The organism is uncultured Roseobacter sp., from assembly GCF_947488185.1.
GTDB lineage: Bacteria > Pseudomonadota > Alphaproteobacteria > Rhodobacterales > Rhodobacteraceae > Roseobacter.
This window is the reverse complement of sequence record NZ_CANKYM010000004.1, coordinates 332,417-443,888: the sequence shown is the minus strand read 5'-3', so window position 1 is coordinate 443,888 and position 111,472 is coordinate 332,417. Positions and strand designations below refer to the sequence as shown.

The 111,472-nt window shown below is 60.2% G+C and carries 113 protein-coding genes, 1 tRNA gene and 1 pseudogene (2 of these 115 cut by a window edge); 48 read left to right on the top strand and 67 right to left on the bottom strand.

The features are described from left to right. From Q1A52_RS17935 to Q1A52_RS17910, 6 genes are all read right to left on the bottom strand, one after another. Nucleotides 1-642 carry the 5' portion of a calcium/sodium antiporter gene (locus tag Q1A52_RS17935; protein WP_300018608.1) on the bottom strand. Its footprint begins 306 nt before the window's first position, so the window shows 642 of its 948 coding nt (coding positions 1-642); it begins with the start codon at nucleotides 640-642; the stop codon falls past the left edge of the window. Beyond that, entirely contained in the window at nucleotides 642-812 is a 171-nt protein-coding gene (locus tag Q1A52_RS17930; RefSeq protein WP_300018487.1) for a hypothetical protein, read from the bottom strand. Before Q1A52_RS17930 ends, Q1A52_RS17935 begins: the two co-directional genes overlap by 1 nt. Nucleotides 813-817: 5 nt before the next feature. After that, nucleotides 818-1,615: a S49 family peptidase gene (locus Q1A52_RS17925; protein ID WP_300018484.1), complete on the bottom strand. Its 798-nt coding sequence runs from the start codon at nucleotides 1,613-1,615 to the stop codon at nucleotides 818-820. 69 nt (nucleotides 1,616-1,684) lie between these two features. Continuing rightward, a complete protein-coding gene (locus tag Q1A52_RS17920; RefSeq protein ID WP_195819890.1) occupies nucleotides 1,685-2,446 on the bottom strand; it encodes an ABC transporter permease in 762 nt (253 codons plus the stop codon). Further along, complete coding sequence (locus Q1A52_RS17915) at nucleotides 2,443-3,381, bottom strand: ABC transporter ATP-binding protein (RefSeq protein ID WP_300018482.1); 939 nt, start codon at nucleotides 3,379-3,381, stop codon at nucleotides 2,443-2,445. Before Q1A52_RS17915 ends, Q1A52_RS17920 begins: the two co-directional genes overlap by 4 nt. 139 nt (nucleotides 3,382-3,520) lie before the next feature. Continuing rightward, complete coding sequence (locus Q1A52_RS17910; protein WP_300018479.1) at nucleotides 3,521-4,030, bottom strand: CoxG family protein; 510 nt, start codon at nucleotides 4,028-4,030, stop codon at nucleotides 3,521-3,523. 122 nt (nucleotides 4,031-4,152) lie between these two features. On the opposite strand from Q1A52_RS17910, the gene Q1A52_RS17905 reads away from it, so the two are divergent. Further along, nucleotides 4,153-5,130, top strand: coding sequence for a DMT family transporter (locus Q1A52_RS17905; protein WP_300018476.1), 978 nt, complete (start codon nucleotides 4,153-4,155; stop codon nucleotides 5,128-5,130). A gap of 69 nt (nucleotides 5,131-5,199) precedes the next feature. Here Q1A52_RS17905 and Q1A52_RS17900 read toward each other — a convergent pair whose 3' ends face one another. Together Q1A52_RS17900 and Q1A52_RS17895 are read right to left on the bottom strand one after the other, a co-directional pair. Next, nucleotides 5,200-5,703, bottom strand: a complete 504-nt coding sequence (locus Q1A52_RS17900; RefSeq protein WP_300018473.1) for an ATP-binding protein — start codon at nucleotides 5,701-5,703, stop codon at nucleotides 5,200-5,202. A gap of 213 nt (nucleotides 5,704-5,916) precedes the next feature. Further along, nucleotides 5,917-6,528: a TetR/AcrR family transcriptional regulator gene (locus Q1A52_RS17895; protein ID WP_300018470.1), complete on the bottom strand. Its 612-nt coding sequence runs from the start codon at nucleotides 6,526-6,528 to the stop codon at nucleotides 5,917-5,919. A gap of 88 nt (nucleotides 6,529-6,616) precedes the next feature. On the opposite strand from Q1A52_RS17895, the gene Q1A52_RS17890 reads away from it, so the two are divergent. Beyond that, nucleotides 6,617-7,018 carry a hypothetical protein gene (locus tag Q1A52_RS17890; protein ID WP_300018467.1) on the top strand — a complete coding sequence of 134 codons (402 nt, stop codon included), beginning with the start codon at nucleotides 6,617-6,619 and terminating at the stop codon, nucleotides 7,016-7,018. After that, entirely contained in the window at nucleotides 7,018-7,659 is a 642-nt protein-coding gene (locus Q1A52_RS17885) for a LysE family translocator (protein ID WP_300018464.1), read from the top strand. Before Q1A52_RS17890 ends, Q1A52_RS17885 begins: the two co-directional genes overlap by 1 nt. A 109-nt stretch (nucleotides 7,660-7,768) precedes the next feature. Here the strand turns inward: Q1A52_RS17885 and Q1A52_RS17880 are convergent, their stop codons facing one another. Then, nucleotides 7,769-8,533 carry an AraC family transcriptional regulator gene (locus Q1A52_RS17880; protein WP_300018605.1) on the bottom strand — a complete coding sequence of 255 codons (765 nt, stop codon included), beginning with the start codon at nucleotides 8,531-8,533 and terminating at the stop codon, nucleotides 7,769-7,771. 162 nt (nucleotides 8,534-8,695) lie between these two features. Between Q1A52_RS17880 and Q1A52_RS17875 the strand changes: the two genes are divergently transcribed. The 5 genes and pseudogenes from Q1A52_RS17875 to Q1A52_RS17855 all read left to right on the top strand — a co-directional run bounded on the left by Q1A52_RS17875 (nucleotide 8,696) and on the right by Q1A52_RS17855 (nucleotide 13,328). Then, entirely contained in the window at nucleotides 8,696-9,835 is a 1,140-nt protein-coding gene (locus Q1A52_RS17875) for an MFS transporter (RefSeq protein ID WP_300018462.1), read from the top strand. 64 nt (nucleotides 9,836-9,899) lie between these two features. Then, nucleotides 9,900-10,478: a hypothetical protein gene (locus Q1A52_RS17870; protein WP_300018458.1), complete on the top strand. Its 579-nt coding sequence runs from the start codon at nucleotides 9,900-9,902 to the stop codon at nucleotides 10,476-10,478. Beyond that, a pseudogene (locus Q1A52_RS17865) lies at nucleotides 10,475-11,659 on the top strand (YbfB/YjiJ family MFS transporter). The gene Q1A52_RS17870 and the pseudogene Q1A52_RS17865 overlap by 4 nt, the downstream one beginning before the upstream one ends. 129 nt (nucleotides 11,660-11,788) lie before the next feature. Further along, nucleotides 11,789-12,679: a quinone oxidoreductase gene (locus Q1A52_RS17860; RefSeq protein ID WP_300018455.1), complete on the top strand. Its 891-nt coding sequence runs from the start codon at nucleotides 11,789-11,791 to the stop codon at nucleotides 12,677-12,679. Between the two features lie 28 nt (nucleotides 12,680-12,707). Next, on the top strand, nucleotides 12,708-13,328 hold the full coding sequence (locus Q1A52_RS17855) for a LysE family translocator (RefSeq protein ID WP_300018452.1): 621 nt from the start codon (nucleotides 12,708-12,710) through the stop codon (nucleotides 13,326-13,328). A gap of 311 nt (nucleotides 13,329-13,639) precedes the next feature. Here the strand turns inward: Q1A52_RS17855 and Q1A52_RS17850 are convergent, their stop codons facing one another. Then, nucleotides 13,640-14,602, bottom strand: a complete 963-nt coding sequence (locus Q1A52_RS17850) for an NADPH:quinone oxidoreductase family protein (RefSeq protein ID WP_300018448.1) — start codon at nucleotides 14,600-14,602, stop codon at nucleotides 13,640-13,642. Nucleotides 14,603-14,676: 74 nt separating this feature from the next. Beyond that, complete coding sequence (locus tag Q1A52_RS17845; RefSeq protein WP_300018445.1) at nucleotides 14,677-15,822, bottom strand: alpha-D-ribose 1-methylphosphonate 5-triphosphate diphosphatase; 1,146 nt, start codon at nucleotides 15,820-15,822, stop codon at nucleotides 14,677-14,679. 53 nt (nucleotides 15,823-15,875) lie between these two features. Between Q1A52_RS17845 and Q1A52_RS17840 the strand changes: the two genes are divergently transcribed. Continuing rightward, on the top strand, nucleotides 15,876-16,541 hold the full coding sequence (locus Q1A52_RS17840) for a DUF1045 domain-containing protein (RefSeq protein ID WP_300018442.1): 666 nt from the start codon (nucleotides 15,876-15,878) through the stop codon (nucleotides 16,539-16,541). On the opposite strand, the gene phnN is transcribed toward Q1A52_RS17840, so the two are convergent. From phnN to Q1A52_RS17820, 4 genes are read right to left on the bottom strand one after another with little or no spacing between them, the layout of a single operon-like run. After that, entirely contained in the window at nucleotides 16,520-17,062 is a 543-nt protein-coding gene (phnN, locus tag Q1A52_RS17835; RefSeq protein ID WP_300018439.1) for a phosphonate metabolism protein/1,5-bisphosphokinase (PRPP-forming) PhnN, read from the bottom strand. The two genes, Q1A52_RS17840 and phnN, sit on opposite strands and share 22 nt — an antisense overlap. Nucleotide 17,063: 1 nt before the next feature. After that, nucleotides 17,064-17,744: a phosphonate C-P lyase system protein PhnL gene (phnL, locus tag Q1A52_RS17830; protein ID WP_300018436.1), complete on the bottom strand. Its 681-nt coding sequence runs from the start codon at nucleotides 17,742-17,744 to the stop codon at nucleotides 17,064-17,066. A gap of 7 nt (nucleotides 17,745-17,751) precedes the next feature. Next, on the bottom strand, nucleotides 17,752-18,534 hold the full coding sequence (phnK, locus tag Q1A52_RS17825; RefSeq protein WP_300018602.1) for a phosphonate C-P lyase system protein PhnK: 783 nt from the start codon (nucleotides 18,532-18,534) through the stop codon (nucleotides 17,752-17,754). A 5-nt stretch (nucleotides 18,535-18,539) separates the two neighbouring features. Then, a complete protein-coding gene (locus tag Q1A52_RS17820; protein WP_300018433.1) occupies nucleotides 18,540-19,394 on the bottom strand; it encodes an alpha-D-ribose 1-methylphosphonate 5-phosphate C-P-lyase PhnJ in 855 nt (284 codons plus the stop codon). Nucleotides 19,395-19,450: 56 nt separating this feature from the next. Between Q1A52_RS17820 and Q1A52_RS17815 the strand changes: the two genes are divergently transcribed. Beyond that, nucleotides 19,451-19,645, top strand: a complete 195-nt coding sequence (locus Q1A52_RS17815) for a hypothetical protein (RefSeq protein WP_300018429.1) — start codon at nucleotides 19,451-19,453, stop codon at nucleotides 19,643-19,645. A 2-nt stretch (nucleotides 19,646-19,647) separates the two neighbouring features. Here Q1A52_RS17815 and Q1A52_RS17810 read toward each other — a convergent pair whose 3' ends face one another. Genes Q1A52_RS17810 through phnG form a run of 3 tightly spaced genes read right to left on the bottom strand, consistent with a single transcriptional unit; the run spans nucleotide 19,648 to nucleotide 21,748 of the window. After that, on the bottom strand, nucleotides 19,648-20,733 hold the full coding sequence (locus tag Q1A52_RS17810; RefSeq protein WP_300018426.1) for a carbon-phosphorus lyase complex subunit PhnI: 1,086 nt from the start codon (nucleotides 20,731-20,733) through the stop codon (nucleotides 19,648-19,650). Beyond that, complete coding sequence (phnH, locus tag Q1A52_RS17805; protein ID WP_300018423.1) at nucleotides 20,733-21,296, bottom strand: phosphonate C-P lyase system protein PhnH; 564 nt, start codon at nucleotides 21,294-21,296, stop codon at nucleotides 20,733-20,735. Before phnH ends, Q1A52_RS17810 begins: the two co-directional genes overlap by 1 nt. Then, nucleotides 21,296-21,748, bottom strand: a complete 453-nt coding sequence (phnG, locus tag Q1A52_RS17800) for a phosphonate C-P lyase system protein PhnG (protein ID WP_300018420.1) — start codon at nucleotides 21,746-21,748, stop codon at nucleotides 21,296-21,298. Before phnG ends, phnH begins: the two co-directional genes overlap by 1 nt. Before the next feature lie 93 nt (nucleotides 21,749-21,841). Between phnG and phnF the strand changes: the two genes are divergently transcribed. Next, a complete protein-coding gene (gene phnF, locus Q1A52_RS17795) occupies nucleotides 21,842-22,573 on the top strand; it encodes a phosphonate metabolism transcriptional regulator PhnF (RefSeq protein ID WP_300018417.1) in 732 nt (243 codons plus the stop codon). 69 nt (nucleotides 22,574-22,642) lie between these two features. Continuing rightward, complete coding sequence (locus Q1A52_RS17790; protein ID WP_300018414.1) at nucleotides 22,643-23,818, top strand: alpha-D-ribose 1-methylphosphonate 5-triphosphate diphosphatase; 1,176 nt, start codon at nucleotides 22,643-22,645, stop codon at nucleotides 23,816-23,818. Between the two features lie 3 nt (nucleotides 23,819-23,821). On the opposite strand, the gene Q1A52_RS17785 is transcribed toward Q1A52_RS17790, so the two are convergent. From Q1A52_RS17785 to Q1A52_RS17750, 8 genes are all read right to left on the bottom strand, one after another. After that, entirely contained in the window at nucleotides 23,822-24,436 is a 615-nt protein-coding gene (locus Q1A52_RS17785) for a chloramphenicol acetyltransferase (protein WP_300018412.1), read from the bottom strand. Then, on the bottom strand, nucleotides 24,433-25,728 hold the full coding sequence (gene phnE, locus Q1A52_RS17780) for a phosphonate ABC transporter, permease protein PhnE (protein WP_300018409.1): 1,296 nt from the start codon (nucleotides 25,726-25,728) through the stop codon (nucleotides 24,433-24,435). Before phnE (Q1A52_RS17780) ends, Q1A52_RS17785 begins: the two co-directional genes overlap by 4 nt. Beyond that, nucleotides 25,725-26,594 (bottom strand): phosphonate ABC transporter, permease protein PhnE, encoded by an 870-nt coding sequence (phnE, locus tag Q1A52_RS17775; protein WP_299861398.1) that lies wholly within the window; start codon nucleotides 26,592-26,594, stop codon nucleotides 25,725-25,727. The genes phnE (Q1A52_RS17780) and phnE (Q1A52_RS17775) overlap by 4 nt, the downstream gene beginning before the upstream one ends. A gap of 71 nt (nucleotides 26,595-26,665) precedes the next feature. Continuing rightward, nucleotides 26,666-27,568, bottom strand: a complete 903-nt coding sequence (gene phnD, locus Q1A52_RS17770) for a phosphonate ABC transporter substrate-binding protein (protein WP_300018406.1) — start codon at nucleotides 27,566-27,568, stop codon at nucleotides 26,666-26,668. A 61-nt stretch (nucleotides 27,569-27,629) separates the two neighbouring features. After that, nucleotides 27,630-28,460 carry a phosphonate ABC transporter ATP-binding protein gene (gene phnC, locus Q1A52_RS17765; RefSeq protein WP_300018403.1) on the bottom strand — a complete coding sequence of 277 codons (831 nt, stop codon included), beginning with the start codon at nucleotides 28,458-28,460 and terminating at the stop codon, nucleotides 27,630-27,632. Between the two features lie 194 nt (nucleotides 28,461-28,654). Next, entirely contained in the window at nucleotides 28,655-28,867 is a 213-nt protein-coding gene (locus Q1A52_RS17760) for a hypothetical protein (protein ID WP_300018400.1), read from the bottom strand. A 131-nt stretch (nucleotides 28,868-28,998) separates the two neighbouring features. Next, nucleotides 28,999-31,161: an esterase-like activity of phytase family protein gene (locus Q1A52_RS17755; protein WP_300018397.1), complete on the bottom strand. Its 2,163-nt coding sequence runs from the start codon at nucleotides 31,159-31,161 to the stop codon at nucleotides 28,999-29,001. A gap of 86 nt (nucleotides 31,162-31,247) precedes the next feature. Continuing rightward, entirely contained in the window at nucleotides 31,248-32,843 is a 1,596-nt protein-coding gene (locus Q1A52_RS17750; protein WP_300018394.1) for a GMC family oxidoreductase, read from the bottom strand. Nucleotides 32,844-32,950: 107 nt separating this feature from the next. Between Q1A52_RS17750 and Q1A52_RS17745 the strand changes: the two genes are divergently transcribed. From Q1A52_RS17745 to Q1A52_RS17730, 4 genes are all read left to right on the top strand, one after another. Next, nucleotides 32,951-34,180, top strand: coding sequence for a TRAP transporter substrate-binding protein (locus Q1A52_RS17745; protein ID WP_300018391.1), 1,230 nt, complete (start codon nucleotides 32,951-32,953; stop codon nucleotides 34,178-34,180). A gap of 170 nt (nucleotides 34,181-34,350) precedes the next feature. Continuing rightward, nucleotides 34,351-35,001 carry a TRAP transporter small permease gene (locus tag Q1A52_RS17740; RefSeq protein ID WP_300018599.1) on the top strand — a complete coding sequence of 217 codons (651 nt, stop codon included), beginning with the start codon at nucleotides 34,351-34,353 and terminating at the stop codon, nucleotides 34,999-35,001. Next, the gene (locus Q1A52_RS17735) at nucleotides 35,001-36,359 is read left to right on the top strand and encodes a TRAP transporter large permease (RefSeq protein WP_299778539.1); all 1,359 of its coding nucleotides are present in this window, start codon (nucleotides 35,001-35,003) and stop codon (nucleotides 36,357-36,359) included. The genes Q1A52_RS17740 and Q1A52_RS17735 overlap by 1 nt, the downstream gene beginning before the upstream one ends. Before the next feature lie 17 nt (nucleotides 36,360-36,376). Further along, entirely contained in the window at nucleotides 36,377-37,156 is a 780-nt protein-coding gene (locus tag Q1A52_RS17730; protein WP_299828443.1) for an IclR family transcriptional regulator, read from the top strand. A 10-nt stretch (nucleotides 37,157-37,166) separates the two neighbouring features. Here Q1A52_RS17730 and Q1A52_RS17725 read toward each other — a convergent pair whose 3' ends face one another. Further along, entirely contained in the window at nucleotides 37,167-38,978 is a 1,812-nt protein-coding gene (locus tag Q1A52_RS17725) for a CHASE2 domain-containing protein (RefSeq protein ID WP_300018387.1), read from the bottom strand. After that, a complete protein-coding gene (locus tag Q1A52_RS17720; RefSeq protein ID WP_300018384.1) occupies nucleotides 38,975-39,493 on the bottom strand; it encodes a FecR family protein in 519 nt (172 codons plus the stop codon). Before Q1A52_RS17720 ends, Q1A52_RS17725 begins: the two co-directional genes overlap by 4 nt. Before the next feature lie 233 nt (nucleotides 39,494-39,726). Here Q1A52_RS17720 and Q1A52_RS17715 point away from each other — a divergent pair, with 233 nt between their 5' ends. After that, nucleotides 39,727-40,815, top strand: a complete 1,089-nt coding sequence (locus Q1A52_RS17715) for a DUF2793 domain-containing protein (RefSeq protein ID WP_367278069.1) — start codon at nucleotides 39,727-39,729, stop codon at nucleotides 40,813-40,815. A 165-nt stretch (nucleotides 40,816-40,980) separates the two neighbouring features. Further along, nucleotides 40,981-42,576, top strand: coding sequence for a gamma-glutamyltransferase family protein (locus Q1A52_RS17710; RefSeq protein WP_300018381.1), 1,596 nt, complete (start codon nucleotides 40,981-40,983; stop codon nucleotides 42,574-42,576). Between the two features lie 8 nt (nucleotides 42,577-42,584). Here the strand turns inward: Q1A52_RS17710 and Q1A52_RS17705 are convergent, their stop codons facing one another. Genes Q1A52_RS17705 through hutI form a run of 5 tightly spaced genes read right to left on the bottom strand, consistent with a single transcriptional unit; the run spans nucleotide 42,585 to nucleotide 48,825 of the window. Beyond that, complete coding sequence (locus Q1A52_RS17705) at nucleotides 42,585-43,625, bottom strand: aromatic ring-hydroxylating dioxygenase subunit alpha (RefSeq protein WP_300018378.1); 1,041 nt, start codon at nucleotides 43,623-43,625, stop codon at nucleotides 42,585-42,587. Between the two features lie 4 nt (nucleotides 43,626-43,629). Further along, nucleotides 43,630-45,300 carry a urocanate hydratase gene (hutU, locus tag Q1A52_RS17700; RefSeq protein ID WP_300018375.1) on the bottom strand — a complete coding sequence of 557 codons (1,671 nt, stop codon included), beginning with the start codon at nucleotides 45,298-45,300 and terminating at the stop codon, nucleotides 43,630-43,632. Then, complete coding sequence (gene hutG / locus Q1A52_RS17695) at nucleotides 45,297-46,097, bottom strand: N-formylglutamate deformylase (protein WP_300018372.1); 801 nt, start codon at nucleotides 46,095-46,097, stop codon at nucleotides 45,297-45,299. Before hutG ends, hutU begins: the two co-directional genes overlap by 4 nt. After that, nucleotides 46,094-47,635 (bottom strand): histidine ammonia-lyase, encoded by a 1,542-nt coding sequence (gene hutH / locus Q1A52_RS17690; RefSeq protein ID WP_300018369.1) that lies wholly within the window; start codon nucleotides 47,633-47,635, stop codon nucleotides 46,094-46,096. The genes hutG and hutH overlap by 4 nt, the downstream gene beginning before the upstream one ends. Next, entirely contained in the window at nucleotides 47,632-48,825 is a 1,194-nt protein-coding gene (gene hutI, locus Q1A52_RS17685) for an imidazolonepropionase (protein ID WP_300018366.1), read from the bottom strand. The genes hutH and hutI overlap by 4 nt, the downstream gene beginning before the upstream one ends. A gap of 78 nt (nucleotides 48,826-48,903) precedes the next feature. Here hutI and Q1A52_RS17680 point away from each other — a divergent pair, with 78 nt between their 5' ends. From Q1A52_RS17680 to gph, 5 genes are all read left to right on the top strand, one after another. Next, nucleotides 48,904-50,268 carry a formimidoylglutamate deiminase gene (locus tag Q1A52_RS17680; RefSeq protein ID WP_300018363.1) on the top strand — a complete coding sequence of 455 codons (1,365 nt, stop codon included), beginning with the start codon at nucleotides 48,904-48,906 and terminating at the stop codon, nucleotides 50,266-50,268. Beyond that, nucleotides 50,265-50,963, top strand: a complete 699-nt coding sequence (locus Q1A52_RS17675) for a GntR family transcriptional regulator (protein ID WP_300018360.1) — start codon at nucleotides 50,265-50,267, stop codon at nucleotides 50,961-50,963. The genes Q1A52_RS17680 and Q1A52_RS17675 overlap by 4 nt, the downstream gene beginning before the upstream one ends. A 276-nt stretch (nucleotides 50,964-51,239) precedes the next feature. Continuing rightward, a complete protein-coding gene (locus Q1A52_RS17670) occupies nucleotides 51,240-51,602 on the top strand; it encodes a hypothetical protein (protein WP_300018357.1) in 363 nt (120 codons plus the stop codon). Nucleotides 51,603-51,664: 62 nt separating this feature from the next. Next, entirely contained in the window at nucleotides 51,665-53,044 is a 1,380-nt protein-coding gene (locus Q1A52_RS17665) for a PepSY domain-containing protein (protein WP_300018354.1), read from the top strand. 87 nt (nucleotides 53,045-53,131) lie between these two features. Next, complete coding sequence (gph, locus tag Q1A52_RS17660) at nucleotides 53,132-53,788, top strand: phosphoglycolate phosphatase (RefSeq protein ID WP_300018351.1); 657 nt, start codon at nucleotides 53,132-53,134, stop codon at nucleotides 53,786-53,788. Between the two features lie 26 nt (nucleotides 53,789-53,814). Here gph and Q1A52_RS17655 read toward each other — a convergent pair whose 3' ends face one another. The 4 genes from Q1A52_RS17655 to Q1A52_RS17640 all read right to left on the bottom strand — a co-directional run bounded on the left by Q1A52_RS17655 (nucleotide 53,815) and on the right by Q1A52_RS17640 (nucleotide 57,914). Next, nucleotides 53,815-54,861, bottom strand: a complete 1,047-nt coding sequence (locus Q1A52_RS17655; protein ID WP_300018348.1) for an aldose epimerase family protein — start codon at nucleotides 54,859-54,861, stop codon at nucleotides 53,815-53,817. A 119-nt stretch (nucleotides 54,862-54,980) separates the two neighbouring features. Further along, complete coding sequence (locus Q1A52_RS17650) at nucleotides 54,981-55,991, bottom strand: cytochrome d ubiquinol oxidase subunit II (protein ID WP_300018345.1); 1,011 nt, start codon at nucleotides 55,989-55,991, stop codon at nucleotides 54,981-54,983. Nucleotides 55,992-55,993: 2 nt separating this feature from the next. Beyond that, nucleotides 55,994-57,382: a cytochrome ubiquinol oxidase subunit I gene (locus Q1A52_RS17645; RefSeq protein ID WP_300018342.1), complete on the bottom strand. Its 1,389-nt coding sequence runs from the start codon at nucleotides 57,380-57,382 to the stop codon at nucleotides 55,994-55,996. Between the two features lie 130 nt (nucleotides 57,383-57,512). Continuing rightward, nucleotides 57,513-57,914 carry a rhodanese-like domain-containing protein gene (locus Q1A52_RS17640; RefSeq protein WP_300018339.1) on the bottom strand — a complete coding sequence of 134 codons (402 nt, stop codon included), beginning with the start codon at nucleotides 57,912-57,914 and terminating at the stop codon, nucleotides 57,513-57,515. A gap of 91 nt (nucleotides 57,915-58,005) precedes the next feature. On the opposite strand from Q1A52_RS17640, the gene Q1A52_RS17635 reads away from it, so the two are divergent. Further along, on the top strand, nucleotides 58,006-58,812 hold the full coding sequence (locus Q1A52_RS17635; RefSeq protein WP_300018336.1) for a sulfite exporter TauE/SafE family protein: 807 nt from the start codon (nucleotides 58,006-58,008) through the stop codon (nucleotides 58,810-58,812). Between the two features lie 3 nt (nucleotides 58,813-58,815). Here Q1A52_RS17635 and Q1A52_RS17630 read toward each other — a convergent pair whose 3' ends face one another. Genes Q1A52_RS17630 through Q1A52_RS17600 form a run of 7 tightly spaced genes read right to left on the bottom strand, consistent with a single transcriptional unit; the run spans nucleotide 58,816 to nucleotide 66,496 of the window. Beyond that, nucleotides 58,816-59,961, bottom strand: coding sequence for an iron-containing alcohol dehydrogenase (locus Q1A52_RS17630; protein ID WP_300018334.1), 1,146 nt, complete (start codon nucleotides 59,959-59,961; stop codon nucleotides 58,816-58,818). 4 nt (nucleotides 59,962-59,965) lie between these two features. After that, nucleotides 59,966-61,339, bottom strand: coding sequence for an aldehyde dehydrogenase family protein (locus tag Q1A52_RS17625; RefSeq protein ID WP_300018331.1), 1,374 nt, complete (start codon nucleotides 61,337-61,339; stop codon nucleotides 59,966-59,968). Between the two features lie 3 nt (nucleotides 61,340-61,342). Further along, nucleotides 61,343-62,707, bottom strand: a complete 1,365-nt coding sequence (locus Q1A52_RS17620) for a glutamine synthetase family protein (RefSeq protein ID WP_300018328.1) — start codon at nucleotides 62,705-62,707, stop codon at nucleotides 61,343-61,345. 54 nt (nucleotides 62,708-62,761) lie between these two features. After that, nucleotides 62,762-63,796, bottom strand: a complete 1,035-nt coding sequence (locus Q1A52_RS17615) for a TRAP transporter substrate-binding protein (RefSeq protein ID WP_300018325.1) — start codon at nucleotides 63,794-63,796, stop codon at nucleotides 62,762-62,764. 48 nt (nucleotides 63,797-63,844) lie between these two features. After that, nucleotides 63,845-65,167: a TRAP transporter large permease subunit gene (locus Q1A52_RS17610; RefSeq protein ID WP_300018322.1), complete on the bottom strand. Its 1,323-nt coding sequence runs from the start codon at nucleotides 65,165-65,167 to the stop codon at nucleotides 63,845-63,847. Then, entirely contained in the window at nucleotides 65,157-65,735 is a 579-nt protein-coding gene (locus tag Q1A52_RS17605) for a TRAP transporter small permease subunit (RefSeq protein WP_300018318.1), read from the bottom strand. Before Q1A52_RS17605 ends, Q1A52_RS17610 begins: the two co-directional genes overlap by 11 nt. Next, complete coding sequence (locus Q1A52_RS17600) at nucleotides 65,732-66,496, bottom strand: N-formylglutamate amidohydrolase (protein WP_300018315.1); 765 nt, start codon at nucleotides 66,494-66,496, stop codon at nucleotides 65,732-65,734. Before Q1A52_RS17600 ends, Q1A52_RS17605 begins: the two co-directional genes overlap by 4 nt. A gap of 119 nt (nucleotides 66,497-66,615) precedes the next feature. On the opposite strand from Q1A52_RS17600, the gene Q1A52_RS17595 reads away from it, so the two are divergent. Together Q1A52_RS17595 and Q1A52_RS17590 are read left to right on the top strand one after the other, a co-directional pair. Next, nucleotides 66,616-67,488 carry a MurR/RpiR family transcriptional regulator gene (locus Q1A52_RS17595; RefSeq protein ID WP_300018312.1) on the top strand — a complete coding sequence of 291 codons (873 nt, stop codon included), beginning with the start codon at nucleotides 66,616-66,618 and terminating at the stop codon, nucleotides 67,486-67,488. Between the two features lie 22 nt (nucleotides 67,489-67,510). After that, nucleotides 67,511-69,205, top strand: a complete 1,695-nt coding sequence (locus tag Q1A52_RS17590; RefSeq protein ID WP_300018309.1) for an AMP-binding protein — start codon at nucleotides 67,511-67,513, stop codon at nucleotides 69,203-69,205. Between the two features lie 129 nt (nucleotides 69,206-69,334). Here the strand turns inward: Q1A52_RS17590 and Q1A52_RS17585 are convergent, their stop codons facing one another. From Q1A52_RS17585 to Q1A52_RS17570, 4 genes are all read right to left on the bottom strand, one after another. Next, nucleotides 69,335-69,871 carry a peroxiredoxin-like family protein gene (locus Q1A52_RS17585; protein ID WP_300018306.1) on the bottom strand — a complete coding sequence of 179 codons (537 nt, stop codon included), beginning with the start codon at nucleotides 69,869-69,871 and terminating at the stop codon, nucleotides 69,335-69,337. Nucleotides 69,872-70,051: 180 nt separating this feature from the next. Beyond that, complete coding sequence (locus Q1A52_RS17580) at nucleotides 70,052-70,771, bottom strand: ABC transporter permease (protein ID WP_300018593.1); 720 nt, start codon at nucleotides 70,769-70,771, stop codon at nucleotides 70,052-70,054. Between the two features lie 67 nt (nucleotides 70,772-70,838). After that, nucleotides 70,839-71,606 (bottom strand): ABC transporter ATP-binding protein, encoded by a 768-nt coding sequence (locus Q1A52_RS17575; protein WP_300018303.1) that lies wholly within the window; start codon nucleotides 71,604-71,606, stop codon nucleotides 70,839-70,841. Between the two features lie 5 nt (nucleotides 71,607-71,611). Further along, entirely contained in the window at nucleotides 71,612-72,631 is a 1,020-nt protein-coding gene (locus tag Q1A52_RS17570) for an ABC transporter substrate-binding protein (protein WP_300018300.1), read from the bottom strand. A 153-nt stretch (nucleotides 72,632-72,784) separates the two neighbouring features. Here Q1A52_RS17570 and rpe point away from each other — a divergent pair, with 153 nt between their 5' ends. Then, nucleotides 72,785-73,474 carry a ribulose-phosphate 3-epimerase gene (gene rpe, locus Q1A52_RS17565; RefSeq protein ID WP_300018590.1) on the top strand — a complete coding sequence of 230 codons (690 nt, stop codon included), beginning with the start codon at nucleotides 72,785-72,787 and terminating at the stop codon, nucleotides 73,472-73,474. Between the two features lie 14 nt (nucleotides 73,475-73,488). Here the strand turns inward: rpe and Q1A52_RS17560 are convergent, their stop codons facing one another. Both Q1A52_RS17560 and Q1A52_RS17555 read right to left on the bottom strand, forming a co-directional pair. Further along, nucleotides 73,489-75,579, bottom strand: a complete 2,091-nt coding sequence (locus tag Q1A52_RS17560; RefSeq protein WP_300018297.1) for a 3-hydroxyacyl-CoA dehydrogenase NAD-binding domain-containing protein — start codon at nucleotides 75,577-75,579, stop codon at nucleotides 73,489-73,491. Nucleotides 75,580-75,684: 105 nt separating this feature from the next. Beyond that, nucleotides 75,685-76,170 carry a class I SAM-dependent methyltransferase gene (locus Q1A52_RS17555; RefSeq protein WP_300018294.1) on the bottom strand — a complete coding sequence of 162 codons (486 nt, stop codon included), beginning with the start codon at nucleotides 76,168-76,170 and terminating at the stop codon, nucleotides 75,685-75,687. A gap of 172 nt (nucleotides 76,171-76,342) precedes the next feature. On the opposite strand from Q1A52_RS17555, the gene Q1A52_RS17550 reads away from it, so the two are divergent. The 5 genes from Q1A52_RS17550 to Q1A52_RS17530 all read left to right on the top strand — a co-directional run bounded on the left by Q1A52_RS17550 (nucleotide 76,343) and on the right by Q1A52_RS17530 (nucleotide 83,525). Next, on the top strand, nucleotides 76,343-78,115 hold the full coding sequence (locus Q1A52_RS17550) for an ABC transporter ATP-binding protein (protein WP_300018291.1): 1,773 nt from the start codon (nucleotides 76,343-76,345) through the stop codon (nucleotides 78,113-78,115). Beyond that, nucleotides 78,108-80,027 carry an ABC transporter substrate-binding protein gene (locus Q1A52_RS17545; protein WP_300018289.1) on the top strand — a complete coding sequence of 640 codons (1,920 nt, stop codon included), beginning with the start codon at nucleotides 78,108-78,110 and terminating at the stop codon, nucleotides 80,025-80,027. Before Q1A52_RS17550 ends, Q1A52_RS17545 begins: the two co-directional genes overlap by 8 nt. After that, nucleotides 80,024-81,052, top strand: a complete 1,029-nt coding sequence (locus Q1A52_RS17540) for an ABC transporter permease (protein ID WP_299778613.1) — start codon at nucleotides 80,024-80,026, stop codon at nucleotides 81,050-81,052. The genes Q1A52_RS17545 and Q1A52_RS17540 overlap by 4 nt, the downstream gene beginning before the upstream one ends. After that, nucleotides 81,049-82,203, top strand: a complete 1,155-nt coding sequence (locus Q1A52_RS17535) for an ABC transporter permease (protein ID WP_299778615.1) — start codon at nucleotides 81,049-81,051, stop codon at nucleotides 82,201-82,203. The genes Q1A52_RS17540 and Q1A52_RS17535 overlap by 4 nt, the downstream gene beginning before the upstream one ends. A gap of 146 nt (nucleotides 82,204-82,349) precedes the next feature. Further along, on the top strand, nucleotides 82,350-83,525 hold the full coding sequence (locus Q1A52_RS17530) for an MFS transporter (protein ID WP_300018287.1): 1,176 nt from the start codon (nucleotides 82,350-82,352) through the stop codon (nucleotides 83,523-83,525). Nucleotides 83,526-83,625: 100 nt separating this feature from the next. Here the strand turns inward: Q1A52_RS17530 and Q1A52_RS17525 are convergent, their stop codons facing one another. Continuing rightward, the gene (locus Q1A52_RS17525; protein ID WP_300018285.1) at nucleotides 83,626-84,099 is read right to left on the bottom strand and encodes a GNAT family N-acetyltransferase; all 474 of its coding nucleotides are present in this window, start codon (nucleotides 84,097-84,099) and stop codon (nucleotides 83,626-83,628) included. 153 nt (nucleotides 84,100-84,252) lie between these two features. Beyond that, complete coding sequence (locus Q1A52_RS17520; protein WP_300018283.1) at nucleotides 84,253-85,143, bottom strand: SRPBCC family protein; 891 nt, start codon at nucleotides 85,141-85,143, stop codon at nucleotides 84,253-84,255. Between the two features lie 111 nt (nucleotides 85,144-85,254). Here Q1A52_RS17520 and Q1A52_RS17515 point away from each other — a divergent pair, with 111 nt between their 5' ends. Further along, nucleotides 85,255-86,061, top strand: a complete 807-nt coding sequence (locus Q1A52_RS17515; protein WP_300018281.1) for a helix-turn-helix transcriptional regulator — start codon at nucleotides 85,255-85,257, stop codon at nucleotides 86,059-86,061. A gap of 27 nt (nucleotides 86,062-86,088) precedes the next feature. Continuing rightward, the gene (locus Q1A52_RS17510) at nucleotides 86,089-86,532 is read left to right on the top strand and encodes a LysR family transcriptional regulator (protein WP_300018279.1); all 444 of its coding nucleotides are present in this window, start codon (nucleotides 86,089-86,091) and stop codon (nucleotides 86,530-86,532) included. A 66-nt stretch (nucleotides 86,533-86,598) separates the two neighbouring features. On the opposite strand, the gene Q1A52_RS17505 is transcribed toward Q1A52_RS17510, so the two are convergent. Then, on the bottom strand, nucleotides 86,599-88,953 hold the full coding sequence (locus Q1A52_RS17505) for a mechanosensitive ion channel family protein (RefSeq protein WP_300018277.1): 2,355 nt from the start codon (nucleotides 88,951-88,953) through the stop codon (nucleotides 86,599-86,601). Nucleotides 88,954-89,248: 295 nt separating this feature from the next. Here Q1A52_RS17505 and Q1A52_RS17500 point away from each other — a divergent pair, with 295 nt between their 5' ends. The 9 genes from Q1A52_RS17500 to Q1A52_RS17460 all read left to right on the top strand — a co-directional run bounded on the left by Q1A52_RS17500 (nucleotide 89,249) and on the right by Q1A52_RS17460 (nucleotide 96,147). After that, nucleotides 89,249-90,463 carry a glycosyltransferase gene (locus Q1A52_RS17500; protein ID WP_300018587.1) on the top strand — a complete coding sequence of 405 codons (1,215 nt, stop codon included), beginning with the start codon at nucleotides 89,249-89,251 and terminating at the stop codon, nucleotides 90,461-90,463. Further along, entirely contained in the window at nucleotides 90,460-91,707 is a 1,248-nt protein-coding gene (locus Q1A52_RS17495; RefSeq protein WP_300018275.1) for a glycosyltransferase family 4 protein, read from the top strand. The genes Q1A52_RS17500 and Q1A52_RS17495 overlap by 4 nt, the downstream gene beginning before the upstream one ends. After that, entirely contained in the window at nucleotides 91,704-92,777 is a 1,074-nt protein-coding gene (locus Q1A52_RS17490; RefSeq protein WP_299778631.1) for a glycosyltransferase family 4 protein, read from the top strand. Before Q1A52_RS17495 ends, Q1A52_RS17490 begins: the two co-directional genes overlap by 4 nt. Continuing rightward, on the top strand, nucleotides 92,774-93,358 hold the full coding sequence (locus Q1A52_RS17485) for a histidine phosphatase family protein (RefSeq protein ID WP_300018273.1): 585 nt from the start codon (nucleotides 92,774-92,776) through the stop codon (nucleotides 93,356-93,358). The genes Q1A52_RS17490 and Q1A52_RS17485 overlap by 4 nt, the downstream gene beginning before the upstream one ends. Further along, a complete protein-coding gene (locus Q1A52_RS17480; RefSeq protein WP_300018271.1) occupies nucleotides 93,355-94,500 on the top strand; it encodes a glycosyltransferase in 1,146 nt (381 codons plus the stop codon). Before Q1A52_RS17485 ends, Q1A52_RS17480 begins: the two co-directional genes overlap by 4 nt. Next, a complete protein-coding gene (locus Q1A52_RS17475) occupies nucleotides 94,490-95,251 on the top strand; it encodes a polysaccharide deacetylase family protein (RefSeq protein WP_300018269.1) in 762 nt (253 codons plus the stop codon). The genes Q1A52_RS17480 and Q1A52_RS17475 overlap by 11 nt, the downstream gene beginning before the upstream one ends. Further along, nucleotides 95,248-95,727 (top strand): class I SAM-dependent methyltransferase, encoded by a 480-nt coding sequence (locus Q1A52_RS17470; protein WP_300018266.1) that lies wholly within the window; start codon nucleotides 95,248-95,250, stop codon nucleotides 95,725-95,727. Before Q1A52_RS17475 ends, Q1A52_RS17470 begins: the two co-directional genes overlap by 4 nt. Nucleotides 95,728-95,791: 64 nt before the next feature. Then, the gene (locus Q1A52_RS17465) at nucleotides 95,792-95,911 is read left to right on the top strand and encodes an entericidin A/B family lipoprotein (protein ID WP_299778640.1); all 120 of its coding nucleotides are present in this window, start codon (nucleotides 95,792-95,794) and stop codon (nucleotides 95,909-95,911) included. Nucleotides 95,912-96,030: 119 nt separating this feature from the next. Then, entirely contained in the window at nucleotides 96,031-96,147 is a 117-nt protein-coding gene (locus Q1A52_RS17460) for an entericidin, EcnA/B family (RefSeq protein WP_299778642.1), read from the top strand. Nucleotides 96,148-96,153: 6 nt separating this feature from the next. Here the strand turns inward: Q1A52_RS17460 and Q1A52_RS17455 are convergent, their stop codons facing one another. The 5 genes from Q1A52_RS17455 to lepA form a co-directional block, all read right to left on the bottom strand. Continuing rightward, entirely contained in the window at nucleotides 96,154-96,333 is a 180-nt protein-coding gene (locus tag Q1A52_RS17455; RefSeq protein WP_299778644.1) for a CTP synthetase, read from the bottom strand. An 11-nt stretch (nucleotides 96,334-96,344) separates the two neighbouring features. Continuing rightward, nucleotides 96,345-96,668 (bottom strand): TraR/DksA C4-type zinc finger protein, encoded by a 324-nt coding sequence (locus Q1A52_RS17450; RefSeq protein WP_300018263.1) that lies wholly within the window; start codon nucleotides 96,666-96,668, stop codon nucleotides 96,345-96,347. Nucleotides 96,669-97,749: 1,081 nt separating this feature from the next. Beyond that, nucleotides 97,750-98,502, bottom strand: coding sequence for an adenylate/guanylate cyclase domain-containing protein (locus Q1A52_RS17445; RefSeq protein WP_300018260.1), 753 nt, complete (start codon nucleotides 98,500-98,502; stop codon nucleotides 97,750-97,752). After that, nucleotides 98,451-98,816 carry a Pycsar system effector family protein gene (locus Q1A52_RS22895; protein WP_367278072.1) on the bottom strand — a complete coding sequence of 122 codons (366 nt, stop codon included), beginning with the start codon at nucleotides 98,814-98,816 and terminating at the stop codon, nucleotides 98,451-98,453. The genes Q1A52_RS17445 and Q1A52_RS22895 overlap by 52 nt, the downstream gene beginning before the upstream one ends. 94 nt (nucleotides 98,817-98,910) lie before the next feature. Then, nucleotides 98,911-100,710, bottom strand: coding sequence for a translation elongation factor 4 (gene lepA / locus Q1A52_RS17440; RefSeq protein WP_300018257.1), 1,800 nt, complete (start codon nucleotides 100,708-100,710; stop codon nucleotides 98,911-98,913). 46 nt (nucleotides 100,711-100,756) lie between these two features. Between lepA and Q1A52_RS17435 the strand changes: the two genes are divergently transcribed. The 3 genes from Q1A52_RS17435 to Q1A52_RS17425 all read left to right on the top strand — a co-directional run bounded on the left by Q1A52_RS17435 (nucleotide 100,757) and on the right by Q1A52_RS17425 (nucleotide 103,663). Continuing rightward, entirely contained in the window at nucleotides 100,757-101,623 is an 867-nt protein-coding gene (locus tag Q1A52_RS17435) for a hypothetical protein (protein WP_300018254.1), read from the top strand. Nucleotides 101,624-101,859: 236 nt separating this feature from the next. Beyond that, complete coding sequence (locus Q1A52_RS17430) at nucleotides 101,860-102,132, top strand: hypothetical protein (RefSeq protein WP_300018251.1); 273 nt, start codon at nucleotides 101,860-101,862, stop codon at nucleotides 102,130-102,132. Between the two features lie 433 nt (nucleotides 102,133-102,565). Then, nucleotides 102,566-103,663, top strand: coding sequence for a porin (locus tag Q1A52_RS17425; protein WP_300018248.1), 1,098 nt, complete (start codon nucleotides 102,566-102,568; stop codon nucleotides 103,661-103,663). 506 nt (nucleotides 103,664-104,169) lie between these two features. Here the strand turns inward: Q1A52_RS17425 and Q1A52_RS17420 are convergent. The 8 genes from Q1A52_RS17420 to Q1A52_RS17385 all read right to left on the bottom strand — a co-directional run bounded on the left by Q1A52_RS17420 (nucleotide 104,170) and on the right by Q1A52_RS17385 (nucleotide 109,474). Next, on the bottom strand, nucleotides 104,170-104,757 hold the full coding sequence (locus Q1A52_RS17420; protein WP_300018245.1) for a GNAT family N-acetyltransferase: 588 nt from the start codon (nucleotides 104,755-104,757) through the stop codon (nucleotides 104,170-104,172). A gap of 2 nt (nucleotides 104,758-104,759) precedes the next feature. After that, nucleotides 104,760-105,152, bottom strand: coding sequence for a ketosteroid isomerase-related protein (locus Q1A52_RS17415; protein ID WP_300018242.1), 393 nt, complete (start codon nucleotides 105,150-105,152; stop codon nucleotides 104,760-104,762). Nucleotides 105,153-105,161: 9 nt separating this feature from the next. Beyond that, nucleotides 105,162-105,623 (bottom strand): low molecular weight phosphatase family protein, encoded by a 462-nt coding sequence (locus Q1A52_RS17410; protein ID WP_195819791.1) that lies wholly within the window; start codon nucleotides 105,621-105,623, stop codon nucleotides 105,162-105,164. Continuing rightward, a complete protein-coding gene (locus Q1A52_RS17405) occupies nucleotides 105,624-106,103 on the bottom strand; it encodes a UPF0262 family protein (RefSeq protein WP_300018239.1) in 480 nt (159 codons plus the stop codon). It abuts the gene before it with no gap. 82 nt (nucleotides 106,104-106,185) lie between these two features. After that, complete coding sequence (gene hisD / locus Q1A52_RS17400) at nucleotides 106,186-107,487, bottom strand: histidinol dehydrogenase (RefSeq protein WP_300018236.1); 1,302 nt, start codon at nucleotides 107,485-107,487, stop codon at nucleotides 106,186-106,188. Nucleotides 107,488-107,557: 70 nt separating this feature from the next. Next, the gene (locus tag Q1A52_RS17395) at nucleotides 107,558-108,025 is read right to left on the bottom strand and encodes a DUF2948 family protein (protein ID WP_300018233.1); all 468 of its coding nucleotides are present in this window, start codon (nucleotides 108,023-108,025) and stop codon (nucleotides 107,558-107,560) included. Further along, on the bottom strand, nucleotides 108,022-109,290 hold the full coding sequence (gene murA, locus Q1A52_RS17390) for a UDP-N-acetylglucosamine 1-carboxyvinyltransferase (RefSeq protein WP_300018230.1): 1,269 nt from the start codon (nucleotides 109,288-109,290) through the stop codon (nucleotides 108,022-108,024). Before murA ends, Q1A52_RS17395 begins: the two co-directional genes overlap by 4 nt. 4 nt (nucleotides 109,291-109,294) lie before the next feature. Beyond that, complete coding sequence (locus Q1A52_RS17385) at nucleotides 109,295-109,474, bottom strand: hypothetical protein (protein WP_229884178.1); 180 nt, start codon at nucleotides 109,472-109,474, stop codon at nucleotides 109,295-109,297. A 220-nt stretch (nucleotides 109,475-109,694) separates the two neighbouring features. On the opposite strand from Q1A52_RS17385, the gene Q1A52_RS17380 reads away from it, so the two are divergent. Continuing rightward, nucleotides 109,695-109,769, top strand: a tRNA-Thr gene (locus Q1A52_RS17380). A gap of 208 nt (nucleotides 109,770-109,977) precedes the next feature. Here the strand turns inward: Q1A52_RS17380 and Q1A52_RS17375 are convergent. After that, nucleotides 109,978-110,148, bottom strand: a complete 171-nt coding sequence (locus Q1A52_RS17375; RefSeq protein ID WP_300018225.1) for a hypothetical protein — start codon at nucleotides 110,146-110,148, stop codon at nucleotides 109,978-109,980. A 229-nt stretch (nucleotides 110,149-110,377) separates the two neighbouring features. On the opposite strand from Q1A52_RS17375, the gene Q1A52_RS17370 reads away from it, so the two are divergent. After that, nucleotides 110,378-111,472, top strand: partial view of a tetratricopeptide repeat protein gene (locus tag Q1A52_RS17370; protein ID WP_300018222.1) — the 5' portion only. It continues 378 nt past the right edge of the window; only the first 1,095 of its 1,473 coding nucleotides appear in the window; the start codon lies at nucleotides 110,378-110,380; its stop codon lies off the right edge, out of view.

Below are 111,472 nucleotides of genomic sequence, written 5' to 3'. Positions count from 1 at the left end.
CACCAGTGTCAGTCCTATCACGGTATCTGAAACGCCGTATTGCTTGGCAATGATGGTCGCATTGTCCACGAGAAGATCGGCGCCCAGAGGCAGGCCGATCAATCCCAGCACCAGAAAGACGACGATACGCCACCAAGGCATGTCCGGATCAGCACCCTCCGGCTCGTCTTCCGGCGCGCCCTTGCAGGCCTGACGGTGCAGGTGCGCGTCCCGGAATGCATCCCCGAGCATCAGGGCGAGCCCCAAGAGCAATACCGTGCCCGCGATCCAGTCGAACACCCCGCGAAACGCCAGCGCAATGAACAGCAGGCTTGCCGCGATCATGATGTTGTAGGTCTTGCGTGTGTTGCACTCGGATGTGTGCATGGTCGCCAACAGCGCGGGCACGCCCAGCACCAGCAGGATGTTTGCCGTGTTTGAGCCCACCACATTGCCCAGGGCCAGCCCCGGCGCGTTATCCCGGATGGCCTGCACGGAGATCAGCAGTTCGGGCGCGGATGTTCCAAAAGCGACGATTGTCAGGCTGACAATCAGCGCAGGCACACCTAGGCGCAGCGATACATTGACCGCACCCTTGACCAGCGCGTCCCCGGCCAGCAGCAGCAGCACAAGGCCGAAGCCGCACAGGAGCCATGGCATGATCATGCAGTCCCACCTTTGCCGCAGGAACAGGGACCACGCCCAATCTGATACCGCCCGCAGCGGCGGCATTTGGCATTTTCAAGGCGTTTACCCCCCAGCCAGTGCATCTTGCCGAACATCGCAAGGACGCCCATGACGACCAGGAAAAGGGTGACGATCTTGAAAATCATAAAATCTATAGTCCGAACTGCGCAAAGGCGCTGCGCTCTTCGATGCCGTGCAGCGCGTCACCCATGATCTGCGCGCCAAAGCGGGCGAGGAAAGGTTTGCGCACGCCGTAGCGGCGGAATTTTACTTTCTCACCGAACCGCTCTTGCATCATCGGTTTCAGATGTCCGATCCCGTCGATCAGTCCCAACTCAACCGCCTTGCGGGCCAGCCAGATCTCACCGGTGAAAAGGTCACGGTCTTCCGGCATTTTGCCTTTACGGCGCGCAGTGACGTGATCCTTGAAATTGACGTGGATGTCTTCCAGCAACTCTTTCAACCGGGCAACATCCTCGGGGTTTTCCGGACGGAACGGGTCGAGCATGGATTTCGACTTACCCGCCGTGTAAACGCGCCGCTCGATCCCCTGTTTCACCAGAAACTCATGGGCGCCGAAAGAGGCGGAAATCACCCCGATGGAGCCCACAACAGAGCTGTCATCGGCATAGATTTCATCCGCTGCGGCAGCCAGCCAATAGCCCCCGGATGCCGCGACGTCCTCGACAAAGGCGATCACCGGCACGTCCTTCTCCTCGGCCAGCCGCCTGATACGGCTGCCGATGAGCGAGGATTGCACGGGGCTGCCACCGGGCGAGTTCACCTCCAGCACCACCGCTTCCGGTTTGCCGCGTGAGAATGCTTTTTCGATTACAGGGCCAAGGCTTGCGTCATTCAGGGTGCCGCGCCCGGAGGCGCTGATCATGCCCGACAAACGAATGATCGCGACCGTGGGGTCCGATTTTACAAAGGGTATCCAGCGTTTCATGTGACCCCATGTAGAATGGCGACCCCCTGCAAACAAGGAGGGGAGGACGGAGAGTTTTATCCTGCGCCTTTATTGTCGGATACGCCACCCGGTTTTGAAAATCCAACCGATGACCAGCAGGCAGGCGGCGGTGAACCCCGCAATCGCCATTAGGGACAGGGCAATCGGCACATCCGCACTGCCGAAAAACGCCCAGCGGAACCCGGAAATCAGGTAAACGACGGGGTTGAAATAGGAAATCGTCTGCCAGACCGGGGGCAGCATCGAGATCGAATAAAAGGCACCGCCAAGGAAAACCAGCGGTGTGACGACAAGCAGGGGCACCAGTTGCAACTGCTCGAAGTTCCCTGCCCAGATGCCGATGATGAAGCCCAGAAGCGCAAAGCTCAGACAGGTCAGCAACAGGAAGGCCACCATGGCCAGCGGGTGCGCGATGGTCACATCCACAAAGAAAAACGCGGTGATCAGGATGATGATGCCGATGAACAACGCCTTGGTCGCCGCCGCCCCCACATAGCCTGCGACGATTTCCAGAAAATTCACCGGGGCGGACAGCAATTCGTAGATCGTGCCGATGAACTTCGGGAAATAGATGCCGAAAGACGCATTGGAAATCGCCTGCGTGATCACTGAGAGCATGATCAGCCCTGGCACGATGAAAGCGCCATAGCTAACCCCCTCGATCTCCTGAATCCGGCTGCCGATGGCCGCGCCAAACACCACGAAGTAGAGGGACGTGGAGAGCACCGGAGAGATGAGGCTCTGCGCCAGCGTCCTGAAAAAGCGCGCCATTTCAAAGAGGTAAATTGCCCGGATAGCTGTCCAGTTCATGATGTGGCCTCCTCTTCTTCATGCACGAGGCCGACGAATATGTCCTCCAGGCTGCTCTGCCGCGTGACCACGTCGCGCAGCACCAACCCCGCTTCGGATACATCGCGCAGCAGTTTGGTGATGCCGGTCCGATCCGCGCGCGTGTCGTAGCTGTAGGTCAGCGTGCGGCCGCCCTCGCAGAGCGTCAGATCATATTTTGCCAGTGCTTCAGGCACATCCTCCAGCGGCGCGGAGAGCTGCACATCGAGCTGTTTCTGCCCCATGCGCGCCATCAGATCCGCCTTGTCTTCGACCAACAGCAACTCGCCCTTGGCGATCACCCCCACCCGGTCGGCAATCGCCTCGGCCTCTTCGATGTAGTGGGTCGTCAGCACGATGGTCACGCCATCTGCCTTCAACCCCTCGACGATCTCCCACATGTCCTTGCGCAGCTCCACATCCACACCCGCCGTGGGTTCATCGAGGAACAGCAGGCGCGGCTCGTGGCTGAGCGCCTTGGCGATCAGCACCCGGCGTTTCATGCCGCCGGACAGTTCGCGGATCTGGTTGTTGCGTTTGTCCCAGAGCGACAGCTGCCGCAGGATCTTCTCAATCGCGGCCTCATCCGGCGATTTGCCAAAAAGCCCGCGCGAAAAGCGCACGGTGTTGATCACACGCTCGAAGGGCTCCAGATTGATCTCCTGCGGCACCAGGCCGATCATCGACCGGGCCGCCCTGAAATCCCGGATGATGTCGTGCCCCCCTACGGCGACCGTCCCGGAGGTCGCGGTGGTGATCCCACAGACCGTCGAAATCAGCGTCGTCTTGCCCGCCCCGTTCGGCCCCAAAAGCGCGATGATCTCCCCCGGCTCGATCCGCAGGCTGACGCCTTTCAGCGCCTCGAACCCGTCACCGTAGGATTTGCGCAGGTCTGCGATGTCGAGAATGGGCTGCATACCGGTCTTTTCCTTTGCCAATTCACTGAAACTAGGGCGCGCGCGCGCGAAACAACAGTGTCGAATGACGCGAATTCCGGCGGAGATCTGTGCAAAAAACCGCAATCCACTGTGCGCAGAACCGTAAACCCGCGCGTGGTCAGTTTTTGCCAGTAATGCGTTTAAGCCAGCTTTTCTTTTCCTCTTCCGGCGTATCCGCCGCCGGTGCAGGCCCTTCCAGAACGGTCTGCAGATTGGTGAAAAACTGATCCGCCATCTTCTTGGCAAACCCGTCGATGATGCGGCTGCCCAACTGTGCCAGCTTACCGCCGACCTTGGCCTCAACATCGTAGGACAGCTCCGTGCCGCCATCCTTGGCAGTCATGCGCACCTCCGCGCCCCCTTTGGCAAAACCCGCCGCACCGCCCTTCCCTTCACCGCTGATGGTCAGGGATTCGTCAGGCACCATGTCCGACAGTGTCACCGCCCCTTTGAATGTCGCTTTTACCGGCCCGACCTTTTGCACCACGGTGGCCTCGAACCCCTCTTCGGGAGAACCGGTCACATCCTGTGCGCCGGGCACGCAGGCCTCCAGCACCTCGGGACTGAGCAAGGCCGCATAGACCTCTGCGGGGCTTGCGGCAATCTGGCGGGTGTCTGACATCTGCATCGGCGGGCTCCTTCTGGCTCGGGTTTCACGAACCTAACGCAGCCCGCGCCGATGCGCCAATCTGAATTGGGTCATGTCGCTTCCGGGCTCGACAGCGCTCTCTAGGCTGATAGGTCTGCGGCATGGCCAATCTTTCCCAAAACCGCGCAGGCCTCGGCATCCTTTTCGTGCTCGCAGGTGTTTTTGCAATTTCTATCAATGACATGCTGATCAAACAGCTGTCAGGGGGCTATCCGCTGCACGAGATCGTCTTTCTGCGCTCAGCCATCGGGCTGATGTTCTCCATGATCATGGTGCAGATGGAAGGCGGCTGGCACATTCTCAAGACCCGCAGGCCGTTTCTGCACCTCATCCGCGGGCTGCTCATCGTGGTTGCGAATATGAGCTACTTCGTCGCCCTCGCCGCCATTCCGCTGGCCGATGCAACGGCGTTGTTCTTTGCGGCCCCTCTGTTCATCACCTTGTTGTCCATTCCCATTCTGGGTGAAAAGGTCGGCCTGTTCCGGATGAGCGCGGTGCTGATCGGCTTTTCAGGCGTGATCATCATGCAGCGCCCCTGGGCGGATGCCGACAGCCTGCAGGCCTCCCGGCTTGTGCTGCTGATGCCGGTCCTTGCTGCCCTGACCTATGCGCTCAACCAGCTGATGACGCGCAAACTTGGTGTGGAAAGCAAGGCCTCCGCGCTCTCGGTCTATATCCAGGCCACCTTTATCGTGGTCTCGGTCGGGTTTTACGTGGTCGCGGGGGACGGGCGTTTTGCCGAAGGGGTCGATAACCCGTCGATGCAGTTCTTGCTGCGCGCCTGGGTCTGGCCGTCCAACGCGGACTGGTGGGTGATGCTGGGCATGGGGGCCAATGCCGCCGTGGTCGGCTATTGCCTCAGCCAGGCCTACCGCATGGCCGATGCCGCCACGGTCGCGCCCTTTGAGTACGTGGGCCTGCCGCTCGCTGTCTTCTGGGGTTGGCTCATATTTGCCGAGCTGCCGGTCTGGGAGGTTTGGGCCGGCATTGCGCTCATCCTCGGTTCCGGTCTCTTCGTTTTCCTGCGCGAGCAGCAAAAGGCCCGCATCGTGGCGCGGGCGCCGGTACGGCGGCGTTGAAAGCAACGCGCGTGGTCCCTTTCAACCCAAAGCGCAAGATTCTGCACCGTGATCGAATGCCCAACTCGATCAGGAGTAGGCATCAGGCTTGTGCATTACGATGTTGAACCCCTCCTCTAAAGAAGGCGCAACAAAGTGTTTGGAAATCTGCCAAAACTGTTCCTCTGTTGCAGCAAACGGATGATCGCCTCGCGCATTGCGTGCGTTCAGTCTTGCAAGGCAAACCTCTTCGGGAACATCAAGCACATGAAGCTTGTGAGCCGCGTTCGTCTGCTCAAGGATACCCCGCATCCAGGCGCGTGTCCCGGTCGTGTTCGCTTGGAAATCCAGAACAACCGAGACCCCAGCATTTAGCAGCGAGACAACGTGAGGGCCTATGACCTTTCGAAGTTTGGAAGCGCAACGCCCATAGTCCGATATTGAAGACAACTCCTCTGAATATAGAGCCTCTAGCCAATCGTCTTCGGCAATAACAATTACTCCGTCTGAGTTGCCCAGCTGAGAAGCCAGTGTGGATTTTCCTGAAGCAATTCTTCCGCACAGCAAGTGCAGGGTCGGCGAGGTTGAGGACATTTGGATAACCCTGATTAGCGCATGGCACGCAATTGCCGTCAGGTGTAACCGGCCCGGTCCGGATTGTCAGGCCAAGACGTCAATCTGACATTTAGGTCACCACCGGCGTGATGAGGTTGATGTCCATTGCATCACCCTGCACGCACCGCCCTGCCACGGTAAGGTGGCTTTCAGGGGCATGAGGGTATTCATGTTGAGTACCCAGTCTTTGCGTCAACGGTGACTTGGCGCGCCAAGCAATCGGCTGAGGTGACCCAAGGCACGTTCCGAACGTTCTGCACAGAACGCTGGAGTGGGGCTTGGCAGGCGACCAATGACGCGCCGAATCTGCTGATCCCCAATCAACAAGTCGAGATAAAGACCAACTGCTTCGCCAGACTGCTCAAAAGCAAGCTGGCCTTCCTCCCTAGCGCGCAGCATCACCCGTTCCAGCAATGGGAAGACCGTTTCCCGACCGGCCTTTGAAAGCGTTGCACCAAGCTCACCACTGCTGTCTGCCGCCGCAGCCCTATTCAAGGCGACAGCCCTGTCGCCAGTGAGCAAGCTGAGCAGTTTCGGACCAAGAGTGCCCAGAATTGAGAGGGCATCATTGTCGGTCTTCAGTTCGGCATCGAGGTGACTTTTCACTTCTTCCGCATTGCGGGTGACAAGCGCCTGAAACAGGCCCTGTTTGTCGCCATACCAATTGTAGAGTGTTTCGTTTGAGGCTCGCGCCTGTTTTGCAATGCCAAGCATTGAGGTGCCCCCATATCCCTTGGCCTCCAAGACTTCATAGGCTGCACTTTCAATCTGTTTTTGACGCAGCGACCGCTTTTCTTCCCGCAATTCATTGCCTCCAACTTATTGACAAAATCCGTAACCTATATTACGGATACATACAACCGTAACTCAAAATACGCTTATTGGAACTGAAATGACACATGCTGATCGCCAAGCTTCTGCTGCCCTTGTCACACTGATTGCATTGCAGGTGACTATGCTGTCTGCGCTCTACGCCGGGGTCAAACCGCACCCGCCTGTGACCACACCGCTTTTCGGAATCGCGCCTTTTCTTGGGGCCTCTATGTCGAGCGCTCTATCGGCCCTGATCATCCATCCGCTGAGGACTGCGACAGGCCGGACCCTGAGTGTTCTGTCTGCTTTGATGGCACTGGTTTCATTCGGGCCGCAAAAGTACTTCGATGCGCAGATTGGTTTGATCTGGCCCGCAGTGCTCCTCGGTCAAATCTCCGTCGTAGTGATCTTCATTCGCGTATTGGGCGCGATCCGCCAGCGTCGTGAGATTGATCTGCCAGCAACCGCAGGCAAAGCCTGATGGAACTCTCACTGCTGACATTCGCCCTGATGGCAATGATTGTCGTCATGACGCCGGGGCCGACCGTTCTTCTGGCGCTATCCAACGGCTCCAAATACGGGCTGTACAGCGCCAGTTACGGGATACTTGGCGCTGCACTCTCCGATGGCATCCTGATCGCGGCTGCGGCTCTTGGACTTGGGGCACTTCTCGCGGCCTCGGTCTTTTGGTTCATGGTCGTCAAATCGATTGGTGTCGCCTACCTCATCTGGATCGGCCTCCAAATGCTGAGATCTTCCGGGACGCTCGGATCGGTGCCGGTTCAATCGACCAATGAAAGTGCGGGTACCCCAGACAGTTCACGAACCATCTTCGCCAAGAGCTTTCTTGTGGCGGCAACAAATCCTAAGGGGTATCTGTTCTTCTCCGCGTTTCTACCACAGTTTCTGACCCCGTCCGGACCCCTCATTCCGCAATACATCACCTTGGCATTCGTCTTTATTGCAGTCGATGTCGCAATGATGTTTGCCTATGCTGGCCTTGGTGCCAAAGCCATGCAGTTTCTAAGCGATCGGGGCGCGCTTTGGCTGGATCGGACATGTGGTGGTTTTCTGGTTTTACTTGGCCTGGCCCTGGCTTTTGTACGGCACCGTGATGTTTGATTTTCCATAGCGCTCGATCAGACCGACGCAACCGCACTAAGTGGAATCCTACACTGCCTTGGGTCCAAACTTCGTGCGTTTCGCTGGCACGCCGAAATGAACCCTGTCATCACTCCGCAGTGGACCTGAGAATGGCTGTATTCGGCAAGAAGCTGCGGGGCGTCACCCCAAGGGTTTTCCGAAACATGTAGCTAAACGCACTCGTCGAGTCATATCCCATGTCAAAGGCGACTGAACTGATTTTCTGCCCTGCAGAAATCTGCGACACGGCGTGCAGAATGCGTATGTGTCTTAGCCACCGGGCGGGGGTCATGCCCGTTTCCGCGATGAACAAACGCTCAATTGTCTTGCGACTTGCGGCGGCATTGATGAGCCAACTGTCGACTGAGTCAACAAGTGCCGGGTTCTCCAGTGCTGTTTGTGCAAAACTGTGAATGCGCTTGTCCGACGGCATTACCACGGACAGCGGCACATCTTTTCCTGCGACGAGTTCGCAGCGAAGCAGACGGTGGAGTGCATCGGTGTGCTCAGAGGTTCGCACAGCGGCTTGTGTTGGCAAAGTCGCGTGCATGAGGGCACTCAAGAGTGGCGTCATCGCCATGATATGACAGTCACTGTTCAGCTCTTTGGCCTCCTCCCGGTTTACATCGACATATAGCATTTCGTTGTTCAATCCGGTCCGCATCCAGTGTTCTGCATCTGGCGGGATCCAGATTGCCATCGCGGGGCTGAGCAACAGAACTCGATGCGCGGTGCCCACATACATTGATCCGCGGGTCGAGGAGATGAGCTGCCCGAAGTCATGAGAATGCCAGTCGGAGTGTTCGCCTGACACGGACTTAACGACTTCGCCCAGAAAGCGCGGTCTGCCCATGGGGATGGCAGAGTTTGAAGATGTGCCGTTGCTTGCGCTCATGATGCTTGACGTTTTCTCGATATCAATTGCCTTAGCGTCGACTGAAAGACATATCGTGCCTTGCTACACAACTCCAGTTACTTGGTTTCAACGCAGGCTTCCCCAATGCAAAGGCGCACATTGCTGACTTGGTTTGCCATTGGGCATCTGGCAAACGATTGGCCCATTGCCTCACTTTGGCTGATCGTGCCGGCGGCTGGCATTGCCATGGATCTTTCGGCAGCAGAGATCGGGCTTCTCTTCACCATCTTCAGTATTGGCGGCGCCTTGGCCTATCTGCCCGCCGGTGTTCTGACAGATCACGTCTCGAACCGAGGTCGATTGTTGATTGCAACTTTTTGGTGGGTTGCAATCGGCTATGTACTGGCGGCCAAGGCGCCGGGGTACTGGAGCTTCGCGCTGCTGCTGGCCTTTGCAGGTATGGGTAACGCGGCCTGGCATCCGATTGCCACCGGTGTTCTAACGCAAGAAAACTCTGGCCAGCGCGCTCAGGCACTCGGGGTGCATGCAATCGGCGGATCGTTGGCTGAGGTTTTGGCGCCCTTGTCCGTCGGTTTCCTGTTGGTTTACGTCGACTGGCGCGATGTGCTGATGATCTCTGTTCTGCCAACGATTCTGATGGGCGTAGGCTTCTCCTGGGTCGCCCGTAGGATTCCCCGTGTCGAGACGCTAGAATTCAACAAACAGGATTTCAAAGATCTCCTGCATGTCTGGCGGCGGGGCAGCGGGTCGCGCATCGCAGCGATGATTTGCTCTTATAATGTGGCCCTGATCGCACTTTTGAGCATGATCCCTTTCTACCTCGCGGATGAACGAGAGCTTGCGCCCGTGGCCGTTGGTTTGACGTTTTCGGCGCTGCTCGTTGTTGGTGCTTTCGCACAGCCCTGGGTGGGCAAACTATCCGATCGCATTGGCCGTCGGGTCGTGTTGGTCGTGGGCAACTGCGCGGCGGCCCTGTCCGCTGCCGTGCTTATTCTTCAGCCCTCTTTTTGGATCATGATCGCCGCGATGACGGCTGCAGTGGCCGCGTTGGATGCCATACGCGCAACCGTCCTCGCAACGGCTGTTGATCACACGGATCATCGCCAGGGGACAACTCTGGGGCTGGCTTTTGTACTGTTGGAGGGAGTCGGCGCTTTGGGCGCAGTACTTGCCGGCGTGGCAGCGGGCTACTCCTGGCCATTGATGTTTGCGTTTGCCGCAGGCTTTTCACTCATCGCAGCGGTGTTGGCGTATGTCACGGTGTTGGATCATGCCTGATCTCTTCAACCACCTTTCGTCACTACGCCTACAGGTAACGCCGTCGGTGCAAAGGTAGACTGGTATGCCCAATTCTGGAAAAGCCCCCGCCACACCTCGTGATCGCCTCGTCGACACAGCGCGCAAACTGTTTCCCGAGGAAGGTGCGCCGCATGTCGGCATCAGCAAATTGACAGATGTGGCGCAGCTCGTGTGCATGACGCCCTACAATAATTTCAGATTGCAGAATGACCTTGTGCTGGCTGTTTTTGAGCAGGAAGCAGAGCTGCGGCGCGCATCGATCTCATCAGTGCAGTCAACCCTTGAAGGGCCTTTTGAGAAGGTGCTCGCCCTTTTCGTTGTTGCCTTGGAACTGGCCGGTCTCAAAGGGTTTCGAGGATGTGCCTTTATCAACCTCGTCGTTGAAGCCGCCGCCCCGAACAGTGCTACCCATGCACTGGCGAAAAAGCATAAGGAATGGATCCTCGACAACCTGCTTGAGCATCTGACACCAGAGGTGTTTGCCGATCCTGACATGCTCGCTCGGCAAATCCTTGTCCTTTTGGACGGGGGAATCGTGGGGGCATGTGTTCAACAGCCTGATGACCCCATCCGTGCCGCACGCGATGCGGCGCGGGTGCTGATGCGCAGTGCTGCAAGATGACAGACACGCGGCGCTGGATCATCGTCTCAGGCTTGTCGCTTGGTGTTTGCGTCAGCAACGGTTTCGCACGGTTTGCCTATGGACTCATTTTGCCCGCAATGCGCGACGACCTGTCCTGGAGCTACGCGGAGGCGGGTTGGATCAACACGGCGAACGCACTTGGCTACATTTTTGGGGCAATCGCAGCCTTTGCCTCTATCCAGAAACTGTCCGCATCCCGAATGTTTTCCGTCGGGCTTTTTGCGACGTCGGCATTCCTGCTGTTCAGCGGACTGACAGAAGACTTCTGGATGCTGACGCTCTGGCGTGTGCTGGCCGGCATTGCGGGCGCGCCTGTCTTTATTGCCGGTGGTGCGTTGGTGGCTGCAATGTTCCCGGATGAACCGGGCAAGAACGCGCTCGCAATTGCGGCCTATTTTGGCGGCGGTGGCTTGGGCATGATCCTGAGTGGCGCCACACTGCCGACTTTGTTTGAATACCACGGCGCAGGTGCCTGGCCCATGTCCTGGATCGCTCTGGGCAGTGCGAGCCTGCTGGCTTGCCCTCTATCAATCTGGGCCGCAATGACCGTGCACCTGCCGACATCTGCAACGGCAGGTGCATCGGCTCTCCCCGCCCGGGAGATGATGGCGTCATTGCTGGGCTATGGTCTCTTCGCAGCCGGATACATTGTGTATCTGACGTTCATTGGTGCCTGGATGAATGCGCTGCCTGCAGGTTTTGTACTGGTCTCTTTTGTCTGGATAACGATTGGGATTGCGATCATCGCATCACCTTTCGTCTGGCGTGGAATACTTGCAAAATTTACCTCCGGTATTCCCTTGGCGCTTGCAACTGGCGTGGTTGCCATCTGAACAGTGTTACCCGTGTTCTGGACCGGACATCTGGGGCTTTTTCTATCCGCTGCGGTGTTTGGATTGGCCGTTTTCATCGGTCCCGGCGCGGTAACAAGCTTTAGCAAAAAGAACCTGCCGCAGCAGATGTGGGCCAAATCGGTCAGCCTGTTCACCCTGGTTTTCGCGGTCGGGCAAACCCTGGGTCCGGTCGGTGCAGGATGGCTGATCGATGCAACCGGAGAGGTAAAGCACAGCTTGCTCGCTGCGGGGGTAATTCTTGCCACCGGTGCTGCTGCGGCAGCGACGCAAAGACCGATTGCCACAAAGAAAAAGCCCCGGCCCTAGGGGGCTGCACTCCTGAATGAAAGTAACGATATGACAATAACAGCCCAGGCCTTTGTTTTTTCCGAATACGGAGGGCCAGAAAACCTCACCCTGCAAGACATACCAGTCCCGGCTCCAGCCGCAGGAGAGGTGCAAATCGCGCATACCGCTATCGGGGTGAATTTCATCGATATCTATCACCGAAAAGGTGTATTCGCGCCAAAACAGCCGCTTCCCAGCCCGTTGGGCATGGAAGGTGTTGGCACGATCAGAGCGATTGGGCCTGACGTGACTGGGTTTAGAACTGGGGACCGGATCGCCTATGCAGGCGGTCCCTTGGGAGGCTACGCCACGCACCGCAACGTGCCGACTGCACGCGCACTCAAAGTTCCAAGTGATCTGAACAGCGAAACTGTGGCAGCGATGCTGTTTAAGGGCCTGACCGCGGAGTATCTTGTTCATCGCTGCGTGACCGTTGGTCCCGGTGAAACTGTTTTGCTCCACGCAGCTGCCGGTGGTGTCGGATCGATCGCCTGCCAATGGTTAAAGGCGAATGGTGTTAAAGTCATCGGGACGGTCAGCACACAGGAGAAGGCCGAAATCGCCTACGCCAACGGCTGTGATGAAGTCATCCTTTATACACAGGATGGTTTTCAGATGCAGGTCGCGGAGATCACCCGGGACAAGGGCGTCTCGGTCGTCTTTGACTCGGTTGGCGCGGATACGTTTACAGAGTCTTTGCGATGCCTGCGACCACGCGGAACACTGGTAAGTTTTGGTGAAAGCTCAGGCCCGGTTCCTCCGCTCAATGTAGCATCTATTGGCGGGTTGGGTTCGCTCTTTGTGACGCGCCCGTCCATTGCCCACTACACCGCTGACCGGAGAGAGCTTGAAAGCGCCGCGCAGCGATTGTTCGCAGCGATAGGCGACGGAAAACTGCACAGGCCAAGAGTGACCAGCTACGCCTTCGAAGATGCGGCTTCAGCACATGCGGATTTAGAGGCGCGCGCGACCACTGGGTCCGTCATCCTCGTTCCATGATCAAAACCCCTGATAGGACATCACAGATATGAATGTTGAACTCTTATGGACCTTCATTGGTTTCGCTCTTGTTGCTTCGATCACGCCGGGGCCAAACAACTTCATGGTGATGGCATCCGCGGGTGCGTTTGGCTGGCGGCGTACTGTCCCGCATGTCATGGGCATCGCCACTGGATTCGCGGCCATGCTTGGAACGGTCGCGCTGGGGTTGGGTGCTGTGCTGATCCAGTTTCCGAGCCTTCTGGTGATTGTGAAAACATGTGGTGCCGTCTGGTTGTTTTGGCTGGCCTGGCAGTTCGCAGCCCCGACGTTTCGCGCACAGACCGATACATCCCCTAGGGCACAAGAGGCAGGTGCACAGCCCATGCGTTTTCATCAGGCTGCACTCTTTCAACTCGTCAATCCCAAGACCTGGACAATCTTGATTGCTGTAACCGCTGCGTATTCTGAGTTGGCGGATGATGTTTTTGCACGCACCGCTATAATGATCGCGGTTTTCATGATTGTTGCTCCACTCAGCAATTCGGCCTGGGTTTTCGCGGGGGAGGCTCTGCGAAAACTGCTTGGTACGGGCGCAAGTGCCCGGTGGTTCAGCCGGATCATGGCACTTCTGATCACAGTAAGCGCGCTGATGATCTTGCTGAGCTAAGGCGCCCCGGCGAAGGGAGCGCCGCGTGGGTATTGGAGGCCAAGGCTCCACGTCCCTGGCGCAACGCCGTGAAAAGGACCAGGGCAACAGAGGTGACAAGTAAAGGTCGAGAGGTGATGGGCGTTATGATCGTTAGTACAAGCCCTTGGGATGCGATCTGGTAGGGTATCCCCGCTATACCCGCCCCGGCGATTGTCATGACTGCGCTCAATCCAACGTGCCGATTACAGTGGTTGCAGTCGCGTAACCTTCCAAGAATGGAAGCCATTAGCAAAAGCGCAGCGAAAGCGCCACTCCTTTGCGCCGGCTCGTTAACCGATCTTGACGACAACCTTGCCGGTGGCCTTTCGAGTGCGCAATAGGTCGAGCGCGGCGTTTGCCTCCTCCAGAGACAGCACGTTGCTGACATGTGGTTTGATCCTGCCCTCTACATACCAGTCAATCAGGACTTTGAAGCTATCGGTCAGCACCTTGGGATTCACGCGGGTGTACCCGCCCCAGTAGAAGCCGATGACGGTCAGGTTCTTGACCAACAGATGGTTGGCCGGGATCTGTGGCACGTCACCGCTGGCAAAGCCCAGGGGAATGAGACGCGCCTCGGCGTTGCAAGCCCGCAGAGCGGCTTTGAACTGATCGCCGCCAATCGGGTCATAGACCACGTCCGCCCCACCCAATGCCTTGATAGCGCTGCGAATATCATCCGTCTCGGAATCAATGAGATGATCCGCGCCTATGGATTTCGCGACCTCCAGCTTGGCCTTGCCGCGCGCCACGGCGATCACCTCTGCGCCCATCAGCTTGCCCAGTTCCACGGCCGTCAAACCGACACCGCCTGAGGCCCCGAGCACGAGCAGGCGCTCGTCCGGTTGCAGATGCGCCTTGTAGTCCAGCGCCACGTGGCTGGTGCCATAAGCGATCAAAAAGGCGGCAGCGTCTTCATCACTCATCTCATCAGGGATCGGCACGCAGATATTGGCGGGGATCGCCGCATAGTCCGCCAGCGCATCGAACCCGCAATAAGCCGCCACGCGCTGACCAACCGCCAGATTCTCGACGCCCTCGCCGACTTCGGTCACGGTGCCGCAGAGCTCCATACCCAGAGTAAATGGCAGCTCAGGCTTTTCCTGATAGGTCCCCTTGATGATCAGCAAATCGCCGAAATTCAGGCCGCAGGTGTGGACCTTGACCTGCACCTGTCCGGGGCCTGCCGCTGGCGTGGGGATATCCTGAAGGCTCAGCGGTTGGCCGAGCTCGGTGACTTGCATCGCGCGCATGGGGAGCGTGTCCTTGTTAGTGCCGTGTTCCACCAGATCAGGCCAGAGCGGGCAGTGATTGACAAGAGGAGATTCTAGCTGACCCGACAACCATTTGACCACACGCCGCGCACGATGGGGGCTTCGCCCAAAACCCGGAACCGGGTGATATCCGCGCGCAGACCGGTTTCGATCCGCCCACGGTCGCGCAAATCGCTGCCCGCCGCGGGGTTCGCCGTTACCGTCGCCAACCCGCGCGCCATGTCGCCCCAGATCTCGCCCAGCTGCACCGCTCCTTTCAGCAAGGCCGCGGGCACGTAGTCCGATGACAGGATGTCCAACAAATTATTCTCCGCCAGTGCTCTAGCGGCAATATTGCCGGAATGTGAGCCACCACGGACCAGGTTCGGCGCTCCCATGACAATCCCGATACCTTCGGTCCGGCAGGCCTCTGCGGCCTCCAGCGTTGTTGGAAACTCGGCAACCCGGACCCCATGACCGGCAGAGGTCGCAACCTGATCCGGCGTCGTGTCATCGTGGCTTGCCAGCGTGGCGCCCAGCCTTTTTGTCGCCGCGACCGTGGCCGTTTCATGCGCATCGCCAAGCCGCGCCCGAAGCTCCGTCAACCGGATCACATGCGCCTCGAATTCCGCGGCGCTCAACCCCCGTTTGCCGCGTACGTAGGCCTCGAACTGCGCCATATTGCGAAACTGACGCTGACCCGGCGTGTGATCCATCAGGGACACGATGCCCACCCGGTCGTCAGGGCCGAACTCCTCCAACTCCTCCGGCAGGGTTTCGGAGCAAACCTCGGCCCGCAGATGCAGGTGGTGACTGATCCGCAGAGCGCCATGACGGCGCATGTTCTCGATCTCGCTTGCCAGATTGCGCGCGTAGCGGGGGAAGCGGCTGGGTGTGTCGTCGACAATCGACCCCACCCTTATGGCATCGAAAACCGTGGTGATCCCGACGCCTGCCAGTTCCGCGTCATGGGCAACGATGGCGGCGTCATGGGGCCAGTCGACCTTGGGGCGCGGCATCATGTGACGTTCGAGGTTGTCGGTGTGCAATTCGATCAGTCCGGGACAGAGATAGTCACCCTCGCAATCGATGGCCCCGGATGGCATCGATGTGCCGCTGTCAATGCTGGTGATCTGGCCATCGGTGATGCAGACCGATCCCGCCACAACTTCGTTGGGCAGCACGACTTTGGCATTGGCGAAGATGGTTTGGGATGTCATGAGCGTGTTAACCTGACCTGAAAAACTGCGGGACGATTGAAGGATATAGACAGATGCGCTTTACCCGATACGGCGTCTATTTCACACCGCGCCCCGGCGCGTTTGCCGATGCGGGGGCGTCGTGGCTGGGGTGGGATCTGGCTGCGGGACGGTCGGTTGGCACCCCGGATGACACGGTTACGGCGCGCCCGCGTAAATACGGGTTTCACGGCACCATCAAGCCGCCGTTCCGGCTGGCCGATGACACAACCGTCGAGGACTTGAAGGCGGCATTGGAAGAACTGTCGCAGAGTCTCACGTCGGTCGCTTTGGAGGGGCTCACGCTCTCGCGGATCGGGTCCTTTGTCGCGCTTACGCCCGTCGGAGACGTGCGTGACCTTGCGGAGCTTGCGGGACATGCCGTACGCGACCTCGACGTCTTTCGGGCGCCACCCACCGAAGGCGAACTGGCGCGGCGCAGGCAATCCAACCTTACGCCGCTGCAGGACGAGAACCTGCGCACTTGGGGCTATCCCTACGTGATGGGGGCTTTCAAGTTTCACATGACACTCTCCGGCCCGCTGCCGCAGGACCTGGTGGGAAAGGTCATGGCGGATGCGAACGCCCATTTCGGCGACCTGCCGCCGCGCCCCTTTGTCATCGACAGCCTGACCTTGGTCGGCGAAGGTGACGGAGAGATGTTCCATGAGATTCATCGCTACACGCTGACCGGGAAATAGAGCGCTTCGATCTCCGCCACTGTGTCATCCAGTGGGCGATCATTGCGGACCTGAGTGATGCTCACGCCTTCCGGCAGCGTAGCCCCTTCGCGGGTAAGACGCCTTTCAATCTCCGCCACAGTCTCGCGGCCCCTGCTGGCCAGACGATCCGCGAGAACTCTGGGATCGGCAACCAGAGAGATCACATGCAGGTGGTCAAACCTCTCATCTGCCTCGACGAGTACGCCGCGCGACAGGTTCACAATCGCATCCCGCCCGGAAGCGAGCACATCGCGCACCGTTGCCGGAATGCCGTAGTTCAAGCCATGCGCCCCCCACGACAGGATGAACGCGCCCGCATTCCGCATCTGGTCAAACTGCCCCGATGAAACCGCGTGAAAATCTTCACCCCCGGCCTCGGCCGGTCGGGTAATGGTGCGTTTGACGCGGTGCAGATCGGGGTGCGCCGCGCAGAGCCCATCCATCACGGAATCCTTGCCCACGCCCGACGGGCCGACAACGGCGATGAGACGCCCCGCCACCTCAGGCGGCCTTTGGCGTAAAGTCAGAAACATCGATGCTGCGATCGCAGACGCGCGCCCGCGCCTCGGCGTCATGAAAAATTCCCAGGATCGCGGCCCCCCGCGCCTTGGCCTCTTCGATCAGTGACAGGACAACCGCGCGGTTGACCGGATCAAGGCTGGCTGTGGGTTCATCAAGCAAAAGCGCAGGGTAATTGTAGGCAAATCCACGGGCGATATTGACCCGCTGCTGCTCGCCCCCCGAAAATGTGGTGGGGCTGAGCGACCAGAGCCGTTCGGGGATATTGAGCAACCCGAGCAGCTGTTCCGCCCGTACCATCGCCGCCTCCCGTTCCACCCGGAGCATCAACAACGGCTCGGCCACCACCTCCAATGTCGGCACCCGTGGCACCACGCGCAGGAACTGGCTGACATATCCCAGCGACTGACGGCGCAGCGCGAGGATGTCGCGCGGGGCGGCAGTGGCCAGATCGACCCCATCCACCACAATCGCGCCCCGATCCGCCAGATAGTTGCCGTAGACCATGCGCATCAGTGTGGATTTGCCCGCGCCCGAATTGCCCGTCAGCGCCACACATTCACCGGGTGAAACCTGCAACGCAGCCCCCTGGAGAACGGGAATGACGGCACTGCCCTGATTGTGCAGAACGAATTGCTTTGAGACGTCTCTGAGTTCGATCATCTTGCCCTCATACCTGCAAAACCGAGCTGACGAGCAGCTGGGTGTAGCCATGTTGCGGATCATCCAGCACCTGATCGGTCAGGCCGCTTTCCACCACATGCCCGTCCTTCATCACCATCAGCCGGTCCGCCAACAACCGTACGACGGCCAGATCATGGGTCACGATCACCGCCGACAGCCCCATTTCGCGGACCAGCCCGCGCAGCAAATCCAGCAGCCGCGCCTGCACGGAGACATCGAGCCCGCCCGTGGGCTCGTCCATAAAGACCAGACGCGGGCCGGTGATCAGGTTGCGCGCGATCTGCAGCCGCTGCTGCATACCGCCGGAAAAGGCCGTGGGGCGATCATCGATACGGTCCTCGGCAATCTCGACCCGGCCCAGCCAGTCCACCGCGCTGTCTCGGATCGCCCCGTAGTGCCGCGCGCCCACGGCCATCAACCGTTCGCCGACATTGCCGCCGGCAGAGACATTCATCCGCAGCCCGTCGCGCGCGTGCTGGTGCACAAAGGCCCAATCGGTCCGCCCCAGCATGCGGCGCTCTGGCTCTGACATTCTGAGGGTATCCCGCAAGCCGCCGTCGCGACCTGCAAAAAATACCTCGCCACGGTCCGGTGTCAGATGCCCGGCCATGCAGTTCAGCAAGGTCGATTTACCCGACCCGCTTTCCCCGACGATCCCCATTACCTCGCCCGGGAACAGATCGAAACTGACCTCTGCGCAGCCGATTCGGGCGCCGTAGAATTTCGACAGCCCCCGGACCGACAGCAACACGTCGGTATCCTGTATCATGTCCTTCATGACGGCACTCCTTCCGCCCCCACATGCCCCTGCGCGCGGCGCGTGGTGCAAAAATCAGTGTCCGAACAGACGAACATCCGGTGGCCCGCATCATCCATGATAACCTCGTCCAGATAACTGTTGTCCGCTCCGCAGAGCGCGCAGGCCCCCGCCGCCTTGCTGGCTTCAAAGGGAAAATCCTCGAAATCCAGGCTCACGACCTTGGTAAAGGGCGGCACCGCGTAGATGCGTTGTTCGCGTCCGGCGCCGAACAGCTGGATCGCCGGGCTGTGCAATTTCGGGTTGTCGAACTTGGGAATGGGCGACGGGTCCATGACATAGCGATCCTGCACCATCACCGGGTAGGCATAGGCCGTGGCAATCGCGCCGTGCTGGCTGATGTCTTCATAAAGCTTGACGTGCATCAGCCCGTATTCCTCAAGGCTGTGCATCTTGCGGGTCTCCACCTCGGACGGTTCCAGAAAGCGCAGCGGTTCCGGGATCGGCACCTGATAGACAAGGATCTGCCCCGCCTCCAGCGGCGTTTCCGGAATGCGGTGCCGCGTCTGGATCACGGTCGCCTCCTGCGTCTCTTCGGTGACCGCCACATCGGCGGTGCGTTCGAAAAACCGCCGGATCGAGACCGCGTTGGTGGTGTCATCCGATCCCTGATCGATGACCTTGAACCTGTCTTCCGGCGTCATCACCGCCGCAGAAACCTGCACGCCGCCGGTGCCCCACCCGTAGGGCATCGGCATTTCGCGGCTGGCAAAAGGCACCTGATATCCGGGCACGGCCAGCCCCTTGAGGATCGCGCGCCGGATCATCCGCTTGGTCTGCTCGTCCAGATAGGCGAAATTGTAGTCGGTCATAGTGCTGCCTCTTTTGGACGCAAAGCTGCGCGCTGATACAAACCAGAGGAGATCATATGGAAGGCGGCATGATCGGCATCATCGTGATCGGCAGTATTTTTGCACTGTTGTTGCTGCGCTCTGCGGTGATTATTTTCTGGCCCGACAGCGGGTTTGCCATCTGGTGCGAAAGCACATTCGATTTCGTCGATGACGGCCCCACAATGTCCGATGGTTCCGACGCAGGTGATGGCGGAGATGGTGGCGACTGAGGTCATTCGGCAGCCTCCTGCAAACCAGTCTGGGCTTCTACGCGCATCTTGCGCACGAGTTCCAGTTCGGCCTGAAAATCGACGTAGTGGGGCAGCTTGATGTGCTCCAGAAAACCCGTCGCCTGTATGTTATCCGCATGATAGAGGACGAATTCCTCGTTCTGCGCCGGGGCACCGACATCGTCTTCACCCAACTCCTTCCACCGCAACGCCCGGTCCACCAGCGCCATGGAAATGGCCTTGCGTTCCGACTGTCCAAAGATCAGGCCATAGCCGCGTGTGAACTGCGGGGGTTCTGTCTTTGAGCCTTTGAACTGGTTTACGGTTTCGCACTCGCTGACCTCGATCTCTCCGATCTCGATGGCGAACCCGAGTTCGGGGATCTCCAATTCGACCGGCACGGTGCCGATGCGCAACTCCCCGACAAAGGCGTGGTTGCGCGCGTATCCCCGCTGGGTCGAATAGGCCATGCCGAGGATGAACCCCTCGTCTCCTCGCGTCAGAGATTGCAACCGCAAGGGCCGGTCGGCAGGCAATTCCAGCGGCGCGCGAGTCAGGTCCGGCGGGGTGTCGTCACGCGCCTCTTCCTCTTCAATCAGCCCTTCGGTGTTGAGAAAATCCATGATGTGAGGCGTGGGCTCAGTGCGCGGGGGTGCTGTTTCGGCCTCTGGCACTTCGCCATCTGCCATCAGTTTGAAATCGAGCAGACGGTGTGTGTAGTCAAACGTTGGCCCCAGCACCTGCCCGCCCGGCGCGTCCTTGAACGTGGCCGACACGCGGCGTGTGCAGGCCATCTGACCTGTCTCGATGGGTCGGGACGATCCAAAGCGCGGCAAGGTGGTGCGATAGGCGCGGATGAGGAAAATCGCCTCAATCAGGTCTCCCTGCGCCTGTTTGATCGCAAGCGCTGAAAGGTCGGGATCAAAGAGCGAGCCCTCGGCCATCACGCGATTAACCGCGAAGCTCAGTTGTTCGCGGATTTGCGCCACGCTCAACTCAGCAACCGACGTATCACCGCGCCGCTTTTCCGCCAGCAGCGCATGCGCGTTGTCAATCGCCCGCTCGCCCCCTTTTACAGCAACATACATCAGCGCACCTGTGTCGATCTGGGCAGCGCCGCAACGCGGTTGCCATGGGTGAGAAACATGTCCACGCCAAGCGGATAGAGCCGCGCATTGGCCTGCGAAAACGCGATATCGGGCACGGTGAGATGTGCCTCGACCTCGATACCGGGGCCTGAGAGACACGCGCCCTGCGCCGCCAGCGCGGGCATTTCGACGATCAGCGTGGCGGCCCGGTCCGGGTATTCCGCCGTGCCGATAGCGTAGTCTTGATGCGGCGCCAATGCCTCCCATGACCCCAGCGCGAACATCGCCTGATCAGCGGCGACAAAAGGCGCCCCGGTATGGAAGGTGATCCACTCCCGCACGTCTTGAGCATCATGCGCCCCCGCTAAGTGGATCGGCGTGTCCGGATCGCAGAGGGTCAACACCAACACGCACGCGGCAGGGGATAGCGGTGCAGGTCCCGCCGCACCGGTCAGCGTCTCGATCGTGCCGGGCATCGCCATGGCGCGCATCGCGGCGCGAAACGCGATGGCCGCGTCCCGTGGCGCTTCGGCAAATCCGCCCTCAAGCATCTGTGCCTGCATCAATCCTCTCCTCGCACCAGTGTGAAGAACTCCACCTTTGTCGCGGCAGCCTTGGCAGCCTTTACCTCTGCCGCGCACTGCGCCTCGCACGCCAGTGGCGTCAGAATAGCGGCTTGCACCTCCGACGCCTGATCGGTCTGCATCAGCGCGTCAATCAAGGCCGCCGTGACCGCCTTGGCCTTATCGCGCCCCTGCACATAGCCATGCCCGACGGTGCCATCCGCCAACTTTGCAGCACAACGGGTCACGGTCATTTCACCCAGATTGAAGGGGGCACCGGTTGCGCCCGTACGCCCCTGCACCATGACCGCCCCCTGTTCGGGTGCGCGCAGAAAACTGTGCTCGGGCGCGTATCCGGCTTCGGACCAAAGTGCTGCGAGGCGGTCTGACGGTGCCTTGGCCAGAAGGCTCATCCAAGTCTTGCGGTCGTTTTCACGGGCTGTGTCGTTCATGCTAGACAACTTTTCGCCTTTACTATACAACTAGACAAATGTACCGCGCTATGCCGCCAAACACAATCCCGAACCCTGTGAATGTTTCGTGACATGACCACCGATACCCCTTCCAGCAAGACGCCCATCTGGCGCGCGATCTGCACAACGCTCACCAGTGAAATCGCCGAGGGTATTTACGCAACGGGTGACAAGCTGCCGACAGAGGCGGCCCTGTCCCGCCGGTTCGGGGTCAACCGTCACACGGTACGTCACGCGCTCTCTCGCATGGCGACGGAAGGACTGGTGGTACCGCGACGCGGGGCCGGTGTTTTCGTGACCGGCACCCCGACCGACTATCCCATCGGCAAGCGGGTGCGCTTTCACCAGAACATCACTGCCGCCGGGCGCACACCGGCAAAGAAAGTGCTCGACGTGATCACGCGGCGCGCGACCGCCAGGGAGGTCGAGGCGCTGTCGCTTTCGGCGGAGGCATTGGTGCATTGCTACGAGGGTCTGTCGCTGGCCGACAGCATGCCTTTGGCGCTGTTTCAGAGCGTCTTTCCAGCAGACCGGTTCGAAAACCTGCCCACATTTCTCGCTGACAAATCCTCCGTCACAGCCGCGCTGCAGGCGCATGGCGTCACTGACTACACGCGGGAGTGGACCCGCCTGACCGCCAAACGCGCGACCGCAACGCAAGCCGGACTTCTGCGCATCGAAGAGGGCGCACCGATCCTGAGATCTGTTGGCATGAATGCGGATATGGACGGCACACCGGTAGAATATGGGCGGACCTGGTTTGTCGGCGACCGTGTGACGCTCACGCTCGACACGCCGGACTAGGCTGTCACAAAGCTGTCGCCCTTTTCTGCCATGCATTGGAAAAACGATTCACTGAGCAGCGATAATCTGATGGCACTTCCCCCTCTCACCCTGACGGGCGCGACCGTTCTCTGGCCGGATGGATTGTCCGAACGCCCGGTTTCGATCCGGGGCGGGAGGATTTCGGAGGCGGGCGGCAGTGCAGTCGATCTCAGCGGTACATATGTTCTGCCCGGGATTATCGACCTGCATGGCGATGCCTTCGAGCGCCAGGTTGCACCGCGCCCCTCCGCCGTCTTTCCGCTGGATCAGGCGCTGCGCGCGACGGATTGCGAGGCGGCGGCCCATGGGGTTACCACGGCGTGGATGGCACAGTCCTGGTCATGGGAGGGCGGGCTGCGCGGGCCGGACGCAACCGCGCGACTGCTTGACGCACTGGAAATCTACCGGCAGACCGCACTGATTGATCTGCGTGTGCAGCTGCGCGTTGAGACCCACACCATCGACACACTCGATACGCTGAAGGATGTGATCGCCGCGCATGGCGTGGATTATGCCGTCTTCAATGACCACCTGCCGGAGGCACGGCAGAAGTCACGAACCAACCCCGAGGAAATCCTGGGCTGGGCGAAAAAGGCTGGGCGCACGCCTCAGGAACACATGGCGGTAGTGGACGGCGCCTTTCTGCAAAACCCCAAGGTGCCACGATACTTGTGCAGTCTTGCCGCCTTCTTCGATGCACAAGGCATCCGCTATGGAAGCCACGACGATGCCAGCGCGGAGACCCGCGTCTATTTCAACGAGATCGGGGCGAAAATCTGCGAGTTTCCCACATCGCAGGCCGCCGCCCGTGCGGCGCGCAGCCTCGACAATCCGATCCTGATGGGCGCCCCCAACATAGTGCGCGGCGGGTCACAATCCGGCAATGTCGCGGCGCTGGACCTGATCCGCGCCGGGCTCTGTGACGTACTGGTATCTGACTACCACTATCCGTCCATGGCCCAATCGGCCTTTGCCCTTGTTGAGACAGGCACGCTTGATCTGCCCGCAGCCTGGGCCCTGATTTCTGCGACGCCCGCGGCTGTCATGGGCCTATCCGACAGGGGAACGCTTACGGTTGGCAAGCGTGCTGATCTGGTTGTCGTGGACAAGAAAACGTACCGCATCACCGCCACCATTTCGGGTGGCCGCCTCGCGCATCTGAGCGGTGAGACGGGCCAGCGCTTTATCTCCGGCCTGGCAACCGTCGCACATGCGGCGGAATAGCTGCTACGTCTCGTATTTCTCCAGGAATGCTTCGGCAGGCAGGGTGCGGAAATCATCCAGCGCATCCCTCACCGCCGCATGGTCCCAATCCCACCACGCCAGCGCAACCAACCGCTCTGCAATCTCTTCGGGCTGACGACGGCGGATTGGTTTCGCCGGCACGCCTGCAACAATCGTATAAGGCGCCACCGATTTCGTGACCACCGCCCCAGAGGCGACAACCGCGCCGTGGCCGATCTCCACCTCCGGCTTGATCTGCGCGTTGTGCCCGATCCAGGTATCATGCCCGATCCGTGCCCGCCGCGCGCGACGTTTTGCAAACCAATCAGCATCCTGCGCGGCATCCTCCCAATAATCCGCCGACCGGTACATGAAGTGATGCAGCGACGCCCGATCCAGAGGGTGATCTGTGGCCCCGATGCGCACGAAACTGGCGATATTGGCAAACTTGCCAATCTCCGCATTGGCAATGTCACAGAGGCGGTCGCAGTAGGAATAATCCCCGAAGATCGTGTAAGCCACGCGGCTGCCCTGACCGATCTCGACATAGCGGCCCATCTCAACATCGACGAGATCACATCCGTCGTGGATGACCGGTTTTGCAGCCGCCAGTTTCACGCAGGTTTCCCGTGGATCAGGCGGCGGCGCAGCCAGCCGGAGAGCGTGTCCATCACCATGACCATCAGCACGATCAGAACGATGTAATAGGTCACTTCTTCCCAATCCTTCTGCGTGATGATCGCCTGCGTCAGCAGCAAGCCGATGCCGCCGCCGGTGATGGCCCCGATGATCGTGGCCGACCGCACGTTGGATTCCAGATAGTAGAGGATCTGGCTGAGCAGGATCGGCGTGACCTGCGGGATCACACCAAACCGGTAGCGTTGCATCGGTTTTGCCCCGGTGGACCGGATGCCTTCGATCTGCTTGTCGTCCACGTTTTCCAACGCCTCAGAGAAAATCTTGCCGAAGGTGCCGGAGTCGGTGATGAGAATGGCCAGCGCGCCGGTCAAAGGCCCGGGCCCAAAGGCGCGGCTGAGCACCACCGTCCAGATCAACCCATCCACACCGCGCAGAAAGTCAAAGAGCCTGCGCGCGGCAAAACGCGCCGCCCCCAGCGGGGTGAAATTGCGCGCAGCCAGAAAGGCCAGTGGCAGGGCAATCAGGGCTGCACCAACCGTGCCCAGAAACGCCATCAGGATGGTCTCGAAGATCGCCCAGGCGACATCGGAATGGCGCCACATCTTGTTGGTCCAGAAATCCTGCCAGATCGCCCCGGCCTCGCCGGACACCGCTTTGCCCAGCACCTCGCTCAGACCCATTCTGTGGTAGGGGCTGTCGAGGGTGAAGAAGAAAAGCTCCCACCCGGTGAAATAGCGAAAGACTTCGGACCGGTTGCGGGTGATCGTCAGGCGCCCGGCTGCGGTCGTGATGGTCAACCGGTTCTTGGAAGCGTTGATCCAGTCCGGCACGTCCCCGCCCGGCAGCTGCACGTTTACGCCGCCGCGCCCGGGGTTTGCCGTGACCAGACCGTAGCCCGGAATGTCATAGCGGATCTCTTCGGGTCCAAAGAGGACTATGTGGCCCTTGTCCAACAGGATCTCGGTTGTCTCGCCAAGGGTCACCCAGGAGGGGCTGATGCCGGCGTCATAGCGCCCCTTGCGTTCGCCTTCGATGGCAATCTGAATGTCGCCACTGCGGTTGTCGCGCGTCACATGGGTTTTGTAGCTGTAGCTGTCGGACACAAGAATGCGAGCGTTTTTCGTATCCGCCGTGCGCATCATCTCGGGCATACCGAAGGCGAAGAAGATATAGACCAGATAGGTCAAGATCATCGCCGGGATCGCTGCCGCCACAAGGCGTTTGCGCCGGAAGAGGCCCCGCATTTCGGTCAGGATTGCAGCATTGCTCATGTCCGGGCCCCCGTTGTCAGCCGGTGGCGCGCGTATGAGGACAGCTGGTCAAAGAGAACGATGGCGGCGAAAAGCAGGATGAAGATTGCCGCCGCTTCGTCGAACTTGCCCTGCCCCCAGCTCATCGCGTTCTTGAGGTCATAACCGATGCCGCCCGCCCCCACGAAGCCGAGGATGGCAGAGGCGCGGATGTTGATCTCGAACCGCAGCAAAGCATAGCTGAGGTAGTTGGGCGCCACTTGCGGGACGATGCCCAGCATCATCCGCTGCGACCAGTTGGCCCCGACAGAGGCCAGCCCTTCGACCGGTTTCAGGGAGGCGTTCTCGTTGACTTCGGAGTAGAGCTTGCCAATCGCCCCGGCGGTGTGCAGCGCAATGGCAATCATCGCAGGTACGGGTCCCGCCCCCAGCACGAAGATCAGGACCAGCGCGATCACGATTTCGGGGATGGCGCGGAGAATGTCGCTGACCCGGCGAAAGAGCCCGACCAGCGAAGGCCAGCGCGCCAGCCCTCGTGTGGATAAAAGCGATAAAATCGCACCCGCCATTACCCCCACCAGCGTGGCGGCGGCGGCGATGTTGATCGTTTCTACCAGTGACGGAAAATACTTGGCGAAATGGCCGGGCAGCAGATGGGATTTCTCCCAGGCCTCGCCGATCACCTCCACCGGAAAATCAAAGACATTGTCGATGCCGTTCCAGAATCCGCCCGCATTGCGCGCATCTGCGGTCATGAACCCTGCGACCAGCAAGGCGATAAACAACGCCAGCATTGCGCCATTCCACATCCGCCGCGTGCGGATCAGGCGCGCATAGCCTGTCTGCATCTCGGACAGGCTGCCTGCCTGAAAGGTTGTATCCGCCATCTTTCCCCCGCATGAAATAAAGCGGGCCCTCGGGAAAAAGGGCCCGCCTTGTCATCATGAAAAACTTCGAACTAGTTTGCCTTTGCCTTGCGGGCTTCCACGATGGAAACGTAGGCGTCATGCGTGATGGGGTCGAAGCCGAGGCTCTCGCCTGCAGCAACACCATAGGCGCAATCCGCATCCGCTTCATTCAAACCGTCGACCAACGCGGTCATCGTGGCCTTGACCTCTGCCGGCATGCTGCTGCGCAGCACAATCGGGCCCTCCGGGATGGGGTTCGAGCGCCAGATTTCGACCAAATCGTTCATATCCACCAGACCGGCATCCACAGCCTTGCGCAGGGCGCCAGAGTTGTAGCCGTCTTCCCAATTGCCCTGACCGTCGGCCCAGGTCACACCGGCGTTCACGTCCCCGTTGTTGACGGCGACGATGGTCTGTTCATGACCACCTGTGAACTTCACTTCCCCGAAATAGTCGCCGGAGTTCATGGTCTTGCCGGTTTCCTGCGGAATTTCGATGGACGGGATCAAGTAGCCCGAGGTGGAGTTCGGATCGCCGAAGCCAAAGACCTTGCCCTGCATGTCATCCAACGAGGCAATGCCGCTGTCTTTGCGCGCGAACCCGATGGAGTGATACCCGTAAGAGCCGTCCAGATTGATTTTCACCAGCACAGGCTCCACCGCTTGCGGGTCCTGAATGTGGACGGCAGCGTAGGACGACGCACCGAGCCACGCCATATCCAGCGTGCCGCCGAGCAGGCCCTGAATGACGCCGTTATAGTCGGCAGGTGCAAAGAGCTTTGTCGGCACGCCCAGCGCTTCTTCGGTATAGGCGCGCAGGCATTCATTGGAATTCAGACGATCCTGGGCGTTTTCGCCGCCGAGGATACCGATCCGGAATTCGCTGATCTCCTGTGCAAATGCCCCGGATGTCAGAGCTGTTGTCGCCACCAGGGCGCAGATCACTTGTTTCATAGTGCTGGTCTCTCTTGGTTGTCGCCCGCCCGGACGGGCTGGGCCGTTGAAGTGGAGGGGGTCAGACGTCGGCGAGTGCGCGCAGCTGCGCGGCGTCGAAAGCGTCGGAGCGATCAAGCTGCTCGATCTCGGTCGAGGTGGCGCTTTCTGAAAAATCTGCATCGGCGCCGTAGATATCGCGCGCCGCGGCGGTGCTCAGCTGGCCCGGGGTACCGTCAAAGACGATCCGGCCATCACGCATCCCGATGACCCGGTCACAGTAGCGCCGCGCGGTGTCCAGTGTGTGCAGGTTGGCGATGACGGTGCGCCCATCTTCTTCGTGGATACGGCGCAGGGCCCGCATGACGACCTGCGCGTTCATCGGGTCCAGCGAGGCAATGGGCTCATCTGCAAGGATGATCTTGGGGTCCTGCATCAGCGCCCGCGCAATGGCGACACGCTGCTGCTGTCCGCCGGACAAGTCCTCGGCCCGCTTTGCCGCATGCTCGGCAATGCCCAAACGGTCCAAGATGGCAATCGCCTGGGTGATATCCGCGTCCGGAAAGAGGTTAAACATCGTTGCCAGAGTGGAACGTCTGTTCAGCGTGCCGTGCAGCACATTCGAGACCACATCCATCCGCAGCACCAGATTGAACTGCTGGAAAATCATGGCGCACTCGGACTGCCACGCGCGCTTGGCAGATCCGCGCAGAGACGTGACATCACGCCCGTCGAACAGGATCTTGCCATCGCTAGCATCGGTCAACCGGTTGACCATCCGCAACAGGGTCGACTTGCCTGCGCCGGACCGCCCGATGATGCCGATCATGGATGATTTTGTGACTTCGATACTGGCCGCGTCCACGGCCGTGTTCTGCCCGAATGTCTTGGTCAGATTATCAATCTTAAGCATCGTATCCCCCGACGTTGAGGGGTGCTTACGGATTGGTCATGAACCATGCATGACAGAAATCACAAGGTTTTATGACAGCCTGTGGACCAATAAAAGAAGGGGTCGCCAGTGCTTCTGGAGTTCCCGCAAGCCATGTCCCTTACCGATCCTGCCGGAGCATTCCTGTCGCACTCACCCGGCGCTGAGCGTCCTGCTCAGATATCGGAGAAGCCGATACGCTGAAGGGCGATTCTTGCGTCATCACGCTCGGTCTGCGTGCCAAAAAGCAGATCGTTGTTGAGGCTCGTGACCACCCGGCTCAGCGAGCGCTCTTTCACACACTTACGTACAAACGGGGCGATTTCGCCATCGTCGAGACCCATCACACTACGCGACATTTTGCTTTCGGAAATCGTCTCGTGCTTCATAGCGTCCCCCGCCTCTGCGATTCTCTTACAAAAGATTAACGGCCCCGAGATACGCCTGTCACGCAAAGTTTAACGGCGTCCCACGCATGTCGCACAGAACGCCGTTGAATGCTTTGTCTTTGAGCGATTTTTTATTTTCCAACCGCACCGATGCTGAAGAACATCGTTTCACCGGAATGGTCGTCAACGCCGTCATTGTCGGTGGAAATCCAGGCTGTCCCATCAGACATAATCGCCAGGCCCTCGACCTTGTCGAGCACGTATCCACCGGTAGATGTCAGGTCAGGGATCAGATCACGCACCAATGTCTTGGAGACAACGGGCAGCTCCGATCCAAGTTTGGCCGGAACCATCTCGGCCAGTGGAACTGCATAAACCTTCTTGGTGACAGCGTCGCTTGCATGCTGGTTGTCGCGCTCGATGATATAGACGTGATCGCCGTGCACGCTCATATCGCTCAGACCGACCCACCCCTTTTCAGGCGCCGCCTTGGGATAGAGCACGGCCCCCCATTCTTCGGTTTCCAGATTGTAGGAGACCAGCTTGACGTGGTCCTTGGGGTCGTCTTTCCACTCCCGCTGTACCGGCATCCATAGCGTGTCACCGACCAGCGTGATGCCTTCGAACCCAAACCGTTTCTCCACTGCCATCAACTCCGGCGGCAAGCCGATCTCTTCCTTGATCTCGCCTTTGGCGTTCACCTTATAGAGCGCATGCGGAATGACGCGCCCGGTCCGTCCTTCGGAGGCGACCCAGAAGTTACCGTCACCATCCAGAACGATGCCTTCCATGTCGAGCTTCTGTGCGGGCATGCCATTGCGGGTCACGTCAATGGCTTCAACAATCCGCGCCGGGGTGGAGGCAGGATCGATTTTGAAGATGCGGGGCTGGTAGCCGTAAAAGCTGTCCGAGACTGCGTAAATCATCCCCGCATCATCGGCGACCATGCCGGAAATCGCGCCCCAGCCGGTCAGTTCATCCATGCCTTCGGAGGTGAGATGTGGATAGGACGCAGGACCTTCGGCGTACTGATAAACCATCACATGGGCGCGGGCAGCACCGTCTTCCAACCCGTCAAACTCGTTCGCCGTCGCCAAGAGACCCCGCGCCGGGATGACCACGGCCCCTTCGGGAGAGATACCCGACGGCAACAGCTGTTTGAGCACTGGTGCGGTAGGGTCGGTCACGTCATAAACCGCCACGACCGATGCGCGCTCGGCCATGACAAAGACGTAAGGTGTGCCATCGAAGGTGCCGAACTCCATACCCTCAGGCTCAGCCCCTTTGCTGTCGGAACGCTTGTCAGGATAGTGCCCGATCTGGACAATGGCATGTTCGAGCGACGCGCCGCTTTCCCAAACCAGCGTACCATCCTTGTTAAAGATGGTCATGCCACGTGCACCGCCGTCCATGTCGCCCTCATTGGCGATGGCAAAGTGGTCGTTGTCGATCCACTGCACCCCGTCAGGTTCCCGCAGACGCCCCGGCTGCCTTTGATCGAACGTGAGCGCCGCGCGTTCGTCCTTGGTGTCGATCCCCTGCAGATCGACTGCGCCGGCGGAGAAATGTGAAACCAGACTGCCATCCCGTGCGACCACCGCGATGTGGTTGTTCTCCTGAAGCGTGACGACGACCTCGCCCAGATCGTTGATGTCAACGAACTCCGGCTCCGGATCTTCACCCGCGACATCGGCCAGACCGGTCAGGCTGACACGGCGCATGGTGGCGCACTCAAGCGTGCCCTCCACCACGTCGATCATCACCAGATCACCAGCGGGCATCTGCGGCACACGACCGTCACCCAAATCCTCGTCGCGTTCATTCTCAATCGCAATCGCGATGAAGGAGCCGTCCTTGGCCCGCGCCGTGCTGTCGGGCTGTCCGCCGAGATCACAGCTCGCCGTGATGCTCATATCCGCCAGGTTCACGGCTTTCACGAAACCGGAAGGTGCGGTGTAGCTTTCGGATGTATTGACGCCGACAAAGGCAGTGTTGCCGATCACCGAAACCGCAGTGGGCTCGCCATCCACCGCCAACGTGCCTTTGGGCGCAGGTGCTGTCGGGTCGGTGATGTCAATCACGCCAATGACCCCCGCCGGGCTGTCAGTGTAGACAAGGGTCATGCCATCTGCTGTGGCGTCTATGATCTCTGCCAAGGTTTCATCTGGCGCAGCGCCGTCGAAATTGGCGGTCACCGGGAAGGATGCGACACGGTTGAAATTCATATCCGCATGGGCGGGTGCAATCGCAGCAGTCGCGAGAAGCGTGCTGGTCAGCAGCAGATGTCTGGTCATTGGAAACTCCTTGGTCTTGAGATGCGCGCAAGGGCGCAGGCTCAAGACACAGGGAGATGACAATCATGTATCAGTTTTATGAACTCTCACGACGCGGCAAGCATCAGGTCCGAGGCCTTCTCTCCGATCATGATGGCGGGGGCATTGGTGTTGCCGGAGACAATTTCCGGCATGATGGAACAATCGGCGACCCGCAGGCCCTTGATCCCGTGCACCCGCAACTCGGCGTCGACCACGGCATCCTCGCCCGACCCCATCTTGCAGGTACCCGTCGGGTGGTAGATCGATGCGGTGTTGCTGCGCGCCCAGTCCAGCGTCGCATCATAGTCGTCCATGTCGAGGCTGGCATGCGGACGGAACTCTTCGGAAATCTTGGAGGTCAGCGGCGCATGGCGTGCGATGCCGCGGGCGATGTTAACCCCTGCCACCACCGTCCGACAATCCGTTTCCGTGGACAGGTAGTTCGGGATGATCTTGGGATACTCACGCGGCTTGGCCGATGTGAGCCTGATTTCACCCTTGCTTTCAGGCCGCAGCTGGCAGACCGACATGGTAAAGGCAGAGAACTTATCCGCCCCCTTGCCCGGGTTCTCCGCGGACAAGGGTTGCACGTGGAATTGAATGTCCGGCGTTTCCATATCCTCGCGGGTTTTCAGGAAACCGGTGGCGAGGCTGGCCGCCATCGTCATCGGCCCCGCCCGGAACATCAGATATTTCAACCCGATCTTTGCCTGACCAAAGAGGCTGGAGACCTCGTCATTCAGCGTCGGTTCATTGCACTTGTAGACCAGGCGCGCCTGCAGGTGGTCCTGCATGTTCTTACCGACCCCTTTGAGGTCCTTCTTGATCTCAATGCCGTGTTCGGACAGCTGCTCTGCTTCACCGATGCCCGACAGCATCAGCAGTTGCGGAGAGTTGATCGCCCCGCCACAAAGCACGATTTCGCGCCGCGCGGTGACGGTCTGCACCTTGCCGCCGCGGTCTGTATAGCTGACGCCAGTGGCGCGGCCTTCGGATATCTCGACCTTATCAACCTGCGCATGGGTGACGATCTGCAGGTTAGGACGCTTTTTCACCGGATTGAGGTAGGCCACAGCCGAACTGCAGCGCCGCCCATTGCGGGCCGTCAGTTGGAAAAAGCCCACACCTTCCTGATCCGCACCATTGTAATCGGGGTTGAATTTGTAACCTGCCGCCTGTGCCGCTGCCACCCAGGCATCGGTGATCGGGCGCTGGATGCGCATGTTGGAAACCGACAGCGGACCTTCGTCCCCGTGGAACTCATCCGCCCCGCGTTCATTGTTCTCTGCGCGTTTGAAAAGGGGCAATACGTCGTCCCACCCCCATCCGCTATTGCCCATTTGCCTCCAACGGTCGTAGTCTTGTGGTTGACCGCGAACGTAGAGGAGGCCGTTCAGGGAGGAAGACCCACCCAGAACCTTGCCGCGGGGCCATTCAATGGAGCGTCCATTGAGGCCCGGATCAGGTTCGGTTTTGTAACACCAGTCGACAGCCGGGTTGTGGATTGTCTTGAAGTAACCAACGGGAATGTGAATCCACGGGTTCAGATCCCGACCACCGGCTTCAAGCAGAATGACCTTGTTGCTCGGATCAGCGCTCAGCCGATTGGCCAGGACGCACCCGGCAGACCCTGCACCGACAACGATAAAATCAGCTTCCACTTCGACCTCCCAAACCACTGTGAAAAAAACTCTATGCAAAAAGAATTAATCATACTAGTGTTTTTTGGGACTATTAGTCTCAATAAATGACATTCAGGGAGGAAGTCATGAAAGTTCAGAACAATATCAAGCACCTGTCGCGTCGGGATTTATTCCGCGTCGCGGGGCGCTATGGTCTCAGCTCGACGCTGCTGGCTGCAGGGACGTTTGGCGGCGCGATGAGCCTGTCGAACCTCGCACAAGCTGCTGAATCTTCGTACGAAAAGCGCTTTGCGAAAGAGCCGAAATTCACGCTGAAAATGGGCGCCGCGGGCTTCAACCCGCAAAACCTGCTGATCGAGCGGGCCGGCGTTCTGGAGTTTGCTCGCGATATCGAAAGCCGCACAGACGGAGAGATTCGCGTCGAATTCATCGGCAACAACCAGATCTGCAACCAGCTCAGCTGCGTTGAGAAGACACAGCAGGGCATCGTCGACATGTATGCGGCGTCGACTCAGAACTCCGCAGGTGGCGCGCCTTACCTGAACGTCCTGGACTACGCCTACATGTTCCGGACGCGTGCGGATCAGTACTACTTTATGTACAGCCCGGAATCACAGCGCATCCTGCGTGAGCCGTTCGAAAAACGTCACGGCCTGAAGTTCCTGTTCAGCCACGCCGAACTGCGCGGCATCCAGCTTGGTCTGAAATGGGCGGACGCGGAAACAGTCACCAGCATCGAACAGCTCAACGGTACCAAGAACCGCGTCACGGGCACACAGCTTGGACGTATCGCGATGAACGCTCTGGGGCTGAACCCTGTGCCAATCGCGTGGGAAGAAACACTCGACGGTCTGAAGACTGGCCTCATTGACGGTGCCGAAACATGGGCGTCGGCTGTGGCATACGCCAACATGTCGCCTGTGGTCAGCCAATCCGTTGATCTGCGTTTCTTCTGCGGTACAGAGCACACAGCGATGTCCGCATCGGTATTCGACGGTCTCGGCGGCGAACTACAGGATGCGGTCATGGAAGCATCCTACCTCACACAGGTCCACGTGCAGGCAGCCAACGAAGCGGCTCTGGTCAACACCGTTGGTGCTACCGACCCGCAGCTTCCCGGCACGATCTTTGCAGAGAACGACGTGCGCATGGCGACCCTGTCGGACGCAGAGCGCCGGAAAGCCGAAGAGATGTGCTCGCCTGAATTCCAGCCGCAGCTCTGGGAGCAGTGGCGCGAGCGGATCAATGGCTGGTCCGGTGGCATCGACACCTACCAGGACATCTACAACGAAGTCCGCAACAACCCGCATACGCTCGCCGAAAACGTCGAGCCACGCCGGTGGTGGAAAGCCTAAGCTACGCGCTTTCATATCGACAAGCCGGCCCCTGACGGGGGCCGGCTCATTCGTCCGTAGCGTTGGTGTTCGGGTCGGAGGAGACCAAACCCAAAATACGCGAGAGATCGGTGTAACCGACCAGCGGACCAAACCTTTGGGAGGGACAGGGTTTGTCGACACTTTCTGAAATGGGCGCGATACTTTCGGCTGTGGCGTCGCAAGACAGCTTTGAAATTAGTAACGCACTTCGATCCGACGCAACGTGGCTACTCGGCATCATTATTATGCTGGCGGGCGGATACCTGATTTCGCTGATCTATCACAAGGTGCCCCTGATTGACCGACATCTGGAACGCACCATCATGGTTGTGTCTTATCTGGCCATCGGCTTCATCATCTTCTGGGCGGTGATCGACCGGTTTGTCTTCAACAGCCAGTGGCCCTGGTCGACGACAATTCCACCGTTTCTCTTCATGGTCATGGCGTGGTTTGGTGCGGCCTATAACATCCGACTGCGCACGCACCTGAGCTTCTCCGAATTTCGCACCAAGATGGGACCGAGCGGACAGTTGGCCTGTCTGTTTGTTGACTTTGTCCTGTGGCTGGGCTTCGCGCTCATCCTCTTTGTCACGACCTGCAAGGTCGTAGCGAACTCCGCCGCCAACTTTCAGATCGTGCTCGGCACGGACAATACCATGCAGTGGTGGTTTCTGATCTCGGCCCCTGTCGCCGCTGTCCTGATCGCAGGACGCGCGATGGAGAACTTTCAGGACGATTTCCGCAAATACCGCGCGGGTGAACCGCTTATCGAGCAAGCTGTGATCGGGGGAGACACATAATGGCCGACGGAACCATCATCACGCTGATTTCGCTCGGCGTCACCATGCTCTTCATGCTCGGCGTGCCAGTCCTGCTGGTTATCGCCTACTGGGTTGTCGGATGTTCTTTTGTTCTCGGGCTCACGCTCGACAACATGGGTGCGGAGCTGCTCAATGTTTTCAACAAAGGCTACGCCCTTCTGGCGATGCCGTTGTTCATCCTGACCGGGGACCTGATCAACAAATCCGGCATTGCCAAACGATTGTCGGATTTTGCCTATGCCTGTCTGGGCTGGTTGCGGGGCGGACTTGCGATGGCCTCCATCGGGGCTTGCGGTCTTTTCGCCGCGATTTCGGGCTCAAACTCAGCGACAACGGCAACCATCGGGTCGATGCTCCACCCGGAAATGGTCAAAGGCGGTTATGACGAGCGCTTCTCGGCCGCGACGGCTGCTGCAGGTGGTACGGTCGGGATCATCATCCCGCCCTCGATCATCTTCATCGTGTACGGGTTCCTGCTTCAACTTGAAGTGGGCGAGCTCTTCATCGCAGGCATCGTTCCAGGCGCCCTGATGGTCATCGCCATGATGGCCACCTGCTGGGTCGTCTGTAGCCGCAATGGTTGGGGTCACCTGATCTCGATCAACCCGGCGCGTATTTCCAAGACGGCCCTTGGCGGTTGGCTCGGCTTCTTTGCCATCTTCCTGGTGCTTTGGGGTATCTACACCGGTAAATTTTCACCAACTGAGGCCGCCGGGGTGACCGTGGGCTTTGGCGTGATTGCCGGTTTGGTAAGCTGGGGGCTAAGCCGACTGTTCCGCATCAAGGACGACAAGACCTGGGATGAGAAAAGCTACGGCGAGATGTTGCTGGTGGACGGCTTCACAATCCCCGAAATCCCCGGAATCGTCGTGCGGTCTGCCCAGATCACCGGCATTCTTGCACCGTTGATCGCGGTCTCGGTTGTCATGCAGCAAATCCTCTCGCTGCTGGGCGCCCAGCAGGTGATTGGCGATTTCGTGACCTCCATGGGCGGCTACTATGCAGTTCTTGCAACAGCAATGGTCATCGTCTTCGTGTCGGGCATGGTGCTGGAATCCCTGCCGGTGACGATCATCCTGGCACCGATCCTGGCCCCCATCGCGGCAAGCGTGGGCGTCGATCCGATCCACTTTGCGGTGATCTTCCTTGTTGGTGCGTCGATCGGCTTCATCACCCCGCCCTACGGGTTGAACCTTTACGTTGCGTCCGGTGTGACAGGTGTGCCTTACTTCCGGTTGCTCAGGTATTCTACAATGTATCTGGGTGCCTTGATGGTCACGTGGATTCTTGTAGCATTGATCCCTGATTTGGCGCTGTACTTGGTGCCTGGAAGGTAATCAGAAAAGGTATGCCAATGCCGGACGACCTCTTCAATGACAAGCAGGGCCAGATACCCACCAACTTACGGTTGCTGGTCCTGCTCGAGGAAGTCGTAAAAGCCGGTGTCCCGGTGACCCCAACGGCACTCAAGGATACACTCAATCTGCCAAAGCCCACACTGCATCGACTTTTCAACACGGCCGAGGCGGCGGGCTTTCTGCAGCGAGACATCGACGGGCGGTCCTACGGGCCCGGCCCTCGACTAAGACAACTCTCTGTCTACACGGTTTCATCACAACGGATTCGCACTGTGCGACTGGCGATCCTGCGCAGCGTCGCGGAAAAAATCGGTGAGACCTGCAATATCGCCACGCCGGACCGGGACGGAATGACCTATCTGGACCGGGTGGAAACCCATTGGCCGCTGCGCATTCAGCTACCCGTAGGCACGCAGGTCCCGTTTTATTGCACGGCCAGCGGCAAGATGTACCTCTCCTCCCTGCGGCCCGCCTATTTCGACCGGTACCTGTCTGCGGCGATCCTCGACAGTCATGCGCCGGGCACGATTACCGACAAGGACGCACTCAAAGCCGAAATCGAGATGACCCGCAAACGCGGATACTCCACCGACAATCAGGAGTTCATGGAAGACATGGTGGCAATTGCAGTACCGATCCTCGATGACCGCAAGCGCCTTGTTTCGACCCTGTCGGTGCACACACCACTGCAGCGGCACGACATCGCCTCGCTCGGCCATCACATCGAAGACCTCAAAGAGGCGGCTCGCGAGTTGACGGCACTGATCAGCAGCTGAGCAGTGCGCCTCAGACCGACCAGAAATGGACCGTGGCCCAGCCTTCACGTCCGCGGACAGGAACCGGTTTGACGCTGTCTGCCGGTCGAGGCGGCTCCAAGGCGGAAACATCCAGAAGCGTATCCGTGGCCGCAATGGTGGCCCCTTCGGTTTTTGCTATTTCCAGCAAACGGCTCGCGAGGTTCACGCTGTCCCCGGCGACCGACACCTGCTGATGCCGGTCCCCGCCCAACCGCGAGAGGATGACGTCGCCATGGTGCAGGCCGATGCGACACCCGACGGTGTAGTCTTCCTGACCAAGTGCGCGCACCGCATCGATCAGCGCAAAGGAGGTTCGGAGAGCCTGATCCGCGCTGTTGCCGTTCGCATCCGTCATGCCGAAGACCGCTAACGCGCCATCGCCCATGTAGTTCAGAACGACGCCACCTTCTGTTTCGACGGCTTGCGCGGTGATCTGGTGAAAATGCTTCAAGAGATCCTGTGTCCTAGCGGGACCCAACCACTCCGACAGATGTGTAAAGCTGCTGAGATCAATAAAGAAAATCGAAAGTGATTTCGCCGTCGGTTCCTTGAGAAACGACGGATCGTCCGCGATCATCTCTGCAAGGGCAGGCGACTGGAATTGCTTCAGCGCGGCAAGAGCTTTTGCACCATGATTGGCCCTGCGTTTTTCAGTATAATAGCGCGCGGTAACCGCGCCCGCGAGCGGTCCGGCAGCACTGACAAGAGGTACGGCAGCGCTCAGCCAAATCCCGACGGAGAAGGCAAAGAGAACCGCGCCCCCCCAAAGAGCCAAAAATCCAAGGGCCAGGGGCACGCCAGCGGACAATGGCAACGTCAACACCAGTAAGGTCCCCAGCACCGCCAGTGCGAAACTCGCGATCATGTCCATCCGGCGCGTTGCCTCGTCACGGCGCAGTGTTTCGCCGCCCAACATCTGGGACACGGCTGTTGCCATGATCTCCACACCCGGCACGCTCTCATCAAAGGGGCTGGGAAAGCGGTCCCCGAAGGCGGTCGCCGTGTAGCCCAGAATGACAACCTTGTTCGCCAGCGCATCCTTCAGATCGCCAGATAGGACATCTATTGCCGAGTAGGTGGGGATGCTGCTCTGCGGTCCGATCAGCCTCAGCGGCATGTTGAACCCCACATCCAGCGGCAAAACCACGTCACCCAAGGTCATTTGATCCGCCGAAATCGCAGGCTCGGTGTCTGTAAACCGAGCCGCGATGCGGAGCGCGAACGACGGCTCCACCCCAACATCCGTTGCAAAAATCGCGGAGACGTAGCGCGGCACGCCGGTCGCATCTGTTGACAGGTTAACAAGGCCAACGTCCGCCACATCTGCAAACGCCGGTTGAGGACGCAGGACATTGACAGGACTTGCTATGAGTGTCGCCGCAGCACCATCAACAAAACTGCCACCTGCAGCAATGACCATCGGGGCCGCGCCCAAAGCCGCAGCAAGCCGGTCGTCCACGTCCTCGGCGCCAGCATCCGCCAAAATCACATCCAGGCCGATCACTTTCGGTTCCGCAGCAGCAATCGCGTCAATCGTATCGGCAAGCAGTAGCCGGGTGGTCGCTGTTTTTTTCTGTGTTTCAGCCAGCGTTACGTCGTCGATTGCCACGATGACCACATCGGGTGACGGTGACACGGCACCAAAGAGAGAAAACCGAATGTCCAGTAGTGCGGCCTCCAGCCGGTCCAACCCACTGGCACGGGACGACACGTGAGGGGCCGAGACCATCGCAGCCCACAGAAACGCTGCGATGATCATGAGAACGCCGAAAAGGACCGGCGTCCGACGCGAAGGGGTCATCTTGCGAAGCGAGCCAACAGTGCCTTTGCCCGCTCATCGCCCCAGCGCCGAACCTCGAGCGGCAGACCGGGGCCCACATCCACTCCATCGCCCGCTGTCAGGAGCACAGGGTCATCACTTGTGTCATGCTGTGTCACTGAAACCTCGCCGTGCACAACAAAAACGGATGTTTTCTCCGGTGTGACATCCACAATGTAGACCGTGCCGCGAACCGCCGCGATGGCATGCGGTGTCCGGATCTGCGGACGTGCGGTGCCTGGTTCGACCTCGATCAACGCCGCACCGACATCAAGATCAATGACCTCAGGGGCGCTACCTGACGACGGGTCTGAAAACCCAATCTGCGCCGCCGCTTCCAATTCGATAACGATACCGAAGGCACATGTCAGGACCTGACGGTCGGGGTCAGACGCTGTAGTCACGTCGCAGTTTTGTGGAGCCTGTGTCTGCGCCCCGGCGGCCCCTGCAAAACCGGCCAGCAAGATAAGCGCCATGAGAGAACGTAAAATATTCATCTTTAAAGCTTTTCCATTGTAATTCTTGTGCAGCTGCCCTGATCGATTCGACCAGTATAACAGCGGCAAGGACCACGGTTCGGTGATCACTACTCTGTATAGCAGCAAAACGTGACCGCCTAAAGACGGCATCCGGGTTTCCGCCGAGCGGCAAAACACCTTACCCGTGCGCACGGTGGTTTAAGGCCGCCGCAAGACATTTGACACACCCTCGGCCCGATCAGAATCTTCTCATGGGAATTCCAATGGCCGATACCTCCAGCTGCCTGTCTTTGCCCTTCATCCAGCCCAGTCAGGCTCAGAAGCATGTCACTCACAATGAAGCCCTGCGCATTCTGGACGTGCTGACGCAACTCGGCGTCCTGAGCGATGATCAGCCTGCGCCCCCCGCGACGCCCGCCGAAGGTGATCGGCACATCGTGGGGGATGCAGCCACGGCAGCATGGTCAGGTCATGACAGTGAGCTTGCCTTGTTCGAGAACGGTTTGTGGCAGTATTTCCAACCCAAGGCTGGCTGGCGTGCCTATGTGACCGGTCGCGAGACGATGGTTGTCTACGACGGGACGGATTGGATCGATCTGGACAGCGACGAACTGCAAGAGATCGAGGCATTCGGCCTCGGCATGGTCGCCCTGCCCACGGCACCGTTTTCCGCCAAGCTGAACGCAGCACTCTGGACCGGGCTTTACCAAGCCGACGGAGGCGACGGCAACATGATCTCCACGCTGAACAAGGAGACAACGGGCGGCGACGCCGGTTTCGTCTTTCAGCAGGATTTCGGCACACGCGGTCTTTTCGGGCTTTTTGGCAGCGACAATCTGCGACTGGCCACATCCGCCAATGGGGTCGATTTCCGCGACGGCCTGATCGTGGATGCCGGGACCGGCGTGGTAGAGCAACCGAACCTGCCCCGGTTCAAGGCAACGACAAATTTCGACAATTATACGGCTGCAGATGTCTGGACGACCCTTGCGATCAACAGCGCGGAATTCAACGACCAGGCCGCTCTGAATGCCGCGACAAATCAATTCGTGGCCCCGGTTGCGGGCAGCTATTTCTTTGGCGCTTCCCTCACGTTCAAGCAGAATACCTCAGCGCAGGCGCGAATGCGCGCGCGGTTGCTCCTGAATGGGACGGATATCGTCACCGGCTCTCTGGGCGAGGTTACCGGGCCGCATGTGTCGGAACAAACAACCCTGACGGTGCAGAGCATGGCGCTGCTCGCCGCGGGCGACACGGTCGAGGTTCAGGGCCAATTGCGCGGGTTCGATGGCTATTTCAAAGCCGATGAAACCGCCTTTTGGGGGTTTAAGGTCGGCTGATCTCTTGTGCAGTGTCATGGATCACCGCGCTGGCCAATTGCCTCTTTCAGGAAATCGCGACGCGCTGTGGGTTGACCTTGGCGCGCGCAACAGACCAGATCAGGACAAATCCGCCACCGTTTCCGAACGGCTGCGGCGTCATTCCTTTTGCCTCAGAGGTCTGCCATGAAACTCCGCGCGACGCACCCCTACCCTTCCCGCCGTTCGGCCGTCGCCGCGGATAACATCGTGGCCACGTCGCACCCGCTGGCGGCTCAGGCAGGCCTCGGCATGCTGGCGCAGGGAGGCAATGCGGTTGACGCGGCTCTGGCGGCGGCCATTGCGCTGACCGTCGTGGAGCCCACCGGAAACGGGATCGGATCGGATGCCTTCGCTATTCTCTGGGACGGGACACAGTTGCACGGTCTGAACGCGTCGGGCCGGTCGCCTGCAGGTTGGACAGCGGATCGTTTCGCTGGGCACACCGACATGCCTTTTCGAGGCTGGGAGAGCGTCACGGTGCCCGGTGCCGTCTCAGCCTGGGCCGACCTGTCTGAAAGGTTCGGCAAGCTCCCCTTTGAAAAGCTTTTTGAACCTGCCGTTGGCTATGCGGAAAACGGGTTTCCGGTCTCTCCCGTCATCGCGGCACTCTGGCAGCGCGCGGCGGATGAACTGGGCGATCAACCGGGATTTGCCGAGACCTTCATGCCGGGCGGATCAGCGCCCAAGGCGGGCGAATACTTCAGCAGCCCCGGGCACGCGCAGACGTTGAAACGGATTGCCGAAACCAAGGGCAAAGCTTTCTACGAAGGTGAGATTGCAGAGGAAATCGCAGCCTTCTCCCGCGCGCATGACGCGGCCCTGACGCTGGACGATCTGGCGCAGCATCAGGCGGACTGGTGCGGCACGATTTCGAAGGCGTTCGACGACAATACGCTGCACGAGATTCCGCCCAACGGCCAGGGCATCGCCGCCTTGATGGGTCTGGGCATCCTGTCGCAAACCAGCATTCGTGACATGGATGCGGATGATCCTTGCACCCTGCACCTGCAGATCGAGGCGATGAAACTGGCCCTGCGCGATGCGGAACGCTACGTCGCGGACCTCGATCACATGCAATCCATCACCGTGGATGATCTGCTGGATGACGGATATCTTGCGGCACGGGCGCGTGAGATCGACCTGACCCGCGCGACCGACTTCGGGGCGGGCGCGCCCAAGAAGGGCGGCACCGTCTATCTGACGGCAGCAGATGCCTCGGGCATGATGGTTTCCTTCATCCAGTCCAATTACGCGGGCTTCGGGTCAGGGGTCGTCGTGCCCGGCACCGGCATTGCGCTGCAAAACCGCGGGGCGGGGTTCAGCCTCGATCCTGCGCATCAAAACCATGTCGGTCCGAATAAACGGCCTTTCCACACGATCATTCCGGGGTTCCTTATGGGTCCGGAGGGGCCAAAGATGAGTTTCGGCGTCATGGGCGGGCCGATGCAGGCGCAGGGTCATGTGCAAATGGTACTGCGCACCCAGCTTTTTGGACAGGACCCGCAGATGGCGGTGGATGCCCCGCGCTGGCGGGTCACCGACGGGCTCGGGGTTGCGTGCGAGACCACTGTGCCCGAGGCGACCGTGGAGGCGTTGCGCGCGATGAGGCATCAGATCACACTCGAAGCGCCGGACAACGCCTTTGGCTTCGGCGGCGCGCAACTGATCCACCGGCTGCCCGGACGCGGCTATGTCGCGGGGTCCGACCCCCGCAAGGATGGGGCCGCCGTGGGGTTCTGACCAGCGGATCACTCCGCCATCTGGGCGTCCACCGCGCGTTCCTCGTTGATCATCGCCTGAAGCTGGCGCCGGAATCGCAACTGCCCGCCGTCAATGGGCAGATCGATATGCGGCGTGCGCTTGTCTGCCATGCCCTTTTGCACCGCGTTCAGAATGGCGCGGTCCTCTTCAAAGGCGTGCTGAACGTCCTCGCTCATCATCCGGGACAGTGCCGCGTCGTCAGGCCGGATGTTGCGCAGCTGGAACCAGTAGTAGCGGGTCGTGCCTTCAGTCGTCGGCGTCATGAAATTGTAGCTGTCCATGATAAAGACATCGTCATGCAGCGCGCCCTCTGGCCCGCCGGTGCCCGCAGGGGTAAAGATCGCCTTGATCAGCGCGTGGGACGGATAGCGGACCTCATAGTGCTGCAACCGGTCGCAATTGCCCTCAAAGCCGATGACTTTCTTGTAAAACGGCGCGGGCTCCACATCCATCATCCAGCGGTGCACAATCACGCCGTCATCGGTCTTGGTGACCCGCAGCGGTGCATCCCGGGTTGCGCTCTGGCCAAAGCTGCTGGCGTGTACCCAGGCCACATGCGTCGGATCCAGCAGGTTGTCGCACATCAGCAGGTAGTTGCAATCAAGCTCCATCGCCGCACCGCGATTGATGCCCCAGGCCGGATTTTCATAATGTTCGATCTCGAAAATCTCGGAAGGATCGGCCAGCGCCGGATTGCCCATCCAGATCCAGACCAGACCGTATTTCTCCTGCAATGGATAGGCATGCACCCGCGCCTCAGACGGAATGCGCCCGCCGCCCGGCGCCCAGACGCAATGGCCCGCGCAATCAAACGTCAGCCCGTGGTACCCGCATTCCACGGTGTCGCCCTTGATCCGCCCCTTGGAGAGCGGCAGTTTGCGGTGCGGGCAGGCATCTTCCAACGCCACCAATTCGCCGCTTTCGGATCGGAACACGCAGATCTTTTCCCCCAGAACGGTGATCTGCTGCAGCGCGCGCGTCACCTCGTGATCCCAGGCGGCCACATACCACGCGTTCTTCAAAAACATCTGCTTACTCCCGGAATATCCCCGGCAAATTCAACCCCTGTTCGCGGGCGCAGTCCAGTGCAATCTCATATCCCGCATCCGCGTGGCGCATCACCCCGGTGGCCGGATCGTTCCAAAGCACATTGGCCAGCCGCCGGTCGGCGTCTTCGGTACCGTCACAGCAGATCACCATGCCGGAATGCTGCGAAAACCCCATACCGACCCCACCGCCGTGGTGCAGCGACACCCAGGTCGCACCACTTGCCACGTTCAGCATCGCGTTGAGCAGAGGCCAGTCGGAAACTGCGTCAGAGCCATCCTTCATCGCTTCGGTTTCGCGGTTGGGCGAGGCAACGGAGCCGCTGTCGAGATGATCGCGCCCGATCACCACCGGGGCGGACAGCTCGCCGCTGCGGACCATCGCGTTGAAGGCCAGCCCTAGTTTGTGCCGCTGCCCCAGCCCGACCCAGCAGATGCGCGCAGGCAGCCCCTGAAACGCGATCCGGTCCCGCGCCATATCGAGCCAGTTGTGCAGATGCGGATCGTCGATCAGTTCTTTCACCTTGGCATCGGTCTTGTAGATATCCTCCGGATCTCCCGAGAGCGCGCACCAGCGGAACGGCCCCACACCCCGGCAAAAGAGCGGACGGATATAGGCGGGCACGAACCCGGGAAAGGCAAAGGCATTCTGCAACCCCTCCTCCAGCGCCACCTGCCGGATGTTATTGCCGTAATCCAGCGTCGGCACGCCCGCGTTCCAGAAATCAACCATGGCTGCCACATGGATTTTCATAGAGGCCCGCGCGGCTTTCTCGACCGCTTTGGGATCGCTCTCCTGTTTGGCGCGCCATTCGGCCACGCTCCACCCCAGCGGTAGATAACCGTGGATTGGGTCATGGGCGCTGGTCTGATCGGTCACGATATCGGGATGTACACCGCGCTTGACCAGTTCCGGGAAGACATCCGCCGCGTTGCCGATCAGCGCCACGGACTTCGCCGCGCCAGCTTTGGTCCAGCGGTCGATCATCGCCAGGGCCGTGTCCAGATCATCCGTCTTTTCATCCACGTACCGCGTGCGCAGCCGGAAATCGGCGCGGGTCTCGTCACATTCCACGGCCAGACAACAAGCGCCCGCCATGACCGCCGCCAGCGGCTGCGCGCCGCCCATGCCACCCAAACCGCCCGTCAGAATCCAACGGCCCGTCAGATTGCCATCATAGTGCTGGCGCCCCGCCTCCATGAAGGTCTCGTAGGTGCCCTGCACGATGCCCTGCGTCCCGATGTAGATCCACGATCCGGCGGTCATCTGGCCATACATCGCCAGCCCGCGCTTATCGAGATCATTGAAATGGTCCCAGGTGGCCCAGTTCGGCACCAGATTGGAATTGGCGATCAACACCCGCGGCGCATCCTTGTGGGTGCGGAAAACGCCCACCGGCTTGCCCGATTGCACCAGCAGCGTCTGATCCTCGTCGAGGTCTTTGAGGCTGGCGACGATGCTGTCGAAATCCTCCCAGGTGCGCGCCGCGCGCCCGATCCCGCCATAAACCACCAGTTCATGCGGGTTCTCGGCCACATCCGGGTGCAGGTTGTTCATCAGCATCCGCATCGGCGCCTCGGTGAGCCAGCTTTTGGCGGTGATCTCCGGCCCGGTAGGGGGAAAGACGTCGCGGATGTTGTGACGCGAGGAATTCATCGGGAACCTCCAAGGGTTGGGACAAGGGCCGTCAGCGTGGCCAGAATATGAGTGAGGTGGTGCCGTAATCGGGCAGTCTTGGCAGGATCGACCGTCCAGGGTGCCGCTTCGTCGGTCAGATAGGTGGACTGCGCCAGTTCCATCTGGATCGCATGCACGCCCTCTGCCGGGCGCCCGTAGTGGCGGGTGGTCCAGCCGCCCTTGAACCGGCCGTTGACGACGGTGCTATACCCGGGAGCCGCGCGGCAGATGTCCCGGACAGCCTGGGCAATCTGTGGGGCGCAGGTCTTGCCATCGTCCGTCCCGATGTTGAAATCGGGCAGCACGCCGTCAAAGAGAAAAGGAATGCGTGAGCGGATCGAATGGCAGTCAAACAGGATCACCGCGCCGTGTTTCTGCCGCAGACGTGCAATCTCGGACGTCAGAGCCGCGTGGTAGGGGGCGTGAAACGCGGCCCGCCGGTCCGCCACATCTGCGTCCGTTGGCAACGTTGTCCAGATCCCCTGCCCGTCGAAATCTGTCAGCGGCACCAGCGTTGTTGTATTCTGGCCGGGATAGAGGCTGCGGCCATCGGGATCGCGGTTCGCATCGATCACGTAGCGGTGAAACTCCGCCCGCACAACGGTCGCCTGCGGCAGCAGCCCGCTATAGAGCGCATCAACGTGCCAGTCGGTATCGGCCAGCGCCTTTCCGGTTTCATTCAGGGTCTGCGCAATCTCCGGCGGCACCTCGGTACCGGCGTGCGGGAGACCCAGCACGATCGGGGCATCGCCACGGGTGACCGTCACGGGGGTCATTCCGCGTGCCCTTTCACGAAATCGGGCAGATCCACCGCCTTTGTGAGCGCGCCACCCGCCACCATCGTCGCCACGGCCTCGATCAGCGGCGCCATGTAGCAATCGTCGCTGATCTCCGGAACCTCCCGGCGCAGCACATTGATCACACGCCGTAAGGGTTCGCTGGTCTGGAGTGGCGCGCGAAAGGCGATGCCCTGTGCGGCACAGATTGCCTCCACCCCGAGGATGACATTCAGGTTGGCATTCATCCGCACCAAGCGCCGCGCTGCATGTGCGGCCATGCTGACGTGGTCTTCCTGATTGGCAGAGGTGGGCGTGCTGTCGGTGGTGCAGGGGTTGGCGAGATGTTTGTTCTCGCTCATCAGCGCGGCGGTTGTGACCTCTGCGATCATCAACCCGGAGTTCAGCCCCGGATCGGGCGTCAGAAACGGCGGCAGATCAAAGGAGAGCGTCGGGTCGACCATCAAGGCCACGCGCCGCTGCGCAATCGCGCCGATCTCCGATATGGCGACCGCGATCTGGTCTGCGGCAAAACCCACGGGCTCGGCGTGAAAATTCCCGCCGGAGACAATCAATCCCTGCTCCACCAACACCAGCGGATTATCGGTCACCGCATTGGCTTCCACCTTCAGAGTACGGCCGGCGGCATGCAGAAGGTCCATTGCTGCCCCGGTGACCTGCGGCTGACAGCGGATGCAGTAAGGGTCCTGCACCCGGGTGTCGCCTTCGCGGTGACTTTCGCGGATCTCCGATCCGGCCATGAGCGCGCGTTGCGCCCGCGCGACGGCAATCTGACCGGCATGCCCCCGCAACGTATGGATGGCATCCTGCAGCGGCGCCGTTGATCCCATGATGGCATCGGTGGAGAGCGCCGCCGTGACAACGCAGGTGGCCGCGTTCTGCCACGCACCCCAGAGGCCCACCAGTGCGCAGGCGGTTGAAAACTGCGTGCCATTGATCAGCGCCAGACCTTCCTTTGGGCCAAGGGTAATTGGGGCGAGACCTGCCCTGCCCAGAGCCTGCCGGGAAGACATCCGCTCTCCGGCAAATTGCGCCTCCCCTTCGCCGATCATGGTGGCAGCCATATGCGCCAGCGGGGCCAGATCCCCCGAAGCCCCCACGGAGCCTTGCGACGGGATCACGGGGATGACGTCACACTTCAGCATCCATTCTATCAGGGTCGCCGTTTCAAGCGCGATGCCGGAGGCTCCGCGCCCCAGAGAGAGCAGTTTGAGCACCATCATCAGCCGCGTTGTCGCCAGATCCAGCGGGTCACCAACGCCGCAGCAATGGGACAGGATAAGGTTGCGTTGCAGCTTGGCCGTGTCCTCTGCCGCGATCTTCACGCTGGCGAGTTTGCCGAAACCGGTGTTCACCCCGTAGATCGCGACGTCATCCGCTGCGGCCTTGGCCACAAGTGCGGCAGCCGCCTCGATCTTTGGATGAGCGGAGGGGGCGAGCACAGCGGGAACGCCGCTTGCCCAGATATGGTGAAGCTCGTCCAGGGTTGTAGCGCCGGGCGTCAAAACCACCGTCATGGCGCACCATTGAAAAAGCGCGCATGCAGCGGATTGAAACCGATACGATAGGCCAGTTCCGCCGGGTGCCGAACGTCCCAGATGCACAAATCCGCACGCATGCCTGCCACGACCCGCCCGCGATCCGTCGCCCCGAGCGCCCGGGCGGCATGGGCCGTAACGCCCAGAAGCGCTTCCAAAGGGGTCATCCGAAACAGCGTACAGCCCATGTTCATCGTCAACAGCAGCGAGGTCAGCGGCGATGATCCCGGATTGCAATCCGTGGCCAGCGCCATGGCCACGCCGTGATCCCGAAACGCCTGCACGGGCGGCTGTTGTGTTTCGCGGAGCGTATAAAACGCGCCCGGCAGCAACACGGCGACCGTGCCTGCCTGCCCCAATGCCTGAGCATCCGCATCGGTTGCATACTCCAGATGGTCGGCAGAGAGCGCGCAGGAATGGGCCGCCAGTTGCGCGCCGCCGCTTCGGGAAAGCTGTTCCGCATGCAGTTTGACCGGCAGACCGAGGTCTAGCGCCACATCGAAAACCCGCGCGATCTGCTCCGTGTTAAAGGCAATGCCCTCGCAAAACCCGTCCACCGCATCAACCAGCCCCTCTGCGTGGGCCGCCTTGAGCGCTGGCAGGCACTGCTCCTCCAGATAGCGGTCCGGGTCACTGGCGTATTCAGCTGGCACAGCATGAGCACCCAGAAAACTGGTGCGCACCTCGATGGGGCGTTTATCCGCAATCGCCCGCGCGACACGCAGCATTTTCAGCTCGGTTTCCTGATCCAGCCCATAGCCGGATTTCACCTCGATCAGGGTAACGCCCTCAGCCATCAGCGCATCCACCCGGGTCAGGGCATCTGCCAGCAGCTGCGCGTCGCTGGCGCTGCGCGTCGCCGCGACGGTGGAGACGATCCCGCCGCCCGCCTGCGCAATCTCTTCATAGCTTGCGCCATTCAGTCTCAGCTCGAATTCCGACGCGCGGTTGCCACCAAAGACCACATGCGTATGACAATCAATCAGCGCCGGGGTGACCAATCGCCCGCCAGCATCATAGCGCTCCAGATCCCGGAACGTCTGCGGCAGTTCAGCCTCCGGGCCCACCCAAGCGATCTGCGCGCCGTCCAGGGCAACCACAGCCTCTTCGAAAAGACCGAAACTGTCGGATCGCGCAAGCGTGGCAACCGTGGCGTTCCGAATGAGCATGAGGCGCGACTCGCTTGTATTGATATGTGTTTAATGATTTTATGTATGTACATAATAATTCTGTCAAGCGAGACACACATGCAGCAGATCTGGGCGCACCAGGCGCTTCTTCCCAGCGGCTGGGCGCAGGATGTCCTCGTTTCAGTCACCGATGCGGGGACCTTTTCAGAGGTTGTGCCAAATGCGCCCCCCCAAGGCCTGCAAGTCGGCATTTTGCTACCAGCCCCGGTCAACGTGCATTCCCATGCCTTTCAGCGTGCCATGGCGGGATTGACCGAGACACAAGGGCCCGATGCCCGGGACAGTTTCTGGACATGGCGCCAGTTGATGTTCCGCTTTCTAGATCGGCTGACCCCGTGGCACGTCGAAGCAATCACCGCTTTCGTGCAGATGGAGATGCTGGAGGCCGGTTACGCGACAAGCGCCGAATTCCACTATCTGCATCATCAACCGGGTGGGGCGCCCTATGACACGCTTTCGGAAATGTCCGAACGTATCATCGCCGCGGCCGCTCAGTCAGGCATCGGATTGTGCCTTTTGCCGGTCCACTATCAGTTTGGCGGATGCGATGGGCGCGCGCTGACCAGCGGACAAATCCGTTTCGGCAATGATCTTGATCGGTTCCAGCGGCTGTGCGACGGGGCCAAGGACGCTCTCAGGCACCTACCGCCGGATGCCTCCTCGGGCGTGGCCCCGCATTCCTTGCGCGCGGTCGGCACCCGGGATCTGCAAAACTACGCATCCTTCTTCCGTCAGGGGCCAATTCACATGCACTTGGCCGAGCAACTGGCCGAAGTTGAAGAGGTTCAGGCGCATTGGGGCGCCCGGCCCGTCGAATGGGCGCTGCAGAACATGGGCCTTGATGATCGTTGGTGCCTGATCCACTGCACGCAGATGACACCGCATGAAACCGCCACATTGGCAAGGACAGGCGTGGTGGCGGGCCTCTGCCCGATCACGGAAAGCAATCTGGGTGACGGCATTTTCGACGCTGCGGGCTGGCTGCAGGCGCAAGGCAAAATGGCCATCGGTTCCGACAGCAATATCCGGATTTCCTTGAGTGAGGAGATCCGCACATTGGAGTATACCCAGCGCCTGCGCGATCACAGCCGCGCTGCGCTGGCCATGCCGACCCGTTCCACCGGGCGGCACATCTTTGATCAGATCTTGCAGGGGGGCGCTCAGGCGACGGGGCGCAAAACCGGGCGGCTGGAAGCAGGCGCGCTGGCAGATATGCTGGCGTTGGATGCCGGTTCGGTTCACCTGGACGGTCGCGCGAGTGACGCCATTCTGGACACATGGTTTTTTGCGGGCGATGACCGTCTGGTCACAGATGTCTGGTCGGCCGGGCGACAGATGGTAAAAGAGGGGCGACATGTGCGCCGCCAGAGCATTCTGGCCGCCTATCGCCGCACACAGGTTGAGTTGAGAGACGCATTGTGAACAGACCCGCCTTCCGGAACTGGCAGACCGTACAGGAAGAGGTGCTGCGGCGCATTCATGCGCGGGAATGGAAGCCCGGTGATCTGATCCCCAACGAAGCGGACCTTGCCGAGGAGTTCGGCTGCGCACGGGCGACGGTGAACCGTGCCCTTCGGACTGTGGCGGAAAGCGGACTGCTGGACCGACGCCGCAAGGCGGGCACACGCGTTGCATTGCAGCCCGTGGCCAAAGCGACCATCGATATCTCCCTCATCCGGCAGGAAATCGAAGCGCGCGGGCAAAAATACGGATATCAGTTGATTTCACGCAGCCTGCAAGAGCCGCCCGCGCAGATCAGTGGCGCACTTCAGGTCCCGACGACACGCATGTTGCACCTCAGCGCCCTGCACCTTGCCAATGACGCGCCCTACGCGGTCGAAGATCGCTGGATCAATACCGCGACGGTGCCGACAGCCTTGAGTGAAACCTTCGACACGATCAGCGGCAATGAATGGTTGCTGGCAAATGCCCCCTATACCCACGGCGAGATCGCCTTTTCCGCCGCTGCCGCGACAAAAGAGGAAGCCCGGCTTTTGGGCTGCCCGCTGCACGCCGCGGTTTTTGTCATCGACCGGCTGACATGGGATCACGCCGCCTCGGTCACCAAAGTCCGGCTGATCTTCGCGCCGGGCCATCAACTGCGCACGACCCTCTGACGCCACCTGAGCAAGCATTGCCCTTGAATGGATACGGGTGCCCCGATGATATCTCAGGCCGCCAGGTGTTGTCCCTTCGAACCGACATTAGCCCCATCACGTTCTGCCGATGGAGGATGGCGAACACTAAATCCTCGCCGACACAATCACCCGCGCGACAATTTGCGACTTGATGCCAGCCTGACCTCTGCAATCATCGACAAAGCGCCTGCGGTCCCCGTTCGCGATCCTGAACTTTTTCTGGCGCCATGCCCGCTTCTGCAATAGAGGGAATTCATGCCTGCCGTGTTCCGCCTCTTTGCCAAGCTTTGTGTCACGGCAACTCTGCTCGTAGCGATGACAGCCGTTGGCTTTGCGCATCGTTCATCACAGCCGCCGATGGATCCCGATCTGCTCGCCTTTCTCGACGCAGGCGGCACGCTTGAAGAGCTTTGCGGTCTTACTGGCGGCACTTCGGGACCAAGCCAGAACTGCGAGGCCTGCCGTCTGGTGGACACTGTCGCCTGCCCACCTCATGCGTCGACAGCACAACGCGAAATCCCGGTTACCACCCAACGCATGCGCATCATTGCGCAACTGCGTCATCACGCGAAACCTCTCGACCCCACCCGGCTGACGCGCGCGCCACCCCAAGCCTGATCTTTCACCCTTTTTTGAGATCACACCCCGCCCCGCGCGGGCCATTAGGCTTGGAGCATCCCATGACCATACTCACTACCAATGCGCCGCTGGATACCGGCGCAAACAAACTCTACTTCGCCGCCTGGCGCTGGCATTTCTATGCCGGGCTGTTCGTTATCCCGTTTCTGACCATGCTCGCCCTGACCGGTATGGCAATGCTGTGGATCGCCTGGATTGACGGGCGAGACGGCGAACGCACGGGCGTTGTGCCACAAGACGCGGTCTCCGCGATTTCGGTACAGGCCGACGCAGCCGTTCAGGCCGTTCCCGGCGGCACGCTGATCCAATATGTCGCCCCTCGGACAGCGGATGTGGCGGCTCTCTTCCGTGTCGATCACGGCGATGAGGCCACGATGGTCGCCGTCGATCCCTATACCGCGACCGTGATCGACACCTTCCCGCGCCGCAGTGGCTGGTACGACTTTGCCGATAACCTGCACGGCAATCTGATGCTGGGCGTGACCGGCGACCGCATGCTTGAAACCGCCGCCTCACTTGCCATGGTGCTGATCGCGACCGGGCTTTACATGTGGTGGCCCCGCGGCACCGGCTGGCGCGCGGCGTTATTGCCGACCCTGACCCGTGGGCGCGGTTTGTGGAAATCCCTGCACGGCGTTGTCGGCATCTGGATTTCGCTCATACCTGTGTTTTTCCTGATCTCCGGGCTGTCCTGGGCGGGCATATGGGGTGGCAAGATGGTCCAGGCCTGGAGCCAGTTCCCAGCCGAGAAATGGGATGCCGTACCGCTGTCGGATGACACCCACGCCAGCATGAACCATGCCCGCCGCGAAGTGCCCTGGGCGCTGGAACTGACCCCGATGCCGGTCTCCGGCAGCGAGGCGGGTGTGGCTGGCATCACCGCTCCTCTTGTGACGCTCGATACCGTTGGCGCGTTGGCGCGCGAGATCGGATTTGACGCACGCTATCAGCTGAACCTGCCGCAGTCGGCAACCGGCGTCTGGACAATCAGCCGCGATTCAATGAGCACCGATCCAACCTCGGACCGCACGGTGCATATCGACCAGTATACGGGCAACATCCTCGCCGACGTGCGCTATGAGGATTATTCGCTGGCCGGGAAAGCCATGGCCGTCGGGATCGCGCTGCACATGGGCACCCTTGGCCTCTGGAGCGTACTGGCCAACACGGTCGTCTGCCTGAGCGTCCTGTTTCTATGTATCAGCTCGGTTGTTTTGTGGTGGAAACGCCGCCCGGCGGGCGCAAACCGTCTTGCCGCCCCGCCCTTTCCGCGCGAACTGCCGCTCTGGCAGGGCGCGGTGCTTGTGGGTCTCGGCGTGTCGATGGCCTTCCCGATGGCAGGCATTGCCCTGCTGACGGTGCTGGCGCTGGATGTGGTCATCCTGTCGAGACTGCCACAGCTGCGCCGCGTGCTGACTTGATGATCCGGGTGCGCAGCGAACACTTCGCCTGCGCACCCTCCCCCTTCCGCGCTTGGCATCCTGAGCGGTTCCGGGATATGCGGGCGCATGACCCAAAAGACGGCGCTCATCTTCGATCTGGACGGCACGCTGGTGCACAGCGCCCCCGACATGCAGGTGGCCGTGAACGCGGCATTGGAGCCGCTGGGCCGCGGGCCGCTTGATCTGGCGACCATCATCTCGTTTGTCGGCAACGGGGTCGAAGTTCTGATCCATCGCAGCCTCATGGCAACCGGCGGCACCGACGATGACACGTATAAAGCTACGCTGTCTCGGTTCCTGACCGTCTATAAAGCGAATGGGGTTGCCCTGACGCGGCCCTATCCGGGCGTGCTGCAGCAACTCGAGCATCTTGCGGCGGCGGGTGTGGCGCTTGGTCTCTGCACCAACAAGCCAACCGGACCGGCGCGTCATATCTGCGAGGTGCTGGGACTGTCGCCCTTCCTAAGTTCAATCGTTGGGGCGATGCCCGACCAACCCAAAAAGCCCGATCCGGCGTCACTACGGAAATGTCTGGATGCGCTGGGTCAGTCTCCGGCGCAAACTCTCTACGTGGGCGACAGTGCCATTGACTACGCGACAGCGCAGGCCACGGGGGTGGATTTCTGTCTGTTCACCGAAGGCTATCTGAATGCCGACATTCCGACCGATGGGCCGGTGCTGCGATTTAATGACTGGTCGGATTTGAGCCTGTTCCCGCTGTGACGGCGCGCGCGCGTCGCTGTTGCCGCTCAGCGCGACGGCGCGTCAGCTGCGAACTGGAACCGCATCTTGTGGCGATAGGTCTCGCCCGGGCGCAGCAGGCAATCCGGAAAATGCGCAAAGGTAGGAGAGCCGGGAAACTTCTGCGTTTCCAGGGCGATGCCCGCGAATTTGCACAGCGACGTTCCGTTTTTGCCGGACATCCGCTCATGCAGGTATCCTCCGGTGTAGACCTGCAGTCCGGGCTCGGTCGTGCGGATCTGCAGGCTGCGTCCGGAGGCTGGATCGTGCACTGTGGCGCTGGCCGTTACCGGGTCGCGTGGCGTCGCCAGACACCAGTTGTGGTCATACCCACCGCCTTCGGAAGACGGACAAAGCGCCGAGATATCCTGCCCAATGCGCTTGCCCACACGAAAATCAAACGGCGTATCCGCAACGGATAGAATTTCGCCCGTGGCCAGCAGAGCATCGTCCACCGGCGTGTAAAACCCGGCGTCAATCTGCAACTCATGGTCCAAAACCGGCCCCGTGCCTTGACCCGAGAGGTTGAAATACGAGTGATGCACCATGTTGACCAGCGTGGTTCTGTCGGTATCCGCCGTCATCTCGATCTCGAGCGCGCCCTCCGGGGTCAGGTGATAGCGACTTGTCAGATTGGAGCATCCCGGAAAGCCCATCTCGCCCTCCTCAGACGTAGCCGAAAAGGTCACGCTGGTATCGTCGAGCGCCGCAATCCGCCAGATCTTGCGATCAAACCCTGCCACACCACCGTGCAGGTGGTTGGCACCCTCATTCGCGTCGAGTTGAATGTCCTGACCGTCAATCTCGCACCGGGCACCTGCAATCCGGTTGGCATATTGCCCGCAGGTGGCCCCGAAGAAAGCGTCCGACGCGACATAGCTTTCAAGATCGTCAAAGCCCAGAACGACGTCGGCCAGATCGCCCTTGTGATCAGGCACCCACAGCTCCGTGAGCCGTGCGCCGAAGGTGATCAGCCGCGCCTGCAGACCGCCATTGGAGAGGATGACGGCCTCGACCGCGTGACCGTCGAGATGCCCAAATATTTCCGTATGCATGCCATTCAATCCAATGTCGTTTCCGCGCAATCCTAAGACCCTGCGCAGAAAAGAAAAAGCATCTCCTGGCGCTGAACATCAGAGGTGGCACTGGTCCAGGCCGCTATGCCGCGCGCGGTCTAGTCGTACCGCAGCTCCGTCGCCTTGCCGCGGAAGATATAGTAGGACAGCGCCGTGTAGCCCAGAATAGCCGGCAGCACGAAAAGCGTCCCGATCAGGATGATGAACAGGCTTTCCGGCGCAGCGGCGGCGTCGTAGATCGTGATCTGTTCGGGCACCACGTAGGGGTAGAACGAATAGGCCATCCCCGCAAAGGCCAGCGCAAAGAGCGCCATCGCCGCCGCAAACGGACTCCAGGCGGTCTTGTCCCCAACCTGCGGCAGCTTGTGGATACGCCAGAAGAGGTAGAGCACCAGAGCACCAGAGAGGATCGGCATCGGCGAGAGGTACAGGAATTCCGGCAGGCTGAACCACTTGTCAAAGATGCGCGGGCTGACAAAAGGCGTGGCGACGGAAATCGCGCCGATCCCAAGAATCAGACCCCAGATGCCGCCCTTGGCCCAGCCAACGGCGCGGGTCTGCAACGCGCCTTCGGTTTTGGCAATCAGCCATGCCGCCCCGATAAAACTATACCCGACGGTTAGGAAGACCGCGGTGAGCAGGGCAAACGCGACATGGCTCAGCGTCCAGGTCAGCCCCATGACATACATGCCCAGCATGAAGCCCTGGCTCATCGACGCCATCAGGGACCCGATAAAAAACGCCGCGTTCCAGCGTTTCTTTTGGGACAGGGGGGCCTTGGCACGGAATTCAAAGGAGACGCCGCGCAGGATCAGCCCGACAAGCATGATGAAAACAGGCAGGTAGAGCGATGTCAGGATGATCCCATGGGCGGGCGGGAAAGCCACCAGCAAGAGACCGATGGCCAGCACCAGCCATGTCTCATTTGCATCCCAGAAAGGCCCGATGGAGGCAACAAGGCGGTCTTTCTCCTGCTCGTCCGCCAAGGGCATCAGCAGGCCGACACCGAGGTCGAACCCATCCAGGATCACGTAGATCAGGATGGACAGCCCCATCAGCGCCGCGAAAGTCCATGGCAGCCAGATGGCGGAGTCTCCGAAATAGGTCATCGCTATTCTCCCGCGTGCAGGGCAGCGACTTCAGCCTCGCCGCTGCGTGGATAGACACGGGAAGACAACGACTCCCCGCGCGAGGCCTTGCGCGCCAGATAGGTGATCACACCGATGTAGGCCACGATCAGCACCGCGTAGATCACCAGGTAGCCAATCAACGTGCTCAACACCATGCCGGAGGGCACGTCGCTAACCGCGTCCTTTGTGCTCAACACACCCTGTACCAGCCAGGGCTGACGGCCAATTTCGGTGGTGTACCAGCCCGCCAGCGTGGCGATCCAGCCGCTGAAACTCATCGCGGCAAAAGCATAGAGCGGCACGTCCGGCATCGCGCCCGCCCCGTAGCGGCGCAGCAGATAAAGGCCCGCCCAGGAGAGCGCGAGCATCGCCATACCGGTGGCGACCATGATGCGGAAGCTGAAGAACACCGGCGCCACGCGCGGGTGCAATGGTGTGCCATCCTCCGCGACGAAGTCGTTGAGGCCCGGCACCACACCATCTGCTTTATGTTTCAGGATCAGGGACGCGCCATTCGGGATGCCAATTTCAAAGCGGTTCTCACGGGCCTCTTCATCCGGAAGGGCAAAGAGCACCAGCGGGATGTTCGGACCGGTCTCCCAGTTACCTTCCATAGCGGCCACTTTTGCGGGCTGATGCTCCAATGTGTTCAAACCATGGAAATCGCCTGCCAGGATTTGCAGCGGGATCAGGCCCGCCGCCGCGATGATGCCCACGCGCAGAGTCGTCTTCACACTCTCGGCCCGGTCACCCCAGAGCAGCCTCAGCGCGGAGATACCGGCGATCAGGAAGGCCACGGTGAGACCGGATGCCAGCAGCATATGTATCAGGCGGTAAGGCATCGACGGGTTGAAGACGATGGCCCACCAGTCGGTGGCAAAGACCACACCATCGCGCAGCTCATAACCCTGCGGCGTGTGCATCCAGGAGTTCAGCACGATGATCCAGAAGGCCGACATCGTAGTGCCGAAAGCCACAAGAAAGGTCGCCAGCGTATGCACCCAAGGCTTCACCCGCGAGGCACCAAAGAGCATGATGCCCAAAAATACCGCTTCGAGGAAGAAGGCCGTGATGACCTCATAGGCCAACAGCGGTCCCGCGACATTGCCCACGGTTTCCATGAACCCGGGCCAATTGGTGCCGAACTGAAAGGACATGGTGATGCCGGATACGACGCCCATCGCAAAGGACAGGGCAAAGATCTTCACCCAGAACATGTAGGCGTCCATCCACTTCCGCTCTCCCGTCACGCTAAAGCGCAGTTTGAAGAACAGCAGCATCCAGCCCAGAGCGATGGTGATCGTCGGGAACAGGATATGAAACGAAATGTTGGCCCCGAACTGGATACGGGACAAAAGCAGCGTGTCCACAGGAATGACCTCTTTTTATCGTCAGAATTGCCTCTGATGGGACACAGGTAGTTTCTGAAGGCTGAATTTCAGGGGCTGTGCGACGAAACGCGCAGCTGGGCGTGGGGCAGGTCAGAGGTCTGCAAGCCGTTTAATCCTTGGGGGACTCTTTCTCGACCGGGCCGCCCTGCTCCGCCCAGGTGGAAAATCCCTCTTTCAAGTGCGATGCCTCGAACCCCATATCCTGGAGCGTCGCCGTGGTGAGCGCAGACCGCCAACCCGACGCGCAGTGAAAGATAAATTTCTTATCCTGCCCGAATATCTCTTTGAAATAAGGGCTTTGGGGATCCACCCAGAACTCGATCATGCCGCGCGGAGCGTGAAAGCTGCCCGGGATGAACCCGCTGCGCTGCCGCTCGCGCACGTCGCGGATATCGACGATAACGACATCCGGATCATCCACCATTGCGATCAGGTCCTTGGTCTCGATCTCTTCAATGCGGGCACGGGCGTCTGCGACCATTTGCGCAGAGCTGGTCTTCAGTGGGGACATGGGTCGGCTCCTTCATGACGGTGGGATGTCACAGGCAGCCTGTCACAGCGACGGGCGGGCGACAACGCGGCAAAGGCACAATTGACACCCGGTGACGTTTCAAGTGACCTGTGCGGGCGCCCCCGATGCCACAGCAGGACCAGCCCCTTTGGACTACATCACGACCCTCTTTGTAGCGAGCGCCGCCTTTCTTTTTGCTGGAGCCGTCAAGGGGTTGGCCGGGATCGGCATGCCTACTGCAGCCATTGCCCTAATGACGCTGCTGCTGGATCCGCGCACGGCCATTGCGCTTGTCCTGTTTCCGATGATCGGGTCAAACGCCTGGCAGGTCTATCGCGCCGGGGAACTGGCGCGCACCATGCGCCGCTATGCGGTCTTTGCCGTCGTGCTGCTGGCGGGCGTAACCGCGACGGCCTTTGCCACGCAAGAAACCGGCGACCGAGCGCTGCTGGCCATTCTGGGTCTGGTCATCCTGTTTTTTGTCGCCGTATCCTGGCGCGGGTTGGTGCCGCCCCTGCCTGCGCGCTTTGACCGGGCAGCGCAGGTCGGGTTCGGGCTGCTGGCCGGTGTCGTCGGTGGCATGACCGCAGGATGGGGCGCACCGCTGGCGATGTACCTGGCCACCAAGCAAGTGGACAAAGACGAATTCGTGCGGGCCACCGGTTTTCTGATTTTTGTAGGCAGCCTGCCGCTTTGCTTTGCCTATATCCAGTTGGGCTTCATGACCGGCCCGCTTGCCGGGGTGTCCGCAGCGATGCTGATCCCCACGCTATTCGGGTTCAGCATCGGCGAGGTCTTTCGCAAACGCCTTTCGGGCATCGAATTTCGCAACGCTCTCCTGATCGTTTTTGTATTCATGGGGCTGAACCTGATCCGCCGCGCCATCTGGTACGGCTGAGGGTCAGAGACACGCCTCCAACAGGTCTTTGGTGTTTTTCACGGTCATCTTCACCGGGTTTCCGCCGACACTGGGATCCTGCAAGGCAGATGCCACAAGCGCGTCGACATTCGGGTCTTTTACACCAAGTTCCGTCAGATTCTTTGGAATATTCAACTTTGTGTTCAAGTCACCCACAAAGCGATGGAAGCCGTCAAACCCGCCCGAGATGCTGAGGTAATTGGCCGCCCGTGCCAGATGTTTGCGCACTTTCGGACGGTTGAACATCAGCACTTGCTGCATGACCACTGCGTTGGTGGTCCCGTGATGCGTATGATGCACCGCCCCAATCGGATGCGACAGGGCGTGGATCGCACCAAGACCTTTCTGGAACGCCGTCGCGCCCATGGCCGCAGCGGACATCATATGCGCCCGCGCCGTCAGGTTGGTGCCGTCCTCATAGGCCGTCAGCAGGTTGTCCTTGACCAGCCGCATGCCCTCCAGCGCCATGCCCTGGCTCATCGGATGATAATGCGGCGAGCAATAGGCCTCCAGGCAGTGGGCAAAGGCGTCCATGCCCGTCCCCGCCGTGATTGCGGATGGCATGCCCACCGTCAGCTCAGGATCGCAGATTACAACCGAGGGCAGGATTTTCGGATGAAAGATGATTTTCTTCTCATGGGTGTCTGAATTGGTGATGACGCTGGCCCGCCCCACTTCCGAGCCCGTTCCCGCAGTTGTCGGCACCGCCACGATGGGCGCAATCGCCTCTGCATCAGCACGCGTCCACCAATCGCCAATATCCTCGAAATCCCACAGGGGTCGCGTCTGACCGGCCATGAAGGCAATCACCTTACCCAGGTCGAGCCCCGAGCCACCGCCGAAGGCCACAACGCCATCATGCCCGCCATCGCGGAACACGCGCACGCCTTCTTCGGCATTCTTCTCGGTCGGGTTCGGGTCTACATCCGAGAACATCGCGCGGCCCAAGCCAGCGGTCGTCAGCAGTTCGAGCGTGTTCTGGGTGATCGGCATGTCCGCCAGTCCCTTGTCGGTGACCAGCAGCGGCTTGGTGATCCCGGCGGCCGCACAGGCTTCGGCAATCTCGGAAATGCGCCCCGCACCAAAACGGATCGCGGTGGGGTAGGACCAGTTTGCAGTCAACGTCATCGGATCAGGCCTTCTTGAGGTGGTATGATTTGGGGCGTGTCAGATTGTGATAGCCAATGACCGACAGCCCACCGCCCCGTCCGGTATCCTTGCACCCGGTCCAGCACAAGCCCGGATCGAGGTAATCGGCGCGGTTCATGAAAACGGTGCCGGTCTCAATTGCATCGCCGATCGCCTCGGCGCGACCGATGTCCGGCGTCCAGAGCGATGCCGTCAGCCCGTAGGCGCTGTCATTCATCAACCGGACCGCCTCGGCGTCGTCCTTGACCGGCATGATACCCACAACCGGGCCAAAGCTCTCATCGCGCATCACGCGCATGGAATGATCCACCTCCACCAGGATCTGCGGCATGAGATAGGCGCCACCATCTTCCGGGAAAAGACTCTTATCGATCAGAGCTTTGGCCCCCGCTGCTAACGCTTCCTCAGTCTGCACCCGCACCTCATCGGCAAAACGTACCTGCGCCATGGGTCCGAGCGTTGTTTCGTGGTCCAGCGGATTGCCGAGCTTGTAGTTTTCGACAATTGAGACGGCTTTATCCACAAACTGAGAGAAAAACGCTTCAGCCACATAAATGCGCTCAATTCCACAGCAGCACTGGCCGGAGTTGAACATCGCCCCGTCGATCAGTGTCTCGGCGGCCGCCTCGAGATCGGCGTCCTCCATCACATAGCCCGGGTCCTTGCCGCCCAATTCCAGCCCGAGACCGGTGAAGGCACCCGAGGCCGCAGCCTCCATCGCCTTGCCGCCACCGACCGATCCGGTAAAATTCACAAACCCAAAAGCCCGGTCGGCAATCAGCGCCGAGGTAGTCCTGTGATCCAGGAATACATTCTGAAACACATCCTCCGGGATACCCGCGGCGTGGAACGCCCGTGCCATGCGCTCGCCCACCAGCGGTGTCTGACTGGCGTGTTTCAACATCACCGCATTGCCCGCAATGAGCGCCGGGGCCACCGTGTTGATCGCAGTCATGTAAGGGTAGTTCCAGGGGGCCACGACCAGCACCAGCCCGTGGGGCACACGTTTGATCATGCGGCGAAAGCTGTCGCTGTCCTCCAGCGCAATCTCGGCCAGCGCTTCCTCGGCAATGCCAGCCATGTGCCGCGCACGCTCGTCAAATCCGCCGAACTCACCGCCGTAGCGCACAGGGCGTCCCATCTGCCAGGCCAGTTCCGGCACGATCTCGTCATTCATCGCGCCGACGTGGGCCACGCCTTTCAAGACGAGATCGATCCGTTCCCGCAAAGGCCGCGCGGCCCAATCAGCCTGCGCGGCCTTGCCCCTGGCCACGGCTTCGGCGGCCTCAAATTCGTTCAGCACGGGTCGCGTGGCGTAAATGGAGCCGTCAATCGGGGAGATACAGGTGATGGTCATGGCTCAGGCCCTCTCGAAGCCGCGCGCGATTTCCCAATCGGTCACGGCGCGGTCAAATTCTTCCTGCTCCCATTCGGCGCAGCGCGTGTAGTGGTCGATCACGTCGTCGCCCATAGCCGCGCGCAACATCCCTGAACCGCGCAACGTTTCGGTCGCCGCCCGCAATGTCTGTGGGATATCGGCGGCTTTTGCGTCTTCGTAAACGTCACCCTTGGTCGGCGGAGCAAGCGTCATCTTGTCCTCGATCCCCTTGATGCCAGCGGCCAGCATGGCTGCCTGCGCAAGATAGGGGTTCAGGTCCGATCCGCCGATCCGGCATTCCACGCGCAGACCCTTCGTGCCCTCACCGCAGAGCCGGAACCCGGCGGTGCGATTGTCCACCGACCAAACGGTTTTGGTCGGCGCAAAGGTCCCCTTGGCGAAGCGCTTGTAGCTGTTCACATAGGGTGCGAGGAAAAACGTGTAGTCCGGCGCATAGGCAATCAGCCCGGCCATGTAATGGCGCATGAGGTCGGACATGCTCATCTCGGCCCCTTCTTCGTAGAACAGCGGCGCGCCGTCCGTCCAAAGCGATTGATGCACATGGCTGGAACTGCCGACCTTGTCGGCGGCCCACTTGGGCAGGAAGCTGGCCGCATGGCCTTGCTGCCACGCGATCTCCTTGACCGCGTGCTTGGCAATCGTGTGGTGATCGGCGCATTCCAAGGCTGCTGCATAGCGGATGTTCAGTTCTTCCTGCCCGGTTTCCGCTTCACCCTTGGTGTTTTCCACCGGGACGCCCGCCGCATAGAGGTGGTTGCGCAGGGGCCGCATGACACCCTCTTCCTTGGTGGTCTGCAGGATGTGGTAATCTTCATTGTAGCCGCTGATTGGCGCCAGATCGCGAAAACCGCCTTTGCGGATCTCGTCGTAGCTCTTCTCAAAAAGGAAGAACTCCAGCTCCGTCGCCATCATCGCTGTAAAGCCCATTTCTTCCAGCCGCGCCACCTGGCGTTTCAGAACCGCGCGCGGATCGTGCGGCACAGGCGCGTGGGTATGGTGATCGAGGATATCGCAGAGCACCAGCGCCGTACCCTCCAGCCACGGCACCGGCCGGATCGTACCCAAATCGGGCTGCATCACATAGTCGCCATAGCCCGCCTGCCAGGATGTGCTGGCATAGCCATCGGGCGTTGCCATCTCCAGATCGGTGGCGAGCAGGTAATTGCAGCAATGGGTCTCGGCGTGCGAATGCTCGACGAAGTTCGCGGCGTGGAAGCGTTTGCCCATCAGCCGCCCCTGCATGTCCACGAAGGCGACGAGAACCGTGTCGATCTCACCCTCCGCCACCTGCGATTTCAGTTCGTCAAAGCTCAGAGTGCCAGCCATGGGAGTGTCCGTTTCGTTGAAGGTCGGGGGCGGTACACACCGCCCCCGCAGTCATCAGGTGTAACGATAAGGCCGTCCGGCCTTGACCATATCAGCATTGTACTTCTTAAAGATGTCCACAACCTTCGCCTTGGTCTCGGATTCCGCCGCGATCTCGTCCCAGAACTTGAGCGCTGCGTCCTCAACCTGCTGCCATTCAGCGTCGGGGATCGAGGTCAACTCCATCTTGGTGCCGTTCACCCGCAGATTGGCCTCGCCACCCCAATACCACCACTGGCGATAGTAATGCGACTGGTCCATGCAGACCTTCAGCAGTTCCTGTAGATCCGGCGGCAGCGCGTTGTAGCTTTCCATATTCGCAAAGAACGAGCCCGCCCAGGCGCCGGAGATATTGTTGGTCAGGAAGTAGTTGGTCACATCCGCCCAGCCGACGGTGTAGTCCTCGGTGATGCCGGACCACGCGATGCCGTCAAGCTCGCCGGTCTGTACCGCGACCTCGATGTCCTCCCACGGCAGGGTCACCGGGACCACGCCGAATTGCGTGAGGAACCGGCCCGCGGTGGGGAAGGTGAAGACGCGCTTGCCCTTGAGGTCTTCGAGGCTTCGGATCGGGTCCTTGGTGGCGAAATGACACGGGTCCCAAGCGCCCGCCGAGATGTGCTTTACACCGACGGCGGAGTACTGCTCGTCCCATATCTCGTTCAGCCCGTATTGGTTGAAGAGCACCGGCACATCGAGTGAGTAGCGCGAGGCGAAGGGGAAATAACCGCCAAAAACGGTGACTTCCGTGGGCGAGGCCATGCTGTCGTCATCCGACTGCACGGCGTCGATGGTGCCGTTCTGCATGGCGCGGAAGAGCTCCCCCGTGGGTACCAACTGATCGGCAAAGAAAAGCTCGATCTGCATGCGGTCGCCGGCGATCTTGTTGAAGCTGTCGATGGCGGGCTTGATCACATGCTCAGCGAGTGCGGGGCCCGCATAGGTCTGCATCCGCCATGTGATCGTGCCTTGCGCCAGCGCAGGGGCGGCCAGCGGCGCTGCTGCGGCCCCGGCTGCGGCGCTGGTCAGAAACTTACGTCTTGTTGTCATGGTCTTACTCCTTGTTGAGGTGAATGCCCCGGTCAGCCGGGGTCTTGATTATTTTCCGTAAACATACTCCGGCAGCCACAGGGCGATCTGCGGGAAGGTCATGATCAACGCGAGGCATCCAATCATCACGATCACGAACGGCAGGATCGAGCCGTAGATGTCCTTGAGCGTGATCTCGGGCGGCGCCATCGCCCGCATCAGAAAGAGATTATAGCCGAAGGGCGGTGTCATATAGGCGATCTGTGTGGTGATCGTGTAGAGCACGCCGTACCAGATCAGATCAAATCCCAAGGCGGCGACCAGTGGCACATAGAGCGGCGCTACGATCACCAGCATCGCGGTGTCATCCAGAAAGGTGCCCATCAGAAGAAACGAAAGCTGCATGAGGATCAGGATCATCCAAGGGTTCAGGCCAAGCTGTTCCGTAAACAACTGATCAATCGCTTTAACCGCACCCAAACCGTCGAAAACCGCACCAAACCCGAGGGCGGCCAGAATAATCCACATGAACATGCAGGAGATCGCCAGCGTTTGGCGCACGGACGTCTCGAAGACCTCCTTGTTCATTCGGCCTTTCAAAACAGCGGCCATGAAGGCCGTGAGCGCGCCGATGGCCGAGCTTTCCACGAGGCTGGTCCAGCCGTTCACAAAAGGCACCATCATCGCCATGAAGATCACAATGGGCAGCAGCCCCGCCCGCAGCAGCCGCAGCTTTTCCGCCATCGGCACGGTGCGCTCTTCGGGTGGCAGCACGGGGCCTAGCGCTGGGTTCGCCTTGCAGCGCAGGTAGATATAGAGAATGAACGCCGCTGCCATCATCAGCCCCGGCACAACACCGGCCAGCCACAGCTGGCCCACAGGCTGACGGGCGATCATCGCGTAGAGCACCAGCACCACGGAAGGCGGCACTAGGATACCTAAAGATGACCCCGCCTGGATCACCCCCGTCACCATGCGCTTGTCATAGCCGCGCCGCAAAAGCTCCGGCAGCGCGATCGTCGCGCCGATGGCCATGCCCGCGACGCTCAAGCCATTCATGGCGGAGACCAGCACCATCAGCCCGATGGTCCCAATCGCCAACCCACCGGACACCGGCCCCATCCAGACGTGAAACATCCGGTAGAGGTCATCCGCGATCTTCGATTCCGACAGCACGTAACCCATGAAAATGAACATCGGCAGCGTCAGCAGCGGGTACCATTTCATCAACTTCATGGCGGAGGAAAACGGGATGTTAACCCCGCCCGGCGTCCAGAGCAGCACCGCCGCAATCGCCGCGACACCGCCGATGGCGCCGAACACCCGTTGGCCAGTCATCAGCATCAGCATCATTGAGGCAAACATCAGGATCGCGATCATCTCATACGACATCGAGATCGACCTCACGCAATGTCGCAATATCCTTGATCAGCTCGGAGATCGCCTGCAGCAGCATCAGGAAGAACCCCGCGATCATCACCGCCTTGATCGGCCAGATATAGGGTCGCCACGCGGTGCTGGAGCGCTCCAGCCGGCCGACCTCCTCCGTCCCTGTCAAAAGCCCGGCGAAATAGGTCAGCGGCTCCTGCCCCCAATACCCCAGCGAATAGGCGGTCGACCCCAGCGCGCCGTAGAGCAGGATGCCCAGATAAAAGATCAGCAACAGCACGGTGAAGGCGTCGAACCACGCTTTCTTCTCCACCGACCAGTTGTGATAGAAGAGGTCCATGCGCACATTCGCGCCCAGTTGCATCGCGTAAGGCCCACCGGTGATGTAGTAGGCAACCATCGCAAATTGCGCCATTTCCAGCGTCCAGAGGGTCGGCAGGAAAAACGTCTTGGAGATCGACGACCACAGCAGGATCGCCATCATGACAAAGATACCGTACATCATGATGCGTCCGATCCGGTAGTTCACCGCATCCACCCAGCGGACATAGAAAGCGGCTACGCGCCTCATGCTGCCGCCTCCAATGCCGCAAGCGCCTGGGCGACCCAACCGACCAGCATTTCCGCCACGTCCTGCTGCTGTTGCGCAGTGGCGATCAGATCGTTGCGGACCTCAAGCATCACATTGGGGATGCCGCGGCTCTGCCCGTGCAGTTTCAGCGTATGCGTTACGCCGTCCTCGGGTCCATAGGGCGCATTCCGCTGGACGTGCAGCGCCGTGTGCCGGGTCGCTGTGCTGAGCATGGCATCCGCAAGCCGCGTGTCGCTGTCATGCAGGATACCGATTTCCACGTCGCGGGTCTGCCTCATGAAAACCGGCGTGAAACTATGCACGGTTACCAGAACCCGCGCGTTCGCCGCATCCATGGTGTCGCGTACCGCGGCCTCGAACGGCAGATAATAGCGTACAACACGGTCTGCCCGATCCGCCCCGCTGAGGCCGATGTTGCCCGGAATGTCGCGGCCTTCGCTCTGGTCCAGAATGGCGGAGGCGGCTTCGGGCGGGCGGTTGCAATCATAGATCAACCGCGACACGGCGCCTGCCACAAGGGGCGCATCGAGACGCTCCGACATCCTGCGCGCAACCGCCAGTGCGCCGGGATCCCAAGCTGCGTGGCCCTTTTGCATGTCAGACGGCAGCCCGAGCGCGTTCAGTTCCGGCGGGAAGAAGGCGCTGGCGTGTTCGCAGACCAGCACGGTACCGGACGCACCATCTGCATGTAGTACATGCACCGGTACATCCTCCTGTTGCGCTGCGCCTGGTTTCGTCATTCGACCCCCGTTTCGCATAAATTTCTTGCCGGATCGGGATTCTGTCAACAGAATAATGAAACTATTCTTTCAGTCCTCTATGATCTGTAAAAAAATCCATCAAAAAGAAGGCACCCGATTTGGATGACGCCAATCTTACCATCGCAGACCGCATTCAGGCCCGGCTTGAAACCCTGACCCGTGCCGAGCGACAGCTGGCCCATGCGATCCTGGAAAACTACCCTGCCTCAGGGCTTGGTCCGATTGCGACCCTGGCCAAGGATGCCGATGTCTCGACCCCGACCGTGGCGCGGATGGTGCAGAAGCTGGGGTTCAAAGGGTATCCGGAGTTTCAGGCCGATCTGCGAGAGGAATTGAAGGCGAAGGTCAGTGGCCCCATCGCCAAACATGACACCTGGGCCGAGGGCGCCCCGGAAGGCCACATGCTGAACCGTTTCACCGAGGCGGTGATCCAGAACATCCGCCATTCGCTGGCCCAGATCGACACCAATGATTTCGATGCAGCCTGTGCGCAACTGGCCGACACCAGTTCACGGTTGCACATCGTCGGCGGGCGGATCACCCACACGCTGGCGGAATATCTCTTTCTGCACATGCAGATGATCCGCCCGGAGGTGATCCATATCCAGTCCACCTCCAACGCCTGGCCGCATTACCTGCTGGACGTGAAGGAGGGCGATACTTTCGCGATCTTCGACGTGCGCCGGTACGAGAGCAATACGCTCAAGCTGGCAGAAATCGCCCAGGCACGGGGCGCGCGGATCATTCTCTTTACCGATCAGTGGCGGTCCCCCATCCACAGCCTCGCCGATATCTGTTTCTCCAGCCGGATCGTTGTGCCCTCGGCCTGGGATTCCGCCGCCACCACATTGCTGTTGGTCGAGACGGTCATCGCGGCGGTGCAGGACCTGTCCTGGGCCGATACCAAAGACCGGATGCAAACGCTGGAAGACATGTTTGACCAAACCAAACTCTTCCGTAAATTCATCTAGAGATGCGTCGGGAGGGATAGTTATGAGCAGGCACAATAGACGACCGCGCAAGGGGATGTCCCATGTGATCGGCGACACATCTGCGCCTCTTCTGAACATGACCTTGCCTGATATGCTGGCACAAACGACCGCGCGGCTCCCGGACCATCTCGCGGCTATCTTTCGCACTCAGGATATCCGATGGAGCTATAGTGATCTCAGCCGAGAGGTAGACCGCTGCGCCGCCGGACTGCTTGATCTGGGGATCAGCCAGGGCGACCGCGTCGGCATCTGGTCGCCAAACCGCTATGAATGGCTGCTCACCCAGTTCGCCACCGCCCGCATCGGGGCCGTGCTGGTGTGCATCAATCCTGCCTACCGCCTGTCGGAGCTTGAGTTCGCCCTGAACAAGGTCGGCTGCCGGGCGTTGATCACGGCCCGCGCCTTCAAATCCTCGGACTACACCGGCATGCTGCAAAAGCTTGCCCCTGAACTGGGCCAGACCACGGGTCTCCTGCGCGCCGCCAAGCTGCCCCACCTGCGCCATGTCATCGTGATGGGGCAGGACATCCCGGAAGGGATGCACAGTTTTGACGCGCTGTGCAGGCCAGGCAAAGCCAGCACAGCCGACCTCGACTCCATCAGTGCCCGTCTCGACCCGCAGGATGTGATCAACATTCAGTTCACCTCCGGCACCACCGGCAGTCCAAAAGGCGCCAGCCTCACGCATCATAACATCGTCAACAACGCGCATTTCGTCACGCAAACCCTTGAACTGACGGAACGCGACAAGCTCTGCATCCCGGTGCCTTTCTATCACTGCTTCGGCATGGTGATGGGCACCTTGGGCTGCGTCACCAAAGGCGCCACCATCGTGGTTCCCGGCGAAGGCTTTGATGCGAGAGAAACTCTGAAAGCCGTCTCGGAAGAAGGCTGCACGGCTCTCTTCGGCGTGCCCACGATGTTTGTGAACGAACTCGCCCTGCCCGACTTCGACCGCTACGATCTCAGCACCCTGCGGACGGGCATCATGGCCGGCGCCCCCTGCCCGCGCGAAATCATGAAACAGGTGCAATCGCAGATGCATATGACAGGCGTGACCATCGCCTACGGCATGACCGAAACCTCCCCTGTTTCCTTCCAAAGCAACGTGGATGATCCGCTGGACCAGCGGGTCTCCTCGGTGGGCCGCATCCATCCGCATGTAGAAGTCCGTCTCGTCGATGCGGAAGGCCACACAGTACCCACCGGACACCAGGGAGAGCTATTGACCCGCGGCTATTCGGTGATGAAAGGCTACTGGGGAGAGGATGAAAAAACCTCTCAGAGCATCGATGCCGAGGGCTGGATGCATACCGGAGACCTCGCCACTCTGGATGCGGAGGGCTATTGCAGCATCACCGGGCGCGTCAAGGACATGATCCTGCGCGGGGGCGAGAACATCTACCCAAGGGAAATCGAGGAATTCCTCTATACGCATCCAGATATCGCTCAGGCGCAGGTTTTCGGCATCCCCGATGACACCTTGGGGGAAATCGTCTGCGTCTGGGTGGTGCTGCATGAAGGTGCCACGGCGTCACCGAAAACGATACGGGACTTCTGCAGGGAAAACATCGCCCACTTCAAAACGCCCACGCATATCCGCGTCAGATCCGAGCTGCCGATGACGGTCACCGGCAAGCCGCAAAAGTTCATCATGCGGGATCAGATGGTGGCTGAGCTCTCTGGTGAGGCATGAAAGGCGACGCGAAGTGCCAACACCAGGCCAATCCGCTCAGGATTTGCCTGGGACATGTCGTGCGGCGCCAGCCGCGCCTTTCACCAACAGCACGGTTCTGACCAATCGCCCGATCAGAACCACCCTCTGTCAGACCGCACCGGTGTATTCGCCCCGCGCCGGATAGTCATTGCTAATTGCAAAGTCCAACGCCCCCACCAGTTCCGAGAAGTGCGGGCGCACGAATGGCATCGTCTGCACCGATCCGTAGTAAAGCGTCTGTTGCGGTGTCACCATGAACAACCCCGGCTCGGAAAAAAGCGCAGGCTCTTCGATCCCGATCGACGTCTTGCCCCGCGATGTAGAGATGTAGAGCCCCCATTCCTTGGCCTTGCTCAGCGACAGATCATAGCCGAAACGCAGCTCTTTCGCCTGGATCTTTTCCGCCATTGCCTGTGCGCGCTCTTCACCATCGCTGCTGATCGCGATGGTCTTCACGCCACGTTCCGCAAATTCCGGCGTTCGTTTTTCCAGCTCTTTCAGATAGGTCGCGCAGAGCGGGCAATGCAGCCCCCGGTAAAAACAGACAACCGTGCCCCGTTCAGAGGCATCTTCTGACAGGTTGAATGTGCCCCCACCAAGAATGGGGAGCTCAAGGTCGGGGGTTTTCTGGCGTGGCATCAGCATGGGACACTTCTCCGTTCAATAATTCGTGGCTCCCACTGCTCTCATGGATACCGGCGCAAGGCCATAGGCGAGAGTTCACGTTGCCTTGTGCGCAAGAGCATGGAGCGGAAGTCGCGGGGAAGTGGCTTTTCACCCGCCTCGGTTTTTTCCAAACCGCGTTGGCGGCACCGACGACAACCCCTAACTGCGCCAATTTAACACGCGCTTTTCGATGGCGCCGATCACGGCGCTGACCAGAACACCCAAAACCGACAGGATCACCACGCCTGCAAAAAGCCGTTCCAGATCATAGAGCGACCCCGCCTCGAGAATATAGGCACCGATCCCATATTCCGCCCCAAGCATTTCCGCTGCGACCAGCAGGATGATTGCAATCGCCAATGAAATCCGGAGACCGGCAAGAATACCCGGCATCGCCCCCGGAAGAACAATCTTGCGGACGATACTGAGCCAGCTCAGCCCAAAACTCTGCCCCATGCGGATCAGCGTTCGGTCTACGTTATCCACAGCCGCATAGGTGGCCACGACCGTCGGGGTGAAGGTACCAAAGGCGATCAATGCATATTTGCTGCCTTCGTCGATCCCGAACCAGATCACAAAGAGCGGCAGCAGGGCAATCTTGGGAATTGGGAAGATCGCCGCCACCAAGGGCACCAATCCCGCGCGGATGAAAGAGAACAATCCCATCAAAAGACCCACGCCAATCCCCAATGACGCACCCAGGGCGGCACCGACCGCCAGCCGGGACAGAGAGGGCAAGAGGTGCTGGAACAAGAGCCCCGAGCTGTAAAGCTCTGCAAATGTTTGCAAAACATCGCTTGGCTTGGGCAGCGTAAGCGGCGAGATCACCCCGGTACGCGTGCCCCATTCAACAGCCAGTAACAGGACCAGAAACACTATAAATCCGACCCAACGGCGCGTCACCGGCGCAAAACCTCCCCCCCTAAATACGACTTTTTTGACCGGGTTATCCACCGATCAACTCCGCGTCCGCAGCCGCCGCTTCCGCCCGCATCAATTCCCAGAGGTGTTTCTGCTGTACCTCAAGATCTGCGTCACCATAGGCGCGAGCCTCAAGCGGTTTTTCCAACGTGACCACCTCTCGAACCTCACCGGGGCGGCGCGACAGCACCACGATCCGGTGTCCCAATCTGACGGCCTCAGCCAGATTGTGCGTCACATAAACTGCCGTAAAGGGGGTCCTTGTCCACAGGCTGATCAGATCGTCCATCAGCAACTCGCGCGTCTGGCTGTCCAACGCCGAGAGCGGCTCATCCATCAGCATCACTGCCGGATTGACGACCAGCGCACGGGCAATCGCCACCCGCTGTTTCATGCCGCCAGAGAGCTGTCGCGGCAATGCATCGGCAAAGTCCGAAAGGCGCGTGCGCTTCAGCACATCCTCGATCATGGCGCGCGCATCTGCGCCTTTGACCCCATGGTCTTCCAACACAAGAGACACATTCCCGGCAACCGTGCGCCAGGGCAGCAAAGCAAAATCCTGAAAGATGTAGGTCAGCGGGTTCAGGCAATCCTCGGGCGCCTGCCCCACCTGGAGAACCTCCCCAAGGTCCGGTTCTTCCAACCCGCCCATCATCCTTAGCAGCGTGGATTTACCACAGCCGGAAGGCCCGACGATGCAGACAATCTGCCCCGCCGGGATGTCGATGTCGATGCCGCGCAGCACTGCGCGGGCACCATAGCTGTGACCAACCCCGCGCAGGCGCAGTTCCATCCGCCCTAGCTGCCTACTGTCTCGACAAAGGAGGTATCCAGCAGGGTATCCAGAGTGATATCTGCATCCACCAGCCCTTCGGATTGGAACCATTCCAACTGGTCGCGCACGGAGGCCACGTTCAACGCCGCCCCTTCATTCAGCCGCATGGTGCCATTGATGATCGACGGTGCCGCCTTTTCGCGCGGACGGTCGGTGTAGACATATTTGTGGATCAGATCGACCATACCATCGATCCCCTCCTGACCGCTCTCATTGGCAATCATGGTGGCGTTGTAGTCCGCCACACCCTGGGAGTAGGCGACCAGATAGTCCTGGGTCATCTCCCGCTCCTCCGCCGCATTGCGGGCCGAGGTGAAGACCGTGGTCACCTGATAATCCGGCAGGTAATCTGCGATATCCCCAATGATATGGACGGCGCCGGACCCCGCAAGCGGCTTGGCGATATGCGGCACGATGGACCAGGCGTCGATCTGCCCGGATTTCAGCGCGCCAATGATCGCTCCCACCTTTTGCAGCGGCTTGAAAGACATCGACACGCCTTCGGCTGCGGCCACCTTGGACCCCATGTAGTGAAACGAAGAACCGGCAGTGGACATCCCAAAGCTCTTGCCATCCAATGCGTTGGGTGAGGTCAGCCCCGCCTGAAACGCCGCGTCGCTGGCGAGAATTTTCTGTCCGTCAATGCCCGGTTCTTCGGACAGCGCGCCACCGATCACCTTGATCGCCCCCTTGTCGGCCAAGGACACAAGACCACCCGAAATCGCCGTGACTGCGTAATCCACGTCGCCGCTGGCAATCGCGACAGCCATGGGCTGGGCCGCCTGAAAGAACTTCAGCTCCACATCCAGGCCCGCCTCGGCAAAGTAGTTGCGTTCATAGGCGATGAAGCTGCCGGAATGGCTGGTAAACCGCAGCGCGCCCACGGTAATCTTGCGGCCCGCCGCATAGGCGGGTGCCGCCAGACCAACGGCCGTGGCCGCCCCCAGAACGCCCATAGCGTCGCGACGATTGAAATTCGGCATCTGATCCTCCCTGGAATTCACACGGCCCACCGGCCCTTTGGTCAAGGTTTACCCGACATTGCCCCGGCTGCAAGCGCCGAACGCTCTTGCCTCGCGCCCGTCGCCCCCGGTATAGCGCGCATGTCCCTTCCCGATGCAAAAGGCGCTGTGCCCATGTCCTTCGACCGATCCATCAAAATTGCCCCGTCGATCCTGGCTGCGGATTTTGCCAATTTCGGCGCGGAATGCGAAGCCATCGAAGCGCAGGGCGCCGATTGGGTGCATGTGGATGTGATGGACGGGCATTTCGTGCCTAATATCACCTTTGGCCCGGCCACATGTGCCGCGATCCGCCCGCACATCAAGGGCGTGATGGATGTGCATCTGATGATCGCGCCAGTTGACCCTTACATCGACGCCTTTGCTCAGGCGGGCGCGGATGTGATCACCGCCCATGTCGAGGCAGGCCCCCATATCCACCGCACGCTGCAGGCCATTCGCGGGGCGGGCGCCAAGGCGGGTGTTGCGCTGAACCCCGGCACACCGGCAAGCGCGGTCTCCGAGTTGATCGACAAGGTCGATCTGATCTGCGTGATGACTGTGAACCCCGGTTTCGGCGGACAGAAATTCATCGACATGTCGGAGAAGATTTCCGCTTTGCGCCGCATGATCGGGGATCGCCCGGTGCATATTGAAATCGATGGCGGTGTTGACCCGAGCACGGCCCCTCTGGTGGCAAAGGCCGGGGCGGATGTGCTGGTTGCAGGCTCTGCCGTGTTTCGTGGTGGATCGGTCAGCGATCCGGCCCCCTATGGCGACAACATCCGCGCCATTCGCGCGGCGGCAAGCGGCACCTACGTCTAAAGCAGGCCGCCGCCTCAGCCCGGTTTATTCAGATCGTCAAAGGTTCGGCCTTCGGCGACCAGTTTCTGCAAGAGCGGCGCGGGTTGCCAAAAGAAATCATCCTCTTTTGCGAATCCCTCGATATCCGCGAGAACCGTGTCCAGGCCCTGAAGATCGGCCCATTTCAGTGGCCCGCCGTGATAGCGCGGAAATCCGTAGCCAAAGAGCAGCACCATATCGACGTCGAGCGGACGGCGGGCGATGCCTTCGCCTACAATCCGCGCAGCCTCATTGACCATGGCCGCCATGTAGCGGCGTTGAATCTCCTCTGCGGTAAAGCTGCGCGGGGTGATGTCACGGTCGGCGCGTTCCGCCGCGATCAGGTCAAGCACCTCGGGGTTGGGCGTGCTGCCCCTTTGCTCCGCCTCATAGAGGTAAAACCCCTTGCCTGATTTCCGCCCGAAGTGTCCCGCTTCACAGAGCTTGTCCGGATAGCGCCCCACCCGCTCACGCGGGTCACGGGTGGCGGCCAGACGCTTGCGCATGGCCCAGGCGATATCCAGCCCGGCGAGATCGGACACTGCGAATGGCCCCATGGCAAAGCCGAAATCGGTCAACGCCGTGTCGATGTCGAAGGGGGTCGCGCCCTCCAGCACCATGTGATCCGCCGCCATCCGGTAGGCGCGCATGATGCGGTTGCCGATGAAGCCATCGCAAACGCCCGATCGCACGGCGATCTTGCCCAGCGTCTTACCCAGTGCGAAACCAGTGGCCACCACATCCGCAGCGGTCCGCTCCGGCACCACCACTTCGAGCAGCTTCATGACATGAGCGGGCGAAAAGAAATGCAGACCAATCACGTCACCGGGCCGCGACGTGCTGGCCGCGATGTCGTCGATGTCCAGGTAGGAGGTATTGGTCGCCAGCACCGCCCCTGGTTTGCAGGCGGCGTCGAGTTGACCAAAGACCGACTTCTTGACCGCCATGTCTTCAAAAACGGCCTCGATCACGAGGTCCGCGTCCCTGAGCGCGTCATATTGGGTAGCAATATGAAGACGGTCGCTCAGAAGGCTGTCATGTGTCTCTGCAGTGATCTTGCCGCGCTTCAGCGCACCCGCAAGGTTGCCCGCGATCCTGCCCCGCGCGGCATCCGCCGCGTCCTGGGTCATCTCGATCAAGGTCACAGACAGGCCGCTCAACAGACCCGCTGTCGCGATACCCGCGCCCATGGTGCCGCCGCCGATCACGCCGATTTCTTCAAGGCGACGCGGCTCAATGCCTTTCAGCTCAGGCAGGTTGCTGACCGCACGTTCCGAGAAAAAGGCGTGGATCATGCCCTGCCGCTGATCCGCCTCCATCAGATCGCGGAACATCTGACGCTCGGTTTGCAGGCCTTCGGCAAAGGGCTGCTCGGCACTGGCCTGCACCGCGCGCACCGCCTGTGCGGGGGAAAGCTGGCCACGCCCCTTCTTCAAAACCGCCGTGTAGGTGGCATCCCAGTCGATGGCATCCGGGGCGGGCATTTCGCTGACGGGCCGTCTCTCTGCCCCGGACGCCAGCAACGACCCTGCATAGGCCAGACCCACGGTCTGCGGATCACCCTCTTCAACCCAGTCGATGATACCAAGCGCTGCCGCCTCCTTCGCCGGGATATGGCGCCCGGTGGTGATGGCGTCGATGGCGGCCTGCGCCCCGGTCAATCGCGGCAGGCGCTGGGTGCCGCCTGCACCGGGGATCAACCCCAGATGCACCTCCGGCAACCCCACGCGGGCGCCCGGTTGGGCAATCCGGTAGTGGGCCGAGAGCGCAACCTCCAACCCACCCCCGAGGCTGACCCCGTGCAGGGAGGCGACCACCAGCAGCGGCGAGGCCTCGATCCGGTTGCACAGATCGGGCAGATGTGGCTCTAGCGGCGGCTTGCCGAACTCCTTGATGTCGGCCCCGGCGATAAAGGCCCGCCCCGCCCCGACCAGCAGTACGGCGCGCACCTCCGGGTCGTTTTCGGCCTTGTCCATGCTGGACATCAACCCGCTGCGCACCGCGTGGCTCAGCGCATTGACCGGCGGGTTCTGCAGGCGCAGAACGGCGATATTGCCATGGCGTTCGTAGGCGATGATATCTGTCATGGCGCGCTTTCCGGCTGCGAAGGGAGGGCGCGGCACAGGACCCTCATGCCGCGCGTCGGCGTCAGGGTTTCGCAGAAACCGGCGAAGCGCAAGGCCCCTTGCGGCTCACCTTTGATAGATAAAACACCGTCCCGGCACCGCGTCCGGTGGCAAGGCAATCTCCTGCAGGTCATCGAAATACATCCGGTCGCTGGACACCATCAACCCGTCGGGGGCCAGAAGCGGCGCGACAACAGGGGAAAGCTTACGCGCGAATGCGTCGTTCTTCTCCGCATTGTGCCCCCCCAAATCGGCGTGGATCAGACGCGCGGTCGGACCAAACCGCGCGAGCGCCTGGGGCAGCGTGTCGAAGACATCGCCCAGAAAAACCTGCGCATCCGGCGGCGTGCTGTCCGGATGAGAGGCCACCGCCCGTTCGAACACATAGATGTCCTTCGCAGGCAGAATGCTGCACATGTGATGATACGTCCGCCCATTGCCCAACCCCAACTCGTAGACCGGGCCCTGCATCTGCTGCGTCAGCGCAGCGGCGTGGTTCAGGCAGGCGCGTTGTGACACCATACGGTCGATGAAGAGGTCGAGGCGGCTCATGAGGTCTCCCTTTGCAGAAATGTCATGTTCAAATGCCTCTTTTCCATCAAAATTGGTAGTAGAAAGGCACTCAAACATCTGTGTGCTGGACGCGAGGCGGGAAATCGCGTTGACTGACTGAACTGGACGACGGGTTTTAGGGACGAATGCGTAACAAGGAAGAGACAAGGACGTGGTAACGCCCCTGCTGGATGTGCGCGATCTGAGCATCGGCTTCGGGTCGGCGGATGCGGTTGTGCGCGACGTCAGCTTTCAAGTGATGCCCGGCGAGACACTGGCACTTGTGGGCGAAAGCGGGTCGGGCAAGACGATCACCTGTCGGTCCGTTCTGCGCATCCTGCCCCAGACGGCACAAATCCGCAGCGGTGTCATCAATTACAGCGCCGGTGGCAAGACGTGCAACTTGCTGACGGAATCGCGCCGCACCATGCGCTCGATCCGGGGCAATCAAATCTCGATGATTTTTCAGGAACCGATGCGGTCGCTATCGCCGCTGCACCGTCTCGGGGATCAGGTCGGCGAGGTGTTGCGGCTGCACCGGGACATGCGCCCCGGCGAGGCGAAACAGACGGTTCTGGACACATTCGAGCGGGTTGGTTTCCCCGATCCTACGCGGGTCTGGCGCTCCTACCCGTTTGAGATGTCAGGCGGCATGCGGCAGCGCGCGATGATCGCCATGGCGATGGTGGCCAAGCCGGAACTCCTGATCGCGGATGAACCCACGACGGCGCTGGACGTGACCACACAAGCGCAGGTCCTGGGGCTGATCAAGGAGTTGCAGCAGGAAACCGGCATGGCGGTGATCCTTGTCACCCATGATCTGGGCGTGGTGGCCAACATGGCAGAAACCGTTGTGGTCATGAATAAGGGCCGGGTTATGGAACGCGGCCCGGCGCCTGCCGTTCTGGGATCCCCCGCGCACGGCTACACCAAGAAACTTTTCGCCGCAGCGCCCATGATCCCCGAGGTGGCAGCACCCGCCCGGGCGGAAACGAGCGACGATCTCATTCTCGATCTGCGCAATGTCTCGAAGACCTACACCATGCGGGCGGGCGGCTGGCGCAAACCGGTGACCATAACGGCCTGTCACGAGGTGAACCTGTCGCTGCAACGCGGCAAGACACTGGCCGTTGTGGGGGAGAGCGGGTCCGGCAAAACCACCTGTGCGCGGATCGCATTGGGCGCAGAGCTGCCCGACCCCGGTGGCGAGGTTCTGTTTCGCCCGACCAAAGATGCGGATCAGGTGAAAATCAACGCGATGTCGCAGCAGGAACGTGTCCATTTTCAGCGCCAGGCGCAGATGGTGTTTCAGGACCCCTATTCGTCGCTGTCGCCGCGTATGCGGGTGCAACAGGCCCTGACCGAACCCATGGAAATCCACCAGTTGGGCACACGCGCCGAACGCCGCGAGAAAGCCGCAGAGATGTTGCGATGGGTCGGGCTCGATGCGTCCATGCTCAGCCGCTATCCGCATGCCTTCTCCGGCGGGCAGCGTCAGCGGCTGTCGATTGCCCGCGCGCTGACGCTCGATCCGGTTCTGCTGGTATGCGACGAGCCCACATCGGCGCTGGACGTCTCGGTGCAGGAACAGATCCTCTGCCTGCTTGAGGACATACGCGACCGTGTGGGGCTAAGCTATCTCTTTATCAGCCACGATCTGGCGGTGGTCGCCCGTATCGCCGACGAGGTGGCCGTGATGCGCCAGGGCGTGATCGTCGAGCAGGCACCGCCCGACACGCTCTTTTACAACCCGCGCCATCCCTACACCTGCGCACTGATCGCGGCACAACCCGAGCCGGATGTGAACCGGCCCATCGACCTCGGGCTGGTGTCGCAGGGCGCAGGCAAACCATCAAGCTGGCCCGAAGCTTTCCGGTTTGAAGGGGTCGCTGCGCCCGCGCTGACGGAACTGGAACCCGGTCACAAGGTACGCTGCCATGTCTAGAGCCTTTGCCATTCTCCTGCTGACCCTTCTTGCTCTCACTGCGCGGGCGGAACAACCAGCCATGGTCGAAAGCAGCTTTTGGAAAAGCGAAGTGAAAAACGGCATCCTGCCACCGGTGACCCAGCGCATGCCGACAGAACCGCTTGTCGTTGATCTGGAGGCAAAGGGGCGCAGCTTTGGCGAACATGGCGGCACGCTGCGCACGCTGGTCTCCCGCTCCAAGGACGTGCGTCAGATGGTCGTCTACGGCTATGCCCGTTTGATGGGTTACGACCAGAACTACGAGCTTTACCCCGACATCCTGCGCGATATTGAGGTCGAGGAGGGACGCAAGTTCACCCTGCACCTGCGCAAGGGCCATCGCTGGTCGGATGGTCATCCCTTCACCTCCGCCGATTTCGAGTACTACTGGAAACACGTGGCGCTGAACGAGGAACTCAGCCCGGCAGGCCCGCCGCAAAACCTGATCGTCGACGGTGTGTTGGCTGAGATGAGTTTTCCCGACGCCCATACGGTGGTGATCGAATGGCCCACGCCGAACCCGCAATTCCTGCAGCTTCTGGCCCAGGCCAGCCCGTTTTTCATCTACCGGCCCGCGCATTATCTCAAACAGTTTCATGCGGAATTCACCGACGCCAAGACCCTGAGAAGAAAGATCAAAAAGGCGCGGGTGAGGGCCTGGGCGCCGCTGCACAATGACCGCGACAACATGTTCAAATTTGACAATCCGGACCTGCCGACGCTGCAGCCCTGGATGAACGCCTCCGGCACCAAGTCGAGCCGCCACGTGTTTGTGCGCAATCCCTACTATCACCGGGTGGATGCGCGGGGGCTGCAACTGCCCTACATCGACGTGGTGGAGATGACAATTGTGGGGGGCGGATTGATTGCCGCCAAGGCCAATGCTGGCGAGGTCGACCTGCAGGCACGGGGCCTCGATTTCCCGGATATCTCGATCCTGAAGAAGGGCGAGACGGATGGAGCGGGCTATCGCACCTTGCTCTGGGCCAATGGGGCGGCGAACCAGATCGCCATCTATCCCAACCTCAATTTCGCCGACCCGGTCTGGCGCGAGGTGATCCGCGACGTGCGCTTCCGCCGGGCGCTGTCGATGGGCATCGACCGGCGCATGATCAACCGCGCGCTGTACTTCGGGCTGGCCAAGGAGGGGGGCATGACCGCGCTGGCCAAAAGCCCGTTTTTCGATCCGGCAAACCTCTTCAAATGGTCGATCTACTATCCAGCCAAGTCCAATGCGCTTTTGGATGAGATGGGCCTGACCGAACGTACACCCGACGGGATCCGCAAGCTGCCAGACGGACGCCCGATGGAATTCGTGATCGAGACGGCAGGGGAACGGCAGGAGGTCGAGAACGCCCTGGCCATCGTCACCGACACCTGGCGGGAGATCGGGATCAAGCTGGTGATGCGCCCGCTGGATCGGGATATTCTACGTAACCGGGTCTATTCCGGCCTCAGCATGTCCGCGGTCTGGTTCGGTTGGGACAACGGGCTGCCGCAGACCTACACGCCGCCGGAGTATCTCGCGCCGACGCATCAGGAATTCTTTGCCTGGCCGAAATGGGGCCAATACTACCAGACCGGTGGCGAGGTCGGCGAGGCCCCGGACATGCCTGCCGCCAAACGGCTGATGCAGCTGAGCTGGGAGTGGGACCACACCGAAGACACCGACGCGCGCGCGCGCATCTGGCGAGAGATGCTGGCGATCCACGCGGAGAACCAGTTCGGCATCGGCATTCTGGCCGAAGCGCCGCAACCGATTGTCGTGTCGAACCGGCTGCGCAACGTGCCCGAACAGGCGAAATGGGCTTGGGACCCCGGCGCACATTTCGGCATTCACCGGGTGGATGAATTCTACTACGACGAACCGTTCCAGCAGCTCATCCAATGATGTTTCTGCGCTATGCCATCTATCGGTTCATCACGATGCTGCTCACCCTCTGGGTGGTCTCGATCCTGATCTTCGTGATCATCAACCTGCCGCCCGGCGACTACCTCTCTAACCAGATCGCCGAGCTGCGCGCCACGGGTCAGGCTGAAGGGGTGGCCAAGGCCGAGTTCCTGCGCACCGAATACGCGCTCGACCGTCCGATCTGGGAGCAATACCTGATCTGGGTCGGCATGGCGCCCGGGCCGCAGGGCTGGTACGGGCTGATCCAGGGCAATTTCGGGTGGTCTTTCGAGTTCGACCGCCCCGTCAGCGAAGTCGTCGGCGATGCGCTCTGGCTCACGGTGCTGGTGAACCTCGCCGCCGTGCTGTTCGTTTACATGGTGGCCCTACCCCTTGGTGTGATCGCCGCTGCGAAGTCCGAAACATGGGTCGATTACACCGCCGCCTTTGTCGGCTACCTGGGGCTTGCCACACCGAACTTTCTGCTGGCGTTGATGCTGTTTTACTATGGCAACAAGTATTTCGATCTGCCTATCGGCGGGCTGATGGCGCCCGAATTCGAGGGCGCGCCGATGTCCTGGGAGAAAGTCAGATCCATTCTTGTGCATCTGATCGTGCCGACCTTCGTGATCGGTACCTCGGGGGCAGCGGCGATGATGCAGCGTCTGCGCGCCAATATGCTCGATGAGCTTTCGAAACCCTACGTGGAGACCGCCAAGGCCAAGGGTCTCGGCCCCTCGAAACTGCTGGCCAAATACCCGCTGCGCATGGCCTTCAACCCCTTCGTGGCGGACATCGGCAACCTGCTGCCCGCGATGGTCTCGGGCTCGGTGCTGGTCTCCGTGGTGTTGGGCCTGCAGACCATCGGACCGTCGCTGCTGACGGCGCTGAAGTCGCAGGACCAGTTCCTCGCGGGCTTCGTGCTGATGTTCGTGGCGCTGCTTACGCTCATCGGCACCATGATCTCTGACCTTCTGCTGGTCCTGCTTGATCCGCGCATCCGCTACGGGGCGCGCGGCTCATGAAAAAACTGCCCGATGGCCGCTATGTGGACGAGGCGCCCTGGTCCGACGACCAGGACCTTTCGGCGCTTGAGCGCTCAGACATGGACGCGCCAAACTGGGTGCTTGTCTGGCGCAAGTTCAAGCGGCACCGCCTCGGCCTGATCTCGGGCATCTTCCTGCTGCTGAGCTACCTGATGCTGCCCATCGCGGGCTTCATCGCGCCCTACACGCCGAACGAACGCAGCGCCGAGTATCTCTATGCGCCGCCCCAATCCATCAACTTCTGGCACGAGGGCGACTTCATCGGGCCATATGTTTACCCAACCACGGCGACCGCCGACTTGGTCAACTACCGCTGGACCTACGAGACCGATACGACGCGGCCGATGCCGCTGCAGTTCTTCTGCGAAGGCGATCGCTACAACCTCTTTGGGTTCATCCCGTCTGATACCCATCTCTTCTGCGCCCCCGAAGGCGCCACCGTCTTTCTCTGGGGATCCGACCGGCTGGGCCGCGACGTGTTTTCACGTATCCTCTACGGCGCGCAACTGTCGCTGACCGTGGGCCTGATCGGCATCACGGTTTCCTTTGCTTTGGGCATCTTCTTTGGCTCCATCGCCGGGTACTTCGGCGGCAAGACCGACTGGATCATCAACCGCGCTATTGAAATCCTACGCTCGCTGCCGGAACTGCCGCTCTGGCTCGCCCTTTCAGCTGCGGTGCCCTCGAATTGGGGGCCGGTCGCCGTCTTCTTCATCATCTCGATCATCCTCGGTATCCTCGACTGGCCTGGCCTCGCGCGGGCGGTCCGAAGTAAATTCCTCTCGCTGAGAGAGGAGGAATACGTGCGTGCGGCAGAGATGATGGGGGCCAAGCCGGGCAGGGTGATCCGGCGCCATCTGCTGCCCAATTTCATGTCGCATCTGATCGCCTCGGCAACGCTGTCGATCCCCGCGATGATCCTCGGCGAAACCGCACTGAGCTTTCTCGGCCTTGGTCTGCGCGCACCGGCAGTGAGCTGGGGCGTGATGCTGAACGATGCCCAGAACCTCGCCTCCATCGAAATCTACCCCTGGACGGCGATCCCGATGCTGCCGATCATTTTCGTGGTGCTGGCGTTCAACTTTCTGGGCGACGGGCTGCGCGCCTCGCTCGATCCCTACAAGAGCTGACACCTTACGCAAGGCTTGGCCGCTACGTTTTGTGAGGAGTGGAATCGATTCCTGGCGATTTTTTGCGCCTTCACGCCATTCTGCCGTTGCACTCCCCGCGCAGGTTGGTGAGGTAGTCTAGGTCCCTGCACGCCCGGTTTCCGATCATGTTGCATGCCAAATACAAAGCGCTTCTCACCTTTCTGACCTTGCTGTTCTGCGGCACACTGTGCAGTGCGATGATCATACCCTTCATGGGCTTCTTTCTGGTGGAAGGCCTGGGATACGAGCCCTGGATCATCAGCGTCTATTCCGTGCTCGCCATCAGCCTGACGTTGATCGCCAACAGACAATTCGCCCGCCGCATTGATCGGGGTGACCGGGTCTTTCCACTGGTCGGTCTGGCAGCCCTAGGATATGCGGTGGCATCTTCCGCACTTGCCCTCTCCCCGGCGCTCTGGACGGTGCTGACCTTTGGCGTCATTGGCTTTGGCATCAGCTCAAGCGCGGTCTCCACGATGTTCAGTCTCGGGGGCAGCCTCGCGGAGCGGCGCCAGATCGAGCGCAGCCGCTTCAACGCCTATATGCGGGCGACCGCCTCCACCGCCTGGATGCTGGGCCCGGCGGCGACCTTCCTCATCGCGGATCTTGTGACCGTGCAGGCGGTGTTTGTCGCCACGCTGGGAACGTCTGTGATCTGGATCGCCTTGTGGTGGAGCACGCTACCACGCGACATCACGGCGAAAGCCACGCCCAAACCGGAAGACACAGGCAGCGCCTTGGGGGCATCGCGTCGTCTCTGGCTGGCCGCGATGTTCATCTTTTGCCTGTCATCAGCCCACTCGCTGACCTTCTCCGCGCTGCCGATTTTCTATGTTCAGGAAGTCGGCTTGCCGGGCTACGCACCCGGCGTGGCCTTTAGCGTCAAAACCTTTGTCGAAGTCATCGCGATCTTCTGCACGCCGATGATCATCGCCCGGTTCGGTACACGCCGCGCGCTCTTGGCGACCGCCTGTCTTGCCGTGGTGACGATCCAGTTGCTGGCCTCGGTGCAATCCCTGCCGCAGATGCTGGCAGGCGCTGCACTGGAAGGCCTCTACTACGGGTTCTATGCCAGCCTTGGCATCAGCTATGTGCAGTCCTTTGCCAGGGATCGCCCCGCCAGTGCCACGGCGCTGTACTGGAACACGCTCATGGTCAGCGGCCTGCTGGCCGGACCGGTGGTCGGTCTTGTGGCACAAGCTTATGATTTTCAAACCGTCGTGCGCCTCGCATCCGGCGTTGCTCTCCTCGCCTGCGCCGTGCTGCTGTTCAGCCGACCGGGTGCGGAGGTCGCGACCTAGCGCACAGGTTTTCTGAACAAACGGGTTCCGTCCGCGTTTGAGACCGTCGGCTAGCAAACAGAGCGCACCAGAATCCTGTATCCGGTGTCTGTACTGGCGTTCAGGACGTCTCCAGGCGGTACTTGCGAAATAGCTCACCGTCATATTCGATCTCGCCAACGAAAACGGCCCCCAATCGACGAAGCCCGCCGAGGTGTTCGCGAGACGGCGGCAGCAGAAAGGTCACGAAAGGGATGCGCTCATCCGTAGTGGCGAAGGTCATCGCCCTTCTTGAGATGGGCAGCCCCAGCCCAAAGGCGTCCGGTTTCAAGACCAGACCGTAGTCCCATTCATCACCCTCTTTCTGAAAGCCGCCCCACCCAACATACCGGTTGCCGGACAGGAAGGCCCAATGCCCAAGCCCATCCCGCGCCCAATACGCTTCCTTGTTGGCAATGAACTCACGCGCAGCCTTGGCATCCCACGTGGAGGTCAGCAACGGCATGTGTTCCGCAACCCGCCGGTCAGACATATGCGCCGCAATTTCTTGCGGGTCGATCTGCGTCAATCGCGCGAATGTAATCTCGTCGTTCAAACCGACCTCCAGCCACACTCGCCCCTCAGGGCGCCACTCGGTGCCCCCTCTAAACACGCATTGCCGACAGACTAAACCGTTTTGTGGGCGTGACGGTTGGCGTCACATAAAAGCGCAAAAGCTGGATGACACCCGGTGTCCCGAATGTCGAAGCTATCCCTGCGCCTCACGCTCCATGCGCGTCGCCCAGGCGTCCGCCAGATCGATCAGAACAGCTTTGAACTGTTGTTTAGCGATCATGGTGAACACCCATCTGGCCAGGGCGTTGCCCTTTGGCTTTGCAATGATCTCGATGCTGAATTCCGAGCTGTCTTCGACGGGTTTCACCAGCCATTTGCCGGACAATGCCGAGAGGGGATAGGGATAGTCTTCGGCCTCGGTGTGGATGCGGAAGCCAAAGGCGCGACCCGGCACGAAAAGGTCACATGTCTCTTCCCAACTCTCGCCTTTTGGCCCGTGGCACCGTCGTGTCATGCCGATCCCCTCACCGGACAACACCTCGACCTTTGTGATGTTGCTGGCCACGTCCGCATAGGCCGGATGATCGGTCATAACCTCCCAGACGGTTTCGGTTGGCGCCTTCACCTCCCGCTTGACCGTGGCGATGAGGTCGCCGTTCCTGGAACTGACATCCGCCACGGGACGGGGTTTTACGAGTTTCGCCGCCCCGGCAAATTGCGCAATGGCAAAAAACGCAACGACCATGGCGACAATGGTGACCAGTGAAATGCCCGTGGTTGTCAGGAGGGGGCCAAAGAATGCAACGGTGACGATACTGGCGATGACCCACAAAACGTCCAACAGGACGATTTCATGGACCGACGCCCTGCTGACAAACCGGTTCTTCGCCAGGACATAAAGGAGTGCCGCGAACCCGAGCAGCCCACCCCCCAATAGGCGTAGGGCACCCGGGACCCAGTCTGCAGGCTGGGCAAAGATCATCGGCGAAAGAGCCCCTGCGGCAGCAAGCAGAACAAGCCCGCAGAGCGCCGAATACTGGCTGTTGAGTTTCAAAAACAGGCGCGCGGTTGCTGAGTGTGTCATGGCGTTTCCTTCAGGAATTGAATGTCGCCGACAGGGCTCCCATCAATAGCGCGCCGTCTCAATTACCTTGAATGTAATGGATCGACGGATTTTTGGATGCGATAACGGGGCATGGACATCACGATAAACAGACCGCAGGGCGCCTTTGGATCCTTGCTCAGGTCGTGGCGCAACAGGCGACGCCTCAGCCAGCTTGACCTCGCTATGGATGCCGGGCTGTCGCAACGGCACATCAGCTTTCTGGAGACCGGCAGATCGCAGCCCAGCCGCTATGCCGTGCGCCAGATCTGTGAAGCCCTGCAAATGCCCGCGGCTGAACATGATGTGATGCTGGTCTCCGCAGGGTTTGCGCCCCAGGCCGCAGATGCCAACTGGAGTGCGGATGTCCGGGCCGCGGTGCATGCTTCCATCGATCACGTTCTTGCAGGCCACGATCCGTTTCCCGCCGTTGCAATTGACCGCATCTGGACCCTGCAGAAGGCCAACAAAAGCGCCCAGGTTTTCTTTGCCCGTGCAGGAGGCACCGGACAACCCAATCTGCTGCTGGACCTGATGTCGCCGGGTCCGCTGCGCGATACCATCACCAACTGGGCCGAAGTCACCCGAGCCCTGTTTCGACTGGTCGATCTGGAGGTTACCCGGCGCCCGCATGACGCAGATGGTAGACGGCTTCTGGATCAGTTGAAATCATTGCCCGGCGTAGCGGATGCCATTGCGGACCAGCCGCGAGAACACCTCGCGCCTGTTGTTACGGTAGAGTTTCTAATCGACGGCGCAGAACTGCGCCTGTTTTCGCTTATTGCCACCATCGGGATGAGCATGGACGCAACACTGGACGATCTGCGCATCGAAACCCTGCTTCCTGCGGACGAAAAGACCCGGCGCTGGTTTGACAGTTTGCGGCGGTCGGCTTCCTAGCAGCCCTGCTTTTGCTAAAGACATCATATGCCTGCGCAACCTCGTCAGCGCCGGACGGAACGGCGGGCAGGATGTGCTGTCAGTATGGATCAGGCGCAACCGTCTCACAGCGGATCACCGAACCAAGCGCGCCCTTACCAATGGCACGCGCAGGCTAATGCGGCACAGCGCTGCCAGCGGACGCCGGAAATAACTGGGCGCGCTGCCGAGACCCTGGGCGTCAGCGCGGCGACCCTCAGCCGCCGGATGAAGGCCTTTGAGGCCGATCTCGGGCGGCGGCTCTTCCTGCATAGATCCGACGGTTACACGCTGACCTCAGATGGTCGGGCGCTGGTGCAACATACCCGCAGCATGGAAAAGGCCCGCGCCCAGATCGATAACTGGCGGGGACAGGTTGGACGGTCCGGTTTGTGTGTGTGCATACGCGCAGCACCCGACGCCATCGCAGGCAAACTAAAACAACGTCCCTGATGACGCTCTTCATTGCCAAGAAAGGGGCCGCAACGCAGATTGGTGATCTATACCGGCGCCACAGTGCTACCTGTCGTCCCCGCCGTCGTCGCCATCGAGCAGCTCTTCTTCGATCTGCGCCTGCGCTGCTGCGGTGACGGCCTTCTTGTCTTCCTCAGAGAGCTCTTCGACCTTGCCGTCGGCCAGGCGCACGGTCACTTCCTTATGTGCGAACTTGACCCCCTCACGCTCGAAGAGCGCGCGGATTTCTTCATAGACCTTCTTGCGCACCAACCATTGATCGCCCGGCTTGGTCATGAATTTCACGCGAATGATCATCGCGGAATCCTGCATCTCGATCACGCCCTGCGATTTCAGCGGCTGGATGAAATTCTCACCGATCACCGGATCATCCAACAGTTCGATACCCAGTTTCTTGATCAACTTGCGCACCTTCTCCACATCCGTGTCATAGGTCACGCGCAGCGGCAGTTTCATGATCACCCAGTCGCGCGAATAGTTGGTCATCACCTGTATTTCACCGAAGGGAATGGTGTGCAGCGCGCCGAGGTGGTGGCGCAGCTGGAAGGACCGCACGGAGATCTTTTCCACCGTACCCTTCACGCCGCCCACGTCGAGGTATTCGCCCTTGCGAAACGCATCGTCGAACAGGAAAAACCCGCCCGAGAAGATATCCCGCACCAGTGCCTGAGAGCCAAAACCAACGGCGACGCCCACCACACCGGCCCCCGCAAAAAGCGGGCCGACATTGACGCCCATTTCCAGCAGGATGATCAGCCCAATGGTGACCAGAACAACGATCAGGATGAAGTTGCGAAAGAGGGGCAGCAATGTCGCCAACCGGCTGGCACCTGTGCCACCGCCATCGCCGCCCAGGTCCTCCTCGCTCACGTCACCCTGCTCCTCCAGGATCTTGTTGTCGATCCAGATGCGGAAGGCGTGATAGACAATGTACCCGATGAAGATAATCACCATGATGTCGAGCAGCTGCGTCGCGGCGCTCTCGACCATCTCGGCAGAATTGTTGTCCCAGATGTAGAAGAACGCGTAGACACCCGCGACAAAGGCCAGAATCCCCGCGACACGGCGCGCGAGCGCCTCGAATGAGTTCAGTGCGTGGCGCGGGCGCAGTTGGCGTACTTCTTCTTCAAGTTCCGCGGTTTCCTCGGGCGTCAGATTGTCTTCTACCTGCGCCTCGTTCAACTCCCGCAGGGCGCGGGCGCGCTGAAAACTGCGCTCAATCAAGTAGTTGATTACGCCGTAGACCACGATTATCGACATCAGGATCATGTAGGCACCGCCGATCAGCGGGATCGACGAGGGGTTGCCCAGCACCAGATCATAGGTCAGTTCGAACCAGGCGAAGATCACGTAGAAGACTACCACAGGCGCCCAGATCTTGGTGAGCAGTTTGATGGTCCAGCTCAACTCGTCCACCGGTGTGCCATTGCGCATCGCCTTGGAAATGGCCTGGCGGTTGACCAGAACCATGAGGATGTTGAGCAGCACGACAAACGCCGACATCATCGATGACAGGAAGGCGTAGACGTCGTAGTTCAGCCCCAGCTCACCAATCCAGACGCCGAAGAGGATCGCGGTGACATCCACCGTCGCCAACACCCAGAGCCAGAAATAGAGCCGCTTGGCATCCCGCGTGGACATCACCGGAATGCGGTATTGCTCCAGGTAGGGCGACAGGACCATACGCCAGAGGTTCGCCACCAGACGACAGACAAAGTACCCGGTGTTGATCACGCTGACGGTGAACTGCATCGCCTTGTCTTCGAGCGGGCCAAAGATGAGCGCGCCAAGGATGTAGGCGACCAGCATGGAGACGAGAATGCCGATCACGCCCATGAAAAAGCGGAAGACGAGGAAGGGCATCTTTTCCGAATACCCCACCGGCTTTTCACGAATGCGGGAGACCACGAAGTTCTTCACGATCCGCTTGCCGTAGACCTGGCTTTCAAACACCATCCCGATGGCAAACAGCAAAAGAGAGACCAGCAACGCCTTGGTAAAGGCCCAGATCGTGCCATCCGGGCTGGTGGCGCGCAGGATATAGAGCACTTCGTTGAAGGCATTCGGCAGGTCGAGCACCCGCTCTACCAGTGCTGCGCGGAAATCAACAAGCGCATCCTGCGCTTTCATCAGGTTGGAGCCCTCGGAGCTTTCGGCATCCGGCACCGCCTCAGGTGTGGGCGTGGTCAAGACCTGCCCATCGCTGTCTATGACCACCACGCCGACGCCATTCTCGGCTGCCTGCTTCATGATTTCCGATATCTGATCGCTGCTTTCGGCAGCCGCGTCAGAACCGGCGCTGAACAAGGATCCGACACCCTGCGCATGCAGCGGAGAGATAAAGAGCGCTGTTGCCAGCAAAAAACAGCAAACCAAGGACAGGAAATCTGAAACGCGCATAAAAACGGCCTGAAACGTTAACAATTGGGAATGGACGGTAGGGGAGGCGAAGGACCATTGCAATTGCACATCATCGCAAACTCTGGCGATCAGTCGTGTTTTGCACCTGAATAACTTTTATGCCAAAGAGGGAAAGACCGTGGGCAACGCCCCAGCAAAGACGCAAGGACTGGCCGATGCGGCTGACACTCCCTCTGTTCACCGCGGCCGGTGATACGCAGGCACCCAACCTTCTAAACGGCGCGCTGATGTGGCGTGTTCCGCAAGGGTGCGCCACATGAATGTCCTGAACGCCATGGGCACTGCGGACGACTCAGCGCCCAAGCCTGAGGGTGCGGAGCAGGAACCACCCCAACGGGTGATGCTCTACAGTCACGACACCTTTGGCCTCGGTCATCTGCGGCGGTCGCGCGCGTTGGCCTCTGCCCTTACCGCCTACAACCCCAATGCCTCCGCCATCATCCTCACGGGATCACCCGTTGCCGGACGCTTTACATTCCCCGAAAAGGTCGACCACGTGCGCCTGCCCGGCGTCACAAAACTGCCTGATGGCACATATATCAGCCAGACACTCGGGCTGGACATCGACCAGACCACCAGCCTGCGGTCCGGGTTGATCCAGACGGCAGTGGAGCAATACGAGCCCGACCTGCTGATCGTCGATAAGGAACCTACAGGGTTTCGCGGCGAGCTGCTGCCCACCCTTGAATGGCTGTCTGACCGCGGAACAACGCGCTGCGTGCTTGGGCTGCGTGACGTCTTGGATGAACCCACGGTTCTGGCCGCGGAATGGAAGCGCAAAGGAGCGACGATCGCGACGGAGCGGTTCTATGACCAGATCTGGGTCTATGGCCCCCGCTCCATCTACGACCCGACACAAGGCTTACCCCTATCGCAAGAAACCCGCGCGCGGATTCATTGGACCGGGTACCTGCGCCGCGAGGTCACGGATGTCGCTGACACGCCGGATACGCCCTATGTGCTGATCACCCCAGGTGGTGGCGGTGACGGACAGACGATGGTCGATCTCGTTCTGGAAGCCTACGAGCTTGATCCAACTCTGCAACCTAATGCCGTTCTTGTGTACGGCCCATTTCTGTCCGGCGAAACCCGCGAAGGCTTCGAAGCGCGGGTCGCCAAACTCAACGGGCGCGTGACCGCCGTCGGCTTTGAATCGCGTATCGAGTCGCTTTTCGCCGGGGCCGAGGGTGTCGTCTGCATGGGCGGGTACAACACCTTCTGCGAGGTGTTGTCCTTTGACAAACGCGCAGTGATCGTGCCGCGTACCATTCCCCGGCTGGAACAGTGGATCCGCGCATCGCGCGCCGAGGAGCTGGGTCTTGTGCGCATGCTGGACGAGGACCGGGACGGCATGACCCCGCAAACGATGGTCGATTTCATCCGCGCGTTGCCAACGCAGAAGAAACCGTCACAAGCCGGGGCCAATGGATTGTTGGACGGGCTGGATGTGGTCGTGGCCCGCGCAGCCGCTCTGATGGCCGAGAAATGACACCAAGGCGGGGCCGGTTGGCGGTGGTGGTAAAAGGGTGGCCACGGCTGTCTGAAACCTTCATTGCACAGGAGCTTGTGGCGCTCGAAGAGGCCGGGATCGACTTCGAGATCTGGTCGCTGCGACACCCTACAGACTCCAAGACACATCCGCTGCACGACCGGTTGCGCGCCCGGGTGCACTACCTGCCGGAATACCTCAAGGACGAACCGCTGCGGGTTTTGCGCGGTGTTCTGAGCGCGTTGCGCCGTCCGGGGTTTGCCGCTGCATGGCGGGTCTTCCGCGCAGATTATGCGCGTGACCGGACACCAAACCGCCTGCGCCGCTTTGGACAAGCCTGCGTTCTCGCACGGGAACTGCCGCCGGGCAGCCTGGGTCTTTACGCGCACTTCCTGCACACCCCCTCTTCGGTTGCGCGCTACACTGCCATCCTGCGCGGGCTGCCCTGGTCCTTTTCGGCACATGCCAAGGACATCTGGACTTCGCCGGAATGGGAACTCCGTGAAAAGCTGCACCCCGACAGCCATGGTGCCACCTTTGGTGCCACCTGCACCGGGTTTGGTGCAGCGCATCTGCAATCCCTGGCTGATCGGCCTGACCGGGTGGATCTGGTCTACCACGGGCTTGATCTGGCGCGGTTCCCGGCACCGCCTGAACGGGACATGCGGAACCCAATGGCACCCTTGCATTTGATGTCCGTTGGTCGGCTGGTCGAAAAGAAGGGTTTTGATCGCCTGATCGATGCCTTGGCGCTCCTGCCCCACACCCTCGACTGGCATTGGACCCATATCGGCGGCGGCGCGCTGGGAAAAGACCTGAAGGTCATGGCGCAGGCCAAGGGCGTGGCGGAGAGGATCACGTGGCGCGGCCCTTGCGACCAGCCCGAAGTGATCGAGACGATGCGTGCTGCAGATCTCTTTGTGTTGCCAAGTCGGGTTGCCGAAGACGGTGACCGCGATGGCCTGCCCAATGTATTGATGGAAGCCGCCAGCCAGAAGCTTGCTATCCTTTCAACGCCGGTTTCAGCCATTCCGGAATTCATCGACACCGGCGTGCATGGCGTGCTGAGCGATGATGCCCCCGCCAGCCTTTCCCACGCCATCGAAATGCTTGCAAACGATCCTGCTGCAGCGGCGCATATGGCGGATGCCGCCTACACCCGTCTGATCACGGAGTTCCGCATGGCCCCGGGGATCACTCAACTGTCCCGCCGCCTGCGCGCGATGATGGGGCCAACGAAATGAGCACGGTCGCCTTCTATGCTCCGATGAAGCCGCCGTTTCATCCGGTGCCCTCTGGGGACAGGACCATGGCGCGCGCGCTTCTCATGGCACTGGATCACGGGGGGCTCTCCTGGGAACTGGTTTCGACCCTGCAGACCCGCGACAAGGCCGGAGACACGGATGTTCAGGCGCGGCTTTTTGCACAGGCAGAGGTGGAAATCGCCCGCCTGATCACGCAAGGAAGGTATGCCAACTGGCGCATCTGGGTCACCTACCACAGCTATTACAAGGTTCCCGATTTGCTGGGCCCCACCGTCGCGGCAGCCTTGAATATTCCTTATTTCCAGATCGAGGCCACGCGCGCGCGAAAGAGGCTGAAGGGTCCATGGGCAGCCTTCGCGCAGGCGGCAGAGGCTGCGAGCGACGCGGCGCACGCCATTTTCCACCTGACCCACCGCGATGGGGAATCCTTGCTGGCCTATGCGCCCCAGAAGCAGAAGATCATCCATCTGCGTCCTTTTCTGGCCCGAACCGAATTGCCGCCACTGGGCCCGCGAAACGGTTCGATGCTAAGTGTTGGGATGCTGCGCCACGGGGACAAGTTCGCGTCCTACCAACTGATTGCAGACGCGCTGCATGTGCTGAAAACACCAGACTGGAAACTTGTTGTCGCCGGGGACGGGCCAGCGCTCGATGCGGTTGCCTCAATGATGCACCCCTTTGGGGCGCGGGTCGAGTTGCGTGGGTCACTAGATCAGGCATCGTTGCAGGACGTTTATGCCTCCTCAAGCCTGCTGTTCTGGCCCGGCGTGAACGAAGCCTTCGGCATGACCTTTCTGGAAGCGCAGGCCGCCGGCTTACCCGTCGTGGCGCAGCGTCGCCCGGGCGTCTGTGATGTGCTTGCACCGGACAGCTACCCCGCCCCCGAAGACGGTCCCGAAGCGCTCGCCACGAAAATCGACGCGCTGCTGAGCGATGAATGCGCGCGCCTCACTGCTGGCGATCGCGCTAGGGACTACACAGGCGAACATCACTTGCTGCCAACGGCCAGCCGTACCCTATGCGACGCGATTGCGGAGGCGGTGGCATGATCCAACTGGCTCTCTTGCGCCACGGGCGCACATCGTGGAACCGCGCCGGGCGTATTCAGGGCCGCACGGATATCACACTTGATGCGGAGGCCGAGGCAGACCTGGCTGTCCTGACCCTTCCCGCCCCGTGGCTGTCGGCCGACCTCTGGTCCAGCCCACTGATCCGCGCGCGGCACACAGCCGAATTGCTTGCTGGCAAAGCGCCCCGAACAGACCCGGCACTGACGGAAATGGACTGGGGCGACTGGGAAGGTCTGAAAGGTATTGATCTGCGTGCGGACCCGGACAGCGGATACCGCGATATCGAGGACTGGGGCTGGGCGTACCGCCCGCCGGGCGGAGAGAGCCCTGCGGATTTGCGTGCGCGCCTGCGACCATGGATCGACGGGTTGCAACGAGACAGTCTCGCCGTTTGCCACATCGGCATCATGCGCGTGCTCATGGCGCAGGCGACGGGATGGGATTTCGACGGTCCCGCTCCGTTCCAGATTAAGCGCAACCGGCTCTACATCCTCACAATTGAGGGCGGAGACTGGCACGCGGAACCTACCCCTGTCAGGCTGGAGGCACGCCAGACATGAAGGTTGTGATCCTCGTGACGCATCTGCTCGGCACCGGACATTTGGCGCGGGCACTGACGCTCGCGCGCGCGTTTTCGACGGCGGGGCATGAGGCGACCGTCCTGTCAGGCGGCATGCCAGCGCAGCAACTTGATAGTGCCGGCATCCGGCTCGTGCAACTGCCCCCCTTGCGGTCTGATGGCGTAAATTTCACCAGATTGCTTGATGCCGATGGGGGTGAAGCCAGCGAAGATCTGATGCAGAGGCGCGCAACGCACCTGCGCGACACCCTACAATCTATTGCACCGGATGTGGTGATCACAGAGCTTTTCCCCTTTGGCAGGCGTGTGTTGCGCACGGAGTTTCTGGGAGCTGTGGAGACAGCTATTTCACTACCGCAGCGGCCGATGATCTGTGCCTCCGTGCGGGATATCCTTGCGCCGCCCTCCAAACCGGCCAAGGCCGCAATGACCGAGGATACCATCAGCCGGTTTTACGATGCAGTTCTGGTGCATTCCGATGCCGATGTGACCCCGCTGGACATCAGTTGGCCTGTCACAAAAACGCTGGCCCCGTATCTTCACTACACAGGATTTGTCGCCCCCCCGCTCGCGCCACCGCACCCGGATGGAGCAGGCACAGGCGAAGTCCTGGTCAGCGCCGGTGGCGGTAACGTGGGAACCAATGTCTTTGACGCAGCACTGCAAGCGGCACGGCACGATCCGGACCGACGCTGGCGATTGCTGGTCGGCGGCAACAAAGCAGCGGACCGGATTGCCACGCTCCGCCCGAATGCGCCGCCAAACACCATCGTCGAACCGGCCCGCCCGGATTTCCGTCAGATGCTGCACCACGCCGCAGCCTCCGTTTCCATGGCCGGATACAACACCGCGCTGGACCTGCTGCAAACGCAAACGCCCGCCGTACTGGTGCCCTTCGATGCCGGTGACGAGACCGAACAGAGCCTGCGCGCCGTGGCTCTTGAACGCCTGCCAGGCATAGAGGTGCTGACCAGCGCTGCGCTCAACGGTCAGATGCTTTTGGACCGCGTGCAACAGGCGATCAATGCGCCACGCCGCGCGGCGCGTGCCACGGGCTTTGACGGTGCGCACAATACGGTACGCATCGTGCAAAAACTGGCGAACAAACACCATGCAGGTTGACTGGTCCCCCCTGCGCGCGGAACTGGCGCTGTGGCGCGCCGAGAACAGGGTCCTGCCCATCTGGTGGCGGGACGATGACGCCGTCGACACCACACCTGCGCTTGATGAGCTGTCTCAGCTGGCAACGGACCTCGACATGCCAGCCCATCTGGCCATCATCCCGGCCTTCGCGCAACAAGCCTTAGCGGACTGCGTAACCCAACAGCCTCTTCTGGTAGCCACTGTGCATGGTTGGGCCCATGAGAACCGCGCACCAGAAGGCCAGAAGAAAGCCGAGTTTGGGCAGGTTCATGCGGATACCTCCAAACAACTGACGCACGGGCTGTCCCGCCTGAGGGCACTCTTTGGCGAGCGCCTTGTGCCTGCCCTTGTTGCACCGTGGAACCGGCTGCATCCCGATGTATTGCCGCTGCTTGTGCAGTCCGCTTACAAGGCGGTTTCCACCTTCACGCCGCGCGTGAAACAATACCCGGTTCCGGGGCTGCTTCAGGTCAACACTCACATTGATCCGATTAACTGGCGCGGCACCCGCGATCTGGTCAGCCCTGACAACATCATTGCCCAAACTGTTCAGCACCTTGAGGCCCGACGGCAAGGCGCAGAAGATGCGACAGAACCCCTCGGATACCTCACCCATCACCTTGTCCACACGCCGGACATCTGGTCCTTTTCCCGGGCCTTTCTCAGCGAATTGCTGGCGGGCGGCGCGGTAAGCACACCCTTGACCCAATCCCTGAAGGAGGCGCCATGAGCCGTCTGGAATCCATGCGCCGCAGACTTTCTGCGCAGATCGACGGGCTCGATTGGGCCGCGTCCCAGATTGCCCAAGTTGACGGGGATGTGCTCGAATTGGGTCTTGGGAACGGGCGCACCTATGATCACCTGCGCGAACGCCTGCCGGACCGCCGGATTTGGGTGATCGACCGGGTTTTGCAACCTCACCCGTCCTGCATTCCGCCCGCAGATTGCTTTGTGATGGGCGAAGCAGAAGACGCGTTGACCCGTCTCGCCGACGCGACCACCAGGATCGCCCTTGCCCACTACGATTTTGGTCATGGGGTCAAGGAAAAAGACGTAGAGGAAGGCGCGCGCCTGTCGCCGTTCATCGCGCCATTAATGGTGCCCGGCGGGCTGATCGTCAGCCAACAACCGCTCACCGGGTTCGACCAGATTACCGGACCGGACACCATTGATCCGGACCGCTATCTCTTTTACCGCGCGGCCTGACAAATCTTTCGGAACCATACCACGGAATGGCGCGTTCTTTCCCAGAACAAAGGAAGGATACACCATGCTAAGAATTATTGCTGCAATCACCGTTTTGACAGCCCTGGCCGCTTGCGAGACCACAAAGGGCGTAGGCCGCGACGTAGAAGACGCCGGTGAGGCAATTCAGGATGCGGCGACCTAAGCCAAGCCAATCAGACAAGAATTCCGAGGTGGCCTTGCGCCACCTCTTTTTTTTGCGTGAACTGGTCGCGCAAATCGGTATATCTAAACGGGACAACATCCAGATGAAGGACCGTTACAATGATCAGACTCGCCTTTGCCCTTGCCGCCATTCTCGCCTTGACGGCCTGTGAAACCACCAAAGGCATAGGCCGCGACGTGACCAACGCCGGTCAGGCGCTCGACGACGCCATCTGATCCGGGTCAGGCGGAGATACGCGCCGCGATCATCCAGGAGACGGGCAGCGCCAGCACCGCGCCCGTTCCAGCAGCGATCAGGATAGGCATCACAGCCGTATACCCCATGCTCAGCACGGTGATCACCCCGATGCCAGCCATGGTCGCGGCGACGAAACAGTAAAGAATTGCGGTCAAACGTAGCATGGGAAACCCTCCTAGGCTGCCTTGGCTGCGCAGGTCTTGCACAGCGGTGTATCGGGGAGGATGGCGAGACGCGCATCAGAGATATCGTCGCTGCACTCCAGGCAGATGCCGTAAGAACCCGCTGCGACGCGTGCCAGCGCTGCATCGATACGGCGCAACTCGTTCAACTCCGCCTGTCCCAGCGCTTCGAGCACCTCATCGCCCTGCCGCTCCGTCGAAAAATCCTCCAGATCCTTCGTCGGCGTCTCGTCGAGCTGGTGCTCCATCTCCGTCAGATGCCCGACCAACTCCGCCCGGCGGGCTAGCAGGGTCTGCTTGGCTTGTGCATCATCCATCGCATCACTCCTTCCATTCGGACAGGGTGATCGCACGGGCACCGCCCGGATGCCTTGATATGGGTCAATTCTTGGAGGAAACGCGGGGAAAAGCCTTGCCGCAATAGCGAAAGGCGTCAGGGGATCGAACCGAGGTCCGTTCCGTGCCGAAGCACATCCTGACGCCTTCTTGAACCTCTATATCCCCCCAGAGGGCGACAGCAGGCCCAGCTTGCGTTGAGAGCGTTACCACCCTCCGCCGAGACGACCCGTCCGAAGACCGATCATCCCCCGCATCATCCCTGCCTGACACATCCTTGCCGATGCGACCCTTGCGAGCCTCTCCGACCTCTCCGTGCCCGGCCTCCGCTGCCCTTTCGCCACGAGGCTTTCGCCTCCACGCGATCCGACCTGCTTCCTCGTGGGGTTTGCGATGCGAACCTGACCCGAAGGCCTATCCCGTCTCGCCACCACCCCGAGGGGCCTTTGCGACCTCAGTTTCGTTCAGTGAACTCCGCTGCGGTAACTACAGATTGCGTCTTCCGGGGTGAGTCGCGCAACAGAAAAATGACGTATTATCGAAATTTGTTGTGGATAAGGTGTTGAATTTGTTACGGTTTCAACTGTGGGTAACTTGGGGATAATCTGGAATTTCCGTTTGTTTCGGCAGGCTTCCAGAAGGAAGAGATTTTTTCAATCCGCTGCTTTTTTGGGCGCTTTGCGAAGGGCTCATGAGGTAGAACTAGCGCGTCGAGATGTGCGTTCAGACACGATTCAAGACAGAAATCACGCGATGGATTCGCGGAATGGCACCGCGACCGAACCGAGTAGTGGAAGCGAAGCGCCCGCCCCGTGGTGGTGGGTGAGGCCCGTCTTGGAAACTGTCCAGTGGACAGTTCAGGGCCGAACGGGCGGAGCCCCGGGAGAGAGGCGCTTTTGAAGCGTGCGGCAAGATTTTACCACCCGGCGCCCGGACCGAGGGGTGGGAAGCAAAGCGCCCGCCCCGTGGGGGCGGTTCGGGCGCTGCAAATCCAGAGGATTTGCATTTGGCATCATATTTAGCTTTGTCAAATACTGCCAAGCTCTTCACGTCTAAATTGGGTTATACCACCCATCCCCAGTTAGAACGATATATGGTCATGTCATCCATGGCTTTCCAGCGGCGTTTTTCCCACATCGGCCTCCCGTCATTGAAGTTAAACTTAGCCTCTTTGGCAAGAACATCGTAAACTCGATGGGTAATCCAAGTTGGATAGTCACTCGGAAGGGAGTTAAGTTTCGCAGCTACGTTTGCAGCAGTTCCAATCCAACTGAGGTCGTTACTACCACGAATGCCAGCACGAACGGCCAGCATATTTGAACAATCAATTCCAACAGTATGCTTCAACATGTAACCAGTTTCAGGATAACGCTCTTTGAGTTTTGGGTTAATTATATTTGCAATCGCCCATTTTAACTTCATAGCTGCTTTTACTGCGTTGGTGTTGGGAGTTTCGGCAATGAACAAGCCCATAACGCGATCTCCATCGTAGGACCTTATCTCGCCGCCGTGATACCTAATAAGTCGCGCGGCAGTATAGAGAAAGGATTTATAGACCTCCGCTGCAAACCAATCATTGTAATTCTCTACTAGCCCTGTTGATGAGTCTATATCTGCGTAGAGAACTGTTGCCTTGAGGCGTTTCCCGTAATTTCTTTCTCCAATATTTTTTGTCTCAGGTACTACTTGCGCATCCACAAAATCCCATTTGTCTTGGATGATTTGTGATACTCTATTTGTTATATCTTCCTTAAGCGCAATGACTAGGCCAGTGCAATTGATAGCAGCCAGACTGGTACCGAAAACGTGAGCCAAACAATCGCCCTATTGATACTAGTATGTTTGACGTTGGCAATTTCACTGTTTCGATGAATTTGACTGATCAGATCACCGGCAAAGTCCTCAGAAGACAATTCGATAATCGAATTCCGAAAGTCCTCGCTGGACAACTTTGAAATTGATCCAAAAAAAATCATAGAGTGCTTTGGTCCGGTCAAACGAGGCGTAAGCGCAGCCTTGCAATAGTAGAGACAAGTACAAAGGCATACTGTAGATGCTAGTAGCGGCAAGTCCCACCAGTCAATTTCTTGCAAGCGGCCAGCAACATCGAACAGAGATATCCCAAGCATCGCCAAGGGTATAGTCGCTAGCACAGCAAGTTTAGCGTCGGCCGTACCTATCCAATACAGTTGCCGTTCAAATATCCACTTGAGCTCTGATTGATCATCCATCCATCTTGAGCGCAGAGATAAACGCCTCCTGTGGTATATCCACCTTGCCAAACTGCCGCATCTTCTTCTTCCCCGCCTTCTGCTTGTCCAGCAGCTTGCGCTTCCGCGTCGCATCCCCGCCATAGCACTTGGCCGTCACGTCCTTGCGCATGGCCGAGAGCGTCTCGCGCGCGATGACCTTGCCGCCGATGGCCGCCTGGATCGGGATCTTGAACATGTGTCGCGGGATCAGGTCCTTCAGCTTTTCGACCATCGCCCGTCCGCGCATCTCCGCCCGGTCGCGGTGCACCATCGTCGAGAGCGCATCCACCGGCTCGTCGTTCACCAGGATCGACATTTTCACCAGCTTGTCCTCGCGGTAGCCAATCATCGCATAATCAAACGACGCATACCCCTTGGTGACCGACTTCAGCCGGTCGTAGAAATCAAACACCACCTCGTTGAGCGGCAGGTCATAGACCACCATCGCGCGGCTGCCTGCATAGGTCAGGTCGAGCTGGATGCCCCGCCGGTCCTGACACAGCTTCAGCACGTCGCCCAGATATTCGTCCGGCACCAGGATCGTCGCCTTGATCCGCGGCTCCTCCAGATGGTCCACCAGCGTCAGGTCCGGCATGTCGGCGGGGTTGTGCAGCTCCATCATCTCCCCATCCTTCATATGGATGTGGTAGATCACCGACGGTGCCGTGGTGATCAGCTCAATGTCATACTCGCGCTCGATCCGGTCGCGGATCACCTCCAGATGCAACAACCCCAGAAACCCGCAACGGAACCCGAACCCCAGCGCCGCAGACGTCTCCATCTCATAGGAAAAAGACGCGTCATTCAGCGCCAACTTCTCGATACTGTCGCGCAACTCCTCGAACTCAGCTGAATCCACCGGGAAGAGCCCACAAAACACCACCGGCTGGCTCGGCTGGAACCCCGGCAATGCCTCCTCGGTGCCCTTCTTCTCATGGGTGATCGTGTCGCCCACGCGCGTGTCCCGCACCTGCTTGATCGAGGCCGTCAGGAACCCGATCTCCCCCGGCCCCAGTTCGTCAATCACCGTCATCTCGGGCCGGAACACCCCAATGCGGTCCACGTGATGCGTCGAATTGTTCGACAGCATCCGAATGCGCTCGCCCTTCTTCAGCACGCCGTCCATGATCCGCACCAGAACGATCACGCCGAGATAGCTATCATACCACGAATCCACCAGCATCGCCTTCAGCGGCGCGTCGCGCGTCCCCTTGGGCGCAGGCAGGTTCTGCACAATGCTCTCAAGGGTCTCCATGATGCCCTGCCCGGTTTTGGCCGAGACCTGAATGGCCCCGCTCGCATCAATCCCGATCACATCCTCGATCTGCTCAGCCACACGGTCGCAATCCGACGCCGGCAGGTCGATCTTGTTCAGCACCGGCACGATCTCGTGATCCGCATCAATCGCATGATACACATTGGCCAGCGTCTGCGCCTCGACGCCCTGCGTGCTATCGACCACCAGCAGCGAGCCTTCGACCGCGCGCATCGACCGGCTGACCTCATAGGCGAAATCGACGTGGCCCGGCGTGTCGATCAGGTTGAGCACGTAATCCTCGCCGTTCTGGGCGGTGTAGTTGATCCGCACGGTCTGCGCCTTGATGGTGATGCCGCGCTCACGCTCGATGTCCATGCTGTCGAGCATCTGCTCCTTCATATCCCGGTCAGCCACCGTATTGGTGGACTGAATGAGCCGGTCGGCCAGCGTAGATTTCCCGTGGTCGATATGCGCCACGATGGAGAAATTGCGGATATGTGAAAGCGGTGTCATGCTGGGGATATGTAGGGGTTTTGCGGGGCGGTCAAGGTGGGACGGAATGGTTGAGATAGCTGACAGAGAGTCAGCAGAAGCATGGCTGCTGAAGCAGAGCCATCAGACGCAAGTCTGGTTTGCAAGTAGATGCGCACTTCGTGCTCTACCAGGCCTTGCAGACTGGGATGAGGCTACGAAAACTGGTCTGACATATTCAGTATTGCGGGCGCTGCTCATTGCGACTGCGGTAGCCACTTGCTCAAACAACGACGTTGTAGCACTCGCTGACGCGGCAGCACTTTCACATAGGTCAGTCAAGACTGCTGCGGATAGAGCCATAAACTCCCAATTTTTGCAACCGCGCTCGGCCGCCCTAGCCACTGCGAACTCCGTTGCGTTTGCAGCAGCTTCAGCTGACTCTATTGCTCGTTCTCACCAATCTGCTGCCTTATCTGCCTCTCGCGCCTGCGCCAGCAGCGCTCTTTCTGGAGCTCGACTATCGGTTATTGGACAGTTCTCTCGACTTACCGGGCTCAAACCCGCTGAACTCGCGGCTCAATCTGAGAAAGCCGGTTTCATCGCAGCTTCGCGAGATGCCGCTAACTCGACGCGTTGGATTACTCTTTGGCAGCCAGAGGAACAAAAAACGGCACTAGATGGTAGTTGGGATAGCCTGAAAAAGATTTTGCAAGCGGATCAACTTGATTGGACATTTTGGATTGAGTGGTATGAGGCCATCCTCGCTGGCAGACCGCTCCCTTGGGAGTTGACACAACGGATCGCCTTAGAGGTAGAACGGAAGGACTGGGAAACTGGGCAAGGCGCAGTTGCTAAACGTATTGATGAAATACGCAAAGACTTTGAGGGCGCTCCGCTCGACAAGGAGGGTCTACGGCACATGCAAAACAGCTTGCCAAAAACCCTGTCCTAAATTCCGATATCGCGAAAAGCGCCGGGCTTCAGATCGACGCGGCAATACAGACTTTCAAAAAAGAAGCACCGGCGAATTAACTGCCCGATGGCTTCGAAGCGTTCGAGAGCCTCGCGCCCACGTTCCTGAGCATATCTGCGACACTCAGTGTCAAGGCAGGCGACGCTCCGGATGTAAACGCGCTGCAGGCTGAAATCAACCGTCTACATGGCATCATTCAGCAACTTAGAACTGATTTGCGTGAAGCTCACACGCGGCTCTGCGATGCGCGGCTCAGCGCGCTCGAAGCTCAGCAGACCAGAACCTTTGGTCAGAAGCTTCAGACCACACTTACAAGCATCACTTTGGTTGGCACCATCGGAATGGGGGCGGCATGGTTCTTCGGTGTTCCTGCCGAAGAGTTGAAATACGAAGCTCTAAAGGATGCTTTGCAAGGTTTGAGCTCCGAAATGGAAAAAGCGCACCCCACCTCAGACTCCGCAGCATTGCCGGTAACGACCGATGTCTAGTCAACCCCATGCCCAATCTGCGATTGGGCAGCGCCCGAACCGCCCCCGTCGTGCCAAAGGCACGCCTGCGGCGTGACACGGGCGCTTCGCTTCCACCCCTCGGTTCGAGCGCACTACCACACTGAAAGCAAATCGCATAGTTCTTGCTTCCCCTGGGCTCCGCCCGTGGGCGGCTAAAAAAATCTGGATAGTTTCCGAAAAGCCGTCACCCGCGGTTCGGACGCCTATGCCGGTCCTGAAACACATCGCACGTCGCGCAGTCCTGAGACGCAGCGCGCGGCGCTCGACTTAGAGACCGGATGGTCCACAATTCTGCACGTCCCCCTGTGCACCTGCGCACCCCTCTCCCCCGTTCGTGAGTTTTACATGTCACGATACACGCGTAAGGTGTAAGCAGACGCTGCTTCGGCGCCGCTTCCCGAAAGGCACTCCCATGACATGTATTCCCCGTTCCCGCATCCTCCCCGCCGCCGGGCTCCTCGCCCTTGGCCTGCCTGCGACCGCCACCGCCCAGCAGACCGGACCCGAGGTTGATTTCTACGGTCACATAAACCTCGGCATCATCAATGTGGATAACGGTGCCGACACCGAAACCGCGCTCACCGACAACGACAACTCCAACAGCCGCGTCGGGCTGATCTACAAGCAGGGGCTGAGCAATGGCGGCGAGTTCCGCCTGCATTTCGAGACCGCTCTGGGCTTCACCGGATCGTCCAGCATCAATGGGGACGACAACGGGTTGGAGCTCAACTACCGCCGGACGGAGTTGCGCAAGTTCGAGGCGATCTACCAGTCGCCCACATGGGGCACCCTGTCGTTCGGGCAGGGCAGCATCGCGACGGATGGTACGGCAGAAGCCGATTTCTCGGGCACCTCGGTGATCGCCTATTCCAGCCTGCAGGATCAGGCGGGCAGCCAGGTCTTCCAATTTGCTAGCGGCGGCGCATCGGGGTTTGACGTGGGCGACGCTTTCAACGCCTTCGACGGCGGGCGGCGTTTTCGCATCCGCTATGACACGCCAACCTACATGGGCTTTTCGCTGGCGGTCAGTGCGGGTGAAGAGGTTCTGACAAGCGGCAACGACGATGAATTCTACGACATCGGCCTGAAGTATGACCAGGACTATGGCGCCTACCAGGTGGCCGCACGGGTCGGCCTCTCAATCCGCGATTCCGATGAGGAACTGCTGCTGGGGTCCGTTGCCGTGCTGCACAAAGCCACCGGCCTGAACCTCGCCGTCGCGACCGGGCGCCAGCAGGAAGGTGACGACAGCTATGTCTACATCAAGGGCGGGATCAAGCGCGACTGGTTCGCCCTCGGAGAAACCCGCTTTTCGGTTGACTACTATTCGGGCGAGGACTTCGGCGTGACGGGGTCGGACTCGGAATCCGTCGGCATCGCCTTGGTGCAGAAAGTCGATGCCTGGAACACGGAGCTTTACGCCAGTTACCGGACCTTTGACTTCGACGGCACCGGCGCCAACCTGCTGGATCAGGACGTGACCTTCGTGGGGGCCCGCTGGCGGTTCTGATGCCGCGCGTGGCAAAGGTCGCGCGATTGCAGTGATCCGGAGAATACGCCATAAACAGATAAATCTGGATTGAGATATCTGTTTATGGTGCGTCTTTCGGTTTTCTTTTGTCTTTTGCTTACCGTTTCCGCCTGTGGCGGGCGGGATGCGCCCCGACAGCAGGCCAACGTCAGACCGCCAGCACTGCCTGTTTCGGGCGACGCGCCGCAGTTTGCCGCGGGTCCAATCAGTACTGCCTGTCTTGCGCATCAACGCCCGCGCGCCACCCCGGCACGCTGTAGCTGCATCCAGGCGGCCGCCAACAACACGCTGAGCCAATCACAACAGAAACGCAGCACGTTGTTTTTCAGCGAGCCCGGCCGCCTGCAGGATGTGCGACAATCGGATGCGCCCGCCAATGAACGGTTTTGGGCAGCATGGAAGCAGTTTGCAGAAACGGCAGAGAAACTCTGCGGGCGGGTCTGATACCGGCAGGTAGGTTGGGCTTCAGGCCAACATGAGACGGATCACAAGTCTCTCATCCAGAACTGCAGGGATTTGGCCGTCTCCTCCGACGCACCAACATCCTTCCATGAAAAAGAGGCGATCACACCGGGCAAAGGTTCATACCCGCGCCGCCGCCAGAATGTGTCGAGGGGACGGTAGTCTGCGGGATAATGGGGATGACTGGTATCTCTGATCACGGCACAAAAACAGATCTTTCGAAATCCCAGCCGCCGCGCATGCGCTTCGCGCAAATCAAAGAAACGATGCCCTGCCCTGCGGCCACGCCAGTCTGGTAACAAGACGCTTTCGGCACAGTAAAAGACCTTTGCCAAGTCGATGCCGCCCTGGTCGAAGGCCGCTGCAAAATCCGCAGCATGCTCGCTCAGCGGTGCGCCGGTGGAGGCCCCGACAAGACGGCCCTCGGCAAAAGCACCGACAATCAGCGCCTGATCGCTCTTTGCATAGGGTGCCAGATAGCGGCGCTCATACGCCAGATCGCCCTCATAGAGGTATGGCCAATCGCGGAAAACCGCGATCCGCAGCCGCGCCACGTCATCCAGGGCTTCGGTCAGAGCGTCACCGGTGAGAACACGGAACTCCAGCGCCACGATCAGGAAACCTGCTTGATCCAGTCATTCAGATTGTAGCGCGTCGTGACCCGCGTGATCAGCCCGTCCGAGACATCAAAGAACGATCCAGCAGGCAGCGTGTAGCGCTGACCATGCGCCTCGGGCAACCCTGTATCGGTCTTGAGATACCGACCGTTGACCACATATTCTGCTGCCGCACGCCCGTGATCGGGCGTGTCGAAAATCACCATATTCACCAGTGTCTCGTCATAACAGCGGCTCATATGTGCGCAGAAGTCCGCAAATGCTTTCTTGCCGACGCGCACGTCCCCTCCATTCACATGGTGCGCCACATCTTCTGACAGGCAGGCCAGCATGGCCGGGATATTCTTGGCGTTGAACGCATCGAAATAAGTCTTGATGATGTTGGACATGGCGGGGCCTCAGATGATTTCCGTTGGGGGGCCGAACCGGTTGATCAGGCGCTCCATGATCTGATCACGCGCCTGCCGGTAGCTGGCGAGTTTCGCCTCACGCCCTTCCCCCAGACCTGTAGGATCCAGGATCGGCCAGTATTCGACCTTGAGGTGATAAAACCGCGTAAGGTCCAGAGCCCTACGTTGCGAGGCGGGGCTGAGGGCGATGACAAGATCAAAGGACCCTAGATCATCGCCCCAGTTCTCCATCTCGTCGAAACTACGGCTGCGGTGGCGGGACAGTTCGACATCCAACTCCTGGCAGACCGCGATGGAAAACCCGTCTATCTCCATATCATTGGTCACCCCGGCGGACTGCACGTAGGTGCCTGTCCCATAGAGCTTTTTCATGATCCCTTCGGCCATGGGAGAGCGCACAGCGTTATGGTCGCAACAAAACAGAACCGACCCTGGCAGCTCGTCGTCCATTCAGCCTCCGAAATGCAGCACGCAGATCAGCGTAAAGAGACGGCGGGCGGTGTCGCTGTCCACCTCGACCTTGCCCTCCAGACGTTCCTGCAGCACCCGACTGCCTTCATTGTGGATGCCGCGCCGGGCCATGTCGATGGTTTCAATCTGGCTCGGCGGCAGTTTCTTCACCGCCTCGAAATAGCTTTCACAAATCTGGAAGTAATCTTTGACGACCTGCCGAAAGGGTCCCAGCGAAAGATGAAATTCCGCCGCCTTTTCGGCCTCTTCGGTGTTCACATCAAAGACCAGCCGCTTTTCACGGATGGCAAGCCCCACGTGGTACGGCCCGTCGGGTACCGCGCGCCCGTCGCGCTGCGGCAGCACAAAGCTGTTGTCTTCCAACAGATCGAACATCGCCACGCGACGCTCCTGTTCGATCTCGGGGGTTGCCGGGGGCAACCCGGCATCATCAAGGACGATGTGTGAAATGCGGGACATGATACGGATTCTTTACACGAACAAACAACTGGAGATGCTTAGCGCAGGTTCGCCGCCAAGGGCAACACGCAAGAGGGCGTGGTCAGTCGTTCAGTTTCTGCAGACGCGCCGTCACCGATAACCCGTGCGCTTCGAGGCTTTCCGTCTGCGCAAGCGTTTCCGCTGCGGGACCAATGCTGCGCAGGGCGCCCGGCGTCATCCGGGCAAGCGTCGTGCGCTTCATGAAATCCAGTACCGAGAGACCGGAGGAAAACCGGGCGGATCGGGCGGTCGGCAGCACATGGTTCGGCCCACCCACGTAGTCGCCGATTGCCTCCGGTGTCCATTGCCCAAGAAAAATGGCCCCGGCATGGGTGATCCGGGCGCTCAATGCCTCCGGGTCCGCCACGCAAAGCTCCAGATGCTCGGGCGCGATGCGATCGCTGAGGAATGCCGCCGTTTCCAGATCGGGCACCGTTATCACCGCCCCGAAATCACGCCAGCTCGCACCTGCAATGGCGCGCCGTTCCAGCGTTTCCAGCCGCGCATCCACGGCAACCGCCACAGCCTGGCCAAAAGACGCATCGGTGGTGAGCAGGATCGACTGCGCGCTTTCGTCATGTTCCGCCTGACTTAGCAGATCGAGCGCGATCCAGTCGGGATCATTGTCGCCATCCGCAATCACCAGAATCTCAGAGGGCCCGGCGATCATATCAATGCCGACCTTGCCAAAGACGCGACGCTTGGCAGCGGCAACAAAGGCATTGCCCGGCCCGGTGATTTTATCCACGGGCGCAATGGTTTCGGTCCCATAGGCCAGGGCTGCCACGGCCTGCGCCCCGCCGATGCGGTAAATTTCATCGACACCGGCAAGCTCTGCTGCGGCCAGCACCAGCGGGTTCAACACGCCATCAGGCGCCGGAACCACCATCGCCAGACGCGGCACGCCTGCCACCTTTGCTGGAATCGCATTCATCAAGACCGAGGACGGGTAAGACGCCAGCCCCCCCGGCACGTAAAGTCCGGCCGCGGCAACCGGGGTCCACCGCCACCCGAGGGTCGCCCCGGTTTCATCTGTCCACTCCGCGTTCTCGGGTCGCTGACGCTCGTGATAGGCACGAATCCGGTCGGCTGCCAGCATCAGCGCCACGCGCTGATCTTCGGGAATCCCAGCAGCGGCCTCTGTCACCTCATCCTCGGAGATGCGCAGCGTCTCGGCGGTGAGCGCCAAACGGTCGAACTTCTCGGTCAGCGCGATCACTGCGGCATCCCCCTCGGCACGGACCCGCGCGATGATCTCTGCCACCGTGTCGTCCACATCCGGGCTATCCTCGCGCTTTGCGGTCAGCAGCTTTTGAAAAGCAGTTTCGAAATCGGCGTCTGTGGCGTTCAGGAACACGGGCATTAAAAGGACCTTAAAGGAACGGGCCGAAAGCCACGGCCTCCGGTCGAGATTTATCTGGGGTCGAAGGACATCAGGCCGGGTGGTCGGGCGTCTTCTTTGACGGAGCCATATAGGGTTTCGTCACATCTTTCAAAGTGACCTCCAGCGCCTCGACACTGAGACGAATGGCTCCATCGCCCGCGAGCGTGAGTTCGATATGGCCCGCCGGTGCGTCGGTTTCAGAGAACGTAACGGACAGCAGCGACAAAACAGTTTCGGCATCCTTGCGGTCAATGCCATTACTGGCCACACCTGTGACCGTCTCGAACACCAATAGGGACTGCACCCGTTCCGGCGCCGTCCCTCTGGCGGGCCCCTCTTCCCAGCGGAAGCGGTTCAAAAGCACCGCAAACCGGTTGGCCTGCCGGTCCCAGCGCATTTCCTGCGCCGGAAAAACCGCATCCTGGGTCAGCGCGGAAATGACCGAAAGGTCATCCGCATCCATAGCGCCCAAGTTGAGCGGTGCTTCACGGCCATCTTCAAATCGTGCGTCGGTCATGTCTCGGAAATCCGCTCGATATTGGCGCCCACACCGGAAAGCTTGGCCACCACATGTTCATATCCCCGATCAAGGTGGTACACCCGACCAACCCGGGTTTCCCCTTCGGCGGCCAGCCCTGCCAGGATGAGCGAGACCGAGGCGCGCAGATCGGTCGCCATCACCGGCGCCCCTTTGAGCTTTTCCACACCCGTCACGGTTGCCGTGCCGCCGTGCACCTCGATATCCGCGCCCATCCGCATCAGCTCAGGCGCATGCATGAACCTGTTTTCGAATATCTTTTCTTCCAGAACCGATGTGCCACGGGCCGTGCACAACAGCGCCATCATCTGGGCCTGCAGATCCGTGGGGAACCCGGGGAACGGTTCTGTCGTCACATCAACCGCGTTGATGTCACTCCCGCGCCTTTTGACGGACAACCCATCCTGCGTCTCGGTCACATCAATGCCGGCGGCGTCCAGTTTTTCGCAAAACGCCTCGACAAGGCCAAGCCGCCCGCCCAGAAGCTCGACCTCGCCCCCGCAGATCGCCGGGGCCAACATATACGTACCTAACTCGATCCGGTCGGTGACCACCGTATGCGTCGCGCCACCCAGCCGGTCGACCCCTTCAATGGTGATGATCGAAGTGCCTTCCCCCGCGATACGCGCGCCCATCGCGCGCAGACATTGCGCAAGGTCGACGATTTCCGGCTCCCGTGCCGCATTGTTGATCACGGTTGTGCCTTTGGCCAGCGTCGCGGCCATCAGCGCGTTCTCGGTGGCGCCGACGGAGGCGAATTCGAAATCAACTTTGCCACCTGTCAGGCCCTTGGACGCCTTGGCATGGACATAGCCGTCCTTGAGCTCCAGCTCCGCGCCCATTGCTTCCAGCGCCTTGAGGTGCAGATCGACAGGCCGCGCGCCGATGGCACAGCCACCGGGCAGAGACACAACCGCATGCCCCATGCGCGCCAGCATCGGCCCCAAAACGAGGATCGAGGCGCGCATCTTGCGCACGATGTCATAATGCGCGGTGTGGTTGTTGATGTCGTGGCTGGAAAGAGCAATCACCTGCCCGCCCTGCAGGGAGGTCACTTCCGCCCCCAGAGACTGCAAAAGCTGGGTCATCGTCTTGATATCGCTGAGACGCGGCGCATTGATGAGCGTCAGCGGCTCTTCGGTCAGCAAGGTCGCGGGCATCAGGGTGAGGCAAGCGTTCTTCGCCCCCGCAATGGGGATTTGCCCGCTCAGCGGGCCGCCGCCTCTAACAAGAATGGAATCCATGCGCCTATGCGTCCTTTTCTGGTCCGGCCGGAGCCGAAGTGCCTGTGTTTGCCCCTTGGTCCTGAGCCCGCGCGCGGGCCTGGGCCTTGCGTCGGGCAAGGTTTGCCTTCAGCGCGGCTTTGAGCCGATCTGCGCGCGCATCATTCGCCTTGGCGGAATCTTTGGGGTCTGCTTTCTGTGCCATGGCGCTTGTCTATCGCAGGTGGCACAAAGCGTCCAGATTGGGCTTGCGCCGCTGCGGGTTTGGGTCTAATCACCCCATCGATCGGCGCTGCTGTAGCTCAGAGGTAGAGCACTCCCTTGGTAATGGGTGGGTCCATTCCAAAATTGAGTGTTCGAACAGTGAGTTGGCAGTGTGGAGGAAAAACTAGTAGGGCTATTGTCAGAAAGCCCGAAATTGGTAGGCTGCTGTAGCTCAGGGGTAGAGCACTCCCTTGGTAAGGGAGAGGTCCGGAGTTCAAATCTCCGCAGCAGCACCACTAACCATCTGCTTCTACACAATCCCGTAGCCCGACCACTTGAGACGACGAGGGGGCAACAACGGCCCAAAGCTGCCGTTGGCCGTTTCGAAATTTGCTGTGGTTAAGCTTCCCTGTATCGGACATCCAAGGACGCACGCAGGGTGGCCATTCAAGCTAACGCCAACCAATCCTTTGGGGGTCAGTTTTGCTCAGAAGTAAACTGTTCCTAACTGTGCAGTCTTAGGATCGCTTCCACGACGCGTCGGGCACCTACGATGGGGTTGACCGAGTTGATCGTCGTGGGAAGCTCCACGCAGAAGGTAACCGACTGAGCATCCACATGCTGATGAGCAATGATGTCATCGCGCCGCAGGACCTCGACGGCTGAGTCTGCCATATCGTACCCGCGGACGAAGGTCAGGCTAAAGTTAGTGGCAAAAGGTGCTTCGTTGGCCATGGTGGCATGCTCGTATCCAATGCCAGATTCAGTGCCGTAAACAGACACACGCGTAAGGAACTCGTCGACCAAGCCACTATGGTCAAGCCCAGCGGCGACACCAAGCCCATGGAGACGTCCGATATTTGGGTGCCTTCCAGCGACGGGGATCTCACCTCAGGATGCGAATATGCCAGATGGAAATGAAGAAATCGCTGCCAATGCGGATCAAAGTTCCGATCCGGCCAAGGGACCTTCGCGCAGAGAACGCATTCTGACAAATCTGGCGTTCCTGAGGTCCGGGCTGCTGAGCGCGGTTGCCGTTCTGGCGGTCGTCGCCATGCTGGTTGTCGCCATTCGAGACCTGACCCGCGCGCCGATTGTTCTTGAAGAGATCGGAGTTACGACCTCCCTGAGCCAAGAGGGGTACACGGGCCTTGTCGCCTCGAACATGCTTTGGGACGCCATCGAAGAGATCAGGAGCTTTACTGGCGACAGCAAGCAGAACGTACGCATCCAGACGGCATCACGCCAGCTGGACGTGGTTGAGCCGGGTTCAGGCTTGTCCCTACAGCGGATAACGAAGGTCTTGCGGTCGCTTTTCAACCTGCCGCAAACGCGCATCGCCGGGGAGTTTGTCTGCTTGGAAAGCACCTGTGCCCATGACGACATGTCTCTCAGAATTCGAATTTTTTCAGGTGACGGTACGCGTGTCATCTCCGCCGGAGCCATAGATGGCCGGACAATGGAGGAATATTTCCATGACACCGCCCTGCACCTGCTGGAAGAGGAGATCGATCCTCTGGTCGCGGCGCGGTATTACTATTTCGACACCTCGGACGACTGGAGCGTCTACGCCGTCAAAATCTCGACGGAACTGTTGCTGCAGCGGGGGGAGACTGCTGAAGAAGCCGCAACCCTCTTGGGATTTGCCGCACTGGACCGACAGGAATACGACCAGGCCCTGGCATACAGCGAAGCGGCGATTGCCGTTGGAGATGAGGCACGACAGCAACAAGGCGTCTGGTCACGCAGAAAGGATGACTGGAATGCGGTCAGAGCGCAGTCTCTTTTTCTGAAAGGGCAGGTCCTCTCGGAAAAAGGATACTTCTTTGAGCAAGACGAGATGCAACTGCAGGCGATGGATCTCTTTGAGCAAGCGGCAGCGCTCGCGCCTGACTACGGGTTTATCCGGACGGCGCAGGCCCGCACCATGGAGGACCTTGAGCAATATGATGACGCCATTGCGTTTTATCAAATGGCGGTGGAAGTGGACAAACTCGAC

Excerpts from the sequence above, each read along its gene's own strand:
- Q1A52_RS17930 (WP_300018487.1), bottom strand. The coding sequence starts at position 812 with ATGATTTTCAAGATCGTCACCCTTTTCCTGGTCGTCATGGGCGTCCTT.
- Q1A52_RS17925 (WP_300018484.1), bottom strand. The coding sequence starts at position 1,615 with ATGAAACGCTGGATACCCTTTGTAAAATCGGACCCCACGGTCGCGATC.
- Q1A52_RS17920 (WP_195819890.1), bottom strand. The coding sequence starts at position 2,446 with ATGAACTGGACAGCTATCCGGGCAATTTACCTCTTTGAAATGGCGCGC.
- Q1A52_RS17915 (WP_300018482.1), bottom strand. The coding sequence starts at position 3,381 with ATGCAGCCCATTCTCGACATCGCAGACCTGCGCAAATCCTACGGTGAC.
- Q1A52_RS17910 (WP_300018479.1), bottom strand. The coding sequence starts at position 4,030 with ATGCAGATGTCAGACACCCGCCAGATTGCCGCAAGCCCCGCAGAGGTC.
- Q1A52_RS17905 (WP_300018476.1), top strand. The coding sequence starts at position 4,153 with ATGGCCAATCTTTCCCAAAACCGCGCAGGCCTCGGCATCCTTTTCGTG.
- Q1A52_RS17900 (WP_300018473.1), bottom strand. The coding sequence starts at position 5,703 with ATGTCCTCAACCTCGCCGACCCTGCACTTGCTGTGCGGAAGAATTGCT.
- Q1A52_RS17890 (WP_300018467.1), top strand. The coding sequence starts at position 6,617 with ATGACACATGCTGATCGCCAAGCTTCTGCTGCCCTTGTCACACTGATT.
- Q1A52_RS17885 (WP_300018464.1), top strand. The coding sequence starts at position 7,018 with ATGGAACTCTCACTGCTGACATTCGCCCTGATGGCAATGATTGTCGTC.
- Q1A52_RS17880 (WP_300018605.1), bottom strand. The coding sequence starts at position 8,533 with ATGGGCAGACCGCGCTTTCTGGGCGAAGTCGTTAAGTCCGTGTCAGGC.
- Q1A52_RS17870 (WP_300018458.1), top strand. The coding sequence starts at position 9,900 with ATGCCCAATTCTGGAAAAGCCCCCGCCACACCTCGTGATCGCCTCGTC.
- Q1A52_RS17855 (WP_300018452.1), top strand. The coding sequence starts at position 12,708 with ATGAATGTTGAACTCTTATGGACCTTCATTGGTTTCGCTCTTGTTGCT.
- Q1A52_RS17850 (WP_300018448.1), bottom strand. The coding sequence starts at position 14,602 with ATGCGCGCGATGCAAGTCACCGAGCTCGGCCAACCGCTGAGCCTTCAG.
- Q1A52_RS17845 (WP_300018445.1), bottom strand. The coding sequence starts at position 15,822 with ATGACATCCCAAACCATCTTCGCCAATGCCAAAGTCGTGCTGCCCAAC.
- Q1A52_RS17840 (WP_300018442.1), top strand. The coding sequence starts at position 15,876 with ATGCGCTTTACCCGATACGGCGTCTATTTCACACCGCGCCCCGGCGCG.
- phnL (WP_300018436.1), bottom strand. The coding sequence starts at position 17,744 with ATGATCGAACTCAGAGACGTCTCAAAGCAATTCGTTCTGCACAATCAG.
- phnK (WP_300018602.1), bottom strand. The coding sequence starts at position 18,534 with ATGATACAGGATACCGACGTGTTGCTGTCGGTCCGGGGGCTGTCGAAA.
- Q1A52_RS17820 (WP_300018433.1), bottom strand. The coding sequence starts at position 19,394 with ATGACCGACTACAATTTCGCCTATCTGGACGAGCAGACCAAGCGGATG.
- Q1A52_RS17815 (WP_300018429.1), top strand. The coding sequence starts at position 19,451 with ATGGAAGGCGGCATGATCGGCATCATCGTGATCGGCAGTATTTTTGCA.
- Q1A52_RS17810 (WP_300018426.1), bottom strand. The coding sequence starts at position 20,733 with ATGTATGTTGCTGTAAAAGGGGGCGAGCGGGCGATTGACAACGCGCAT.
- phnH (WP_300018423.1), bottom strand. The coding sequence starts at position 21,296 with ATGCAGGCACAGATGCTTGAGGGCGGATTTGCCGAAGCGCCACGGGAC.
- phnG (WP_300018420.1), bottom strand. The coding sequence starts at position 21,748 with ATGAACGACACAGCCCGTGAAAACGACCGCAAGACTTGGATGAGCCTT.
- phnF (WP_300018417.1), top strand. The coding sequence starts at position 21,842 with ATGACCACCGATACCCCTTCCAGCAAGACGCCCATCTGGCGCGCGATC.
- Q1A52_RS17790 (WP_300018414.1), top strand. The coding sequence starts at position 22,643 with ATGGCACTTCCCCCTCTCACCCTGACGGGCGCGACCGTTCTCTGGCCG.
- phnE (WP_300018409.1), bottom strand. The coding sequence starts at position 25,728 with ATGAGCAATGCTGCAATCCTGACCGAAATGCGGGGCCTCTTCCGGCGC.
- phnE (WP_299861398.1), bottom strand. The coding sequence starts at position 26,594 with ATGGCGGATACAACCTTTCAGGCAGGCAGCCTGTCCGAGATGCAGACA.
- phnD (WP_300018406.1), bottom strand. The coding sequence starts at position 27,568 with ATGAAACAAGTGATCTGCGCCCTGGTGGCGACAACAGCTCTGACATCC.
- phnC (WP_300018403.1), bottom strand. The coding sequence starts at position 28,460 with ATGCTTAAGATTGATAATCTGACCAAGACATTCGGGCAGAACACGGCC.
- Q1A52_RS17760 (WP_300018400.1), bottom strand. The coding sequence starts at position 28,867 with ATGAAGCACGAGACGATTTCCGAAAGCAAAATGTCGCGTAGTGTGATG.
- Q1A52_RS17755 (WP_300018397.1), bottom strand. The coding sequence starts at position 31,161 with ATGACCAGACATCTGCTGCTGACCAGCACGCTTCTCGCGACTGCTGCG.
- Q1A52_RS17745 (WP_300018391.1), top strand. The coding sequence starts at position 32,951 with ATGAAAGTTCAGAACAATATCAAGCACCTGTCGCGTCGGGATTTATTC.
- Q1A52_RS17740 (WP_300018599.1), top strand. The coding sequence starts at position 34,351 with ATGGGCGCGATACTTTCGGCTGTGGCGTCGCAAGACAGCTTTGAAATT.
- Q1A52_RS17735 (WP_299778539.1), top strand. The coding sequence starts at position 35,001 with ATGGCCGACGGAACCATCATCACGCTGATTTCGCTCGGCGTCACCATG.
- Q1A52_RS17730 (WP_299828443.1), top strand. The coding sequence starts at position 36,377 with ATGCCGGACGACCTCTTCAATGACAAGCAGGGCCAGATACCCACCAAC.
- Q1A52_RS17725 (WP_300018387.1), bottom strand. The coding sequence starts at position 38,978 with ATGACCCCTTCGCGTCGGACGCCGGTCCTTTTCGGCGTTCTCATGATC.
- Q1A52_RS17720 (WP_300018384.1), bottom strand. The coding sequence starts at position 39,493 with ATGAATATTTTACGTTCTCTCATGGCGCTTATCTTGCTGGCCGGTTTT.
- Q1A52_RS17715 (WP_367278069.1), top strand. The coding sequence starts at position 39,727 with ATGGGAATTCCAATGGCCGATACCTCCAGCTGCCTGTCTTTGCCCTTC.
- Q1A52_RS17710 (WP_300018381.1), top strand. The coding sequence starts at position 40,981 with ATGAAACTCCGCGCGACGCACCCCTACCCTTCCCGCCGTTCGGCCGTC.
- Q1A52_RS17705 (WP_300018378.1), bottom strand. The coding sequence starts at position 43,625 with ATGTTTTTGAAGAACGCGTGGTATGTGGCCGCCTGGGATCACGAGGTG.
- hutU (WP_300018375.1), bottom strand. The coding sequence starts at position 45,300 with ATGAATTCCTCGCGTCACAACATCCGCGACGTCTTTCCCCCTACCGGG.
- hutG (WP_300018372.1), bottom strand. The coding sequence starts at position 46,097 with ATGACCCCCGTGACGGTCACCCGTGGCGATGCCCCGATCGTGCTGGGT.
- hutH (WP_300018369.1), bottom strand. The coding sequence starts at position 47,635 with ATGACGGTGGTTTTGACGCCCGGCGCTACAACCCTGGACGAGCTTCAC.
- hutI (WP_300018366.1), bottom strand. The coding sequence starts at position 48,825 with ATGCTCATTCGGAACGCCACGGTTGCCACGCTTGCGCGATCCGACAGT.
- Q1A52_RS17680 (WP_300018363.1), top strand. The coding sequence starts at position 48,904 with ATGCAGCAGATCTGGGCGCACCAGGCGCTTCTTCCCAGCGGCTGGGCG.
- Q1A52_RS17670 (WP_300018357.1), top strand. The coding sequence starts at position 51,240 with ATGCCTGCCGTGTTCCGCCTCTTTGCCAAGCTTTGTGTCACGGCAACT.
- Q1A52_RS17665 (WP_300018354.1), top strand. The coding sequence starts at position 51,665 with ATGACCATACTCACTACCAATGCGCCGCTGGATACCGGCGCAAACAAA.
- gph (WP_300018351.1), top strand. The coding sequence starts at position 53,132 with ATGACCCAAAAGACGGCGCTCATCTTCGATCTGGACGGCACGCTGGTG.
- Q1A52_RS17655 (WP_300018348.1), bottom strand. The coding sequence starts at position 54,861 with ATGCATACGGAAATATTTGGGCATCTCGACGGTCACGCGGTCGAGGCC.
- Q1A52_RS17650 (WP_300018345.1), bottom strand. The coding sequence starts at position 55,991 with ATGACCTATTTCGGAGACTCCGCCATCTGGCTGCCATGGACTTTCGCG.
- Q1A52_RS17640 (WP_300018339.1), bottom strand. The coding sequence starts at position 57,914 with ATGTCCCCACTGAAGACCAGCTCTGCGCAAATGGTCGCAGACGCCCGT.
- Q1A52_RS17630 (WP_300018334.1), bottom strand. The coding sequence starts at position 59,961 with ATGACGTTGACTGCAAACTGGTCCTACCCCACCGCGATCCGTTTTGGT.
- Q1A52_RS17625 (WP_300018331.1), bottom strand. The coding sequence starts at position 61,339 with ATGACCATCACCTGTATCTCCCCGATTGACGGCTCCATTTACGCCACG.
- Q1A52_RS17620 (WP_300018328.1), bottom strand. The coding sequence starts at position 62,707 with ATGGCTGGCACTCTGAGCTTTGACGAACTGAAATCGCAGGTGGCGGAG.
- Q1A52_RS17615 (WP_300018325.1), bottom strand. The coding sequence starts at position 63,796 with ATGACAACAAGACGTAAGTTTCTGACCAGCGCCGCAGCCGGGGCCGCA.
- Q1A52_RS17610 (WP_300018322.1), bottom strand. The coding sequence starts at position 65,167 with ATGTCGTATGAGATGATCGCGATCCTGATGTTTGCCTCAATGATGCTG.
- Q1A52_RS17605 (WP_300018318.1), bottom strand. The coding sequence starts at position 65,735 with ATGAGGCGCGTAGCCGCTTTCTATGTCCGCTGGGTGGATGCGGTGAAC.
- Q1A52_RS17600 (WP_300018315.1), bottom strand. The coding sequence starts at position 66,496 with ATGACGAAACCAGGCGCAGCGCAACAGGAGGATGTACCGGTGCATGTA.
- Q1A52_RS17590 (WP_300018309.1), top strand. The coding sequence starts at position 67,511 with ATGAGCAGGCACAATAGACGACCGCGCAAGGGGATGTCCCATGTGATC.
- Q1A52_RS17585 (WP_300018306.1), bottom strand. The coding sequence starts at position 69,871 with ATGCTGATGCCACGCCAGAAAACCCCCGACCTTGAGCTCCCCATTCTT.
- Q1A52_RS17575 (WP_300018303.1), bottom strand. The coding sequence starts at position 71,606 with ATGGAACTGCGCCTGCGCGGGGTTGGTCACAGCTATGGTGCCCGCGCA.
- Q1A52_RS17570 (WP_300018300.1), bottom strand. The coding sequence starts at position 72,631 with ATGCCGAATTTCAATCGTCGCGACGCTATGGGCGTTCTGGGGGCGGCC.
- rpe (WP_300018590.1), top strand. The coding sequence starts at position 72,785 with ATGTCCTTCGACCGATCCATCAAAATTGCCCCGTCGATCCTGGCTGCG.
- Q1A52_RS17560 (WP_300018297.1), bottom strand. The coding sequence starts at position 75,579 with ATGACAGATATCATCGCCTACGAACGCCATGGCAATATCGCCGTTCTG.
- Q1A52_RS17555 (WP_300018294.1), bottom strand. The coding sequence starts at position 76,170 with ATGAGCCGCCTCGACCTCTTCATCGACCGTATGGTGTCACAACGCGCC.
- Q1A52_RS17545 (WP_300018289.1), top strand. The coding sequence starts at position 78,108 with ATGTCTAGAGCCTTTGCCATTCTCCTGCTGACCCTTCTTGCTCTCACT.
- Q1A52_RS17540 (WP_299778613.1), top strand. The coding sequence starts at position 80,024 with ATGATGTTTCTGCGCTATGCCATCTATCGGTTCATCACGATGCTGCTC.
- Q1A52_RS17535 (WP_299778615.1), top strand. The coding sequence starts at position 81,049 with ATGAAAAAACTGCCCGATGGCCGCTATGTGGACGAGGCGCCCTGGTCC.
- Q1A52_RS17530 (WP_300018287.1), top strand. The coding sequence starts at position 82,350 with ATGTTGCATGCCAAATACAAAGCGCTTCTCACCTTTCTGACCTTGCTG.
- Q1A52_RS17520 (WP_300018283.1), bottom strand. The coding sequence starts at position 85,143 with ATGACACACTCAGCAACCGCGCGCCTGTTTTTGAAACTCAACAGCCAG.
- Q1A52_RS17515 (WP_300018281.1), top strand. The coding sequence starts at position 85,255 with ATGGACATCACGATAAACAGACCGCAGGGCGCCTTTGGATCCTTGCTC.
- Q1A52_RS17510 (WP_300018279.1), top strand. The coding sequence starts at position 86,089 with ATGCCTGCGCAACCTCGTCAGCGCCGGACGGAACGGCGGGCAGGATGT.
- Q1A52_RS17505 (WP_300018277.1), bottom strand. The coding sequence starts at position 88,953 with ATGCGCGTTTCAGATTTCCTGTCCTTGGTTTGCTGTTTTTTGCTGGCA.
- Q1A52_RS17500 (WP_300018587.1), top strand. The coding sequence starts at position 89,249 with ATGGGCACTGCGGACGACTCAGCGCCCAAGCCTGAGGGTGCGGAGCAG.
- Q1A52_RS17495 (WP_300018275.1), top strand. The coding sequence starts at position 90,460 with ATGACACCAAGGCGGGGCCGGTTGGCGGTGGTGGTAAAAGGGTGGCCA.
- Q1A52_RS17490 (WP_299778631.1), top strand. The coding sequence starts at position 91,704 with ATGAGCACGGTCGCCTTCTATGCTCCGATGAAGCCGCCGTTTCATCCG.
- Q1A52_RS17485 (WP_300018273.1), top strand. The coding sequence starts at position 92,774 with ATGATCCAACTGGCTCTCTTGCGCCACGGGCGCACATCGTGGAACCGC.
- Q1A52_RS17480 (WP_300018271.1), top strand. The coding sequence starts at position 93,355 with ATGAAGGTTGTGATCCTCGTGACGCATCTGCTCGGCACCGGACATTTG.
- Q1A52_RS17475 (WP_300018269.1), top strand. The coding sequence starts at position 94,490 with ATGCAGGTTGACTGGTCCCCCCTGCGCGCGGAACTGGCGCTGTGGCGC.
- Q1A52_RS17470 (WP_300018266.1), top strand. The coding sequence starts at position 95,248 with ATGAGCCGTCTGGAATCCATGCGCCGCAGACTTTCTGCGCAGATCGAC.
- Q1A52_RS17465 (WP_299778640.1), top strand. The coding sequence starts at position 95,792 with ATGCTAAGAATTATTGCTGCAATCACCGTTTTGACAGCCCTGGCCGCT.
- Q1A52_RS17460 (WP_299778642.1), top strand. The coding sequence starts at position 96,031 with ATGATCAGACTCGCCTTTGCCCTTGCCGCCATTCTCGCCTTGACGGCC.
- Q1A52_RS17455 (WP_299778644.1), bottom strand. The coding sequence starts at position 96,333 with ATGCTACGTTTGACCGCAATTCTTTACTGTTTCGTCGCCGCGACCATG.
- Q1A52_RS17450 (WP_300018263.1), bottom strand. The coding sequence starts at position 96,668 with ATGGATGATGCACAAGCCAAGCAGACCCTGCTAGCCCGCCGGGCGGAG.
- Q1A52_RS22895 (WP_367278072.1), bottom strand. The coding sequence starts at position 98,816 with ATGCTTGGGATATCTCTGTTCGATGTTGCTGGCCGCTTGCAAGAAATT.
- lepA (WP_300018257.1), bottom strand. The coding sequence starts at position 100,710 with ATGACACCGCTTTCACATATCCGCAATTTCTCCATCGTGGCGCATATC.
- Q1A52_RS17435 (WP_300018254.1), top strand. The coding sequence starts at position 100,757 with ATGGTTGAGATAGCTGACAGAGAGTCAGCAGAAGCATGGCTGCTGAAG.
- Q1A52_RS17425 (WP_300018248.1), top strand. The coding sequence starts at position 102,566 with ATGACATGTATTCCCCGTTCCCGCATCCTCCCCGCCGCCGGGCTCCTC.
- Q1A52_RS17415 (WP_300018242.1), bottom strand. The coding sequence starts at position 105,152 with ATGTCCAACATCATCAAGACTTATTTCGATGCGTTCAACGCCAAGAAT.
- Q1A52_RS17410 (WP_195819791.1), bottom strand. The coding sequence starts at position 105,623 with ATGGACGACGAGCTGCCAGGGTCGGTTCTGTTTTGTTGCGACCATAAC.
- Q1A52_RS17405 (WP_300018239.1), bottom strand. The coding sequence starts at position 106,103 with ATGTCCCGCATTTCACACATCGTCCTTGATGATGCCGGGTTGCCCCCG.
- hisD (WP_300018236.1), bottom strand. The coding sequence starts at position 107,487 with ATGCCCGTGTTCCTGAACGCCACAGACGCCGATTTCGAAACTGCTTTT.
- Q1A52_RS17395 (WP_300018233.1), bottom strand. The coding sequence starts at position 108,025 with ATGACCGACGCACGATTTGAAGATGGCCGTGAAGCACCGCTCAACTTG.
- murA (WP_300018230.1), bottom strand. The coding sequence starts at position 109,290 with ATGGATTCCATTCTTGTTAGAGGCGGCGGCCCGCTGAGCGGGCAAATC.
- Q1A52_RS17385 (WP_229884178.1), bottom strand. The coding sequence starts at position 109,474 with ATGGCACAGAAAGCAGACCCCAAAGATTCCGCCAAGGCGAATGATGCG.
- Q1A52_RS17375 (WP_300018225.1), bottom strand. The coding sequence starts at position 110,148 with ATGGCAGACTCAGCCGTCGAGGTCCTGCGGCGCGATGACATCATTGCT.